99 protein-coding genes, 5 pseudogenes and 1 riboswitch (2 of these 105 cut by a window edge) are annotated in these 115,343 nt (G+C 69.1%); of the genes and pseudogenes, 54 read left to right on the forward strand and 50 right to left on the reverse strand.

The window, feature by feature from the left end:
• Positions 1-134: the final stretch of a CobW family GTP-binding protein gene (locus IE278_RS21265; protein WP_189774608.1), read on the forward strand. The gene continues 988 nt to the left of window position 1, outside the view; the window shows 134 of its 1,122 coding nt (coding positions 989-1,122); its start codon lies beyond the left edge, outside the window; the stop codon is at positions 132-134.
• Here the strand turns inward: IE278_RS21265 and IE278_RS21270 are convergent.
• Positions 131-2,581, reverse strand: coding sequence for a DNA gyrase/topoisomerase IV subunit A (locus tag IE278_RS21270; protein ID WP_189774609.1), 2,451 nt, complete (start codon positions 2,579-2,581; stop codon positions 131-133). The two genes, IE278_RS21265 and IE278_RS21270, sit on opposite strands and share 4 nt — an antisense overlap.
• A gap of 472 nt (positions 2,582-3,053) precedes the next feature.
• Between IE278_RS21270 and IE278_RS21275 the strand changes: the two genes are divergently transcribed.
• The 4 genes from IE278_RS21275 to IE278_RS21290 all read left to right on the forward strand — a co-directional run bounded on the left by IE278_RS21275 (position 3,054) and on the right by IE278_RS21290 (position 7,926).
• A complete protein-coding gene (locus IE278_RS21275; RefSeq protein WP_189774610.1) occupies positions 3,054-4,418 on the forward strand; it encodes a M16 family metallopeptidase in 1,365 nt (454 codons plus the stop codon).
• Positions 4,415-5,803: a M16 family metallopeptidase gene (locus IE278_RS21280; protein ID WP_189774611.1), complete on the forward strand. Its 1,389-nt coding sequence runs from the start codon at positions 4,415-4,417 to the stop codon at positions 5,801-5,803. Before IE278_RS21275 ends, IE278_RS21280 begins: the two co-directional genes overlap by 4 nt.
• 230 nt (positions 5,804-6,033) lie before the next feature.
• A riboswitch (cyclic di-AMP (ydaO/yuaA leader) is annotated at positions 6,034-6,187 on the forward strand.
• 13 nt (positions 6,188-6,200) lie between these two features.
• Positions 6,201-6,974, forward strand: coding sequence for a M23 family metallopeptidase (locus IE278_RS21285; protein WP_189774612.1), 774 nt, complete (start codon positions 6,201-6,203; stop codon positions 6,972-6,974).
• A 259-nt stretch (positions 6,975-7,233) separates the two neighbouring features.
• Entirely contained in the window at positions 7,234-7,926 is a 693-nt protein-coding gene (locus IE278_RS21290) for a GntR family transcriptional regulator (RefSeq protein ID WP_189774613.1), read from the forward strand.
• Positions 7,927-8,215: 289 nt separating this feature from the next.
• Here the strand turns inward: IE278_RS21290 and IE278_RS21295 are convergent, their stop codons facing one another.
• Positions 8,216-8,497 (reverse strand): HPr family phosphocarrier protein, encoded by a 282-nt coding sequence (locus IE278_RS21295; protein WP_107021509.1) that lies wholly within the window; start codon positions 8,495-8,497, stop codon positions 8,216-8,218.
• A 204-nt stretch (positions 8,498-8,701) separates the two neighbouring features.
• Here IE278_RS21295 and IE278_RS21300 point away from each other — a divergent pair, with 204 nt between their 5' ends.
• From IE278_RS21300 to IE278_RS21315, 4 genes are all read left to right on the forward strand, one after another.
• Positions 8,702-11,641, forward strand: a complete 2,940-nt coding sequence (locus IE278_RS21300; protein WP_189774615.1) for a bifunctional acetate--CoA ligase family protein/GNAT family N-acetyltransferase — start codon at positions 8,702-8,704, stop codon at positions 11,639-11,641.
• 41 nt (positions 11,642-11,682) lie between these two features.
• Positions 11,683-12,270, forward strand: a complete 588-nt coding sequence (locus IE278_RS21305; RefSeq protein ID WP_107021511.1) for a DUF5998 family protein — start codon at positions 11,683-11,685, stop codon at positions 12,268-12,270.
• The gene (locus tag IE278_RS21310; RefSeq protein WP_189774617.1) at positions 12,270-13,457 is read left to right on the forward strand and encodes an alkaline phosphatase family protein; all 1,188 of its coding nucleotides are present in this window, start codon (positions 12,270-12,272) and stop codon (positions 13,455-13,457) included. The genes IE278_RS21305 and IE278_RS21310 overlap by 1 nt, the downstream gene beginning before the upstream one ends.
• A gap of 81 nt (positions 13,458-13,538) precedes the next feature.
• Complete coding sequence (locus tag IE278_RS21315; protein WP_189774618.1) at positions 13,539-14,195, forward strand: thymidine kinase; 657 nt, start codon at positions 13,539-13,541, stop codon at positions 14,193-14,195.
• Positions 14,196-14,211: 16 nt separating this feature from the next.
• Here the strand turns inward: IE278_RS21315 and IE278_RS21320 are convergent, their stop codons facing one another.
• On the reverse strand, positions 14,212-15,003 hold the full coding sequence (locus IE278_RS21320) for a VOC family protein (RefSeq protein ID WP_189774620.1): 792 nt from the start codon (positions 15,001-15,003) through the stop codon (positions 14,212-14,214).
• A 313-nt stretch (positions 15,004-15,316) separates the two neighbouring features.
• Here IE278_RS21320 and IE278_RS21325 point away from each other — a divergent pair, with 313 nt between their 5' ends.
• Complete coding sequence (locus tag IE278_RS21325; RefSeq protein ID WP_189774622.1) at positions 15,317-16,144, forward strand: sulfurtransferase; 828 nt, start codon at positions 15,317-15,319, stop codon at positions 16,142-16,144.
• 201 nt (positions 16,145-16,345) lie between these two features.
• Here the strand turns inward: IE278_RS21325 and sepH are convergent, their stop codons facing one another.
• The 3 genes from sepH to IE278_RS21340 form a co-directional block, all read right to left on the reverse strand.
• The gene (sepH, locus tag IE278_RS21330) at positions 16,346-17,440 is read right to left on the reverse strand and encodes a septation protein SepH (RefSeq protein ID WP_189774624.1); all 1,095 of its coding nucleotides are present in this window, start codon (positions 17,438-17,440) and stop codon (positions 16,346-16,348) included.
• A gap of 471 nt (positions 17,441-17,911) precedes the next feature.
• The gene (locus IE278_RS21335; RefSeq protein WP_189774626.1) at positions 17,912-19,231 is read right to left on the reverse strand and encodes a D-arabinono-1,4-lactone oxidase; all 1,320 of its coding nucleotides are present in this window, start codon (positions 19,229-19,231) and stop codon (positions 17,912-17,914) included.
• Positions 19,191-20,429: an MFS transporter gene (locus tag IE278_RS21340; protein ID WP_189774628.1), complete on the reverse strand. Its 1,239-nt coding sequence runs from the start codon at positions 20,427-20,429 to the stop codon at positions 19,191-19,193. Before IE278_RS21340 ends, IE278_RS21335 begins: the two co-directional genes overlap by 41 nt.
• Positions 20,430-20,592: 163 nt before the next feature.
• Here IE278_RS21340 and IE278_RS21345 point away from each other — a divergent pair, with 163 nt between their 5' ends.
• Positions 20,593-21,720 (forward strand): ferrochelatase, encoded by a 1,128-nt coding sequence (locus IE278_RS21345; protein WP_189774630.1) that lies wholly within the window; start codon positions 20,593-20,595, stop codon positions 21,718-21,720.
• Positions 21,717-22,541 (forward strand): inositol monophosphatase family protein, encoded by an 825-nt coding sequence (locus IE278_RS21350; RefSeq protein ID WP_189774632.1) that lies wholly within the window; start codon positions 21,717-21,719, stop codon positions 22,539-22,541. Before IE278_RS21345 ends, IE278_RS21350 begins: the two co-directional genes overlap by 4 nt.
• Positions 22,542-22,613: 72 nt before the next feature.
• On the opposite strand, the gene IE278_RS21355 is transcribed toward IE278_RS21350, so the two are convergent.
• Positions 22,614-22,787 carry a hypothetical protein gene (locus IE278_RS21355; protein WP_189774634.1) on the reverse strand — a complete coding sequence of 58 codons (174 nt, stop codon included), beginning with the start codon at positions 22,785-22,787 and terminating at the stop codon, positions 22,614-22,616.
• Between the two features lie 427 nt (positions 22,788-23,214).
• Between IE278_RS21355 and IE278_RS21360 the strand changes: the two genes are divergently transcribed.
• From IE278_RS21360 to IE278_RS21375, 4 genes are all read left to right on the forward strand, one after another.
• Complete coding sequence (locus tag IE278_RS21360) at positions 23,215-23,868, forward strand: response regulator transcription factor (protein ID WP_006380516.1); 654 nt, start codon at positions 23,215-23,217, stop codon at positions 23,866-23,868.
• A 6-nt stretch (positions 23,869-23,874) separates the two neighbouring features.
• Positions 23,875-25,116 (forward strand): sensor histidine kinase, encoded by a 1,242-nt coding sequence (locus tag IE278_RS21365; RefSeq protein ID WP_189774636.1) that lies wholly within the window; start codon positions 23,875-23,877, stop codon positions 25,114-25,116.
• 391 nt (positions 25,117-25,507) lie between these two features.
• The gene (locus tag IE278_RS21370; RefSeq protein WP_005481602.1) at positions 25,508-25,804 is read left to right on the forward strand and encodes a DUF4193 domain-containing protein; all 297 of its coding nucleotides are present in this window, start codon (positions 25,508-25,510) and stop codon (positions 25,802-25,804) included.
• Between the two features lie 13 nt (positions 25,805-25,817).
• Positions 25,818-26,714: a hypothetical protein gene (locus IE278_RS21375; protein WP_189774638.1), complete on the forward strand. Its 897-nt coding sequence runs from the start codon at positions 25,818-25,820 to the stop codon at positions 26,712-26,714.
• Positions 26,715-26,925: 211 nt separating this feature from the next.
• Here the strand turns inward: IE278_RS21375 and IE278_RS21380 are convergent, their stop codons facing one another.
• Positions 26,926-27,387, reverse strand: a complete 462-nt coding sequence (locus IE278_RS21380) for a DUF3093 domain-containing protein (RefSeq protein WP_189774641.1) — start codon at positions 27,385-27,387, stop codon at positions 26,926-26,928.
• A gap of 58 nt (positions 27,388-27,445) precedes the next feature.
• On the opposite strand from IE278_RS21380, the gene IE278_RS21385 reads away from it, so the two are divergent.
• The 10 genes from IE278_RS21385 to IE278_RS21430 all read left to right on the forward strand — a co-directional run bounded on the left by IE278_RS21385 (position 27,446) and on the right by IE278_RS21430 (position 37,716).
• The gene (locus IE278_RS21385) at positions 27,446-28,030 is read left to right on the forward strand and encodes a PaaI family thioesterase (RefSeq protein WP_189774642.1); all 585 of its coding nucleotides are present in this window, start codon (positions 27,446-27,448) and stop codon (positions 28,028-28,030) included.
• Between the two features lie 23 nt (positions 28,031-28,053).
• The gene (dut, locus tag IE278_RS21390) at positions 28,054-28,548 is read left to right on the forward strand and encodes a dUTP diphosphatase (protein ID WP_373312051.1); all 495 of its coding nucleotides are present in this window, start codon (positions 28,054-28,056) and stop codon (positions 28,546-28,548) included.
• 1 nt (position 28,549) lies between these two features.
• Positions 28,550-29,311, forward strand: coding sequence for a DUF3710 domain-containing protein (locus IE278_RS21395; protein ID WP_149515224.1), 762 nt, complete (start codon positions 28,550-28,552; stop codon positions 29,309-29,311).
• Positions 29,312-29,787: 476 nt separating this feature from the next.
• Entirely contained in the window at positions 29,788-30,678 is an 891-nt protein-coding gene (locus tag IE278_RS21400; protein ID WP_189774646.1) for a peptidoglycan-binding domain-containing protein, read from the forward strand.
• A gap of 276 nt (positions 30,679-30,954) precedes the next feature.
• A complete protein-coding gene (locus IE278_RS21405) occupies positions 30,955-32,190 on the forward strand; it encodes an alginate lyase family protein (protein WP_189774648.1) in 1,236 nt (411 codons plus the stop codon).
• 59 nt (positions 32,191-32,249) lie between these two features.
• Positions 32,250-32,960, forward strand: coding sequence for an ABC transporter ATP-binding protein (locus IE278_RS21410; RefSeq protein ID WP_189774650.1), 711 nt, complete (start codon positions 32,250-32,252; stop codon positions 32,958-32,960).
• A gap of 241 nt (positions 32,961-33,201) precedes the next feature.
• A complete protein-coding gene (locus tag IE278_RS21415) occupies positions 33,202-35,850 on the forward strand; it encodes a DUF4118 domain-containing protein (protein WP_189774653.1) in 2,649 nt (882 codons plus the stop codon).
• Positions 35,847-36,530, forward strand: a complete 684-nt coding sequence (locus tag IE278_RS21420) for a response regulator (RefSeq protein ID WP_189774655.1) — start codon at positions 35,847-35,849, stop codon at positions 36,528-36,530. Before IE278_RS21415 ends, IE278_RS21420 begins: the two co-directional genes overlap by 4 nt.
• 46 nt (positions 36,531-36,576) lie before the next feature.
• A complete protein-coding gene (locus tag IE278_RS21425; protein WP_189774656.1) occupies positions 36,577-36,975 on the forward strand; it encodes an OB-fold nucleic acid binding domain-containing protein in 399 nt (132 codons plus the stop codon).
• 3 nt (positions 36,976-36,978) lie between these two features.
• Positions 36,979-37,716 carry a DUF3159 domain-containing protein gene (locus tag IE278_RS21430; protein ID WP_189774657.1) on the forward strand — a complete coding sequence of 246 codons (738 nt, stop codon included), beginning with the start codon at positions 36,979-36,981 and terminating at the stop codon, positions 37,714-37,716.
• A 183-nt stretch (positions 37,717-37,899) separates the two neighbouring features.
• On the opposite strand, the gene IE278_RS21435 is transcribed toward IE278_RS21430, so the two are convergent.
• Both IE278_RS21435 and IE278_RS21440 read right to left on the reverse strand, forming a co-directional pair.
• Complete coding sequence (locus IE278_RS21435; protein WP_189774658.1) at positions 37,900-38,577, reverse strand: potassium channel family protein; 678 nt, start codon at positions 38,575-38,577, stop codon at positions 37,900-37,902.
• Complete coding sequence (locus IE278_RS21440) at positions 38,577-39,248, reverse strand: potassium channel family protein (RefSeq protein ID WP_189774659.1); 672 nt, start codon at positions 39,246-39,248, stop codon at positions 38,577-38,579. The genes IE278_RS21435 and IE278_RS21440 overlap by 1 nt, the downstream gene beginning before the upstream one ends.
• Before the next feature lie 488 nt (positions 39,249-39,736).
• On the opposite strand from IE278_RS21440, the gene IE278_RS21445 reads away from it, so the two are divergent.
• The 5 genes and pseudogenes from IE278_RS21445 to IE278_RS21465 all read left to right on the forward strand — a co-directional run bounded on the left by IE278_RS21445 (position 39,737) and on the right by IE278_RS21465 (position 49,376).
• Complete coding sequence (locus IE278_RS21445; protein WP_189774660.1) at positions 39,737-41,788, forward strand: APC family permease; 2,052 nt, start codon at positions 39,737-39,739, stop codon at positions 41,786-41,788.
• Between the two features lie 111 nt (positions 41,789-41,899).
• Positions 41,900-43,240: a class I SAM-dependent RNA methyltransferase gene (locus IE278_RS21450; RefSeq protein ID WP_189774661.1), complete on the forward strand. Its 1,341-nt coding sequence runs from the start codon at positions 41,900-41,902 to the stop codon at positions 43,238-43,240.
• A gap of 390 nt (positions 43,241-43,630) precedes the next feature.
• Positions 43,631-43,942, forward strand: a pseudogene (locus IE278_RS21455) (helix-turn-helix domain-containing protein); the annotation flags it as partial.
• A gap of 129 nt (positions 43,943-44,071) precedes the next feature.
• Positions 44,072-44,416, forward strand: a complete 345-nt coding sequence (locus tag IE278_RS21460; RefSeq protein WP_189774663.1) for a trypco2 family protein — start codon at positions 44,072-44,074, stop codon at positions 44,414-44,416.
• A gap of 43 nt (positions 44,417-44,459) precedes the next feature.
• Positions 44,460-49,376 (forward strand): S1 family peptidase, encoded by a 4,917-nt coding sequence (locus IE278_RS21465; protein WP_189774664.1) that lies wholly within the window; start codon positions 44,460-44,462, stop codon positions 49,374-49,376.
• Between the two features lie 252 nt (positions 49,377-49,628).
• On the opposite strand, the gene IE278_RS21470 is transcribed toward IE278_RS21465, so the two are convergent.
• Positions 49,629-50,639: a DUF4238 domain-containing protein gene (locus tag IE278_RS21470; protein ID WP_189774665.1), complete on the reverse strand. Its 1,011-nt coding sequence runs from the start codon at positions 50,637-50,639 to the stop codon at positions 49,629-49,631.
• A gap of 300 nt (positions 50,640-50,939) precedes the next feature.
• Here IE278_RS21470 and IE278_RS42325 point away from each other — a divergent pair.
• Positions 50,940-51,212: pseudogene (locus tag IE278_RS42325) on the forward strand (hypothetical protein).
• A 45-nt stretch (positions 51,213-51,257) separates the two neighbouring features.
• Here the strand turns inward: IE278_RS42325 and IE278_RS41965 are convergent.
• From IE278_RS41965 to IE278_RS21560, 17 genes are all read right to left on the reverse strand, one after another.
• Positions 51,258-52,529 (reverse strand): M15 family metallopeptidase, encoded by a 1,272-nt coding sequence (locus tag IE278_RS41965; RefSeq protein WP_246570464.1) that lies wholly within the window; start codon positions 52,527-52,529, stop codon positions 51,258-51,260.
• Positions 52,526-54,001: an NUDIX hydrolase gene (locus IE278_RS21480; protein WP_189774666.1), complete on the reverse strand. Its 1,476-nt coding sequence runs from the start codon at positions 53,999-54,001 to the stop codon at positions 52,526-52,528. The genes IE278_RS41965 and IE278_RS21480 overlap by 4 nt, the downstream gene beginning before the upstream one ends.
• A gap of 375 nt (positions 54,002-54,376) precedes the next feature.
• A complete protein-coding gene (locus IE278_RS21485) occupies positions 54,377-56,317 on the reverse strand; it encodes an ATP-binding cassette domain-containing protein (protein WP_189774667.1) in 1,941 nt (646 codons plus the stop codon).
• 233 nt (positions 56,318-56,550) lie between these two features.
• Positions 56,551-57,663, reverse strand: a complete 1,113-nt coding sequence (locus tag IE278_RS21490; protein ID WP_189774668.1) for a hypothetical protein — start codon at positions 57,661-57,663, stop codon at positions 56,551-56,553.
• A 4-nt stretch (positions 57,664-57,667) separates the two neighbouring features.
• On the reverse strand, positions 57,668-59,710 hold the full coding sequence (gene fxlM / locus IE278_RS21495) for a methyltransferase, FxLD system (RefSeq protein ID WP_189774669.1): 2,043 nt from the start codon (positions 59,708-59,710) through the stop codon (positions 57,668-57,670).
• 36 nt (positions 59,711-59,746) lie between these two features.
• The gene (locus tag IE278_RS21500; RefSeq protein ID WP_189774670.1) at positions 59,747-60,811 is read right to left on the reverse strand and encodes a lanthionine synthetase C family protein; all 1,065 of its coding nucleotides are present in this window, start codon (positions 60,809-60,811) and stop codon (positions 59,747-59,749) included.
• A complete protein-coding gene (locus IE278_RS21505; RefSeq protein ID WP_246570466.1) occupies positions 60,808-62,847 on the reverse strand; it encodes a lantibiotic dehydratase family protein in 2,040 nt (679 codons plus the stop codon). Before IE278_RS21505 ends, IE278_RS21500 begins: the two co-directional genes overlap by 4 nt.
• Before the next feature lie 80 nt (positions 62,848-62,927).
• The gene (locus tag IE278_RS41820; RefSeq protein WP_213089735.1) at positions 62,928-63,452 is read right to left on the reverse strand and encodes an FxLD family lanthipeptide; all 525 of its coding nucleotides are present in this window, start codon (positions 63,450-63,452) and stop codon (positions 62,928-62,930) included.
• Positions 63,453-63,499: 47 nt separating this feature from the next.
• Positions 63,500-63,988, reverse strand: coding sequence for a helix-turn-helix transcriptional regulator (locus IE278_RS21520; protein ID WP_189774672.1), 489 nt, complete (start codon positions 63,986-63,988; stop codon positions 63,500-63,502).
• A 338-nt stretch (positions 63,989-64,326) separates the two neighbouring features.
• A complete protein-coding gene (locus tag IE278_RS21525; RefSeq protein ID WP_189774674.1) occupies positions 64,327-64,647 on the reverse strand; it encodes a hypothetical protein in 321 nt (106 codons plus the stop codon).
• A gap of 257 nt (positions 64,648-64,904) precedes the next feature.
• Positions 64,905-65,441 carry a GntR family transcriptional regulator gene (locus IE278_RS42330; protein WP_189774676.1) on the reverse strand — a complete coding sequence of 179 codons (537 nt, stop codon included), beginning with the start codon at positions 65,439-65,441 and terminating at the stop codon, positions 64,905-64,907.
• A gap of 35 nt (positions 65,442-65,476) precedes the next feature.
• On the reverse strand, positions 65,477-66,385 hold the full coding sequence (locus IE278_RS21535) for an endonuclease/exonuclease/phosphatase family protein (protein ID WP_189774678.1): 909 nt from the start codon (positions 66,383-66,385) through the stop codon (positions 65,477-65,479).
• A complete protein-coding gene (locus tag IE278_RS21540) occupies positions 66,378-67,781 on the reverse strand; it encodes a glutamine synthetase family protein (protein ID WP_189774680.1) in 1,404 nt (467 codons plus the stop codon). Before IE278_RS21540 ends, IE278_RS21535 begins: the two co-directional genes overlap by 8 nt.
• The gene (locus IE278_RS21545; protein WP_189774682.1) at positions 67,781-69,295 is read right to left on the reverse strand and encodes an amino acid permease; all 1,515 of its coding nucleotides are present in this window, start codon (positions 69,293-69,295) and stop codon (positions 67,781-67,783) included. Before IE278_RS21545 ends, IE278_RS21540 begins: the two co-directional genes overlap by 1 nt.
• Before the next feature lie 138 nt (positions 69,296-69,433).
• A complete protein-coding gene (locus tag IE278_RS21550) occupies positions 69,434-70,414 on the reverse strand; it encodes a hypothetical protein (RefSeq protein WP_189774684.1) in 981 nt (326 codons plus the stop codon).
• Positions 70,415-70,611: 197 nt separating this feature from the next.
• Entirely contained in the window at positions 70,612-71,160 is a 549-nt protein-coding gene (locus tag IE278_RS21555) for a DUF6624 domain-containing protein (protein ID WP_189774686.1), read from the reverse strand.
• Positions 71,161-71,265: 105 nt separating this feature from the next.
• The gene (locus IE278_RS21560; protein WP_189774688.1) at positions 71,266-71,736 is read right to left on the reverse strand and encodes an ATP-binding protein; all 471 of its coding nucleotides are present in this window, start codon (positions 71,734-71,736) and stop codon (positions 71,266-71,268) included.
• 381 nt (positions 71,737-72,117) lie between these two features.
• Here IE278_RS21560 and IE278_RS21565 point away from each other — a divergent pair, with 381 nt between their 5' ends.
• The 4 genes from IE278_RS21565 to IE278_RS21580 are packed head-to-tail and all read left to right on the forward strand — an operon-like array spanning position 72,118 to position 74,098.
• Entirely contained in the window at positions 72,118-72,537 is a 420-nt protein-coding gene (locus IE278_RS21565) for a hypothetical protein (protein WP_189774690.1), read from the forward strand.
• Positions 72,497-73,021, forward strand: coding sequence for a DUF6879 family protein (locus IE278_RS21570; protein WP_189774692.1), 525 nt, complete (start codon positions 72,497-72,499; stop codon positions 73,019-73,021). Before IE278_RS21565 ends, IE278_RS21570 begins: the two co-directional genes overlap by 41 nt.
• A gap of 7 nt (positions 73,022-73,028) precedes the next feature.
• The gene (locus IE278_RS21575; RefSeq protein ID WP_189774694.1) at positions 73,029-73,883 is read left to right on the forward strand and encodes a helix-turn-helix domain-containing protein; all 855 of its coding nucleotides are present in this window, start codon (positions 73,029-73,031) and stop codon (positions 73,881-73,883) included.
• A 20-nt stretch (positions 73,884-73,903) separates the two neighbouring features.
• Positions 73,904-74,098, forward strand: coding sequence for a DUF397 domain-containing protein (locus IE278_RS21580; protein WP_246570500.1), 195 nt, complete (start codon positions 73,904-73,906; stop codon positions 74,096-74,098).
• 42 nt (positions 74,099-74,140) lie between these two features.
• On the opposite strand, the gene IE278_RS21585 is transcribed toward IE278_RS21580, so the two are convergent.
• The 5 genes from IE278_RS21585 to IE278_RS21605 form a co-directional block, all read right to left on the reverse strand.
• Positions 74,141-74,674, reverse strand: a complete 534-nt coding sequence (locus IE278_RS21585; RefSeq protein WP_189774698.1) for an NUDIX hydrolase — start codon at positions 74,672-74,674, stop codon at positions 74,141-74,143.
• Between the two features lie 62 nt (positions 74,675-74,736).
• Positions 74,737-76,476, reverse strand: a complete 1,740-nt coding sequence (locus tag IE278_RS21590) for a relaxase/mobilization nuclease domain-containing protein (protein ID WP_189774700.1) — start codon at positions 76,474-76,476, stop codon at positions 74,737-74,739.
• A complete protein-coding gene (gene mobC / locus IE278_RS21595) occupies positions 76,473-76,817 on the reverse strand; it encodes a plasmid mobilization relaxosome protein MobC (protein ID WP_308434928.1) in 345 nt (114 codons plus the stop codon). The genes IE278_RS21590 and mobC overlap by 4 nt, the downstream gene beginning before the upstream one ends.
• An 886-nt stretch (positions 76,818-77,703) precedes the next feature.
• A complete protein-coding gene (locus tag IE278_RS21600) occupies positions 77,704-78,363 on the reverse strand; it encodes an ATP-binding protein (RefSeq protein ID WP_246570470.1) in 660 nt (219 codons plus the stop codon).
• A gap of 47 nt (positions 78,364-78,410) precedes the next feature.
• The gene (locus IE278_RS21605) at positions 78,411-79,310 is read right to left on the reverse strand and encodes a hypothetical protein (RefSeq protein ID WP_189774786.1); all 900 of its coding nucleotides are present in this window, start codon (positions 79,308-79,310) and stop codon (positions 78,411-78,413) included.
• Between the two features lie 259 nt (positions 79,311-79,569).
• Here IE278_RS21605 and IE278_RS21610 point away from each other — a divergent pair, with 259 nt between their 5' ends.
• From IE278_RS21610 to IE278_RS21620, 3 genes are all read left to right on the forward strand, one after another.
• Positions 79,570-79,851: a helix-turn-helix domain-containing protein gene (locus tag IE278_RS21610; RefSeq protein ID WP_189774703.1), complete on the forward strand. Its 282-nt coding sequence runs from the start codon at positions 79,570-79,572 to the stop codon at positions 79,849-79,851.
• Between the two features lie 471 nt (positions 79,852-80,322).
• Positions 80,323-80,529: a helix-turn-helix domain-containing protein gene (locus tag IE278_RS21615; RefSeq protein WP_189774705.1), complete on the forward strand. Its 207-nt coding sequence runs from the start codon at positions 80,323-80,325 to the stop codon at positions 80,527-80,529.
• A gap of 66 nt (positions 80,530-80,595) precedes the next feature.
• On the forward strand, positions 80,596-81,684 hold the full coding sequence (locus IE278_RS21620) for a tyrosine-type recombinase/integrase (protein ID WP_189774707.1): 1,089 nt from the start codon (positions 80,596-80,598) through the stop codon (positions 81,682-81,684).
• An 89-nt stretch (positions 81,685-81,773) separates the two neighbouring features.
• Here the strand turns inward: IE278_RS21620 and IE278_RS21625 are convergent, their stop codons facing one another.
• The 13 genes and pseudogenes from IE278_RS21625 to IE278_RS21680 all read right to left on the reverse strand — a co-directional run bounded on the left by IE278_RS21625 (position 81,774) and on the right by IE278_RS21680 (position 95,066).
• Positions 81,774-82,436 (reverse strand): sugar nucleotide-binding protein, encoded by a 663-nt coding sequence (locus IE278_RS21625; RefSeq protein ID WP_373312046.1) that lies wholly within the window; start codon positions 82,434-82,436, stop codon positions 81,774-81,776.
• A gap of 29 nt (positions 82,437-82,465) precedes the next feature.
• Positions 82,466-82,762 (reverse strand): annotated as a pseudogene (locus tag IE278_RS43210) (N-6 DNA methylase); the annotation flags it as partial.
• A 692-nt stretch (positions 82,763-83,454) separates the two neighbouring features.
• The gene (locus tag IE278_RS21630; protein WP_189774709.1) at positions 83,455-84,987 is read right to left on the reverse strand and encodes a hypothetical protein; all 1,533 of its coding nucleotides are present in this window, start codon (positions 84,985-84,987) and stop codon (positions 83,455-83,457) included.
• Positions 84,984-86,168 carry a caspase family protein gene (locus tag IE278_RS21635; protein ID WP_189774711.1) on the reverse strand — a complete coding sequence of 395 codons (1,185 nt, stop codon included), beginning with the start codon at positions 86,166-86,168 and terminating at the stop codon, positions 84,984-84,986. The genes IE278_RS21630 and IE278_RS21635 overlap by 4 nt, the downstream gene beginning before the upstream one ends.
• Positions 86,165-87,409 carry a lipase family protein gene (locus IE278_RS21640; RefSeq protein ID WP_189774714.1) on the reverse strand — a complete coding sequence of 415 codons (1,245 nt, stop codon included), beginning with the start codon at positions 87,407-87,409 and terminating at the stop codon, positions 86,165-86,167. Before IE278_RS21640 ends, IE278_RS21635 begins: the two co-directional genes overlap by 4 nt.
• 387 nt (positions 87,410-87,796) lie before the next feature.
• A pseudogene (locus tag IE278_RS21645) lies at positions 87,797-88,997 on the reverse strand (IS110 family RNA-guided transposase).
• A 276-nt stretch (positions 88,998-89,273) separates the two neighbouring features.
• The gene (locus IE278_RS42335) at positions 89,274-89,426 is read right to left on the reverse strand and encodes a hypothetical protein (RefSeq protein WP_246570478.1); all 153 of its coding nucleotides are present in this window, start codon (positions 89,424-89,426) and stop codon (positions 89,274-89,276) included.
• A 506-nt stretch (positions 89,427-89,932) separates the two neighbouring features.
• Complete coding sequence (locus IE278_RS21655; protein ID WP_189774716.1) at positions 89,933-90,859, reverse strand: hypothetical protein; 927 nt, start codon at positions 90,857-90,859, stop codon at positions 89,933-89,935.
• Between the two features lie 114 nt (positions 90,860-90,973).
• The gene (locus tag IE278_RS21660; protein WP_189774718.1) at positions 90,974-91,345 is read right to left on the reverse strand and encodes a hypothetical protein; all 372 of its coding nucleotides are present in this window, start codon (positions 91,343-91,345) and stop codon (positions 90,974-90,976) included.
• A gap of 420 nt (positions 91,346-91,765) precedes the next feature.
• Entirely contained in the window at positions 91,766-92,329 is a 564-nt protein-coding gene (locus IE278_RS21665) for a recombinase family protein (protein ID WP_246570480.1), read from the reverse strand.
• Between the two features lie 38 nt (positions 92,330-92,367).
• Entirely contained in the window at positions 92,368-93,027 is a 660-nt protein-coding gene (locus IE278_RS21670) for a nucleoside/nucleotide kinase family protein (RefSeq protein WP_189774720.1), read from the reverse strand.
• Positions 93,002-93,643: a histidine phosphatase family protein gene (locus IE278_RS21675; RefSeq protein ID WP_189774722.1), complete on the reverse strand. Its 642-nt coding sequence runs from the start codon at positions 93,641-93,643 to the stop codon at positions 93,002-93,004. The genes IE278_RS21670 and IE278_RS21675 overlap by 26 nt, the downstream gene beginning before the upstream one ends.
• 61 nt (positions 93,644-93,704) lie before the next feature.
• Entirely contained in the window at positions 93,705-95,066 is a 1,362-nt protein-coding gene (locus IE278_RS21680; RefSeq protein WP_189774724.1) for a hypothetical protein, read from the reverse strand.
• 400 nt (positions 95,067-95,466) lie between these two features.
• On the opposite strand from IE278_RS21680, the gene IE278_RS21685 reads away from it, so the two are divergent.
• The gene (locus IE278_RS21685) at positions 95,467-95,886 is read left to right on the forward strand and encodes a hypothetical protein (protein ID WP_246570481.1); all 420 of its coding nucleotides are present in this window, start codon (positions 95,467-95,469) and stop codon (positions 95,884-95,886) included.
• A 42-nt stretch (positions 95,887-95,928) separates the two neighbouring features.
• Positions 95,929-96,155: pseudogene (locus IE278_RS21690) on the forward strand (helix-turn-helix domain-containing protein); the annotation flags it as partial.
• Between the two features lie 58 nt (positions 96,156-96,213).
• Here the strand turns inward: IE278_RS21690 and IE278_RS21695 are convergent.
• The 3 genes from IE278_RS21695 to IE278_RS21710 form a co-directional block, all read right to left on the reverse strand.
• Entirely contained in the window at positions 96,214-96,948 is a 735-nt protein-coding gene (locus IE278_RS21695; protein ID WP_308434929.1) for a helix-turn-helix domain-containing protein, read from the reverse strand.
• Between the two features lie 529 nt (positions 96,949-97,477).
• Positions 97,478-97,690, reverse strand: coding sequence for a hypothetical protein (locus IE278_RS21705; protein WP_189774725.1), 213 nt, complete (start codon positions 97,688-97,690; stop codon positions 97,478-97,480).
• 152 nt (positions 97,691-97,842) lie between these two features.
• On the reverse strand, positions 97,843-99,027 hold the full coding sequence (locus IE278_RS21710; RefSeq protein WP_189774727.1) for a helix-turn-helix domain-containing protein: 1,185 nt from the start codon (positions 99,025-99,027) through the stop codon (positions 97,843-97,845).
• A gap of 167 nt (positions 99,028-99,194) precedes the next feature.
• Between IE278_RS21710 and IE278_RS21715 the strand changes: the two genes are divergently transcribed.
• The 3 genes from IE278_RS21715 (at position 99,195) to IE278_RS21720 (ending at position 101,600) form a co-directional block, all read left to right on the forward strand.
• Positions 99,195-99,800: a hypothetical protein gene (locus tag IE278_RS21715; protein ID WP_189774729.1), complete on the forward strand. Its 606-nt coding sequence runs from the start codon at positions 99,195-99,197 to the stop codon at positions 99,798-99,800.
• An 863-nt stretch (positions 99,801-100,663) separates the two neighbouring features.
• On the forward strand, positions 100,664-100,912 hold the full coding sequence (locus IE278_RS42960) for a hypothetical protein (RefSeq protein WP_281403185.1): 249 nt from the start codon (positions 100,664-100,666) through the stop codon (positions 100,910-100,912).
• A 10-nt stretch (positions 100,913-100,922) separates the two neighbouring features.
• Positions 100,923-101,600: an acetate kinase gene (locus IE278_RS21720; RefSeq protein WP_281403186.1), complete on the forward strand. Its 678-nt coding sequence runs from the start codon at positions 100,923-100,925 to the stop codon at positions 101,598-101,600.
• Between the two features lie 64 nt (positions 101,601-101,664).
• Here IE278_RS21720 and IE278_RS21725 read toward each other — a convergent pair whose 3' ends face one another.
• A complete protein-coding gene (locus tag IE278_RS21725) occupies positions 101,665-103,446 on the reverse strand; it encodes a PucR family transcriptional regulator (RefSeq protein WP_189774731.1) in 1,782 nt (593 codons plus the stop codon).
• 284 nt (positions 103,447-103,730) lie between these two features.
• Between IE278_RS21725 and dnaK the strand changes: the two genes are divergently transcribed.
• The 10 genes from dnaK to IE278_RS21775 form a co-directional block, all read left to right on the forward strand.
• Positions 103,731-105,623, forward strand: a complete 1,893-nt coding sequence (dnaK, locus tag IE278_RS21730) for a molecular chaperone DnaK (protein ID WP_189774733.1) — start codon at positions 103,731-103,733, stop codon at positions 105,621-105,623.
• 9 nt (positions 105,624-105,632) lie between these two features.
• Positions 105,633-106,253 carry a nucleotide exchange factor GrpE gene (locus IE278_RS21735; protein WP_189774734.1) on the forward strand — a complete coding sequence of 207 codons (621 nt, stop codon included), beginning with the start codon at positions 105,633-105,635 and terminating at the stop codon, positions 106,251-106,253.
• 6 nt (positions 106,254-106,259) lie between these two features.
• The gene (locus tag IE278_RS21740; RefSeq protein WP_189774736.1) at positions 106,260-107,213 is read left to right on the forward strand and encodes a DnaJ C-terminal domain-containing protein; all 954 of its coding nucleotides are present in this window, start codon (positions 106,260-106,262) and stop codon (positions 107,211-107,213) included.
• On the forward strand, positions 107,210-107,617 hold the full coding sequence (locus IE278_RS21745) for a chaperone modulator CbpM (RefSeq protein ID WP_189774738.1): 408 nt from the start codon (positions 107,210-107,212) through the stop codon (positions 107,615-107,617). The genes IE278_RS21740 and IE278_RS21745 overlap by 4 nt, the downstream gene beginning before the upstream one ends.
• Entirely contained in the window at positions 107,608-110,247 is a 2,640-nt protein-coding gene (gene clpB, locus IE278_RS21750) for an ATP-dependent chaperone ClpB (protein ID WP_189774740.1), read from the forward strand. Before IE278_RS21745 ends, clpB begins: the two co-directional genes overlap by 10 nt.
• Entirely contained in the window at positions 110,244-110,702 is a 459-nt protein-coding gene (trxA, locus tag IE278_RS21755; protein ID WP_189774743.1) for a thioredoxin, read from the forward strand. Before clpB ends, trxA begins: the two co-directional genes overlap by 4 nt.
• Positions 110,703-110,790: 88 nt before the next feature.
• On the forward strand, positions 110,791-111,054 hold the full coding sequence (locus IE278_RS21760) for a UBP-type zinc finger domain-containing protein (RefSeq protein ID WP_189774745.1): 264 nt from the start codon (positions 110,791-110,793) through the stop codon (positions 111,052-111,054).
• Positions 111,054-112,817, forward strand: a complete 1,764-nt coding sequence (locus IE278_RS21765; protein ID WP_189774747.1) for an FAD-dependent oxidoreductase — start codon at positions 111,054-111,056, stop codon at positions 112,815-112,817. Before IE278_RS21760 ends, IE278_RS21765 begins: the two co-directional genes overlap by 1 nt.
• Positions 112,818-113,001: 184 nt before the next feature.
• Entirely contained in the window at positions 113,002-114,120 is a 1,119-nt protein-coding gene (locus tag IE278_RS21770; protein ID WP_246570483.1) for a hypothetical protein, read from the forward strand.
• Positions 114,121-114,227: 107 nt separating this feature from the next.
• On the forward strand, positions 114,228-115,343 hold the 5' portion of the coding sequence (locus tag IE278_RS21775; RefSeq protein WP_189774751.1) for an FUSC family protein. Its footprint extends 1,062 nt past the window's final position; only the first 1,116 of its 2,178 coding nucleotides appear in the window; its start codon is at positions 114,228-114,230; the stop codon falls past the right edge of the window.

The following is a 115,343-nucleotide window of genomic DNA, read 5'->3' on the forward strand; positions in this document are numbered from 1 at the left end:
AGGACGACGCCCCACACGCCGACGAGAGCAGCATGTGGGGCGTCCTGCGGTACGTACAGGAGCAGGAAGTGGGGGTAGAGGTGGAGGGGGCAGGTCGGGGTGGTGAGGGCGACCTGCCGGACGGCGGGGCCTAGACCGGGCCCGCCACCACCGACACCGTCTTCGCCAGGGAGACACCCGAGCCGTCGCGGCGCGGGTCCATCTCCGGGAGCTCCGCGGGCGTCCCGTCCTTCTGTGCGGCCCGTGCGGGAGCGGGGCCCGCCCAGGCCAGGCTCAGGCAGTCCTCACCCTTCAGGAACCGCTGGCAGCGCACGCCACCGGTGGCGCGGCCCTTGCGCGGGTACTGGTCGAAGGGCGTCAGCTTGGCCGTCGTCTGCACCGAGTCGTCCAGGGTGCCGCGCGAACCCGCCACGGTGAAGACCACCGCGTCCACGGCCGGATCGACCGCCGTGAACGAGATCACCTTGGCCCCGTCCGTGAGCTTCACCCCCGTCATACCGCCCGCCGGCCGGCCCTGCGGGCGGACCTGGGACGCCTGATAGCGCAGCAGCTGCGCGTCGTCGGTGATGAAGATGAGGTCCTCCTCGCCGGTGCGCAGCTCGGCCGCGCCGACGATCCGGTCACCGTCCTTGAGGGTGATGACCTCCAGCTCTCCCTTGTTGGACGGATAGTCCGGGACCACACGCTTGACCACACCCTGCTGGGTGCCGAGCGCCAGGCCGGGCGACGACTCGTCGAGCGTCATCAGGCAGACCACCTGCTCGTCGCCCTCCAGCGTCAGGAACTCCGAGATCGGCGCGCCCCCGGAGAGGTTGGGCGCCGAGGCGGTCTCCGGCAGCTGCGGGAGGTCGATGACGTTGAGCCGCAGGAGCCGGCCGCTGGACGTGACCGCGCCGATCTCGCCCTGGGCCGTCGCAGGGACGGCGGAGACGATCAGGTCGTGCTTGACGCGCCTGCCCTCGTTCTCCCCGAAGGGGTCACCGTTGGCCGTACGCGCGAGCAGTGCCGTGGACGACAGGAGCACCCGGCACGGGTCGTCCGCCACCTGCAGCGGGACGGCCGTGGCGGCGGAACCCGCGGACTCCAGCAGCACCGTACGCCGGTCGGTGCCGAACTTCTTGGCCACCGCGGCCAGTTCGGCCGACACCAGCTTGCGCAGCTCGGCGTCCGAGTCCAGGATGCCGGTCAGCTCGTCGATCTCGCCGTTGAGCCGGTCGCGCTCGGTCTCCAGCTCGATGCGGTCGAACTTGGTCAGGCGGCGCAGCGGCGTGTCCAGGATGTACTGCGTCTGGATCTCGCTCAGGGAGAAGTGCTCGATCAGGCGCTGCTTGGCCTGGGCGGAGTTCTCACTGGAGCGGATGAGGCGGATGACCTCGTCGATGTCCAGGAGCGCGACGAGCAGGCCCTCGACCAGGTGCAGCCGGTCGCGCTTCTTGGTGCGGCGGAACTCGCTGCGGCGGCGCACGACCTCGAAACGGTGGTCGAGGTACACCTCCAGCAGTTCCTTGAGGCCCAGCGTGAGCGGCTGGCCGTCCACCAGCGCCACGTTGTTGATGCCGAAGGACTCCTCCATCGGCGTCAGTTTGTAGAGCTGCTCCAGGACCGCTTCCGGCACGAAGCCGTTCTTGACCTCGATGACCAGGCGCAGGCCGTGCGAGCGGTCGGTGAGGTCCTTGACGTCGGCGATGCCCTGCAGCTTCTTCGAGCCGACCAGGTCCTTGATCTTCGCGATCACCTTCTCCGGGCCGACGGTGAAGGGCAGTTCGGTGACGACGAGGCCCTTGCGGCGAGCCGTCACGTTCTCCACCGACACCGTCGCGCGGATCTTGAAGGTGCCGCGGCCCGATTCGTACGCGTCCCTGATCCCGGTCAGGCCGACGATCCGGCCGCCGGTGGGCAGGTCGGGGCCCGGGACGTACTTCATGAGCGTTTCGAGATCGGCCCCGGGGTGGCGGATCAGATGGCGGGCGGCGGCGATGACCTCACCGAGGTTGTGCGGCGCCATGTTCGTCGCCATGCCGACCGCGATGCCCGACGCGCCGTTGACCAGGAGGTTCGGATACGCGGCCGGGAGGACCGACGGCTCCTGCTCCTGGCCGTCGTAGTTCGGGGCGAAGTCGACGGTGTTCTCTTCGATCGACTCCGTCATGAGGGAGGTGGCGTCGGCCATCCTCGCCTCTGTGTACCGCATGGCGGCCGGCGGGTCGTCGTTGCCCAGCGAACCGAAGTTGCCGTGGCCGTCGACCAGGGGCAGCCGCATGGAAAAGGGCTGGGCCAGGCGGACCAGGGCGTCGTAGATCGACGCGTCGCCGTGGGGGTGGAGCTTACCCATGACCTCGCCGACGACGCGGGCGCACTTCACATAGCCGCGGTCGGGGCGGAGCCCCATCTCGTTCATCTGGTAGACGATGCGGCGGTGCACGGGCTTGAGGCCGTCGCGGGCGTCCGGCAGGGCTCGGGAGTAGATGACCGAGTACGCGTACTCGAGGAAGGAGCCCTGCATCTCGTCGACGACGTCGATGTCGAGGATGCGCTCCTCGAAGTCGTCGGAAGGCGGGGTCTTCGTGCTGCGGCGGGCCATCGCTGCTGCGACTCCTTCACAGTCTCTGCCGGGGCATGAACGGGTTCTGACGCGGTCCATTGTGGACCGCAGTACTGACAACGCGGACCACGACCCGTCCGTACGGGCTTCACGGACCGGGTGCGCGACCGCCCCAACAGGCCCGGTGGGCCGCGGTCGAGGCGGCCCCGGAGGGCTTCACGAGCGTGGCCCCGGCTGCCCGCGGAGGTCTGAGGACGCTACCGCGTTCCGTTCCCGCGGGGGTGGCGGAGGGGGCTTGTCAGGTGCGGGCCGCGGGCGGATGCCGGAGTGTGCGTGATCGTACGGCCGTGCGAGATCCGGTGTGTCGGTCGCCCGGGGCCCGAGGACACGCGCGTGCTCGCTCTCGGCGTACCCGATGCGGGAACTTCGCCAGCTGTCCGCGCGCTTGCATACAGTGGCACGACTAGCAGGAATTCAGCAGTTTTCCGCGATCGAAGGGACGTACATGCCCATGGGTCACACGGCCACAGCCGAGGCCGGTTCCGGCGGCCTGACAGCGACCGAGCACCGCCTGGCCAACGGCCTGCGTGTGGTGCTCTCCGAGGACCACCTGACCCCGGTCGCGGCGGTGTGCCTCTGGTACGACGTCGGCTCGCGTCACGAGGTCGAGGGCCGCACCGGGCTCGCCCACCTCTTCGAGCACCTGATGTTCCAGGGTTCCGGCCAGGTGAAGGGCAACGGCCACTTCGAACTGGTCCAGGGAGCGGGCGGTTCGCTCAACGGCACGACGAGTTTCGAGCGCACCAACTATTTCGAGACCATGCCGACGCACCAGCTGGAGCTCGCTCTCTGGCTGGAGGCCGACCGCATGGGCTCGCTGCTCGCCGCGCTCGACGACGAGTCGATGGAGAACCAGCGGGACGTCGTCAAGAACGAGCGCAGGCAGCGCTACGACAACGTCCCCTACGGCACCGCCTTCGAGAAGCTGACCGCCCTCGCGTACCCGGAGGGCCATCCCTACCACCACACCCCGATCGGGTCGATGGCCGACCTGGACGCGGCCACCCTCGAGGACGCGCGCGCGTTCTTCCGCACCTACTACGCGCCCAACAACGCCGTGCTGTCGATCGTCGGGGACATCGACCCGGAGCAGACGCTCGCCTGGGTCGAGAAGTACTTCGGTTCCATCGCGGGACACGACGGCAAGCCCGCCCCGCGCGACGGCTCGCTCCCGGAGACCATGGGCGGGCAGTTGCGCGAGGTCGTCGAGGAGGAGGTCCCGGCCCGCGCGCTGATGGCCGCCTACCGGCTGCCGGAGGACGGCACGCGCGCGTCGGACGCAGCCGACCTCGCCCTGACCGTGCTCGGCGGCGGCGAGTCGTCCCGGCTCTACAACCGGCTCGTACGCCGTGACCGCACCGCCGTCGCGGCCGGGTTCGGCCTGCTGCGCCTCGCCGGAGCACCCTCCCTGGGGTGGCTCGACGTGAAGACGTCCGGCGACGTCGAGGTCCCGGTCATCGAGGCCGCCGTCGACGAGGAGCTCGCCCGGTTCGCCGCGGAGGGCCCCACGGCCGAGGAGATGGAGCGGGCCCAGGCCCAGTTGGAGCGCGAGTGGCTGGACCGGCTCGGCACGGTCGCGGGCCGCGCCGACGAACTGTGCCGGTACGCGGTCCTGTTCGGCGACCCCCAGCTCGCCCTGACCGCCGTGCAGCGCGTCCTCGACATCACCGCGGAGGAGGTCCAGGAGGTCGCCAAGGCCCGTCTGCGCCCCGACAACCGCGCGGTGCTGGTCTACGAGCCGATCGCCCCGGACGAGACCGACGCGCCCGAAGAGACCGGCGCCGCTGACAACACCGACGAGGAGGCGGCCAAGTGACCGAGCTCGCCACGATGGAGTTCCACCCGCAGCCCCAGGCCGGCGAGGCCAGGCCCTGGGCCTTCCCGGCGCCCGAGCGCGGCACCCTCGGCAACGGCCTGACGCTGCTGCGCTGCCACCGCCCCGGCCAGCAGGTCGTCGCCGTGGAGATCCTTCTGGACGCCCCGCTGGAGGCCGAGCCCAAGGGCCTCGACGGCATCGCCACGATCATGGCCCGGGCCTTCTCGGAGGGCACCGACAAGCACTCCGCCGAGGAGTTCGCCGCCGAGCTGGAGCGCTGCGGCGCCACGCTCGACGCCCACGCGGACCACCCCGGCGTACGGCTCAGCCTCGAAGTCCCCGTCTCCCGCCTGCCCAAGGCGCTCGGCCTGCTCGCCGACGCCCTGCGGGCACCCGCGTTCGAGGACGGCGAGATCGAGCGGCTGGTGCGCAACCGGCTCGACGAGATCCCGCACGAGACCGCCAACCCGGCCCGGCGGGCCGCCAAGGAGCTGTCCCGGCAGCTCTTCCCGGCGGACTCCCGCATGTCGCGTCCGCGCCAGGGCACCGAGGAGACGGTCACCGCGATCGACTCGGCGGCCGTGCGCAGCTTCTACGAGAAGCACGTACGTCCCGCCACGGCCACCGCGGTCGTCGTCGGGGACCTCACGGACGTCGACCTCGACGCGCTGCTCGGGGACACGCTCGGCACCTGGACCGGATCGCAGGCCCAGGCACGTCCCGTGCCCTCGGTGACCGCCGACGACACCGGCCGCGTGATCATCGTCGACCGGCCCGGAGCCGTCCAGACGCAGCTGCTCATCGGCCGCGTCGGCGCGGACCGGCACGACCGCGTGTGGCCGGCCCAGGTGCTCGGCACGTACTGCCTCGGTGGCACCCTCACCTCCCGCCTGGACCGCGTCCTGCGCGAGGAGAAGGGATACACCTACGGTGTGCGGGCGTTCGGCCAGGTGCTGCGCTCCGCCCCGGACGGGACGGGCATCTCGATGCTCGCCATCAGCGGCTCCGTGGACACCCCGAACACCGGCCCGGCGCTCGACGACCTGTGGAAGGTGCTGCGCACCCTGGCCGCCGAGGGCCTGACGGACGCCGAGCGCGACGTCGCCGTGCAGAACCTGGTGGGGGTGGCGCCCCTGAAGTACGAGACCGCGGGCGCCGTCGCGGGCACGCTCGCCGACCAGGTCGAGCAGCACCTGCCGGACGACTTCCAGGCGACGCTGTACAAGCAGCTCGCCGCGACCGGCACCGTGGAGGCCACCGCGGCCGCCGTGAACGCGTTCCCGGTGGACCGTCTGGTGACCGTCCTCGTCGGTGACGCCGCGCAGATCGAAGAGCCCGTCAGGGCCCTCGGTGTCGGCGAAGTCAGCGTCGTGACAGCCGAGTAGGGACCTGTGACCGCGCAGGGGCCCGCAACGGCCGGGGCCCGGGTGACCGTACGAGTCACCCGGGCCCTTTCCTGTCCGTCTTCGCCCATGGTTTGTCCGTATTGCAGGGAAGTTGCCTGTCTGCCCTGTGGCATGCGCTACAAAAATGGTGATCCGTTTGTCGAATGAAAGAGGCGCCGCTTAGCGTCGGTCCGGCTGTTCGTCAGGCACTGCGCCGCGTCCGCGGCACCGGACAGTCATCGCCGAGTCCCCGCATGGCGCGAGCCAGGGGAGCCGGGGACCCACGTCCCTGGGGTGAATCGGACGCCCTTCCCGGAGGGGTCCGTAGGAGACCTTCCTGCTCCGAACCCGTCAGCTAACCCGGTAGGCGAGAAGGAAGGAAAGGACCAGCCACTTCATGGCGTTCACCCGCGCCACGGGGAAGCACCGTCTTCCCAGCCGCATGACGCGCACGACCCGCAGGACCGTCGGCGTCGCCGCCCTGGCCACCACCGGTGTCGTGGGCACGCTGGCCGCCCCGGCGTTCGCCGCCGAGAGCGAGATCGAGCAGACCGGCCCCCTCAAGGCCGTCACCATGGGTGACACGGTCGCCCAGGAGATCGACGCCCAGGCCGTCGCCCAGCGCCAGGCCGCCGAACAGGCCGCCGCCCGCGAGAAGGCCGAGGCCGCCGCGAAGAAGCGCGCGGAGGAAGCCAGGGCGAAGGCCGAGAAGGAGCGCGAGGCGAAGGCCCGCGCCGCCCGCGAGGCCGAGCGCAAGCGCCTCAACGCCTACACCGCGCCGATCGCCGGCTCGTACGTCTCCACCTCGTACCAGGCCGGTGGCGGCGTCTGGTCCTCCGGCAGCCACACCGGCATCGACTTCCACGCCGCCAGCGGCACCGCCGTGCACGCGGTGGGCTCCGGCACCGTCGTGGAGGCCGGCTGGGGCGGCTCCTACGGCAACCAGATCGTCATCAAGATGGTTGACGGCACGTACACCCAGTACGGGCACCTGTCGTCCATCGGTGTCTCCGTCGGCCAGACGGTCACTCCGGGGCAGCAGATAGCCCTCTCCGGGGCGACCGGCAACGTCACGGGGGCGCACCTGCACTTCGAGGCGCGTACGACCGCGGAGTACGGATCCGACATGGACCCCGTCGCGTACCTCCGCGGGCACGGCGTGAACGTCTGACCGCACGGCACCCGCACAGCGCTTCCGCACGACACCGCACCTCCGTCGAAGGCCCCGGCTCATCGAGCCGGGGCCTTCGCGCGTTCGGACGGCTTCGGGTCACTTTCGTACCGGACTACTGCCTGTTCAGAAGCGCGGTGTGTCCAAAAAATATCCATGGATTCCCGGCTGCCTTCGGAATTTCCCGTTCTCTGCAATAGAGTCACCGAACAAGCGTCAATCGACCGCGTTTCGCGGGGATTAAGGCGGAGGTCCGGTCATGCGTATTCCCGCGCGCTCGGTATGCACGGCGATCCGGGACGACATCGTCGCGGGTGTCTACGAGCGCGGCAGCCGGCTCACCGAAGAACTGCTCGCGCGCCGCTACGGTGTCTCGCGGGTCCCTGTGCGCGAGGCGCTGCGCACCCTGGAGGCGGAGGGCTTCGTGGTCACCCGCCGGCACGCGGGCGCGTGCGTCGCGGAACCCACGGAGCAGGAGGCCGCCGACCTCCTGGAGATGCGCGTGCTGCTGGAGCCGCTGGGCGCCGCCCGTGCCGCCCAGCGCCGCACCGAGGCCCATCTCAAGGTGCTGCGCGGCCTGGTCAGGCTTGGCCAGGAGCGGGCCAGGCGGGGCAACAGCGAGGATCTGCGCTCGCTCGGCGGCTGGTTCCACGAGACGCTCGTACAGGCCTCGGGCAGCCCGGCGCTGACCTCGACGCTCGGCCAGCTGCGGCACAAGATCGCCTGGATGTACTCGGTCGAGGCGCCCGCGCACCCCGCCGAGTCCTGGACCGAGCACGGGGCCATCGTGGACGCCGTGGCCCGCGGTGACAGCGACCGCGCCAGGGCGATCACGGCCCTGCACACCGAGCGGGCGATGTCCGCGCACCGGCTGCGCTTTCCGGGCGGGGAGCGCGTCGAGCGTGTGAGGACTTCGCAACATCCCGTAAACACAGCGGGCCTGCGGCATTAACAGAAGCACCGTATACAAAGAGGGATATTCGGCGGGGCCCTATTTCTGGTGCCCTTTTCTTCTGCGTGCCCCGAATTGCGGAGCACGTCATTTCCGTGCGCGCGGCGGGCGGAAATCGATACGCCACACACGGGAAAAGAACGGCCCCGGTACCGGGTACGCGAACGGCGGAGCCGCGTCGCCCGGGGTGTGGGTGACGCGGCTCCGCCGTACGGGATCCGCCGGGACCGACGGGATCCGGGATCCGCCGGAATCCCGGAGACCCTAGGAGGCCGAGGGGACCTGAGGGTCAGACCGTCTCGGGAAGCTCGTCGAGACCTTCGGCGACCAGCTTGGCCAGACGGTCGAGCGCGGCGTCCGCGCCCTCGGCGTCGGAGGCCAGGACGATCTCCTCGCCGCCCTGGGCGCCGAGGCCGAGGACCGCGAGCATGGACGCGGCGTTGACGGGGTTGCCGTCGGCCTTGGCGATCGTCACGGGGACGCCGGTGGCCGTGGCCGCCCGGACGAAGATGGAGGCGGGACGGGCGTGCAGGCCCTCGGCCCAGCCGACGTTGACGCGGCGCTCAGCCATGTGATGCTGCCCTTCAGGTGTCAAGGTTGTCTAGACCAGTGTTCCATACGGTGAACGGTGAAGCGTGCCTTGTGCGGGTACGGGTGCGAGTGCGCGTGCCGGTGCGGGTTAGGGCACGGACCGAGCCGGGGCCCCCAAGACTGCCCCGGGTCCCCGCCGGACGCGAACCCGCCGTTGTCGGACCCGAGTCGTACTCTGGGCCCCATGCAGACTCCGCCGGACCGGCACGAGTACCCCGCTCACTGGGAGGCCGACGTCGTCCTGCGCGACGGCGGCACCGCGCGCATCCGGCCCATCGCGGCCGACGACGCCGACCGCCTCGTCAGCTTCTACGAGCAGGTCTCCGCCGAGTCGAAGTACTACCGCTTCTTCGCGCCGTACCCGCGGCTGTCCGCCAAGGACGTCCACCGCTTCACCCACCACGACTTCGTGGACCGGGTCGGACTCGCGGCGACCGTCGGCGGCGAATTCATCGCCACCGTACGGTACGACCGCATCGCCGCGGACGGCCGCCCCGCGTCCGCCCCCGCGGACGAGGCGGAGGTCGCCTTCCTCGTCCAGGACGCCCATCAGGGCCGTGGCGTGGCCTCCGCCCTGCTCGAACACATCGCGGCCGTCGCCCGTGAGCGCGGCATCCGACGGTTCGCCGCCGAGGTGCTGCCCGCCAACAGCAAGATGATCAAGGTGTTCACGGACGCCGGGTACCAGCAGAAGCGCAGCTTCGAGGACGGCGTCGTACGCCTGGAGTTCGACCTGGAGCCCACCGACCGTTCGCTCGCCGTGCAGCGCGCGCGGGAGCAGCGTGCGGAGGCGCGTTCCGTGGCCCGCCTCCTGGCACCTGGTTCGGTCGCGGTCGTCGGAGCGGGCCGCACACCGGGGGGAGTGGGCCGCAGCATCCTGGACAACCTCCGCGACGCGGGCTTCACCGGCCGCCTGTACGCGGTGAACGGAGCACTTCAGGAGAAGGAGCTCGCCGGAGTCCCGGCCCACCGCTCCGTGCGGGACATCGGGGAGCCCGTCGACCTCGCGGTGATCGCCGTCCCGGCCGAACGGGTCCCGGAAGCGGTCGCCGAGTGCGGCGAGCACGGAGTGCAGGGGCTCGTCGTGGTCTCCGCGGGATACGCCGAGAGCGGCCCCGAGGGCAGGCAGCGCCAGCGCGAACTCGTACGCCAGGCGCGTACGTACGGGATGCGCATCATCGGGCCGAACGCCTTCGGGGTCATCAACACCTCCCCGGGGACGCGGCTCAACGCCTCGCTCGCGCCGGAGATGCCGCGCACCGGACGCATCGGGCTGTTCGCCCAGTCCGGGGCCATCGGGATCGCGCTGCTGTCCCGGCTGCACCGGCGCGGCGGCGGGGTCACCGGGGTGACGGGCGTGTCGACCTTCGTGTCCTCCGGCAACCGCGCGGACGTGTCCGGCAACGACGTCCTTCAGTACTGGTACGACGACCCGGACACCGATGTCGCGCTCATGTACCTCGAATCGATCGGCAACCCGCGGAAGTTCACCCGTCTCGCGCGGCGCACGGCGGCGGCCAAGCCGCTGGTCGTCGTCCAGGGCGCGCGGCACGGCGGAGCCGCGCCCCAGGGGCACGCGGTACGGGCCACCCGGCTGCCCCACGCCACGGTGTCCGCCCTGCTGCGGCAGGCCGGGGTCATCAGGGTGGACACGATCACGGAGCTGGTCGACGCGGGGCTGCTGCTGGCCCGCCAGCCCCTGCCGGCGGGCCCGAGGGTGGCGATCCTCGGCAACTCCGAGTCGCTCGGGCTGCTGACGTACGACGCGTGTCTCGCCCAGGAGCTGCGGCCGCTGCCGCCCCGCGACCTGACGACGGGTGCCTCGGCCGAGGACTTCCGCGCGGCGCTGGCGCACGCCCTGGCCGACGACGCCTGCGACGCCGTCGTGGTCACGGCGATCCCGGCGGTGGGGGACATGTCCGCGGCGGACGCGGCCCTCGCCGAGGCCCTCCGTTCGGCCTCGGCGGCGGCCCCCGGCAAGCCGGTCCTCGTGGTGCACGTGGAACTGGGCGGCCTCGCGGAGGCCCTGTCCGCGGCGGCGAGCACCGCCCCGACCGGCCCCGCACCGCAGGTCGCTCCCGCGCCCGCCGAGGTGGAGAACGAGGTGGAGAGCCAGGTGGAAAACGAGGTGGAGAGCGCCGAGGTGGACTCCCGGCTGATCCCCGCCTACCCCGCCGCCGAGCGGGCCGTGCGCGCGCTCGCGGAAGCCGTGCGGTACGGCCAGTGGCGGCGCGAGTCCGCCGACCCGGGGCGGGTGCCCGAGTACGAGGACATCGACGAGAAGGGCGCGGCCGAGCAGATCGACCAGCTCCTGGCCGCAGCCTCCGAGCAACCGCAACCGCAACCGCAACCGCAACCGCGACCTGAGGCGGAAGCGCAGTCGGAAGTACAGCCGGAAGCTCAGACGGAAGCGCCGCCCGGGGGACCCGATGAGGACGCGCTCACCCTCGCCCCCGACGACACCTGCGCCCTCCTCGCCCGGTACGGCATCGACGTCCGTCGCGCCCTGCCCGCGCACACCCCCGGGGAGGCCGTCGCGGCGGCGGAGCGCCTCGGCTACCCCGTGGCCCTGAAGACCACCGCCCCGCACCTGCGGCACCGCGCCGACCTGGGCGGCGTCCGCCTCGACCTGGCGGACGAGGAGCAACTGCGGCGCGCGTACGCCGAGTTGACCAGCCTCTTCGGGGAGCCCGAGGAACTGCGCCCGGTGGTACAGGGCATGGCACCGCGCGGCGTCGACACGGTCGTACGGGCGGTCATCGACCCGGCCGCCGGAGCGGTGCTCTCCTTCGGGCTCGCGGGAGCGGCGTCGGAACTGCTCGGGGACACCGCACACCGACTGATTCCGGTCACCGACCGCGACGCCGCCTCACTGGTCCGGTCCATCCGGACCGCGCCCCTCCTCTTCGGCTGGCGCGGCTCGGCCCCGGCGGACGTCGCGGCACTGGAGGAACTGCTGCTGCGCCTGTCACGGCTCGTCGACGACCATCCCGAGGTCGTCTCCGTGTCCCTGGAACCGGTCGTCGTGGCCCCGCGCGGGCTGAGCGTCCTCGGCGCTTCCGTACGGCTCGCGCCGCCGCCAGCCCGCGACGACCTCGGCCCCCGCACGCTTCCTGTGTACTGAGCGGTGCCTCGCAGTCAGTACGCCCCCGTAGAATGGACGTCATGGCCAAGACCAGTACGACGACCCAGGGGCTGCGAGCGGCGATCGAGCGCAGCGGCTACTACCCGGCCCTTGTGGCCGAGGCGGTGGAGGCCGCTGTAGGGGGCGAGCCCATCCGGTCGTATCTGGTCCACCAGGAGACGACGTTCGACGCGAACGAGGTGCGCCGGCATGTCACGGTGCTCGTTCTCACGGGTAACCGTTTCATCGTGAGCCACACCGACGAGCAGGCGGCGGACAGCACGTCCCCCACGCCGTACGCGACCACGTCCACCGAGTCCGTGAAGCTTGGCCGGATCTCGTCCGTCGTGCTCAGCCGGGTCGTGGCGAACCCGGAGAAGTACGTGGTGGGGACCCTGCCGCGCGAGGTCGTCCTCACGATCGGCTGGGGCGCGGTCGCCCGTATCGACCTGGAGCCCGCGGCCTGCGGCGACTCCAACTGCGAGGCGGACCACGGCTACACCGGCAGCTCGACGGCGGACGACCTGAGCCTGCGTGTCAGCGAGGCCGGTGACGGGCCGGACGCCGTGCGCCAGACGCTCGCCTTCGCGCAGTCGCTCTCCGAGGCGACCGCGGACGTCACCCGCTGATGTCCCAGCACGTCTGGGACGACCCGGAGCCGCTCACCGTCGAGTCCGCGCCCGTGCCCGAGTACGGCAGCGGTTCGCTCGCCGACCTCCTGCCCACGCTGGCCGTGGGCATGGACGTCCCCGACATGACCGCCTCGCTCGGCGAACTGAGCCCGGCCGACCGGAACTGCGTCTTCCTGATCGACGGCCTCGGCTGGGAGCAGCTGAAGGCGCACCCGGACGAGGCCCCGTTCATGACCTCCCTGTTGGGCAGTTCGCGCGGCGGCACCGGCCGGCCGATCACGGCGGGCTATCCCGCGACCACCGCCACCTCGCTGGCCTCGGTCGGCACCGGACTGCCCCCGGGCGCCCACGGCCTGCCCGGTTACACCGTGCGCAACCCGGAGACCGGCGAGCTGATGAACCAGCTCCGCTGGATCCCCTGGACCAAGCCGGGCACGTGGCAGCCGTACCCCACGGTGTTCCAGCTGGCCGACGCGGCGGGCGTGCACACGGCCCAGGTGTCGGCCCCGCACTTCCAGAACACGCCCCTGACCAAGATCGCGCTCAGCGGCGGTACGTTTCACGGACGGCTGACCGGCGAGGACCGCATGGACATGGCGGCCGAGCAACTGGCCGCCGGGGACCGCTCGCTGGTCTACACGTACTACGCCGAGGTCGACGGCAAGGGGCACCGCTTCGGCGTCGACTCCGACCCCTGGCGCGGCCAGCTCATGTACGTGGACCGGCTGGTCCAGCGCCTGGCCGAGCAACTGCCGCCGCGCGCGGCCCTCTACGTCACCGCCGACCACGGCATGATCGACGTCCCCTTCGACGAGCAGCACCGGATCGACTTCGACGAGGACTGGGAGCTGCGCGCGGGCGTCGCCCTCCTCGGCGGCGAGGGCCGCGCCCGGCATGTGTACGCGGTCCCGGGCGCCGAGTCGGACGTCCTGACCTGCTGGCGCGAGGTCCTCGGCGAGCAGTTCTGGGTGGCCTCGCGCGACGAGGCGATCGCGGCGGGCTGGTTCGGCCCGCACATCGACGAGCGGGTGTACGCGCGTATCGGCGACGTGGTCGCGGCCGCCCGGGACGACGTGCTGATCACCGCGTCCGAGCGGGAGCCGAAGGAGTCCTTGATGGTCGGCAACCATGGCTCGATGACCTCGGCGGAACAGCACATTCCGCTGCTGGAAGTGCGTTCCTGACCCTCCGCCCGCCGCGCGTCACCCCCGCTCCACCGCTGCCTCACCCCCGCCCCGTCCCTGCTGAAAGGTGCTCGACTCCCCATGCCCGAGCTGGTGTTCTTCTCCGGAACCATGGACTGCGGGAAGTCGACGCTGGCTCTGCAGATCGAGCACAACCGCTCGGCCCGCGGCCTGCAGGGCATGATCTTCACCCGGGACGACCGCGCGGGTGAGGGCAAGCTGTCCTCACGGCTCGGCCTGGTCACGGACGCGGTGGAGGTCGAGGACGACCAGGACGTGTACGCGTACCTCGTCGAGCATCTCTCGCGGGGCGGCAGGGCGGACTACGTCATCGCCGACGAGGCGCAGTTCCTCGCGCCGGAGCAGATCGACCAACTCGCGCGCGTGGTCGACGACCTGGACATCGACGTCTTCGCCTTCGGCATCACCACCGACTTCCGCTCCAAGCTCTTTCCGGGCTCCCAGCGGCTCGTCGAACTGGCCGACCGCGTCGAGGTCCTCCAGGTCGAGGCCCTGTGCTGGTGCGGCGCCCGCGCCACCCACAACGCCCGCACGATAGGCGGCCGGATGGTCGTGGAGGGTGCTCAGGTCGTCGTCGGCGACGTCGACCAGTCGGAGGACATCGGTTACGAGGTGCTGTGCCGCCGCCACCACAGCCGGCGGATGACCGCGGCCACCGCGCGGGCGGGCGCCCTGTCCCCGGACGTGCTCCCGGTGGACACCGTGGCCGGGCGCTGACGCGTCCCCGCCGGGCTCAGCGGGTCCGTACCAGCGAGAACGCCGCTCCCTCCAGGTCGGCCACCATGGCGACACGGCCGTACGGGCTGTCCTGGGCCGGCTTGAGCACGTGGCCGCCGAGTTCGACGACCAGGGCCACGGACGCGTCCACGTCGACGACCTCGAAGTACGTCAGCCAGTGCGCGCCACGGTCGCGGGGCAGGGCGTTGCCGACGCCATGGATCCCGGCCACCGGGCGGCCCTTGATGTGCAGGGTGACGTAGTCGGAGTCGGCGGAGACGACGGGCTCCTCCTCGTAGCCGAAGACCGTCTCGTAGAACTTGGCGACACCCGCGGACTCACGGGTGACGAGCTCGTTCCACGTGGGGGTCCCGGGAACCCCGGCGATGCCCGCACCGAGGTGGGCCGCGGCCTGCCAGATGCCGAACACGGCGCCCGAGGGGTCCGAGGCGATCGCCAGGCGCCCGGCGGCGTCGGCGACCAGGGGACCGACGCCGACCGTGCCACCGCAGTGCCGGACCGTCTCCGCCGTCAGGTCCACGTCGTCCGAGGCGAGGTAGGGCGTCCACGCGACGGGCAGATGACGGTCCGGCGGAAGCTGGCCGATGCCCGCCACCTCGTGCCCGTCCAACTGCGCCCGTACATACGCACCCAGCTGCTGCGGACCGGGCTGGAACTCCCAGCCGAACAGTTCCCCGTAGAACTCCTGGGTCGCGGCCATCCCGTGCACCATCAGACTCACCCAGCAGGGTGTGCCGGGCGTGTACGCAGAGCCGTTCAGGCCGGCCGACTCCCGTGCCTCGGTCATCGTCACCCTCTCCTCGGCGCCTCGCGGGGCCGCTTCACTTCCGCTGTCGAACCGGGCGTACCGCCGTCGTGGACCACGGCGCCCGATGCCGATGGTCGCACCACCGGCGTTCGGCCGCGCCACGGCCGAACGGCCCACGGCGGGAGGATGCCCGCATTCCTGTTGCCCATCCGTTTCCCCGCGATTGCCTGCGCATGTCCATCGGCCGTACAGCGTGTGCCCGTTCCTGCACGCCGTGTGGTCGGTTCGGCCCGGCGGAGCACAGTAGCCGGACCTGGACGATGTAGCCACCCCGTGCGCGAGGATGGTGGCCATGAACGCCATCATCTCCGCATCCCGACTCGCGAGCGACCTGACGGGGCCGAACCCGCCGGTCGTGCTGGACATCCGCTGGCAGCTGGGCGGCCCGAACCTGCGCGACTCCTACGAGGAAGCGCACATTCCGGGGGCCGTCTACGTGGACCTGGACACCGAACTCGCCGGCCCCGCCGGCGCGGCGGGACGCCACCCGCTGCCGGACCTGGAGGTCTTCGGCGCGGCCATGCGAGCGGCCGGGGTCTCCGAGGACCGTGACGTCGTCGTGTACGACGGAGGGCTCGGCTGGGCCGCCGCGCGGGCCTGGTGGCTGTTGCGCTGGACGGGTCATCCGTCGGTGCGTGTGCTTGACGGCGGCTTCGCGGAGTGGAGCGGTCCGGTCGAGAGCGGCCGGGCGGCTCCGGCCGCCGGGACCTTCGTACCGGCTCCGGGGAAGGTCTCCCTGCTCGATGCCGACGGCGCCGCGGCGCTGGCCCGCACCGGTCTGCTGCTCGACGCCCGGGCCGCCGAGCGCTATCGCGGCGACGTCGAGCCGATCGACCGGGTCGGCGGCCACATCCCGGGCGCGGTCTCGGCGCCGACGACCGGCAATGTGGCCGAATCCGGTCGCTTCCTGCCAGCCGGTGAACTCGCGGACCGCTTCGCGTCCCTGGGCGTCGACGGCTCCTCGGAGGTCGGCGTGTACTGCGGGTCGGGTGTCTCCGGCGCGCACGAGGTCCTCGCGCTGGCGGTCGCGGGCATCCCGGCCGCGTTGTACGTGGGGTCCTGGTCGGAGTGGTCGCAGGACGACGGGCGGCCGGTCGCGACGGGCCCCGACCCGCAGTAGCACCCGCGCCGCACCGACCGGACGGAACGTACGGACCGTACGGACCGCCAAGAAGGCGCGAACCGGACGGGAAGTGTGTACCGGACAGGAAGCGCGGCCCGGTAAGGAACCGCGGCCCGGTAAGGAACCGCGGCCCGGTAACGAAGGGCGGACGGGAGAGCGGAGGGCTCGCACCGAGACGGTGCGAGCCCTCGCCACTTCCTAGTCCTGCTTCTTGCGTCGTGTCCCGAAGACGATCTCGTCCCAGCTCGGCACGGCCGCTCTGCGTCCCGGACGGACACCGTCCGCCTCGGCCTGGCGGTCGGTGGCGCCGACGAGCCGGTCACGGTGGCTGGCCACCGAGCGCGGCATGAGCACGTCCGCGTAGGCGGAACCGGCCGAGGCCGCGGGAGCCGGCGGCTCCTCCACCTCTTCCTCCGGAACGGGCGGTTCCTCCGTGGCGGGGCGCTCCGTGGTCGAGGTCGTGGAGGCCGTCGAGGCGGCGGGTCCCGCCGACGGCCTCTCCGGTACGACCATGTCGCCGCGGAAGCTGGGCACCGCCTCCAGGAGGCTGGTCAGCGAGTCGCGCTCACGCTCGCTGACGCCCTCCTCGATGTCCTGCTCCGACGACGGCGGCAGGCTCGGCCGCTCGATCTGCCGGTCCAGGGCCCGGTCCAGCGGACGGTCGCGGGGCAGCCGCGCGATGCGCGGTACGAACGGGAAGCTGGGCTCGGCGGCGCCGAGGTCGTCGGACTCGCCGATCAGCGAGCGCGCCTCGTCGTCGACGGCCTGGACGAGCCGCCGGGGCGGGTCGTACGTCCAGCTCGCGGAGTGCGGTTCGCTCGCGACCCGGTAGACGAGCAGCACCTCCCAGGTGCCGTCGTCGCGGCGCCAGGAGTCCCACTGGACGGTCTCCTTGTCGGCGCCGCGGTGCAGCAGGCGCTCCTGCACGGCCTCGCCGAGCTGGGGACCGGTCGTCTCGCCGGGGCGGCGGACGGGCGTCTTGCGGGCGCGCTCGGCCATGAAGGCGCGCTCGGCGAGCACGGGTCCTTCGAAGCGGCGCACGCGGTCGACGGGGATACCGGCGAGCGAGGCGACCTCTTCGGCGGATGCTCCCGCGCGTATCCGTGCCTGGATGTCTCGGGGGCGGAGATGGCTCTCCACCTCGATCTCGATCTGGCCGAGGCGGGGACGGTCGCCGCGTACGGCGGCGCGTAGACGCTCGTCAATCGGAAGCGTGTACTCCGTGCTGTCCGCAGCCTTCAGCACCAGCCGTGTGCCGTCGTTGGAGACGGCCACGACACGCAGTTCGGGCATGGGGACCTCCCGGGTGGTGCCTGCCGACGTCACGTGCGTCGCTGCTTCCGCTAGTCGAGTGTGGCCTGCCCGGGTGCAGCCTGCCACAACCTTGCCGAGTTGCCCGGCGTGTCGGACGGTGGCCCGAACTCGCCGTTATGGCACGGTTACCTATTCGCAACGCTAAGTGACGACCCTCATCACCCTGTGCAACGGGCCCCCTCTCGGCGGTCCTGTACGGCTCCGGACACCCTGGCGTGCGTCCGGTCCCAGGGCTCGCAACAGTACTCCATTCGGGCCACTTGCGTGGATCGGCACGCCACCGAACTTCTGTCCGGAGGCGGGAGTTGGCCGCCCGGGGTGACATTCTCGTGATCATGGTGAGACCGGTTCTTCACATGATCGCCAGAAGTGGAGGGAGTCGCTTCGACCGTACGTCCTGTGCTCGGGCAATCGGTCGACGCGACGGCCGCGCGTGGTCCGTCCGAGTTGCTAGTCGCCCAGGATCCGCCGCAAGTAGTCGTTGCCGAAGCGCCGTTCCGGGTCGAGGCGGTCCCGCAGCGCGGTGAACTCGCCGAAGCGCGGATAGACGCCGGCGAAGTACTCCGCGTCACGGGTGTGCACCTTGCCCCAGTGGGGCCGGCCTCCGTGCGCGGTGAAGATCCGCTCGGCGGCGGTGAAGTACGCCTGGTACGGCGTCCCCCTGAACATGTGGACCGCGATGTACGCGCTGTCCCGGCCGGACGCGGTGGACAGGGTGATGTCGTCCGCGGGGGCCGTGCGCACCTCCACCGGGAAACTGATACGCAGAGGCGAACGGTCGACCATGGCCTTGAGTTCGCGCAGTGTCTCGACCAGGGCGGCTCGCGGAACCGCGTATTCCATCTCCGTGAACCGCACCCGGCGAGGAGAAGTGAAGACCTTGTAGGGAATGTCGGTGTAGGTGCGCGCGGACAGCGCGCGGCTGGAGATCCGGGCGATCGAGGGGATCGTGGCGGGGACGGCCCGGCCCACGTAGTTGGCCGCCTGGAAGACGCCGTTGGAGAGGAACTCGTCCTCGTACAGACCGCGGACGGTGCCGACCGGCTTCTCCGGTCCCACACTGCGGTTGTTGCGCTTGGTGTTGCAGTTGCCGGTGTGGGGGAACCAGTAGAACTCGAAGTGCTCGTTCTCCGTGAACAGTTCGTCGAAGGAGCCCGTCACCTCGTCGAAGCTCATCGGCTCCTCGCGGGCCGAGAGGAGGAAAAGGGGCTCCACGGAGAAGGTGATGGCGGTGATGATCCCGAGGGCGCCTATCCCGATCCGGGCCGCCGCGAAGACGTCGGGGTTCTCCTTCTCGGAGCAGGCGAGGACCGAGCCGTCGGCGGTCACCAGTTCAAGTCCCGTGATCTGGGCGGCGATCGAGGCGGAGTCGCGGCCGGTGCCGTGCGTGCCGGTACTGGTCGCGCCCGACACCGTCTGCTCCATGATGTCGCCCATGTTCGTGAGCGACAGACCCTCCCGGGCCAGGGCGAGATTGAGGCGCCTGAGCGGGGTGCCGGCCTCCACCGTGACGGTGCCGTTGTCACGGTCGATCCTGCGGATACCGGTCAACAGTTGAGGGCGGATCAATACGCCGTCGGTCGCCGCCGCCGCGGTGAAGGAGTGTCCCGTCCCGACGGCCTTGACCCTGAGTCCGTCCTCGGCGGCGCGGCGCACGGCGGCGGAGAGTTCGTCGACGGAGGCGGGAGTGACCTCCCGGGCCGGCCGGGCGGTGACGTTCCCGGCCCAGTTACGCCAGGTGCCGCTCTTGCCGCTCACTGTGCTCTTCATGGGTTCCTCCCCGCTGCGGAACCGGCTTGCTGAGCCGGCGATACCCGAGGAAACCCACCGCGACCGCGACAGCCCCGGCCGCGACCGGAACCCCGTACCCGGCCCGCGCCCCGGCTGCGTCGATCACCCAGCCGGACAGGGAGGAACCGAGCGCGACCCCGACCGCGAGCCCCGTGCTCACCCACGTCATGCCCTCGGTCAGTTTCGCGCGTGGTACGTGCAGTTCGACGAGGGCCATCGTCGTGATCATCGTCGGTGCGATGGACAGGCCCGCAACGAACAGCGCCACAGCCAGGAACGGCAAGTTTCCGACCAGTAGCAGAGGGATCATACTCACGGCCATGGCGCAGATGCCCAGTACCCACCTGCGGGCGGGCGCCCCGGCGAAGCGCAGCAGCCCGAAGACGGCCCCGGCCACGCAGGAGCCCGCCGCGTAGACGGCCAGCACGATGCTCGCGGCACCCTTGTGGCCCTCCTCGTCGGCGAAGGCCACGGTGACCACGTCGACCGCGCCGAAGATCGCGCCGGTCGCCACGAAGGTGGCCACCAGGACCTGCAGTCCGGCCGAGCGCAGCGCCGAGCCTCCCGTGTGGTGCCCACCGGGATGGGGCGGGGGCTCGGTGGCGCGCTGGGACGTCAGCCAGAAGACACCGGCCGCCAGGAAGCAGGCCGCGAGCAGCGGCCCTGCCTCAGGGAACCACACGGTGGACAGGCCGATGGAGATGATCGGTCCGAAGATGAAGCAGATCTCGTCGATGACGGACTCGAAGGCGTACGCGGTGTGGAGCTCGGGCCTGCCCCGGTAGATGAGCGCCCAGCGCGCCCTGGTCATCGCGCCGACGCTCGGTACGCAGCCGATGCCGGCCGAACAGAGGAACAGCACCCAGTCAGGCCCGTCGAAGTGCGTGGTCAGCAGGAGCCCGGCCGCCGCGGCGAGCGCGGACAGCGTGGCGGGCCGCAGCACCCGCCGCTGGCCGTACCGGTCCACCAGGCGGGAAATCTGGGGCCCGAGCACCGCCGCGGACAGCGCGATCGTCGCCGACAGGGCGCCCGCGAGCCCGTACCGCCCGGTGACCTGGGAGATCATCGTCACCACGCCGATGCCCATCATCGACAGGGGCATCCGGCCGAGGAGGCCCGCGCCGGTGAAACTCCTGGAGCCGGGCGCGGCGAACAGGGCGCGGTAGGGGCTGAGCACGGGAGGTCTCCGGTGTGGGTCCGGTAAGGCGTGAATCTGACCGATACAGCTTACGAGTCAGGTGACCCTAACCCATCTGCGGATTTCCCCGGTCACTCCGTCCACCTGCCGTTCGGCCCCCCGCCTATGCCCGGTTGTCAGAGGTGGGTGGCAGGATCGAGGCATGCGAGACGCGCTCGATGCCACTCCCTACGACGCCCTGCTCCTGCTCTCCTTCGGCGGCCCCGAGGGCCCCGACGAAGTGGTCCCGTTCCTGGAGAACGTGACCAGGGGCAGAGGCATCCCCAAGGAACGCCTCAAAGAAGTGGGGCAGCACTACTTCCTGTTCGGCGGGGTCAGCCCGATCAACGACCAGAACCGCGCCCTGCTGGACGCCCTCCGCAAGGACTTCGCGGAGCACGGCCTGGACCTGCCCGTGTACTGGGGCAACCGGAACTGGGGCCCGTACCTGACCGACACCCTGCGCGAGATGGTCGCCGACGGCCGCCGCCGCGTCCTGGTGCTGGCCACGAGCGCGTACGCCTCGTACTCGGGCTGCCGGCAGTACCGCGAGGACCTGGCCGGGGCCCTGGCGACCCTGGAGGGCGAGGGTCTTGAGCCGCCGCGGATCGACAAGCTCCGGCACTACTTCAACCACCCGGGCTTCGTCGAGCCGATGACCGAGGGTGTCCTGCGCTCCCTCGCCGAGCTTCCCGAGGACGTCCGCGCGAGCGCGCACATCGCCTTCACGACGCACTCGATCCCGACGTCCGCCGCGGACACCTCAGGACCGGTGGAGGGCCACGGCGACGGCGGGGCGTACGTGCGCCAGCACCTGGACGTCGCCCGGCTCATCGTCGACGCGGTGCGCGAGCGGACCGGGACCGAGCACCCCTGGCAGCTCGTCTACCAGTCGCGCTCGGGAGCCCCGCACATCCCGTGGCTGGAGCCGGACATCTGCGACCACCTGGAGGAGCTGCACGGAGCCGGCGTCCCCGCGGTCGTCATGGCGCCCATCGGGTTCGTCTCGGACCACATGGAGGTCCTGTACGACCTCGACACGGAGGCCACGGCGAAGGCCGCGGAGCTGGGGCTGCCGGTGCGCCGCTCGGCCACCGTGGGCGCCGACCCGAGGTTCGCCGCCGCGATCCGGGACCTCGTCGTGGAGCGGGCGGCCACCGAGAACGGCAGGGACGTTTCGCCCTGCGCCCTCGGCGCACTCGGCCCCAGTCACGATCTCTGCCCCGCGGGCTGCTGCCCGGCCCGCGCCCCCAAGCCCGCCGCTGCGGGCGCCGACAGCCCGTACGTATGAGGAGCCCCGTGACCGCCACAGCGAACGACGAGCTGAAGGCCGAACTGCTGGAGATCGCGCTCGACGCGGCCCACCGCGCGGGCGCCTTCCTGCGCGACGGCCGCCCCGACGACCTGGGCGTGGCGGCGACCAAGTCCAGCGCCGTCGACGTCGTCACCGAGATGGACATCGCCTCCGAGAAGCTGATCACCGGCCTGCTGGCCGACGCCAGGCCGGACGACGGCGTACTGGGGGAGGAGGGCGCCGACATCAAGGGCAGCAGCGGCGTCCAGTGGGTGATCGACCCGATCGACGGCACGGTCAACTATCTGTACAGCCTGCCCAGTTGGGCCGTGTCCATCGCGGCCCGCAAGGACGGCGAGACGCTCGTCGGTGTCGTGCACGCCCCGATGCGGGCGGAGACCTACCGGGCCGTCCTGGGCGGCGGCGCCTACGTCGACGACCGCCCCGCGCGCGTGCGGCCCGCTCCCGACCTCGGGCTGGCCCTCGTCGGCACCGGCTTCGGCTATCTCGCCGACCGCAGGACCCGGCAGGCCGAGGTGGTCGGGCAACTGATCGCCCAGGTCCGCGACATCCGCCGCGGCGGCTCGGCGGCGATCGACCTGTGCGACGTGGCGACGGGCCGACTGGACGCGTACTACGAGAGGGGACTCAACCCCTGGGACTACGCGGCCGGCGATCTGATCGCCCGGGAGGCGGGCGCGCTGACCGGCGGACGCCCCGGAGAGCCCCTGTCGACCGACCTGACCGTCGCGGCCCCGCCCGGTCTCTTCGAAGCCCTCCAGTCCCGCCTCGACGAACTCGGCGCCTGGCACGACTGACACCGCGCGACAGACGACCGAGCGGGGCCCCGGGCTGGATCTGCCGGGGCCCCGCTCTCGTCACAAGGCTGATCAGACGTGTGAGACGCCGATCTGCACACCGTGCTCGGCGGCAAGGCGGTGCAGGTCGTCGAGTTCGGCCTGCTCGACCTCCGCGAGGAAGTCGTCGCCGGTCTCGCGAGCCATCGTCAGGTCGGACTCGGTCGCCCTTATGCGCTGCAGAAGTCCTGCGGTGAATGCGTCCATGCTGCGCCCCCTCGTCCTGGGTCGTGGGTCGGTGGTGGCACGGGGGTGTGCCGTTCGGAAGGGGCGATCACGTCTCCAGGGATGCCCGGCGCTGCCCAGCCGGGCGGCGTCAGTGCCGGACACCCACGCCCGCCCTGCGGAAGCGGACCATGACGTACCGCCGGGTGGTGCGGCACAAGCAGAGCGTGATCGCGGGGTGTAAAGCCGTCCTCCCCTCGCTCTCTTCGACGGAAACCTCAACCTCCCGAGAAAATCTGGCATTCCCCACCCTCCGAACCCGCCTTACAGCCGACTTATGGCCGAAAAGGGCAGGATGGAGTCCCACCTTCCCTGCTCGCGGCTGCGTTCGAGCGGGAGTACCCCATCGGAACCCGCCCGTGTGCGCCGAGAAGTCGCCGCGCGGGCGGACACAGGAAGGACAAGCGACGTGCGCGTACTCGTCGTCGAGGACGAGCAGCTGCTCGCCGATGCGGTGGCCACCGGACTGCGCCGGGAGGCCATGGCCGTCGACGTCGTGTACGACGGCGCGGCCGCTCTGGAGCGCATCGGCGTCAACGACTACGACGTGGTCGTCCTCGACCGCGACCTCCCGCTGGTGCACGGCGACGACGTCTGCCGGAAGATCGTGGAGCTGGGCATGCCCACGCGCGTGCTGATGCTCACCGCCTCCGGGGACGTCAGCGACCGGGTCGAGGGCCTGGAGATCGGCGCCGACGACTATCTCCCCAAGCCCTTCGCGTTCAGTGAGCTGACGGCACGCGTGCGTGCCCTCGGCCGGCGTACGAGCCTGCCGCTGCCGCCCGTCCTGGAGCGTGCCGGGATTAAGCTCGACCCCAACCGCCGCGAGGTCTTCCGCGACGGCAAGGAGGTCCAGCTCGCGCCCAAGGAGTTCGCCGTGCTGGAGGTCCTGCTGCGCAGCGAGGGCGCGGTCGTCTCCGCCGAGCAGCTTTTGGAGAAGGCCTGGGACGAGAACACCGACCCGTTCACCAACGTCGTGCGGGTCACGGTGATGACCCTGCGCCGCAAGCTCGGCGAGCCGCCGGTCATCGTCACCGTGCCCGGCTCCGGATACCGGATCTGACCCCCGATGACCACCACCCCCGCGCCTCCCAAGGCGCCCCCGAAGCCCACCTGGGACCCGAGGAAACCGGAACCTCCCTTCCCCTGGCTGCGCCCGACCATCCGGATACGGCTGACGCTGCTGTACGGCGGGATGTTCCTGATCGCCGGGATCCTGCTGCTGTCGATCATCTACCTGCTCGCGGCCCAGGCCCTGCACGAGGGCAGCGGCGTCGACTTCCGGGTGACCGGCAGCAACCTCGAACTCACCAGCAACACCTGTCCGCAGCTGAGCGGCGCCGGCAACAACGACGAGCTGAACGCGATGCTCAAGGAGTGCACCGCCGTCCAGCGGCAGCACGCCCTGGACGGACTGCTCAGCCGCTCCCTGATGGCCCTCCTGGGTCTCGCCGTGATCGCCTTCGCCTTCGGTTACGCGATGGCCGGACGGGTGCTGTCACCGCTGGGCCGCATCACCCGCACCGCGCGCGCGGTGGCGGGCTCGGACCTGTCCCGGCGGATCGAGCTGGACGGCCCGGACGACGAGCTCAAGGAGCTGGCGGACACCTTCGACGACATGCTGGAGCGGCTGCAGCGGGCCTTCACGGCCCAGCAGCGGTTCGTCGGGAACGCCTCGCACGAGCTGCGGACGCCCCTGGCGATCAACCGCACGCTCCTGGAGGTGCACCTGTCCGATCCGGGCGCCCCCATGGAGCTGCAGCAGCTGGGCAAGACCCTGCTCGCCACCAACGAGCGCAGTGAGCAGCTCGTCGAGGGCCTGCTGCTGCTCGCCCGCAGCGACAACCAGATCGTCGAGCGCAAGCCGGTCGACCTCGCCGAGGTCGCCTCGCAGGCCATAGACCAGGTGCGCGGCGAGGCGGACGTGAAGGGCGTGGAGGTCCGCGGGGAGCGGGCCGCCGCGGTCGTCCAGGGCAACGGCGTCCTCCTGGAGCGGATCGCCCTGAACCTCGTCCAGAACGCCGTGCGCTACAACGTGGCCCAGGACGGCTGGGTCGAGGTCGTGACGCACGTACAGCACGGCCAGGCGGTCCTCACGGTGTCGAACACCGGGCCCGTGGTCCCCGCGTACGAGATCGACAATCTTTTCGAGCCGTTCCGGCGGCTGCGCACCGAGCGGACGGGAAGTGACAAGGGTGTGGGTCTGGGACTGTCGATCGCCAGGTCGGTGGCCCGCGCCCACGGCGGCCACATCGTCGCGGAACCGCGCGAGGGAGGTGGCCTGGTGATGCGAGTCGCCCTACCTATCTGAGACCATGTCGCCGACACGCGAGGATGTTCGCTTTGCGCGGAATTTCCCGGGCAGACGAAAGGCACACTCGTGTGTGATCGATCACAGGGCTGCTTTCCGGTCATCTACCCTCCGTGATCAACGAGACTGCCGGAAAGCCGGGAAAATCCGGGTTTTCGGGGGTCGAGATCACGGGAAGTACACGGTGAGACGCCTTTGAAGTGCGGCATTCGGACCGTGTACGGTCCGCTTCGCCATCCAAGCCGATCACTCCTGAGGAGTCCGGTTGGGTGTCGATTGAGTAACAGACCTTGATGTGAGGCAAAATCTCCGCCTCAGGTCGGGCACAAGTCCGGCCTCTCACGCGTTACCTGCGCTGAGACACCGCAGACACCCAGAGGGGGAGAGCGACATGGCAACGGATTACGACACCCCACGCAAGACCGACGACGACGTCGACTCGGACAGCCTTGAAGAACTGAAGGCTCGCCGGAACGACAAGTCGACTTCAGCGGTCGACGTGGACGAGTTCGAGGCAGCCGAAGGCCTGGAACTGCCCGGAGCGGACCTTTCGAACGAGGAACTGGCCGTCCGGGTCCTGCCGAAGCAGCAGGACGAGTTCACCTGCATGAGCTGCTTCCTGGTCCACCACCGCAGTCAGCTGGCCCGCGAGAAGAACGGTCAGCCGATCTGCCGCGACTGCGACTGAGGCAGGGTCGGCCGTGACAGGCTCGACCCCGCCCTGGAAGCGCCGCTTTCGTGACCGGGGAGCGGCCGGTCCGTCTCAGGACGGCTTGCACGACGACGAGCGGGGCCACCCGGCCTCGCTCGAAGCAGCGGACGCGACAGGCGCCTCCGGCGCCCTGGAGGTGCCGGTGACCAAGGCGCCTGTCGCCAGACGCCGGGCGGCCGCCGTCGGCCACGGGGTCGCGGAAGGCGTCCGTAAGGGCGGCAGCCGGGCCAGGGCCGCCCTGGCGTACGTCACCGACCGCATCATCGAGATCGCCCCGCGGATCCCCGTACGCGACCTCGCCGCACTCCGGAAGCAGTTCCCGGGCCTGGGCCCCGAACAGCTCGCGGACAAGCTCGTCGCGGGCGCGTGCAACGCGACGTCCACTGTGGGCGCGGGCGTCGGCGCCGCCGCGATGATGCCCGTACCGCCGGCCATGCCCACGGAGCTGGCCGCCGAGGTCACCGGCGTCGCCGCCATCGAACTGAAACTGATCGCCGAGCTGTACGAGGTCTACGGACTGCGACCGCCCGGCACCCTCAAAGAGCGCTCCACCACGTATCTGAACTCGTGGTCGGAGGAGCGCGGCATCGACGTGACCAAACCGTCGACGCTCAACGCGGCCCTCGGGGGCCAGATGAAGCGCGAGCTGCGCCAGCAGATCATGAAGCGCACGGTCCGCAACCTGCCGAACCTGATGCCGTTCATGGTGGGCGCGGCCGTCGGGGCGGTCATGAACCGCCGTGACACGAGAAAGCTCGCCGACCGGGTCCGCAAGGACCTCCGCAGGATGCAGGTCCCCTGGGACGCCCTCCCGGCGCTGCCGCCACTGGACGCGCCCGCCGACCCGCTGAGCATGGGCGACATCCGCGGAGAGCTGGAGCGCTGACCCGATAGGCGCCGCCGGTGGCCGGCCTCGCGTGGCGGGCAAAGTTCTGACCGCGCGAAGGAAAAGTTTCCGTACGGGTACGCGTACGAAAACTTGTTCGGGTTCGGGCTCGGACACAGATCCGGGTCGGACCCCGCACCGGACGTCGTGGCGGACCGCCGGCCGGGTACCGGGACGGACCCGGTGCGGTCCGGCCGCGGTCGCCGTCCGTCTACGCGGCCGTGCGCGCGGCCTCCAGGGCCGCCGCCAGACGCTCCGGGTCACGGGTCGACAGATAGACGTACGGAGTCGGGTCGGCCGGGTCGGTGATGTCCACGCGCAGAGCCGTCGGGACGTAGGCCCGCAACAGCATGTGGGCGCGCGCGTCGGCCTTGAACGACCGCCAGGCGCGGGCCTCTTCGGGGTCGAGGACGTGTGCCTCGCCCAGGGCGGAGACCGGGATCCTGGCGTCCCCCGCGATCAGCGCGCCGCCCACCACACGGATCCGCGCGGAGCCGTACGAACTGGCCACCACCGCCGACACCGCCGTGCCGCCGACCAGGCCGCCCAGCAGGGGCAGCGTGCCGAAGGGGAGCAGGATCAGGGCCATCGAGACGCCCACCAGCAGGCAGACGAACCACCAGGATCGGGGCGCGGTCAGACGTTCTTCGTACGGCGAGGCGGAGGGCTGCATACCGCCAAGCCTGCCACGGTGCGTACGGGCCGCTGACGCGGAGGTAAGGTCTGCGCCTGTGAGTGGTACATCTTCGGCCCTGCGGCCCCCGGCCGACGCCGTGGCGCCGGTGCGCCATCCCGACGCGCCCGCCCCGGGCGAACTCCTCGGCGCGCACTACGACCGGTGTTTCGGCTGCGGCGGCGGACAGCCGCACGGACTGCACCTGGAGGCCCGCGCGGGCGACGGCGTGCGGATCACCGCCGAGTTCACCGTGCAGAGCGCGCACCAGGGCGCTCCCGGACTCGCGCACGGCGGGGTCCTCGCGAGTGCCCTCGACGAGACCCTGGGCTCCCTGAACTGGCTGCTGCGCACCATTGCCGTGACCGGCCGCCTGGAGACCGACTTCGTACGGCCCGTGCCCGTGGGCACCGTGCTGTACCTGGAGGCCGAGGTCACGGCGGTGGCCGGCCGCAAGATCTACTCGTCCGCCACGGGACGGATCGGCGGCCCCGAGGGGCCCGTCGCCGTCCGCGCGGACGCTCTCTTCATCGAGGTGAAGGTCGACCACTTCGTCGACAACGGCCGACCGGAGGAGATCCGGGCGGCCATGGACGACCCCGACCAGGTCCGTCGTGCCCGTGCTTTCGAGGTGAACCCGTGACCCCCGCCCAGGCCCCGGTGGACGTGCTGATCAAGCGCGTCGACCCGGACGTACCGCTCCCGCACTACGCGCATCCCGGCGACGCCGGCGCGGATCTGCGGACCACGCGGAGTCACGTGCTGGAGCCAGGCGAACGCGCCGTGCTCCCCACCGGAGTGTGCATCGCGCTCCCCGAGGGGTACGCGGCCTTCGTGCACCCGCGTTCGGGGCTGGCCGCCCGCTGCGGTGTCGCTCTCGTGAATGCCCCGGGGACGGTTGATGCCGGGTACCGTGGGGAGATCAAGGTGATCGTGGTGAATCTCGACCCGCGCGAGTCCGTGCGGTTCGAGCGCTTCGACCGGATTGCCCAACTGGTCGTCCAGCAGGTCGAGAAGGTGAGCTTCCAGGAAGTCGCGGAGCTTCCCGACTCGGCGCGGGCCGCAGGGGGCTTCGGGTCCACCGGCGGGCATTCCGCGGTGGGCGGCACAACGGGTGGGAATCGATACGCTTCGGTCGTATCCGACCGGGAAGGACAGTGACGTGTTCGGACGTCGCAAGAAGGGCAGTGCCGCCGAGGACGCGGCGGGCGAGGCCGAGCAGGTCGTCGACGGCGTCGACACTGAGGCGGACGGGGCGGAGCGCGAGCGCGTGAGGCTCGAACCGGAGCCGCGCCCCGACGGTCCCTGGGACAGCACCGAGGTGCGCGACCCGGCCGACGGCCGGGTCGACCTGGGCGGACTTTTCGTGCCCGGGGTCGACGGCATGGAGCTCCGGGTGGAGGTCGCGGGCGACGCGATCGTCGCGGCCACCGTGGTGCTCAAGGACAGCGCCGTCCAGCTGCAGGCCTTCGCCGCTCCCAAGCGCGAGGGCATCTGGGGCGAGGTGCGCGAGGAGATCGCCACCGGCATCACCCAGCAGGGCGGTGTCATCGACGAGGTCGAGGGGCCGCTGGGCTGGGAGCTGCGCGCCCAGGTACCGGTGCAGCTGCCGGACGGCACGGGCGGCTTCCAGGTCGTCCGGTTCATCGGTGTGGACGGTCCCCGCTGGTTCCTGCGCGGAGTGATCTCCGGGCAGGGCGCGGTGCAGCCGCAGGCCGCCGGTCTGCTGGAGCAGATCTTCCGGGACACCGTGGTGGTCCGTGGTGAGGGCCCGATGGCCCCGCGCGACCCGATCGTGCTGAAGCTGCCGGACGACGCGCAGATGGTCGCTGAGGGTGTGCAGCAGGAGGAGCAGGCCGGGTCCCGCTTCTCCGGCGGCATGGGGCAGTTGCAGCGCGGACCGGAGATCACCGAGGTTCGCTAGGCGTCTCGACGGCCGCGTACTCGTACGTGTGCGACGGGCCGCATTCCCTTCGGGGGGTGCGGCCCGTCGTCGTGTGCGGCCGGTGCGGCGGGTGCGGCCACCGCGCGATTCGGAGGGTGTCCTCGGGGCCGTGAAAGCGCAGGTCATGGCAGGTGTGCGGGGTGGTGGGCGGGTCATCGAGTGTCGGCGGGCGTAGCCGGTGGGAGCGAGGGGCGTGGTCGCGACGGGGTGGTGGTCGCGGCTGCTCCTCCTCCCTGGGGCCGCCTCGCTCCTCCCTCATTCCTCCCTCGCTCATGTCTGGACATTCATTTCTTTCGAGGGCCCGCGTGTGAGCCGAATGAGTGAAGAAAGCCCCGAGTCGCTCCTCGGATGTGGCTACGCTGCGTCACCCTGGGCATGACGAAGGAGGGTGGGGCTCTCAAGTCCCTTGACCCGCACCCGACTTGCCGATCATGCGAATCCATGGGGGATGCGAAGTGGGTACCAACTGGATCGAGAACGCGGAGCGCCTGGGCGACGGGAGCATCGGAGGGGCGATGGATCTTCCATCGGTTCCGGGCCGTGTCGTCTGGCACACCACGGAGAGCGGCGCGGGCGACGACGCCTTCGAGGCCGTCACGGCGCTTCTGATCCGTAAGAACGCCGAGCCGCACCTGCTCTACGACCCGACGACCGACCGTCTCGGCCAGTTCGGCCCGCTGAACCACAGCGCCCGCGCCCTGCTCAACGACGGATCGACGAGGACCAACCGCGTCGGCAAGGTCTGCATCCAGATCGAGGTGCTGGGACGAGCCGGCAAGCCGTTCACCAAGACCTGGGAGCCGGGCCCGAACTACAAGGCCATGATGGCCGCGATCCGTTCCTGGAAGATCCCGGACACCTTCCCGGCCGGGCGCCTCGCGACCTCGGCAGCCGACGCCACCAACCGCCCCCGCTCGGTCTGGATGAGCAAGGGCGGCCACTACGGCCATGCGAACATCCCGGGCAACGACCACTGGGACCCGGGCGACATCGACAGGTCCGCCCTCTTCGAAGCGGCCCCGGCCGAGAAGCCGGGGAACGGCAGCGCGCCCGACAAGCCGGTCGTCGACCTCAGCAAGCTGATCGCCGCCGCGCGCCGTGACCCGGGGCTGCCGCAGGGCGGCAAGACGCACCGGCCGGACGTCCTGGTCGTCGAGAAGGCCCTGGTGGCCGAGGGCTTGCTGCCCGCTCAGTGGGCCGACGGATCGTTCGGCAGCAGGACCGTCGAGGCGTACGCCGCCCTGCAGCGCCGCTACGGCTTCAGCGGCGCGGCGGCGAACGGCATCCCGGGGCAGACCACGCTCAAGAAGCTCGGCCGGCAGCACGGGTTCACGGTCAAGAGCTGAGGGGTTCGCGGGCCGCGGGCGGCTCAGGCCAGCGAGCGGCGAGCGGTGGGCGGCGGGTGGCGGGTGGCGGTCCGCGCTACGCGGTCAGCGGCCCGCGGCTTCCGGTCGGCTTTCGGCCGGCCCGCAGGTCGTGTCCGGCTGGGTGCCGGACGTTCCTCGTCACCCTTCTCGTGACTGGTCTCTTGACGCGGACATGGTCTGTACCTATGGTCACCGGCCAAACGCCTGTGTTCATAAAGGCATTCCGTGTTCACATACGAGAACGGATGGCCCCCCATGAAGCCGACCGCTCCGGTCCCCCCACGTCCCTCACGCCCCGCACGCCGCCGCGGGGCCTCCCGCTTCGCGCTGCTCGCCACCGTCACCGCCCTGCTGGCCGGCGCCCTCGCCTGGCCCGCCGCCGAGCGCGCCGAGGCGGCCCCCGCGACCTTCGCGCACCCCGGAGTCACCGTCTCCCGCGGCCAGTTGGACTTCGCCCGACAGCAGGTCAACGCGGGTGCGCAGCCCTGGAAGGGCGCGTACGACCAGATGATGTCGAGCAAGTACGGCTCGCTCACGCGGGTCGCCAAGCCTCGCGCCGTCGTGGAGTGCGGCTCGTACTCGAACCCCAACTACGGCTGCACCGACGAGCGCGAGGACGCGATTGCCGCATACACCCAGGCGCTGGCCTGGTACATCACGCGCGACGCCCGGTACGCGAAGAAGGCGATCGAGCTGATGGACGCCTGGTCCGCGACCATCAGGGACCACACCAACAGCAACGCACCGCTGCAGACCGGCTGGGCGGGCTCGTCCTGGCCGAAGGCCGCCGAGATCATCAAGTACACGTACGACGGCGGCTGGGCGAACTCCGGGCGCTTCTCGACGATGCTGCGTGACGTGTATCTGCCCAAGGTCATCAACGGCTCGAACTCCAACGGCAACTGGGAGCTGTCGATGATGGAGGCCGCCGTCGGCATCTCCGTCTTCCTGGAGGACAAGGCCTCGTACGACAAGGCCATGGCCAAGTTCCGCACCCGTACGGCCGCCTATGTCTACATAGCCTCCGACGGCGCCCTGCCGAAGACCGTGCCGAGCCAGAACCTCGACACCACCCAGAAGATCGTCAACTACTGGCAGGGCCAGTCCACCTTCGTCAACGGGGTCACCCAGGAGACCTGCCGCGACTTCACCCACACCGGATACGGCATCTCCGCGATCGCGCACATCGCCGAGACCAGCCGCATCCAGGGCCAGGACCTTTACGGCACCGATGTCGGCGAGCGGCTGCGGCACGCGCTCGGCTTCCAGGCCAAGTACGAACTGGGCGAGGCGGCCCCGAGCTGGCTGTGCGGCGGATCGCTGCACCTCGGACTCGGACCGGTCACCGAGGTCGGCTACAACGCCCTGCACAACCGCCTCGGCATCGCCATGACCAACACCGAGCGGCTGACGGCGCAGAACCGTCCGGCGGGCAGCAACAACCTGTTCGTCGCCTGGGAAACGCTCACACACGGCGACAACCGGAGCTGAACCGTTGCAGGTCCGGGCGCCGGACGGTGATACTGGCGCCCGGTCCACGGGGGAGAGGCATGAGCACTGAGGTCGTCACGGACACGGTCGCCACGGACACGATGGTCCGGGTGGAGAACGTCCACCGCTCGTACGGCAGCGGAACCACCGCCGTGCACGCCCTGCGCGGGGTGTCGTTCGACATACCGCGCGGTGAACTCGTCGCCCTCAAGGGGCGTTCGGGGTCGGGCAAGACGACCCTGCTGAACCTCGTCGGCGGGCTCGACGAGCCGGACGGGGGGCGGATCACCGTCGACGGGCTCGACCTCTCCGGGCTCGGCGAGAACGGGCTGCTCGAGCTGCGCCGGGACCGTATCGGCTTCGTCTTCCAGTCCTTCGGGCTCATCCCGATCCTGACGGCCGCGGAGAACGTGGGCGTGCCCATGCGGCTGCGCCGGGCCGACCCGCGTGAGCGTGAGGAACGCGTCGAGCTGCTGCTGTCGCTGGTCGGGCTCGCCGACCACGCGGCGCAGCGGCCCGGTGAGCTGTCCGGCGGGCAGCAGCAGCGGGTTGCCATCGCTCGCGCCCTCGCGAACAATCCGGCGCTTCTCATTGCCGACGAGCCCACCGGGCAGCTTGATGCCGAGACCGGTATCGGGGTGATGGAGTTGCTGCGGGCGGTTGTCCGTAGTGAGCGGGTTACCGCGCTCGTGGCCACGCATGATGCCGCGCTCTTGGATCTGGCCGACCGGGTTCTTGAGCTGAGTGACGGCGAGATTCTGGAGGGGTGACGTGGGGGCCGTGCCGGGGGCTGGTTGCGCCGTTCCCCGCGCCCCTAGAGACCAAAAGACTGCGCCGTTCCCCGCGCCCCTGAAAGACAGACGACTGCGGCGTTCCCCGCGCCCCTCGCTGACTGGGGGCGTCAGGGTTGTGTCAAAGACGGGGGTTGCCGGGGCTCGTGTCCTGTTCGGGGGGATCGGCGGTCGTATGGTCTAACCAGCTACGCAGTGCGTTTGGGAAGACAATGAGGCCATGGGACGCGGGAAGCTTCGGATCTACCTCGGTGCGGCACCCGGCGTCGGCAAGACGTACGCGATGCTGTCCGAGGCGCACCGCCGGGTCGAGCGGGGCGCGGACTGCGTGGTGGCCTTCGTGGAGCACCACGACCGGCCGCGCACTGAGGTGATGCTGCACGGACTGGAGCAGATCCCCCGCAGGGAGCTCGCCCACCGCGACGCCGCCTTCACCGAGATGGACGTCGACGCGGTCCTGGAGCGCGCCCCCGCCGTCGCCCTGGTGGACGAACTGGCGCACACCAATGTGCCCGGCTCCCGCAATGCCAAGCGCTGGCAGGACGTCGAGGAACTGCTCGCCGCCGGCATTGACGTCGTCTCGACGGTCAACATCCAGCATCTTGAGTCGCTCGGTGACGTCGTGGAGTCCATAACGGGGGTGCGTCAGCGCGAGACCCTGCCGGACGAGGTGGTGCGGCGGGCCGACCAGATCGAGCTGGTCGACATGTCGCCCCAGGCGCTCCGCCGCCGGATGGCGCACGGCAACATCTACAAGCCCGACAAGGTCGACGCGGCCCTGTCCAACTACTTCCGCCCCGGCAACCTCACCGCGCTGCGCGAGCTGGCCCTCCTCTGGGTCGCCGACCGCGTCGACGAGTACCTCCAGCAGTACCGGGGCGAGCACGGCATCCGCTCCACCTGGCAGGCCCGCGAACGCATCGTCGTCGGCCTCACCGGCGGCCCCGAGGGCCGTACGCTGATCCGCCGGGCAGCCAGGCTGGCCGAGAAGGGCGCCGGCGGCGAGGTGCTGGCCGTCTACATCGCCCGCAGTGACGGCCTCACCTCCGCCTCGCCCAAGGAACTGGCCGTCCAGCGGACCCTCGCCGAGGACCTCGGCGGCACCTTCCACCACGTCGTGGGCGACGACATCCCGTCCGCGCTGCTGGAGTTCGCCCGCGGCGTCAACGCCAGCCAGATCGTGCTGGGCTCGTCACGGCGCAAGGCCTGGCAGTACGTGTTCGGGCCCGGCGTCGGCGCCACGGTCGCCCGCGAGTCGGGGCCCGACCTGGACGTGCACATCGTCACGCACGACGAGGCGGGCAAGGGGCGCGGTCTGCCGGTCGCCCGGGGCGCACGCCTGGGCCGGTCCCGGATCATCACGGGCTGGCTGACCGGGATCGCCGGCCCGGCCCTCCTCGCGCTGCTGTTGATCAACGCGGACGCGGACCTCGGGCTCGCCAACGACATGCTGCTGTTCCTGACGCTGACCGTGGCGGCCGCCCTGCTCGGCGGACTGCTCCCGGCGCTCGCCTCGGCGGCCTTCGGCTCCTTCCTGCTGAACTACTTCTTCACCCCGCCGCTGCACCGGCTGACCGTCTCGGACCCCAAGAACATCGTCGCCATCGTCATCTTCGTGGGGGTGGCGATCTCGGTGGCGTCGGTGGTGGACCTGGCGGCCCGCCGCACCCACCAGGCGGCCCGGCTGCGCGCCGAGTCCGAGATCCTCTCCTTCCTCGCGGGCAGTGTCCTGCGCGGTGAGACCAGCCTCGACGCCCTGCTGGAACGGGTCCGCGAGACCTTCGGCATGGAGTCGGTCGCCCTCCTTGAGCGCACGAGCGACGTCGAGCCGTGGACCTGCGCGGGCAGCGTGGGCCCGCGCCCGCCGACGCTCCCCGAGGCCGCCGACGTCGACATGCCGGTGGGTGACCACACCGCGCTCGCCCTCTCCGGCCGGGTGCTCCCCGCCGAGGACCGCCGGGTCCTCGCCGCCTTCGCCGCCCAGGCCGTGGTCGTCCTCGACCGCAAGCGCCTCCAGCAGGAGGCCGAGCAGGCCCGTACGCTCGCCGAGGGCAACCGCATCCGCACGGCGCTGCTGGCCGCCGTCAGCCACGACCTGCGGACGCCGCTGGCCGCGATCAAGGCCGCCGTGTCGTCCCTCAGGTCGGACGACGTGGCCTGGTCCGAGGAGGACGAGGCGGAACTCCTGGAGGGGATCGAGGCGGGCGCCGACCGGCTCGACCACCTGGTGGGCAACCTGCTCGACATGTCCCGCCTGCAGACCGGCACCGTCACTCCGCTGATCCGCGAGATCGACCTCGACGAGGTCGTCCCCATGGCGCTGGGCGGCGTACCGGAACACAGCGTCGAGCTGGAGATCCCCGAGACGCTGCCCATGGTCGCCGTCGACCCCGGCCTGCTGGAGCGCTCGGTCGCCAACCTTGTCGAGAACGCCGTCAAGTACAGCCCCGAGGACGAGCGCGTCCTCGTCGCCGCCAGTACGCTCGGCGACCGGGTGGAGGTGCGGGTCGTGGACCGGGGCCGGGGCGTCCCGGACGAGGCGAAGGACCGTATATTCGCTCCCTTCCAGCGGTACGGCGACGCGCCGCGCGGCGCCGGGGTCGGCCTCGGCCTCGCGGTCGCCCGCGGTTTCGCCGAGGCCATGGGCGGCACGCTCAACGCCGAGGACACCCCTGGCGGGGGCCTCACCATGGTGCTCACGCTCAGGGTGGGCTCCTCCCGCCCGCAAGGACCCGCGGAACACGTACAAGAACACGTACAAGAACACGTACAAGAAGAGGTCATGCGGTCAGGACGCGTACAAGAAGAGGCCGTGCCGGCAGAACGTGTACAAGAAGAACCCGTACAACCGGAAAGGCAGGCTTCATGACCCGGGTCCTCGTGGTCGACGACGAGCCGCAGATCACCCGAGCCCTCGTGATCAACCTCAAGGCACGCAAGTACGAGGTCGACGCCGCCCCCGACGGCGCCACCGCCCTCCAGCTCGCCGCCGCCCGCCATCCCGACGTCGTCGTGCTCGACCTGGGTCTGCCGGACATGGACGGCGTCGAGGTGATCAGGGGACTGCGTGGCTGGACCCGCGTACCGATCCTCGTGCTGTCCGCGCGGCACTCCTCCGACGAGAAGGTCGAGGCACTGGACGCGGGCGCCGACGACTACGTGACCAAGCCCTTCGGCATGGACGAACTGCTCGCGCGGCTGCGGGCGGCCGTCCGCCGCGCCGAACCCACCGGTGGCGGCGAGGACGACGTGATCGTCACGACGGACGACTTCACCGTCGACCTGGCCGCGAAGAAGGTCCACCGCGACGGCCGCGACGTACGCCTCACCCCGACCGAGTGGCACCTCCTGGAGGTGCTGGTGCGCAACACGGGCCGCCTGGTCAGCCAGAAACAGCTGCTCCAGGAGGTCTGGGGCCCCTCCTACGGCACCGAGACGAACTACCTGCGGGTCTATATGGCGCAGCTCCGCCGCAAACTGGAGGTGGACCCCTCGCATCCCCGGCACTTCGTCACCGAGCCGGGGATGGGCTACCGGTTCGAGCGTTAGTGCTACGGGTACGTAGCTGTCAGCGCCCCCCGGTACGCTTTGAGGTATGAGTGCTGTCCCTCGATCCGAAAAGCCGGCGGGCCGGTTCCGGCGCATGATCGACCGGCTCTCCTCGTCCCAGGAGGACCTGGAGTCGGAGGAGCTGCGCGAGGACTCCGAGACCGCCGGCTGCACCCGTATCGGTGACTGCCGCGACCGACAGGTGGTCACGGTTACTGGTACCTTGCGCACGGTCACTCTGCGCCCGAGGGCCGGTGTACCGGCCCTGGAGGCCGAGCTGTTCGACGGTTCGGCCGCGCTGGACGTGGTGTGGCTCGGCAGACGCTCCATCGTGGGGATAGAGCCGGGGCGCAAGCTGATGGCGTCGGGCCGTATCTCGATGAGCCGGGGCCGGCGCGTGCTGTTCAATCCGAAGTACGAACTCAGACCCCTCGGACGGGAGTAGCCGGTGACGTCGCTCGACAAGCCGACCGAAGACCCCCAGCGGGACGCGCGGGATGCGCACGACTCACGGGCGGTGACCGAAGCCGCCCTCTTCGAGGCGTTCGGCGGTCTGCGGGGCATGATCGAGACGGTCCTGCCGGGCCTGCTCTTCGTCACGATCTTCACGATCAACAAGGACCTGCACTCGGCGGCCATCGCGGCCCTCGGTGTCTCGATCCTGCTCGTCGTGGTCCGCCTGGTCATGAAGGACACCGTCAAGCACGCGTTCAGCGGGGTCTTCGGGGTCGCCTTCGGTGTCGTCTTCGCGATGATGACGGGCAACGCGAAGGACTTCTACCTGCCGGGCATGCTGTACACGCTCGGTCTCGCCCTCGCCTACATCATCACGACGCTCGCCGGAGTGCCGCTGATCGGCCTGATCCTCGGGCCGGTCTTCAAGGAGAACCTCTCCTGGCGTACGCGCAATCCGGGGCGCAAGAAGGCGTACGCGAAGGCCAGTTATGCGTGGGGCCTGATCCTGCTCGCCAAGTGCGCGATCCTCTTCCCGCTCTACTGGTGGGCCGACACCACCCAGTTCGGCTGGGTTCTGATCGCGCTGAAGATTCCGCCCTTCCTGCTCGCGGTGTGGCTGACGTGGGTGTTCCTCGCGAAGGCTCCGCCGCCGATTGACGTCTTCGCGGAGATGGAGGCGGAGGAGAAGGCGGAGAAGGAGCGGCAGGCCGCGGCTCGGTCCGCCGACTAGGCCCGGCTCAGGACCCGTGCTGGTGTGGGCCACGGGGGGCTGCCGCCCCCGGACCCCCGCTTCGGCCTGAAAGGCCTCGTCCTCTAACGCCGGACGGGCTGGTGGGTGCCGGACCGGCTGATCAGACGGAAGTGGGGGCACCCGGAGAAATCCGGGTGCCCCCACTTCGTGATCTCTGTCGCGTCAGCCCGCCGTGCCCTCCCTGCGTACCGACAGCAGGTCCTCCAGTTGTTCCTCGCGGGCCTGGGCTGCCACGAACAGGAGTTCGTCGCCGGCCTCCAGGGAGTCCTCGCGGGTCGGGGTGAGGACCCGGGTGCCGCGGATGATGGTGACCAGCGAGGTGTCCTCGGGCCAGGCCACGTCGCCGACCTGGGTACCGGCGAGCGCGGACTCCGGGGGAAGGGTCAGTTCGACGAGGTTGGCGTCGCCGTGGCTGAAGCGCAGCAGCCGGACCAGGTCGCCGACGCTCACCGCCTCCTCGACCAGGGCGGACATCAGGCGGGGGGTCGAGACGGCGACGTCCACGCCCCACGACTCGTTGAACAGCCACTCGTTCTTGGGGTTGTTGACGCGGGCGACGACCCGCGGGACCCCGTACTCGGTCTTCGCGAGCAGGGAGACGACGAGGTTGACCTTGTCGTCACCCGTGGCCGCGATCACCACGTTGCAGCGCTGGAGCGCCGCCTCGTCCAGGGACGTGATCTCACAGGCGTCGGCGAGCAGCCACTCCGCCATCGGGACGCGCTCGACCGAGATGGCGGTCGGCGCCTTGTCGATCAGCAGGATCTCGTGCCCGTTCTCCAGGAGCTCGCCCGCGATCGAGCGGCCCACGGCGCCGGCACCGGCAATGGCGACCCTCATCAGTGACCGCTCTCCTCTTCGGGGCCCTCGGCGAACGACGCCTCGACCTTCTCGATGTCGTCCGTGCGCATCATCACGTGCACCAGGTCGCCCTCCTGGAGAACCGTCTGCGAGGAGGGCAGCACCGCCTCACCCAGACGGGTGAGGAAGGCCACGCGTACCCCGGTGTCCTCCTGGAGGCGGCTGATCCGCTGGCCCACCCACGCCGTCGACGCGTGCACCTCGGCGAGCTGCACCCCGCCGGTGGGGTCGCGCCACAGCGGCTCGGCGCCCGACGGCAGCAGCCGGCGCAGCATCTGGTCGGCCGTCCAGCGGACGGTGGCGACGGTGGGGATGCCCAGGCGCTGGTACACCTCGGCGCGCCGCGGGTCGTAGATGCGCGCCGCCACGTTCTCGATGCCGAACATCTCGCGGGCCACCCGGGCGGCGATGATGTTCGAATTGTCGCCGCTGGAGACGGCGGCGAAGGCGCCCGCCTCCTCGATGCCCGCCTCGCGCAGGGTGTCCTGGTCGAAACCGACGCCGGTCACACGACGGCCGCCGAAACCGGAGCCCAGTCGTCGGAAGGCGGTGGGGTCCTGGTCGATCACGGCGACCGTGTGCCCCTGTTGCTCCAGGGTCTGGGCGAGAGCGGAACCCACTCTGCCGCAGCCCATGATGACGATGTGCACGACCGTCCTTCCGGTGTGAAAAGTTACTGCTCAGGCTGAAACAGGGTCTCAGACCGACGCCCAAGCTACACACGCGCGGTCCGTCGGCGGCACCCCCGTGCAGATTGGCCCCGCACCGTGACGACGATCGGCTCGTCGGCGATCGGACGACCGGTCCACCGGTGATCAGCGGCGGCTGATGCTGCGCACACTGACGAGTGCCAGGATGCCCAGGCCGACAAGTCCGGCCGCGGCGCCGATGAGTTCGGCGGTGGCGCCGGCGAGTTCCGCGGTGGCGAGCATGGAACCTCCATGAATTGGCAAAGGGAAGCAAAGATTTGGCTTTTTTCATATAGGCACGGAGATTCGCCTGGCCAGCGATTACATAAGCGAGCGCACACCGGATTTCACTCGTAGAGCAGATCCCGGTCACCGATCCCGCCGATCAGGCGTCCCGGCGGGCGGGGGAGGGTGGGCGAGGCCGTGTTCGAGCGCTTACGATCCTCACCGTGTCCAAACTGACCGACGTGCCCAAACGGATCCTGATCGGGCGCGCACTGCGCAGTGACCGGCTCGGAGAAACTCTCCTGCCGAAGCGCATCGCACTCCCCGTTTTCGCTTCCGACCCGCTCTCCTCCGTGGCGTACGCGCCGGGAGAAGTGCTGCTCGTCCTGTCCATCGCGGGCGTGTCGGCCTATCACTTCAGCCCCTGGATCGCCGTCGCGGTCGTCGTGCTGATGTTCACCGTCGTGGCCTCCTACCGGCAGAACGTGCACGCCTACCCCAGCGGTGGCGGCGACTACGAGGTGGCCAACACCAACCTCGGCCCCAAGGCCGGTCTCACCGTCGCCAGCGCGCTGCTCGTCGACTACGTCCTCACCGTCGCCGTGTCGATCGCGTCCGGCATCGAGAACCTCGGCTCGGCCATCCCCTTCGTCGTCGAACACAAGGTCTTCTGCGCGATCGCCGTGATCGTGCTGCTCACCCTGATGAACCTGCGCGGGGTCAAGGAGTCGGGGAAGCTCTTCGCGATCCCGACGTACGTGTTCGTGACCGGTGTCTTCCTGATGATCGCGTGGGGGGCGTTCCGCGGGATCGTCCTCGGCGACACCATGAAGGCGCCGACCGCCGACTTCACGATCAAGGCCGAGCACCAGGGCCTCGCGGGCTTCGCCCTCGTCTTCCTGTTGCTGCGCGCCTTCTCCTCCGGCTGTGCGGCGCTCACCGGCGTCGAGGCGATCAGCAACGGCGTGCCGGCCTTCCGCAAGCCCAAGTCCAAGAACGCGGCGACCACGCTCGCTGCGATGGGCCTGCTGGCCGTCACCATGTTCTGCGGCATCATCGCCCTCGCCATGGCGACGAACGTGCGCATGGCCGAGTACCCGGCGCACGACCTGCTGGAGAACGGCGTCGCGGTCGGCTCCGACTACGTCCAGAACCCGGTGATCTCCCAGGTCGCCGAGGCCGTGTTCGGCGACGGCAGCTTCCTGTTCATCGTGCTCGCCGCGGCCACCGCGCTCGTGCTCTTCCTGGCCGCGAACACCGCGTACAACGGCTTCCCGCTGCTCGGCTCGATCCTCGCCCAGGACCGGTACCTGCCGCGCCAGCTGCACACCCGCGGCGACCGGCTCGCCTTCTCGAACGGCATCGTGCTGCTGGCCGGCGCGGCCATCCTGCTGATCTGGATCTACGGCGCCGACTCCACCCGCCTCATCCAGCTCTACATCGTCGGCGTGTTCGTGTCCTTCACGCTGAGCCAGACCGGCATGGTCCGGCACTGGAACCGCCACCTGGCCACCGAGAAGGACCCGGTCAAGCGCCGCCACATGGTCCGCTCCCGGGCGATCAACGCGTTCGGCGCCTTCTTCACCGGCCTGGTCCTGGTCGTCGTCCTCGGTACCAAGTTCACGCACGGCGCCTGGGTCGCCCTGCTCGGCATGGTGATCTTCTACGCGACGATGTCCGCGATCCGGAAGCACTACGACCGCGTGGCCGAGGAGATCGCCGCGCCCGAGGGCCCCTCCGACGACAGCCTGCGCCCCTCCCGCGTCCACTCCGTGGTTCTGATCTCCAAGATCCACCGGCCGGCGCTGCGTGCCCTCGGCTATGCCAAGCTGATGCGCTCCGACACCCTGGAAGCGCTCAGCGTCAACGTCGACCCGGCCGAGACGAAGGTCCTGCGCGACGAGTGGGAGCGGCGCGGCTTCACCGTGCCGCTGAAGATCCTCGACTCGCCGTACCGCGAGATCACCCGGCCGGTCATCGAGTACGTGAAGGGACTGCGCCGAGAGTCCCCGCGCGACGTGGTGTCGGTGATCATCCCCGAGTACGTGGTCGGCCACTGGTACGAGCACCTGCTGCACAACCAGAGCGCGCTGCGGCTCAAGGGCCGGCTGCTGTTCACGCCGGGCGTGATGGTGACGTCCGTGCCCTATCAGCTGGAGTCCTCCGAGGTGGCCAAGAAGCGGGCCCGCAGGCGCTCGGAGTGGAACGCGCCGGGCTCGGTGCGGCGCGGTCCGGCGGAGCACCGCCCGAAGGAGCCGTCGGGGCCCAAGCGCTGAGGGCGGGACGAGTGTGGTGAGCGGTCGGGCGGCGTCCACGTAGACTGGTGGGCTGTGGTCCGGCCGCTCTGGCCGTTCGTTCCCCCCTTTCGCATCTGGAGTCACCCCGCCATGCAGGCAGAACCGAAGAAAACGCAGGCGGGGTCGCTCGTGGGGCAGGAGTACGAGGTCGAGGTCGGCCCCGTCGCGCACGGCGGGCACTGCGTCGCCCGCAACGACGCCGGCCAGGTCCTCTTCGTACGGCATGCGCTGCCCGGCGAGCGGGTCCTCGCGCGGGTGACGGACGGCGAGGAGGACTCGCGGTTCCTGCGCGCCGACGCGGTCGAGATCCGGGAAGCCTCCAAGGACCGGGTGGACGCCCCGTGCCCCTACGCCGGCCCCGGGCGCTGCGGCGGCTGCGACTGGCAGCACGCCAAGCCGGGTGCGCAGCGGCGGCTGAAGGGCGAGGTCATCGCCGAGCAGCTCCAGCGGCTCGCGGGCCTCACCCCGGAGGAGGCAGGCTGGGACGGCACGGTGATGCCGGCCGAGGGCGACAAACTGCCCCCCGGCGAGGTACCCGCCTGGCGTACGCGCGTGCAGTACGCGGTCGACGAGGACGGCAACGCCGGTCTGCGCCGCCACCGTTCGCACGAGGTCGAGCCCATCGAACACTGCATGATCGCCGCTCCCGGAGTCTCCGAGCTGGGCATCGAGAAGCACGACTGGTCCGGCATGGAGTCCGTCGAGGCGATCGCCGCGACCGGTTCGCAGGACCGCATGGTCATCCTCGAACCGAAGCCGGGCGCCCGGCTGCCCCTCGTCGAACTCGACAAGCCCGCCTCCGTCATGCGCGTCGAGGAGCACGACGGGGGGATCCACCGGGTCCACGGCCGCGCCTTCGTCCGCGAGCGGGCCGACGGCCGTACGCACCGGGTCGGCAGCGGCGGCTTCTGGCAGGTCCACCCGCAGGCGGCCGACACCCTGGTCAAGGCCGTCATGCAGGGCCTGCTGCCGCGCAAGGGCGACATGGCGCTCGACCTGTACTGCGGAGTCGGCCTCTTCGCCGGCGCCCTCGCCGACCGCATCGGCGACAAGGGCGCGGTCCTCGGCATCGAGTCCGGCAAGCGCGCGGTGGAGGACGCCCGGCACAACCTCGCCGCGTTCGACCGCGTCCGCATCGAGCAGGGCAAGGTCGAGGCGATCCTGCCGCGCACGGGGATCACCGAGGTCAACCTCGTCGTCCTGGACCCGCCGCGCGCCGGCGCCGGCAAGAAGACGGTCCAGCACCTGACGTCACTGGGCGCCCGCAAGATCGCGTACGTGGCCTGCGACCCGGCGGCGCTGGCGCGCGACCTGGCGTACTTCAAGGAGGGCGGGTACCGGGTGCGGACGCTGCGAGCGTTCGACCTGTTCCCGATGACGCACCATGTGGAGTGCGTGGCGATCCTCGAACCGGTGGCGAAGGGCGCCTGACCTGCGGTTTTGCGCGTGCGCGTTATGTGCGGTGTGGGCGTTACGGGCGATATCTTGACGCTGAAATGACGCTCGTGACGCTCATTTGACGCTCGTTCTGATGGGGTGTCAGGCGCATATTGGGCAGGTCAGGCGGCGTCAAGGCTGCGAGTGACGATGCAACGCCGAGGCTGGTGACGCTCAAAGCGGAGTCGCCAGGCCCTGCAGATCAGATGTTGCGGAAGAGACCAGCCACTCCGCTGACCTGCGGCAACGATCGACTACCTGCCTCTGACCTGGGGAAATGGCCTTTCGTTTGTGGTGTTCTCTACGTACCACGCGTCGTCCGAGGAGCCTCGCTTGATCCCGTATCACGCCACGGTTCATGTCCCACATGAGCTGGTTGAGCATATGTCCTGGCTCATCTACGCACGAAGGCGTGAACGCCGTTCGCGGTGGCGGAAGCTGGACTGTTTCCAGCAGGCCCTGCTCGCGCTGGTGCACCTGCGTAAGAACGAGACGCTGCCCGCCCTGACAGCCGGATTCGGCGTCTCGACCGCCACCGCTTGGCGGTACGTCGGCGAGACCCTGGACGTCCTCGCGGCGTGGGCGCCGGGCCTGCACGAGGCTCTGACCGGCCTGGGCGAGGGTGATCATGTGATCGTCGACGGCACTCTGACCCCTACCGACCGCATCGCCGCCGACGAGCCGTACCATGGCGAAGCGATCTCGGTGGTGTGGTCTGGGATTTCGCGTTCCCTCTGCGCAGGCGAGGTGTTGTCAGGGTAGCTGCGCTTCAGGCCGATCGAGCACACCGTCCGCAGGGGCGTTAGAGGGGGAATCGTGGCAAAGGTGACGCTGTCCGAGGCGCTGGCAGAACTCCGCGAAGAGCTGTACAAAGCCGCTGATACCGGTGGCAACGAGCAGTTCAGGTTCGAGGTCGAGCAGGCCGAGCTCTGTCTTGAGGTCGAGTTCCGCAAGGACGGCAACGGCAAGGTCAACGTCGAAGTCGGCGCCTTCGGCACCAAGGGTGCAGCGGAGGCCGGAGGTGGGGGTGGGAGCACGCAGAGGCAGACGCTGACGTTGACGCTGAACGTCCGCGACGAGGCCCTGGGCGGACAGCCCGCCCGCATCCGCCGGCACGAGACGCCTGGCGGGGAGCCGAGGGCTGATGTCCCGCCTGGCGGCGACGCCTGAGTAGTCACAAACGTGGAGGCGCGGGCGTAGCGGGAGAACGACAGTGGACGCGCAGAGAACGGCGTACATCAAGCCTGACCAGCCGGTGGGCGGGTCGGGTTCGGGGTATCTCATCGGGCCCCGGCTGGTGCTGACCGCGCTCCACGTCGTCCACGACGACGGTGTCCGCGCGTCCGGTGCGACCGTCTGGGTCGGGCATCCTCGCGCGGACTCCGGGCTTCGCAAATGCACCGCGACGGTCATCTGGCCAGCCCCGGACCTCGGCCCGGATGGCGCCGGGGTGCCGGACGTCGCGCTGCTGCTTCTGGACCAGGACGCCGACGAAGGCCACACGACGGCCGTGCCCTGGGGCCGGCCCCAGGGCGATGCTCCGCTGGCCTATGCCGGGATCGGGGTTCCGGCGTTTTCCACCCTCTCAGGCGGCGGCGTCCAGTACGAGAGCCTCCGCGGCGAACTCGCCCCCCTGACCACCGCCGGCAGACGCTGGGTCCTCGACTGTCGCGTCTGGCCCGCCGCCACACAGCAGAAGGAACGTCCTTGGGCCGGCGCCTCCGGCACCGCCATCTTCACCAACGGACACCTCGTCGGCGTCGCCGTCGAATACGGCACCGGCATGGGCGAACGACGCCTCACCGCCGAACCCGTCCACCTGCTCCTCACCGACCCAGGATTCACCACCCTGCTGACCGAGCACGGCTTCCCCAGCACCCGGAACACAGCCGACGACGTCACCGCCGACGAGGCGACCGCGACACGAAGCCGACACGCGTGGTCGGTGCTCGCTGAACAACGCAAGCTCGCTACGGCCGGCGTTCGGACCACTATCGGTGATGAGTCATCCGGCGGTCCGGTCGTGATCTCATTCGCCGATCGCCGCGAGCAACTCGCTGAGGCCCTGCGCGAGGCCGGTACTCGTGCTTCGGCTCTGTTGGTATCCGGCGAGTCGGGCATCGGAAAGAGTGCGCTGACGCTGTTGGCCGTCGCCGAGCTGGAAGCCGTAGACCCTGCCGGGTTCCAAGGGGTGGTGGTGAACTTCCGGAGTTTGCCGCAGTCCAGCTTGGAGCTCCGAGCCGCCCTTGGGATGTCGCTGGAGGACGTGCTCGCAGAGATGTCGGCACCGTCTCGGGTCTTGGTCATCGACGCGGCTGATGCTGCTCTGGAGCGGTCCGCTGGCCTCTTGAGCGATCTGGTGCTGGCAGCGGCTGCGGCCGGTGTTGGGCTCGTCGCGGTCACATCTGACGTGGCACTGGGTTACGTGCGGGAGCAGGTCGAGCTGGGGTTCGCGAAGTCCGTTTCGTCTTTCGAGATGTCGCCGCTCGGAGATGCGGATATCGCGGTCGTTTCGGGACATTTTCAGCTTCTGCGTGCAGTCCTGCGAGACCTGCCTGCGAACTCGCTGCTGCGCAGACCTGTCGTGCTGGACCTTCTGGCTCGGACCGGGACGGAGCCGGGCAGCGCGCTGGGTGAGTGGGAATGCCTTGATCTCGTGTGGAGCAGGGTTGTTCGCGGCGACGGACGGCCCGGTGTCGGATCGGCGGAGGCACGCGAACAGACACTGCTTGCGGTAGCCGCAGCGACCATGAAGCTGCCCGAGGGGCATCGGCCCTTCGCAGGCGTCGATGCCGCAGCAGTCGACGCGCTGCGCCGTGATCATCTGCTCGCGCCGGCGAGCCGGTACCGGAACCAGCCGGACTTCGCGCACGACGAAGTCCGGCGGTACGCGACCGCCATCCTTCTCGTCCGTAGTCAGAGCCCGACCGAGTTGCTGCAGGCAGCGGGGGCGCCCCGGTGGGCACTGTCGGCCGCCACACTTGCCTGCAAGGGGCTACTGAAAGCACCAGACACTCGACCCGTTCGGATGTTCATCGAACTGCGCTCACGCTTGCAGGTATTCGCGGCAGCGCACGGACCCCGGTGGTCTGACGTTCCGGTAGAGGCGGTTTTGGAGACGCCATTCGCGTACGAATGCCTAAAGTCCGCGTGCGAGGATAAGTCGGTCGACCTGGTGCTCGGCGACGTGGTTCGAGTTGTTCAGCAGAGGCATAAGGTCAACGGGCTGATCGACCATCTCATCACTAACCCTGTTGTCCAGATTCTTCTCGATGAAAAAAAGCCCTGGGATGTGTCGGAAGATTCGTTCGAACTGCTCGCGGACTGGCTGCAAGCTCTTTCCCTGGCAAACATTCCGGCCGGCGACGAGCTGCGAATCCGGCTTCGAGGCCGCCTCCTTGCCTACTGGAACTCGTTTCCTCTACGCAAAACCGGAGCGAACGTACCGTCCGGGCGAATCTTGCAACGCCGTCGACGCCGACGTGAGCTGGACTACCATCTGACGAGGGAGAATTTCGTCGAAACGTTGGCCCTGCTCGGTCCGGACATTGACGATGCCATCGAAGCGTGCCTTCGGGCCATCGCGGACGATGCACCAGCGTTCCTGGCTCCGGCCGCGGACGCGCCATTGAGTGCCCGAGCCTTGGCGCAGAAGGACCCGGAGCTATTGGCGGCGTTGATGATGGCCTACTACATCGACGACGAAACAAGCTGGCACCGAGATGAGGGTGTCCGAGGGCATCAGGGGCGCTGGAGAGGTTTCGGAGTACCTTTCTTCCAGTACTACTTCGGTGGGTTCTGGCAGCTATTCCAGGCAGCATCAGTGCCGACCTCGGTGCGGGTGTTGAATGGCATCCTTAATAGCGGTGCGCGGGCGCGCGTAGCAATGTTGTCGCGGCCTAGCCCGCCCTACGCATTTACTGATCCTTTTGATGGTGGCGGCGAGGGTGCCGATGGTGAGGCGGAGAATGGAGAGGGAGAAGACCGCGGTGCAATTCTGAATATTTATGGCACTTCCCGCTTGTATGTCGGCGACAGTCATGTTTGGAGCTGGTACCGGGGTACGTCGGTCGGCCCATATTCGGCGATGAGCGCGCTCCAGGCGATGGAGCGCCTTGCCGATATGTGGTTGAGTCAGGGCGTGTCACCAAAAAGGGTCGTTGAGGTACTCCTGTATGGCTGCGAGAACCTCGCGGTTCCGGGGATGCTATTTGGTCTGCTCGTGCGCCACATCGAGAAAGTCGGCGCCGAACTCGACCTGTTCCTCGCCGAACCGGTTGTGTGGGACTTGGAGTTCGGTCGCACGACGAGTGAGTATTCAGGGCTGCGTGCAATAACCGAAGGGCTCGCGAACCTCGAACGTCGCCGTTGGACACCGCGCGAGGTAGCCATGTGGCTTATAGTGCATGGTGGGCAGGTGCGTGTCCAGGATTTGAAGAAAATCGCCAAAAAGCTTGTCGAGAATGGCGACCGTCTTGGATTTAGCCAAGAGCTTACGAAGAACTGGGCTGCCAGTCTGGATTCGGATCGATACCGGGTTAAACAGCACGGCGATGCAGTCCACATCGAGCTCGAGCCGCCGCCTGAGCTGCGAGCCGCACAAGAAGCGCACACGGCTTACCAGGAAGCCCTGCAGGTCAGCACGCGGCTGAAGAACCGGTATTGGGGATCGGTCAAGCACGACACCGAGTACGTGCCGCCTCCATCGGCAGAGATCGCTGCGGATCTGGCGGCAGGCCGTGCCCTGCTGGGGTCCGACGGAGATCAAATGCCTCCCCGGGATTTGGACGCCGTTGCGCACGTCACTCGAGTAGCGATCGAACGAGCCGCTGCTGGTGATATGGAGGCGCTTGGCGACGAAGCGCAATTCGCAACCGAGCTTGTCATCGGCATCGCACTGTCGTTCCAGGAGACCGAGGGCCAACATCACGAGGGCCAGTTCTTCGATCTTGGCGCCGACCGAGCGGTGGCTCAAGCCGTGCCGGCGTTCCTCACACCCGCCCTGGCTGCACCGCTGGAAGCGGCTGGTGGCTCGATCGAAGATGTTGCCGAAGCCGGCCTTGCGATGGCAGGCAAGGCGCCTACGGAGACCCGGCTGTACCTGGCACGTGGATGCGATGTCGTCTGGAGGGGCCCATGCCACTTCAACCCTTGCATCCACCCGACCGCATTGAACTGGTTGCTTGAGACCGCCCGTGGCGCAGAAATCGGTCCGTGGGACCAAAGCGACCAAAGGCGGCCGAATGTCCAGATTGCTGGCGACGTGGCCGAACGCCTCCAGGAACTACCGGGTGACTCTGTCAGGATCGCGGTTCTCGATGCAGCCATTCGCGGCCTCGGCGCAGCCGCGTCGACAGACCACTGTTGCACTGACGAGGCAGCCGCGCTCCTCGCCGTGCTCCTCGACGTCGAGCGACGAGCCATGGTCGTGCAAGAGAGCGAGGGCTGGTCCGCGGACGACCGCGGGACGCACACCCTTGTCGCCGCACGGGCCCTGCTCGAAGGGTTCGCGAAGAACGGCGACATCAGACCGTTGCTCGAGCACCTCGATGTTCTTCGCGCAGGTGCACAGTTGATGTCGAATTTCCTCCACGGTCTTGCCGCGGCAGGTGCAGAGAACGACCGCTTGGCCGAGGCTGCCCGAGGTGTCTGGCCATCGTTGCTGCGCCATGCCATTGGCTATCTGAGTGATGACCCGAGCCCCTATCGCGACCACCACTGGGGGGACTGGGTCGCCGGTGCCCTACTGCCGGATCCTCTTCCTTGGGCGCAGGGGCTGTACAACGAGGTCGTCGGTGAACCCATTGACTGGGTCCGCGCTGACGACCTTGTTGAGGTGATTGACGATTGGCTGCCTGCCGCTCGAGGTGAGGTCAAGTCCGTCGACGCGCTTATCAGAATCCTGCGAAAGCTCCCGGAGGAAGTGCAAGTCACCCGCGGTGTGCCCTGGGTCTCTGACCTGTGCATTCAAGATGGGTGTGTCACGGTCAAGCAGTCGTGGTTTTCGGATAGCTGGCTCAAGGAAATTCGCACAACGGCCGAGGAGCTCGGTAAGTTGGATGAATGGCAGATGCTCGTCGACTCCTTGGTCGTCGCCGGCAACGAGGGACTGGCGCCGTACAGCAGGTGATGCCTCAGATTCCCTGCCCGTCCTCTCTTGAGTCTTCCGGATCTACAGCGAGTACCGACGGTGGATCTTAGTCAATGAACCTCTTTCATCCTGAATAGTTGCAGTTCAGCAGTGTGTGGACGGCAGCGGAGGTCCTTCCAGCCGGTGGGAGATGGTCGAAGTCGCCGCAGCCGTCGCCTGCGGCCACGGGTGAGCACGGACGCGACCCCAGAGGCACGCTGTGAGCGCGCGTTGCCGGGCGCGTGGTGTCCTTCACGGGGTGACGTGGCGAGATGTTGAGGTGCGGACGCCACCCGACGGCTGGTCTACGATATCCGGCGCCTGCGCCGACGCGCTGTACGGGCTCACCCCGTCCGCTCGCCGCCGCCTCGCGGTCTCTTTCGCGAACGTCTCCAGCCTCGTGCTTCGAGGGTGCATGTACACATAGCGGTCGGCGGCGAGTATCTGCACCGTGTTGATCTGGTCGACCACGGGCCGAGGGATGGTGCCGACGATGTTTTCCCTTCCCAGGGCCAGCAGATGGCGGGGAGTTATGGGCAGGACGATGGAGTGCGCGTCACCGAAAGCCATGTTGTATGACCAGGGTGTGCTGTCCGTACGAACGGACACTGCAGGGTTGTCGCCGACGAGGAACTGTCCCCGTTCGGGCGTCAAGACCTCCACGTGCCAGTTCGAGGCCATGGCGCGCACCTTGTTGAACATGCTCTCGATGCTGCTACGAAAGAGGACACCTGCCTCGTGCTCCTGGGTGACCTCGGACTGGGCCACGAGACGCTCGGCGAAAGCGTCCAGGCCGCCGACGCCGACCAGATGCAGCCCTGTGCGCTGCAACGCCAAACGGCGCAGAGGCTGTTGGCGCTGCTCGATGAGATTCTCGCGGACCCGCACGCGCATAGTCTCAAACGCGTTGGTGTATACGTCGCGATAGCGGTACGACCGCACGTAGTGCAGAACAATCAGGTCCCGCAGAGCGTCTTCGTGCAGGGGGTCAGCGAACAGCGTGCCAGCCTGCAGGGCCTCGAAGGCGGCCGGAGCACGGCGTTCCACGGAGTTCCACAAATCCTCGGCGGACTGAGAGTCGTAGGAGATGAAGAAGTCGGCCCAACCGCACGCCCGAGTGCTTTTCAGCTTGTTCGAGCGTTCCGGGTAGCGCACATCGACAGGACGTACCAGAGGGCCCCGACGATCCGGCGCTGTCGTGGTGAACTGCTTGAGTAGGACTTGAGAGACGAGGTGCTGCCGGGTTACTTGAGCTGCCTTCACTCGCTGGATTCTGCCAAGACCTCGGCGCACGGTGCCGAGAATTCTCAGCGCGGGCCGGCGAGTTGGGCGGTCAGGGCAATCGCTCGGAGACGTGGTGCAGTCGAACGCTTGCCGCCTTGAGGCCCACCACGAGGCAGCTGTTCTCGAGGCTGGTGTCGGAGCAGACGGGGCGGCGGCCCTTGACGAGTGCCGCGAGCACGTTGCCTGTGTGAGGCGTCAGAGTAGAGCACGGCCGACTGGCTCGCTCCCTCAACTGGGTCGAGCACTCTGTCAGTAGCGGCTGGCTGCCACGCTGAACGCATGGAGCGTGATGACGAGCGGTTGCTACGCCGCCGGGTCTACGGTGCCGACCATGAGCACCCTGGCACGTGACCCGATCGGCGCTATGCCGAACTTGTCGGGGGTCCGTTGGATGGTCTGCTGCTCGACATCACCGGCTGGACGCCGGAGAAAAGCGACCACAGCGTCGCTCTCGCTACCGAACTGGGGCATTTCGGTTCCGGCGGCCGCTTCCTGTACCGTCCGCGCCCCGGCGACCCAGGCCACTGGGACTGGACCGGTGACGCTCCCTGACTGATCGGAGTGGGTGGCGAGGAAGCGGACGAGTCTGCCGACGCGCTACGGCAGTTCGATCGGTCCGTAGCGCGCGTGCGGCTCCTGCCGCATCAGCGCGTCGTACCTGTCCGCCACCGAGAAGTGCCAGAACTCGGTTCCGTAGTTCGTGAAACCTGCGCCCTCCATTGCCTTGAGCAGCAGCGTGCGACGGTGGCGTGCCTGGTCGCTGAGGTTCGGGGCGTGCGTGAAGCACGCCCCGTCGCTCTCCTCTGGGGAGGCGTTGACGCGGGTTCCGAGGTCGAGTTCGTGGCCGTCCTGGTCGACGAGGGTCACGTCCACGGCCGCGCCCGCGGAGTGAGGCGCGATCTCCGGCGGCGACACGTACCGGCTGGCGGCCTGGTGCAGCTGCTCAGGCGTCCAGTCGGGGTGGACGGCGGCCAGCTCGTCGCGGTAGTCGGTGAAGTAGCACTGTTGGAGGGCCAGTGGCCGGTAGCCCTCGATGAACAGCAGGTCGGTTCCGGCGGGCAGGAGCGAGCGAGCGTGCTTCAGCCGGGCGAGGACGCCTTCACGTACGTGGGCGAACGCGCCCAGCGGGTCTCGCTTTCGGGTGTCGACGCGGAAGTCGTGGTCACGCACGTCGACGAGCGGCTCTCCGCACTCGCGCACCGGGATCGCAGCGACTCGCGGGTCGGACATCAACACCAGGTTCATCGGGTCTCCCTGTGACGGCGTGCACTGCGGTGGCGGGGCGGAGGCGGAAGCGGCGGCGGTCAGATCTGATTCGCACACGATCCGGGCGACGGTCTCCTGCAGCGTGCTGTCAGCCGGGACCACGGTCTCCAAACCGCCGGGGAGCAGATCCAGCTCGCGGTACCAGGAGGTGAGGTGGTTGTCGGTGACTTGCTCCAGGTACGAGGCGTCCGCTTTCGACGCGTGCCGGGCCAGAGTCTCTTCCAGAGGTACGTCGAGGTAGTAGCAGGCTGAGATGCCGCGGTGGTCCCTGACCAACGATGTGATCATGTGGCTGTAGCGGTCGGCGTAGAGGATTCCTTCGAGTACGACGTGAAAGCCGGCGTCCAGGGCGTGACGGGCGATCCTGCCCAGCAGGGCGATGTTGGCGCCGCCCGTGGTGTTGTGCTCGCGCAGCACATTTCGCCGGATCACGTCCTGGCCCACGATCGCGACACCCCGGCCGTAGTGGTCTCGCAGGCCCTGGGCCACGCTCGACTTGCCCGACGCCGAGTTTCCGCGGATCACTACGAGGCGGGTGTCGGGACGTCCGGCCGCTGTCGCAGCGGGCACGTGGCGGGGCGCGCTGGTCGGTGTGTCGGTCATGCGGGCCAGCCCGTCTCGCTGTACAGCTCGCCGTTCTGGATCTTCGCGATAGCCAGTCGGGTGTAGGGGACGAGATCGTCGGGAAGGGCGGTGGGGTCCCAGAATTTCCACTGGGTGCACTTGTCCGGCTCGCGCAGTTCCGGTTCGCCGCTCCAGGCGCGGGCGCGGAAGAACAGGCCCATGCGGGGCGGGTTCCTGGGCTTGCCGATGTGGTGGACGACGTGGACGAGTTCGACGTCCTTGCGCTCGATGTGCAGGCCGGCTTCCTCGCGTGCCTCCCTGATCAGGCAGGCGATGGCGTTCTCCTGTTCGCAGTGGCCGGCCAGGACGTGCCAGGTGGACGGCGCGAACGGGGAGTTGGGGTGGCGCAGCCCGAGCAGCACCGTCCCGTCGGGCCGCTCCAGATAGAGGTGGACGCCGATGATGTTGGGGACCGTGCCGTGCGGTGATGCCGGACTTTCCTCCTCGGGTTCGGGCCCGCTCTGCGTCGCCGGAAGGCTGATGGCGTGGTGCCGTACGAGGTCGCTAGTGGTGTCCGCGATGCGGAGGCGGTGAAGATCCGAGGGAGCGAACCAGGCGAGCATCACCCCTTCGGTCAAATGGAGTTCGTGCGGATCACCGTTCCAGCGGCCTGCGTAGATGGCGATGGGCACGGTCGCGCCGACGTCGTCGGTGGCGTGCTCGGTGCCGAACGGGGTGAGGTCGGCGAGGTCGAGGCCGGCTTCCTCGGCCAGTTCACGCCGGACGGTGTGTTCCAGGGTGGCGTCCTGAGGCTCGCGGCCGCCGCCCAGCAGGGACCACATGCCCGGCTCCCAGATCTGGCCGGGGAAGTAATCGCGAAGGTGGAGCAGGTACTCGCCGCGGTCGTTGTAGATCAGGGCCGAGGCGTTGGCCGTCTCCGGTTCGGCCCGGAGCGGGAGCTTGAGCAGCTTCTCGCGCAGGGCTGGAGAGGTCACCCGGTCCACGGGATGCCACTCGATGCCGCCGATCTCTTCCTCCTGCAGCACGACCGGCACTTCGGTGGCGGTGTGCAGACGGAAGAGGAACCGGAAGTCGAAGTGCTGGTGCTCGGGTTCGCCCTTACCCGGGTGGGCCTCGATGTTATGGATGTCGATGTCCAGCGGCGCAGTCTCGTAGCCGGGCCACGGCGTGACGGCCCGGGAAGGGATGCCGGTCTCCTCGGCCAGCTCCCGCAGCGCCGCCGCTGCCAAGGAGTCGTCGGTGGGTTCGGTGTGGCCGCCGGGGGCGAGTTCCTTCCCGCTGGCCAGGTGCAGCACGTGCAGGACGCGGCCGAGCTGATCGACGACGATCGCACTGCAGGTGACGTGACCGGTGAAGGTCGAGCGGCTGGCGATGTCCTCGCCGGTGCGGTCGAGGGCGTCCAGGAGGACGCCGAGCTGTTCGCGCTCGTGAGGGTGGCGAGCGAGGTAGGCATCGACGGTGGCGTGGATGTGGTGGTGCGACAACGACATGGGGACTACCTCAGAGGGGCGTGTAGCGGGAGGAGGCGAGACGGGGGTGGGTTCAGGTCAGCTCAGTCGCATCCCCTCCGCAGGGATCTCCTCGATAGCGGCGAGGGTTGCGGGTAGGTCCCACCGCTCTCGTGCCGTGTGCACGGCGAGTCGGGCTTGCCGGGCTCCGGGCGGGCCCCAGCCCAGCAGGGCGGCTGCCTGGGCGGGGGCGGGGACGGGGGAGCAGGCGGGCGAAGGGGTGTCCGATGGCCGATGAGGTCGTCACGGCATTCCTTCCGGTGTCCGTCGGACAGTTGAAGCATGGGGAGCAGGGAGGATCTGCAGCGGGCCGGTCCACTTGCCTGGCATAGCGGTGGCCTGACGCGGGCGAGGCGGTCAAGGGGTGTCGCCACTCATCCGACGCTGTAGTTTCCACAGAGTTCGGAACAGCCCCGGCTGCTGGGTGAGCTGGGCGTAGGTGCCCTCCTGGACGATTCGTCCCTCGTCCAGCACCACGATCCGGTCGGCGACGGCCACATTGGTGAGCCGGTGCGTGATCAGCAGAATGGATCGGTCCTTGGCCAGTTCGCGCAGGCCGGAGAAGATCCGGTGTTCCGCACGGGCGTCGAGGGCGGCCGTGGGTTCATCCATCACCAGCAGTGCTGCCTGCCTGTGGAAGGCGCGAGTGAGAACGAGGCGCTGCCACTGCCCGCCGGAGAGCTGCTGCCCGCCGAACCATTCGCTGGTCAGGAGAGTGTTCAGGCCGGAGCGGAGGCCCGGCAGTATCTCCGCGGCGCCGGATGCCTCGCACGCGGCGAGCAGCGCTGCATCGCTGGTGTCGCCCTGCCCGAACGTGATGTTGTCGCGCATCGTCAGCGGCAGGTACGTGAACTTCTGCGGCACCAGCGCGACATGCTCCCACGACCTCCATGGATCGAGGTCCGCCGTGGAGACGTGGTCCCAGGCCACGTCACCCTCGGTGGGCAGCAACAGACCGCATAGCAGGCGGGAGAGGGTGGACTTGCCGGAGCCGTTCTCCCCGACCAGCGCCACGATCTCGCCGCGCTTCACGTGAAGGGAGACCTCGCTCAAGCTGTCCTTGGGGGCGCCGTCGTAGCGGTAGGTGACGTTGCGGACCTCGAAGCGCTGCGGGGCGGCAGCCACCGTCTCGGTGCCACGGGAGTCGGCCATGGCCTGCCCGTGGGCGTTGTCGAGAAAGCCTTGCCAGTCCTGCACGTACCATCCGGTGCGCACCAGGCGGGCCCCGCCGTTGATGATGCCTCGCACCGAGCCGGTGGCGGTCTGGAGGGCGAAGACGGCGCCACCGCCCGCCGCCAGGCCCATCCGTCCCGACGCCAGGAGCCACAGGAGCGCCGCCCACACCGCAAGCGAGGCAACCCCGCCGGCCACGGCTCCGGCCAGACCCATCCAGGCCCCAGTGTTCGCGGCCTGGCGTTCGGCCGCGTTGATGGAGGCGGCCAGCTTTCGGTACCGGCCGATAAGGAAGGGACCGGCCAAACAGGCCCGCATCTCCTCGCTGGACTCCATGTAGGCCATGTGCCAGCGCAGCTTGCCCAGCATCCGGCGCCGCCCGGAGGTTTCCAGGCCGGCGAGGTAGATCACGCGGGCGGAGCGGACGTAGGCGGCGGCCTGCGGCAGGCACGCGAGGAAGAGAAGGGGAAGGAGCAGCGGATGCAGGACGGTCAGCACGGTGGCGCCGGCCGCGAGTGTCGCGGTGGCTGCGAGGACGTCCTGCGCTTCCTCGACCAGGTCCGGGGTGACCTGGGCGCCGCGGTCGGCGATGTCGTAGGCGTCGTTGTAGCCGGGCTTGTTGTTGGCGGCCAGCTCCGCGCCGAGCGCGGCCTCGACCATCGTCACTTCCGCGGCCCGACCGAGCACGGGGCGCAGTCGGCCGGTGAGCCAGACGACCGCGATCCCCAGCATCGCGCGCAGACCGGTGGCAGTGGCGATCACGGCCAGCTGCGGGGCGGCATCCCACAGCCTCTTGGTGATGTCGCCCGCGGAGATCAGCGCGGTGATCGTGCCCGTGACCGCCAGGAGGCCAAGAGCTGCGAGGACGCCTGTCCCGACCTGACACACCAGCAGCCCGATGGTCGCGCCGCGGTCCACATGCCAGGCCATCTGTACCGAGCGCCGCACGAGCGAGGGCAGGCGGCGCGCCATGGTGCGGGAGGTCAGCTGGGAGCCGGCCTGGAGGCGTGACTCGTCGCGGTAGAGGTATTCCTCCTCTCGAACAGTGGCCTCCTGCGGTTCGTCGTCCGGCGTGGTCCCTTTCGGTGGTCGCGGCGGCTGGTCTTGTGTAACGGCCGAGGTCATCGTTCCCCCTGGGACGGTCACTGTGGCAGAGTCGTGAGGTCTAACGACACGGCTGCGATATCGAACACACGTCATTCGGTCGTGCTGGAAAGCCCGCTATTGCCTGCGTCAGGGAACCCTGCAGGCGCGGGATCCCTGACGGGACTTGGAGCAGCTCCGGGCGGGAAATGGCCGAAACGCCGACACCGCCGCGCGGCGTGGACAATCCGGCAGCTTCTCCCGGTCGTCCGCTCCTAACGGGGTTCCGGTTCGGTCTTCAGCAGTCTTTCCAGCTCTGCGGAGGCGTGGATGACCGCGCCCTTCAGCGCCTGGTGGTGGTGGGCGGGCAGGACGCCGGATTCCAGTCCGGCTGCGGCGATCACCGCGTGGAGCGCGTGGGCCGAACCGGTGTCCAGGGTGGACGCGGCGATGGGATGGTGCAGTACGTCGCGGGCGGCGTAGGCGTCGAGCCGGGCCACCTCGGTGATGGTTTTAGGCAGCGTGTCCGCGCACTGCCCGTCGGGGTCCAGTTCGAGGGTGGCCAGGCCCGCCCGGGTCTGGAACACGGCGGTCGACGGATCGGGAGGGGCGCAGAGCAGTGCGGCTTTGTTCAGGGTGTGTTTGAGGTCGGCCCGCGCAACCGGTACGCCGACGGGACGGCAGTGGGCGCGCAGGAGCAGGCCGATGGCGGTCTCCCAGGGTTCCGTGGGCTGGGTGGTGTCGATCAGGTCGAGGGCCTGCTGGCTTCGTCCTTGTTCCATCAGGGCCATGATTTTGATTTGCCGGCCGTCGAGGAGCCGGTTGCCGATGCCGCGGTGCTGGGCCATGGCTTCGGCAGCTTCGGTCCACCGGCCGATGCGTGCGAGGGCGCGGGCACCGTCGACGAGCAGGGTGACCCACAGCTCCTGGCACACCTGCCGGTGATCGGCCTCGGTGCTGGTCAGCGAGGACAGGTCGACGGTGCGACCGTCGATCTCGGTCTTTCCTCGTTGACGGGCGGCGTGGTTGAGGCGGTTGAGGAGGTCATAGGCGGCCTCGCCTTGGCCGTCGCGTGTCAGTAGCCGGGAGAGGTTGACCAGTGGCATCAGCGACATGACGCCGATAGGTCCGCTCATGCGTCCGGCGTCGGCGAAGACCTGGTGCTGGCGCCAGCACAGGTCGGTGGCCAGGTCGGGCAGGCCGACGTCGGAGGCGATGAGTGCGGCGTAGTTGAGGATGCTGCAGGTGCGGGCCACCAGGTCATGGTGGCCCGCACCTGCGGGTGCGACGGTCAGCCCGGTGAGGTGGTTGATGCGCTCTTCCAAGGGGAGCGCGGGCGCCTTGGTGCGGCGGACCAGGGGGATGCGGCTGGCTATCGCGGGGATCATCGGCTCAGCCCTTGCGCGCCCAGTCGACGGCGAGTCGGCTGTAGGGCTTGTCGACGACGAAGCGCGCCTCGTCGACCGGCAGCCGGTCACGGGAGTCGGCGACGGCCATCCGGAAGCCCGGCTCGGGAGCGTCGTTGCCGCCGCTGGCGTCCCAGGCGCGGATCTCGGTCACGACGCGCTCGGCGAGGTCGCCGCCGCCCTTGCCGTGGCCGATCACTCCGACCTCCCAATACCGGCCCTTCTCGTCCTCGCCCTCGCGGATGGTCAGGTAGGCCAGCGACCCGCCGTCGAGGGCGGCCATGGAGCCCCATCCGAAGTGCGGGGCGAAACCGGGGCGTTGGCCCGGCAGCCGGGACAGACCGTTGGGCAGTGCGCAGGCCAGATACAAGTAAAGCCACTCCCACGCCGAGCCCTGCCGGAACTTCACCCCGGTGTAGAGCTTGGTGTGCTCCTCGTTGAGAACCGTGCGCAGCGCTTCGCGGTCGACGTTCTGCTCGCTGAACGTCTCCAGGCGGACGTTGCCCTCGCCTGCCATGGGGATGAGGGTGTACACGTCGTCGCAGACGCCCTTGCGGAGCGGGACGAAGGTGGCCATCTCGCAGGAGACGGTCTTCCACGTGTCCCCGTCGCGTTCGAAGGCGAAGGAGCGGGAGATGCTGCCGCGGATGCGCATCGGCAGGACCAGGCGCCCGCCGGGGGCGAGCTGGTCGAGGACCTTGACCGGGACGTCTCCCGCGCCGACCGTGAACTGGATGCGGTCGTAGGGGGCGTGCTCGGGCAGCCCGGCCGCCCCGTCGGCCATCACCGCGGTGGCGTTCTGCACGCCGGCTTCGGCAAGGTTCTTGTTCGCGCGGGCGATGAGGTCCTCGTCGACGTCGAGGGTCCACACCTGCCCGCCGGGCGAGACGATCTGGCCGAGGAGGGCGGCGTTGTATCCGGTGGCGGCTCCGGCTTCCAGGACCTTGTGACCGGGCTGGGCGCCGATCTGTTCGAGTTGGGTGGCGACGACGGACGGCGCGGAGATGCAGGAGATCATCTCCCCGTGCTCGTCGTGCTTGATCGGGACCGCGTCCTCCTTGTACGCGCTCTCCAGGTCGACGCCGGGCAGGAAGGCGTGCCGGTCGGTGGTGTGGAACGCGTCGATGGTCGCCTGGCTGCGCAGGTGGCCGCTGTCGACGAGGCGCTGGGCGAGGGCTGCGCGCAGTTGGTCGGGGTCGTTCACGGGTGTCACGGTGGTCTCCAGCCGAGGGAAGTTAGGGTCCGCCGGGGCGGACTTGCGGGTAGCCACGTCGCCTTCTTCGGTGGAGAAGGAGACGTGACGGCCGAGCCACGCGGTGGCGGCCTGCGCGTCAACGGGTACGCCCGCGCGGTTGAACGCGAAGATGGCGTGATGGGCGAGGACGCCCCGGATTCCGCGTGTCAGTCGGCCGTCGGCGGCGAGCCGACGCAGGCGGCGGCCAGCGTCCTCGAACGCGGCGACGCGCTCGCCCCAGCCCACTTCCGGCTGCGGGCGCAGGGCGGCGTCCGCGTTCATCAGCCGCCGCATCGCGGAGACGGCCTTCTCCCGCGCGGCCCCCTGGGGCGGGTTGACGGGGGGCCGCGAAGAGGCCCACCGGGCGTACACGTCTCCGGCTTCGAACGGGTCCAGCCCGGCCTCGCGGATCATGGCGGACAGCAGCATCACGCTGCGCTCGCGGGCGCCGGGGGTACCGGTCTCGGCGAGCGCGGCCGGGCTGTCGGCGCAGAACACGTCGTGCGCGACCTCCATGCCTTCGGGGCCGCCGAAAGCATGGGTCTCCGGCTCGTAGATTCCGCCTGTCCAGCCGGTGATCACACGGTCGGCGAGGAGCTGGTCCAGCAGAGTGGTAGCGGGCTGTTCGGTGCGCAGGCGCACGCCGGCGTCCTTGCGTAGGAAGTGAAAACGGCGTCCGGAGAGCGCGGTGGCCAGGGCCCGTGTGGCCGTGTGGTGCGGGTCGGGGAAGGCCACGGAGGCGTGCCACCAGGAGGTGTCCGGTGGGATGCGCAGGTTCTCGTCGTCGAAGGTCATGGGCAGCGAACTCCTTGCGGGGCGGCAGGGTGGGGGTCAGGTGAGCAGGAGGGCACGGGTCCAGCCGGCGTTGCCGGTGTCGTGCAAGGCGAGTTGGGCTCCGGCGCGGCCTTCCAGGAAGCCAGGTTTGGGCAGGTGCTCCCAGTCAGCGGCCAGCCGGCGGTGCAGGTCTTGGACGATCGGCGTGAAGCGGGCGGGCGCGGGGCTGTCGGCGGCGACCGCGCGGGTGAGGGTCAGCAGCCCGGCCCAGCCGTGGCAGAGGGTCGAGTCGGTGATGCGGACGAGCTGCTGTGGGTCGGTCAGAATGGTCTCGACGGTGTCCTCGGCCGCTTGACGCCGGGTGGGATCGCCGAGGGCGAGCGCGGCGAGCTGTTGCGCCCGGGCGATGCCGGGCTGGCCGTAGCACCAGGACTGGCGGGCCGGTTGAGCCTCGGGTGGCTGGTCGATGCCCAGGTGGGCTGCGGTGAACCAGTAGTGGGTGCCGTGCCGGTCGAGCCAGATCGCGAACGTGCCGATGGCCTCCTCCTGGCCGGGGACGCTAACTCCGTCGCGCAGGGCGAGAGAGAGCACGGCCAGGGGCCCCGCGATCCCGTGGGCCATGCCGTTGTTGCCGTGCCCACCGGTCATCTCCGTCCCATCGGGGCCGGCCGCCGACCACCACCCCGGCAGCATTCGGCCGTCACCGCGGACGGGGCGGGCGAGTGCGACGAGGCAGGAGAGCACGTCGGGCAGCCGGGGCGCGATGGGGCGGGACAGCAGCAGCGCGGCGAGCCCGGTCAGACCGCGGATGAGGTCCCATTCGGCGAGATGGGGCAGCGCGCCGGCGGCCTGACGGCGGTGGACGTCAGCGAGCCGGGCGTCCACGACGCGGTCGACCGCCGCGCGGATGTCGTCACCGGCCCCGTGCGCGCGGGCCAGGACGAACTCCAGGGCGGGTGCGCCGTGGAAGAAGCTGGCGTTGCTGCCGGTGCTCACGCCCCGGGCGGTGGCCTGGGCGAGGTGTCGGCGGGCCGAGGCCAGGTCCCGGCGCTCGATGTCGAGTAAGGCCATCCCCAGGGCACCCTCGGACAGGTCCTGCGTACGGGGCACGGTCGTCGTCATGAGCGCCTGGCCAGAGGAACGACGATGCTGTGGGCCCGGCCGCCGATCCACCCGTCGGCGTCCGGCGGGGGCGCCTCGTGCAGGGTGGCGACACCGACAGGGCTGGCATCCAGGTGCGCGCGCAGCAGGTCCAGGTCGACGTCGCGGGTGAGGTCAAGAGCGAGGTGCTGGTCGTCCTCCGCCAGGAGCACCTGCTCCGGCACCCGGAACCGGGCCCGCCAGGCGTGGAGTTGGTCCGCCCACTCCTGCAGCGGCGCGGTGCGGACAGGCAGTATGCGACTGCGGATCTTCCACCGGGCGGTGGCGAGGATGCTGCGCCGGTAGGTGAGGGCCGGGGTGAAGGGCAGGGCCCAGGCCGCACCCCAGTCGAACCAGGTCACCTGCGGGGACACGGCCCGGCTGATCTCGCCGAGGAAACGGGCCATCGGCGGGGTGTAGTTGTTCCACAGGAAGTTGATCGCGGTGGGTGCCAGCAGCTCCAGCGACTTGCCCGTCGCGGTCTCCACCAGCTGGGGACGGCCGTCGGCGACGGTGACCGACAGGTCGGCGGGGAAGAGAACGTTCGGGTCGGGGCGCCGGAATTCGCCGACGCTGACAACACGGGGCAGGGCCTGCGGCGCGCGGGTGAGCAGGTCGGCCGGTACCCGACCGGCGTGGAAGGAGAGCTGCGCGAGTTCCGCATTCGGATCGACGGTGGGCAGGCTTGCGTACGCCGCCTCCGTGCCCGGCATCAGATGCCAGAACCGGCCGGTCATCGATCCTGCCGAGCGGGAGACAGTCAGCACGCGCAGCCGAAAGTCCCCACGGTTCAGAGCCGGGATGGAGAAGGCGTGGACCTGTGCAGCAAGTTCGAAGTGGGGTGCCAGATCGTGTGGTTTGTCGCCGGCCGCGGCTTCCAGTTCCTCGATCACCGCCCCGCTCAGCGCGACAGTGCGGCTGCCTTCGGCGGCAGCGGTGCCAGCCAGCTCCAGCAGCAGCCGATCGCGCCGGGACATCGGCCGGGGCGGTTCGCTCGCCATGAGGAAGCCGGTCGGGAAGCCCACGCCCAGGTCAGGATCCGTGGCCACGTCCACCGGCACCATGGAGTTCTCGCCGTAGAACTCGGTGAATCGCTCGATCCATCGCTGCCATGTCGGTGTTCCGGCCGGGTGGGTGACCAGGCGGGCCAGGACGGTCGCCGCGGTTTCTACTTCAGTCAGCACCTGCTCGGGCAGCCGCACATCGGCGTCCAGCCGAAGGTCGCACGCTGTCCGCAGGCCAGCTGCCTGAACGCACGCCGCGGGCGGCAAGACGTCCCTGGGGTCGGCGACGGTGGCGGGCGCACGCAGCGACGAGCGCAGCAACCGCACCCGCAGCAGTTCACCGAGTAACTGGCCGCGCGCGGTGTCACTCACGGAGGGGAACTCCGTGGCCAGCTTGTCGGACAACTGGCCGTACCCGATCGGCGATCGGGCCAGATCGAGGACGAGACGCAGCGCGGGGCTCAGAGCGAGGCGGAACTCGGCATCGCCCTCGGAGGGCACGTGGATGTGCTGGTCGCGCTGCTGGATCAGGGTGTTGACGCAGACCTCCGCGTTGGTCATGCGCGCAGCGTCGCTCTCCCAGTCGCTGAGCATCTCCTCGTGTCCGGCTGGCTCTGGGCGGGCCACGGCCTGGTGCTCGTCGCCGATGCGAACGGACGTGGTCTGGGCGAAGCCGAGCGGGGCAACACCGGCGAACAGACCGTAGGGGGTGGAGCGACGTGCGTAGCGGATCGCATAACGGGCGGTGGACAGCGCCGCCCGGCGCATCCGGCGCACCTTCGGCGTGCGGCCATCGGTGATGGCCTGTACCTGGTCCGCCAGATGGGGGCTCGCTTGCGACACGGTGTGGCAGAAATCGGTGTCGGACCACACCCTGCTCAGCCACGCGCGCCACTCCTCCACGGATGCCGTGCGCATCGGCCAAGGCGGCATGGCAGGTTCGGCTGTGTGGACCGCAGCGCGCAGCATGGCCTGCCCCGCCGCCTCGTACAGGCTGAGCCGTTGACGTGTCATCAGCATTTTCCTCATCTGCTGGGCGGGACGGGCCGGACGGGGAGAGCCCCGTCCGGCCCGCGCAGCCGGGATGAACCGGCTTACGAGGTGGTGCAGGCACTGGGGCAGGAGCTGCCGCAGTTGTCGCCGGTGCCGCACATCAGGACCGTCTCGTTCGCCGGCGTTCCCTCGATGAAGGTGATGTCGAGCCCGAACGGGTCTTCGTCGGCTTTCACGAGGTCGGCCTGCGCGGGAGCGGTCGGCTTTTCGGTCTGGGTGGCGGTCATGCATGCCTCCTGTAAGGGGCGGATGGTGCGGGGTACCGAGACCCGGTCGGGCCCCGGGGTCTGATGCCAGACGAGCAGGCCGGCGAAGTCGCCTGGCCTATGGCGTCCGGGGTCGGGGTGCGGTGCTGTCAGGCTGCTGCGGGCTGCGCCAGCGGGGGTGTTCTCGGCGGCGTGGTCCAGTACCTGGGTGAAGTGCTCGGCCCGTTCGTCGCCCTCGGCCTCTTGGGCTCGGGTGAGTACCGACAGGCCGCGCATGGTGAGCCAGCGCTGACGGTCCTGGACGAGCGCGGCGGCCTCATCTCGCTCGGCGTCCGTACGTAGAGTCCGCATCTCGTACACGGCTGTTAACTTTGGTGTGCGCTGGTGCGGCGGTGCGGAAGACGCGTTCACTGGTTCGCTCCGCTCTCCACCGTGCCGGTCCTGGCACCCAGTAGGCGCCAGGCTTGGGCGAGGACGACGAGTTGGGTGACGTCGGCGGCGCCCGTCTCATCGAGCAGTTCGTCGAGTGCGGACCGGAGATCGGCGGGGGCGATTTTGGCGGCGAGGGCGATGCCGTGGGGAGTGCTGTACTCAGCAACTGCCTTCAGCAGCTGCAACTGCTTCGAGTTGAGCTCAGGCGCTGGCCGCTCCAGGGTGGGCGGAACGACCTGCTCGGCGGCCAATAGGAGATGCACGAGTACCTGCGGCTTGCAGCGAGGCGGGCAATGGACGCTCACCCGGATGTCGCGGACATACTGACGGACCGTGTGGGGCGACAGTCCGGTCCTCGTGGCGATGTCCTGGGCAGTGCGACCGTCCACAAGGTGCTGGGCGACGCGCCGGTGGGTCGGCTTCAACGGTGTGATCGGCGCGCTGGTCGTCGTGGACGGAGTCACGGGTGTCTCTTTCTCGGCTGGGCGGACGGTTTCCGGAAGGGGTGCCGCCGCTCCCCGCGGGGGTCGGCGGCACGGGCCCGTGCGCGGCGGTCAGAACGCCACGGCGGAGACTTCAGGCACGGTCGAATCCCCGCAGCAACTCGACGTCGGTGACCTGGCCGGCGAGTGCGCTGACCTCGAGCTCACCAGCGTGGACGTAGTGGTCCATTACGAAGTGCCGCGCACCCTGGACGAAGCGCTCACCGACTTCGCAGCCACCTCCATCCCGTCGACGGCATTCGGCCCCACGTGCACGGCGTGGGCCAGATCGCGGGCGGCGTCGCCGAGTTGGCCCGACATCATCCCGGCGGCTTCGTCGAGGACGCCCGGGTTGTTGAGGGTGTCGGCGCGCTTTCGATCGCAAGGTGGCGGAAGAGGACAACGAGGTAGCTGAAGCTGAACCCGGTCAGCGCGCAGAAGACGACTGTCAGCAGAGCGGTGCGCCAGGAGCGCAGCCGTTGCTTTGCGGTGGCGGGAAATCCGTTGTCCAGTACGACACCGTGGGCGCGGCAGACTTCCAGGGCCAGCCAGGCGACCGTGCATCCGAACAGGGGGTGCCCCAGGTCCGGCCGGGGGAAGCCAGGAACAGCCGCATACACGGTAGAGGCACCCAGGATCACCGCCGCAGTTCCTGCACGGACTGACGACCGCCCCTACCAGCCATATGAGCCAGGCCGCCGCGATGACGGAGGTGATGAACGCGGTGCCGTTGATCCATTCAAGGTCGCGTGGTCCCCATCGGATGCCGTACATGCGCGACACGTGCACCGCGCCCACGGCCAGCGTGCACAGGCACGCGAGGGTCAGTACCGCGGCCAGGTGCCCGAGCAGACGGCGCGACCGCGTATCGGCCGCCGGGAGCGTCACGGTGGAGACGTCAGGCACAGTCGAGCTCCCGTTCCGCCTCCGGATTGGTGCCGTGGGGTCCTGCCATGGCCTGGTCGCTCTCGCCGGCCTCGGAGGGGAGACCCTTCACGACCAGGGTGCGGCCGCCGGAAGTCGAGAGGATGCCCTCGTCTCGGAGAGCGTGCAGGCTCATATGGATGGTGGCTCTCGATACGCCGAACTCTGTGCCCAGGCTGGTCAGGGTCGGCATGAATACTCCGACCGGGTAGGTGCCGTCACCGATGCGCCTGCGGACGGTTGTCTGGATGTCGGTCCTGCCGGGGCCGTTCCACTGTGGCGGCATGGTGCCGTGTGGTGCGATCCCGCCTCGGCCACCGTTGCAGGTGTCGACGATGCCGCTGTCGCGGAGCAGCCTGACGGCCATGTTGGCGTAGTACCGCGTGGTGGCGAAGTGCTCGGCGATCGTGCTGAGGCTGCGGACGGTTCCCGCTTCCCAGGTGCCGTCGGTGATTTCCTTGCGCAGGAGGTCGGCGATGGCCCGGGGGTCGGAGGCGATGTCGTCAGGCATGGTTATCCCGCTCGTGATCGGAGGGCCTGAGGAGTTCACGGCCCCTCCAGGAGTGATGGTGCGTCGGCCGGGCGGGGCTCTGTGTACAGGTCGGCCACGACGGGGAGATGGTCCGATGCCCTCCGCGCGCGGGGCGTGTCGAGCACGGTGTAGGACCCCATGTGCCAGGAGAGATTCCGCGAGGGCAGGATGTAGTCGGACCGGTGATCACGGCCGTCCTTGCCCCAGTGACCGGCGGTTCTGGCGAACTCCAGCTCCAGTTCGGCGGCGGGGTCCACGTAGCCGGCGGCCAGGAGTGCACTCATCGCGCGCTTGTCGAGGCTTCCGTAGCTGCCGTCCGGATGCTGGATCCGGTTGCCCGAATACTGCGTCGGCGGAAGCCAGTCCCAGGTGTCGGGCTCGGGATCGCCGGGAGCCTCGGAGTTGAGATCGCCGACGAGGAGGGTGTCATCCCGGTCGCCGTACTGCGTGAGCCATCTGGCCTCGGCCAGCCGGTCGGCCGGGTCGAAGGGGTCGAGATGGGTGTGCAGGACGCGCAGCGGCGCGTCCACCCCGTCCACCTGGAGGTCGGCGCGCGAGACCGTGTGGTGGAAGTTCCCCTCGGCGACGTCCGGGTAGAAGCGCAGAAAGCGGATTCCCGGCGGTCGGACCAGCGTGACCAGGTGGCATCCATGGCTGGCTGACAGAGCGAGGCGGGCCTCCATCTTCAGCGCCGCAGCGATCATGTTGATCCATTGGCCGCCGTTCCTCTCCCACCGTTTAGCCTCTTGCAGACACACCACGTGTGGGTCGAGTTCTTCGAGCAGTTCGATCTGGTCGGCCAGGCGCTGATATGAGCCGTCACTGTTACGGCCGCCGTTGAGCGTGTTGTAGCTGACGAGCCGGAGATGCGAGTGCGCCGCACCAGCGAGCGCGCGAGGGCCGGAGGGGATGCTGTCAGGCACGGTCGAACCCCCTCTTCAGCTCCACGTCCGTGACCTGGTCTTTGACCGCCGCGAGTTCGATCTCGCCGGCCCGGGTGTAGTGCTCCACCACCCGAGAGCCGAAAGCCTCCTGCGCGAGCTGGCTGTTCGCGAAGTCAGTGAGCGCTTCGTCCAGGGTCTGCGGTACGGGGAGCGGTTCGGTGGCGTGGTAGGCGTCGCCCGTGCAGGGTTCGGGGAGTTTCGGCTCGGTGCGGATACCGTGGGCGATCGAGGCGAGCGTCGCCGCAAGGGCGAGGTAGGGGTTGGCGTCGGCGCCCGGTACGCGGTTTTCCAGGTGCGGGTGTGTCCTGTGGCCGGTCACGCGCACGGTACAGGTGCGGTTGTCGTGCCCCCAGGAGAAGTTCGTGGGGGCGAATGAGTGCGGCCTGAAACGCCGGTAGGAGTTGAGGGTGGGCGCGTACAGCGGCCCCATGTAGGGCAGGTTTTCGATCAGTCCGGCGATGGAGTGTTGCAGGCGTGCGGGCAGTTCGCTCGGCCGCAGGGTGTGGAACACCGGCTCGTCGCCGTGCCACAGGGACACGTGCAGGTGCATGCCGCTGCCCACGCCGGTCTGCGGGGCGGCCATGAACGTCGCAACCATGCCGTGCCGCTCCGCGATCTGGCGTACGGCATGCTGGTGGACGGTGTAGGCGTCGCAGGCCCGCATGGGGTCCCCGTACGGATCCTCGTACGGCCACGTCACCTCGATCTGTCCGGCCGCCCCTTCCGTCTTGATCGCCTCGACCGGGGTCCCTGCCGCGCGGAGGGCATCGTGAAGGTGGTCGAAGAAGCCACTCAGCGCCACCGGGTGGTCGAGCGCATAGTCGAGGTTGTGCGGACAGACGGGCGTCAGGCCCTGGTATCCGCGACGCCGTGCCTGCGCCGTGGTGTGCCGGTAAAGCATGAACTCGCTCTCGATGCCCACCTTCGCTTTCAGCCCGAGCGCTGCGAGCCTTTCGATCTGCCTTCTGAGGATCTGCCGGGGAGCGACCTCGACCGGGCTGCCGTCACGGTGGACGGCGTCACCGTGCACAAGGACAGTGCGTGACAGGTAGTTCAGGCGGCGGATGGTGCCCCGGTCGGGGACGACGCGCAGGTCACCGAACCCGTCGTGCCAGCCCGTGAGGTCGTAGCCAGGCTGCGGGTTCATGTCCAGGTCCGTGGCGAGCACGTACCGGCACATCTCCGGCCCGTCCGGGAGCCGGTCCAGGAACGTCTGGGCGTCGAGGCGTTTGCCCTTGAGGCGGCCCTGCATGTCGGGGACGGCGACCATCACCGTGGTGATCTGACGGTCCCGCACCAGGCGGTCGAGTTCCTCCGGCGCCAGGAAAGGGGGCGGTACGACGTAGAGGGGTTCGCGGCTGGTCTGGTCGGTCATCACACCACGTCCTCGGACAGTGCCATGGTCTCGGCGTCGCTGCCGAGCGGCGGGATCTTGTATGAGCGTCGGCCCTTGGTGATCCACGTGATCCATGCGATGAACAGGACTACGGCGAGGGCGACCCCCGCGTAGTTGAACGACTGTGCGGTGATCGGTGAGGTCTGGGGCAGGCAGAAGACGACGGTCAGCACGCTCACGTATCCGACCGAGATCCAGCCGAGAGGCTTGCTCCAGGCGCCGAGGTGCCAGGGGCCTGGTTCGAAGCGGTCACCGGCGCGCCGCCGCAGGTAGACCGGGATCACGTAGGCGGGTGTGATGCCGATGACGTTGATCGCGGTGACGGCGGCGTAGGCGGTCGGCGAGTACAGGCTGGGCAGCGCCAGGAGCAGCGCGATCCCCACCGACAGCCACACCGCGGGGACGGGGGTCTTGGTGCGGCTGCTGACGCGCCGCCAGGTCGCGGAACCGTAGAGGGCCCCGTCCCGCGAGAACGCGTACACCATGCGGGAGGCGGCGGCCGTCTCCGCGTTCCCGCAGAACAACTGGGCGACGATGACGACGAGGAGCAGGCCCTTGGCCACGCCGGTGCCCAGGACGTCGATGAAGATCTGCGCGGGCGGCACGCCCGTGCTGGTGCCCAGGGTGCCCGCGTAGTCCTCGATCGCGAACAGCAGGCCGGCCAGCAGCACGAACCCGGCCGCCCAGGACCAGGCGATGGCGCGGACGATGCCCTTGGGCGCTGCGATCTGTGCGCCCTTGGTCTCCTCCGACAGGTGGGAGGAGGCGTCGTAGCCGCAGAACGTGTACGCGGCCAGCAGGCAGCCGAGCGCGGCCACATAGACGGGGTTGTCGAAGCCGGTGCCGTTGTTGACGTGCGTGAACACGAAGTCCGCGCTCTGCCGCTCGCCCGGCGCGAAGGTGAGCATCCCGACGATCAGCGCGACACCGAAGAGCTGCCACCACACCGAGATCGAGTTGAGGACGGTGACCAGGCGCACCCCGAGCGTGTTGAGGGTGCCGTGCAGCAGCAGGATGCCGGCGAATATCAGCATCGTCGTCTCAGGCGTGGGCACCAGACCCCACTGCAAGTTCGCGAACGCCCCGACGAACAGTGCACACCCGTAGTCGATCCCGGCTATCGCGCCGAGCAGCCCCAGCAGGTTGAGCCAGCCCGTCACCCAGGCCCAGCGGGGCCCGCCGAGGCGGTGGGCCATGTAGTACAGGCCGCCCGAGGTGGGATAGGCGGAGGTGACTTCAGCCAGGCACGCGCCGAGGATGAGGGTCATGGCGCCGATGCCGATCCAGCCCCACAGCATGACGGCGGGGCCGCCGGTGTTGAGGCCGTAGCCGAACAGGGTCATGCCGCCGGCCAGGATGCAGATCACCGAGAAGCTGATCGCGAAGTTCCCGAAGCCGCCCATGCCGCGCTTGAGCTCGGGCGTGTAGCCGTGCCCGCGCAGCGCCGCGTCGTCGTCCAGCGGACGGCGGCTAGTTGATCGTCTGTGCGGCATCGGGCACCTCGGGGGAGAAGGGAGGAGGGGAGAGACGGCGTAATGCGGGTGGTAAGTGCAACGGAAAGGTCCTTTGGACGACTTGGAGGAGGGACGAGCACAAGGGGGCCGTGGTCGCGGAGGGTGGGCCTCGGATGGTCATCGGTGGCCCCTGGATTTCAGGGCGGGGCGGCGGGCCTTGAGGAATTCCTCCCGCCACTCCTGCGGCTCGTGGGCGACCTGGGCCCACGGCGCGGTGGTCACGTGCGGGCCGATCGCCTCGAACACCGGGCCGGCATGGCCTACGCCGGTGGCCGTCAGGGCGTGCACCAGGTGGTTGAGATCCAGCAGGGAACGGGTGTCGGGCTGCCCTGGCGCGGGCTGCGTCGGCTCGAACCACTCATGCAGCGCCTGGCGGGCGTAGTGCGCTTTGTCCTCGGTGACCCAGTACGCCAGCACACTGGCGGTCTGCCGTGTCGCCCACTGCTTGCGGTACTGATCGACGAACGCGTACAGCGGCAGAACCTTTAGCGGCGACCCGATGGGGGCTTTGGATGCCACCCACTGTGCGAAGGTGATCAGCTCGTCGCCGCGGGCGCGAAAGACGGCGAGCATCCGGTGGAAGGCTTCACGGTTGTGCGCATCCCGTTGGTGCACCGCGTCCAGCAGCCGCCAAGGGCCTGGTGGCAGCAGGTCCTCACGCGTGATCCAGTTGAGCGCGCTGTGCGGCCGCCTGGGGTCGTCGTCGACCTGCGCGAGCGTCATGAAGCACAGCGGCGGCACCGGATCGGCCGTCCACTCCGCGGCCGCACTGCACGCGTAACGGGCCTTGAGAATGGCCTGCATCAGCTGTGGCCGGGAGGCGCCGTTGCGATGGGCGAGGACCACGCGTTCGCTCAGCACGCGGGCCCGCATCATCCAGGCGTTCCAGTCCTCAGGCTCCTCCGCGGCCCACATCTCGATCGCCTCGGTGTCCACCGCCGCGCGGCCCAGGACCTGACTTCGGCTGCACCGCAGTGCCCAGGAATCCGTCCTGGCGAGCAACTCCTTCGTGGACAACCACCGATTCAGACGCAGATCCTCCAGGGCGACGCGCAGATCGGCGTCCCGACCTGCGGGATGCGGGAGTGTCAGGCTCATGTCAGCAAAGGGCATCAGTGGGCCCCCAGTGTGAGAAGGCTGGGAGGGTGACGGCGGCGCACTGGCCTGGCGCGAGTAAGGAAGGCATGGGGTGAGTCCTCAGAGAAGGGGGTGGGGCGTCGGGCCGCAGCCCACGTGATCCGCTGGCCATAGGGGGAGCCGGGACTGCTGACTGCGGCCCGAAGGGGCTTGTTGGGTCAGCCGGAGGCGCCGGCTGCAAGCTCGGTCGGCAGGGACTGCGCCTGGAGCCGGTTCGCCCACTCGGCGTGCGGTTCGAGACCCAGGGCGTAGCGCCGGTCATCGAGCCGTTCCGGCTCTACGACACGGTAGAGCCGGAGGAAGCCGACGTGCGTTGGGACGTAGAGCGTTCCGAAGCGCTGCGGCTGTCCGAGGTTGAAACAGATCCGATCGGCCAGTAGTGCGTAGTGCAATGGGTTGGCGTCGCCTTGGTGCACGGCCTTACCCAGCAGCTCCAGCGCACGGGCCTGCAGTGCACCGTCGGTGCAGTACGTTGCGATCCGCCAGGCGCATAGCGAGGCATGCTGGCCGACGAGCTGGTAGCCAGGCCAGCCGTGCTCGCCCAGGATGCGTCGTAGGAGGTCTGTCTCCGCGGCGAACAGGTCAACAAGGGCTTTGGCCGCCGCTGCGTCCGCTCCGGGCATGCTTGCTTCGAGCCCTTCCGCGCGCCACAGGCAACGCAGGAGGTCGATGCCGAAGTCGGGCGGGGCCGGTTTCGTCGTGGTCATGGGGGCATCAACTCGGAAGGTCAGTCGTCGGCGGACATCGGGAATTCCCTCGATGCGGTTCAGGCGCAGATGGCTATCGGGTAGGGCCTGGAGTGGTTTGTGCAATCAGGGGGCGTCGTGCAGGTAGAGGGCGCACCAGGTGATGAAGCCGTCGTCGCTGATGCCCCAGTCGTCGGCGATGGCCTCGACTAGGAAGAGTCCACGGCCGCCCTCGTCCAAGGAACTCGCTGCCTGTGGTTCGGGAACCTCGGGCGAGCCGTCGCGGACCTCAATCCGCAGGTGACCGGTGGCAAAGGACAAACGAACTCCGACATCACCGCGGCCGTGTCTGAGCGCGTTGGTGACCAGCTCGGTGACGAGTAACTCGGCGTCCGCGATGAGCGCCGGTCGTTCCCAGCAGCTCAGGCCAGCCCGTACGACACTGCGTATCCGCTGTGGCCAGAGCAGGTCCACAAGAGCTACAGCCCCATTTCCAGACCCATGGCCGCGAGCGAAGACCACCTCAAGGCCGGTACGCGGGAGGAAAAGGAAACTGGCGTCGGGAGCATTATCAGTGATGATTGCAGTCGATGTCATGCCGCCTTCTTCACGGATTCTCACTTTACGATCAGCGATCAATAGCCAGGAATGGTTCGGCAGGCGATCCTTGGTGGTGAATTGAGGGGTAGAAATGCTTCATGTGCGGCTATTGAGTTGTCGGGCACGGGCCTACTTGCGTGCGGCCATCGCGATCTCTCGGGCAGTCGTAGAGCCGCCAGACAACCCAGAGACACTTGCCTCCCGCGTCTGAGGGCTTGCCTTGGATGGTGGGGTTCGCAGATGAAGCTAGAGCGGTTGTGGGCCAGGATCCAAGTAGATTGCGCGAGTTTGCAGCAAGCTCATTGACCGGTCACAACGCATCGCAGACCATCGCTGAGTCGAACAAACCTGAGCAAGGCAGCAGACAGGAGAACAACCATGAAGCTACGGTTCCTTGGTAAGAACTCCACGGTCGGTGACTGCCCGACCCTCTACGCCACGGACCGGGACACCTACCTCGTCCAGGGTTGGAAGATCTTCGCGAACGACCTGTTGATGCAGCTTGAGATCCCGGAGGGGGAGACGGCGGTTGAGGTGCCCACAGAGCTGTTCGAGCACCTCACCGAGGACGACCTGGCGGTCGGGGAGATCAGGCGCGTCGAGGATCCGATCATGATCCTCACGCCGAACGGTACGTTCGTGGTCCAGGGCCGCGAGGTGACCGACCCCGAGACCCTGGCTCAGATGGAGATTCCGGACTACGAGACCGTGGTCGAGGTCCCCAAGGCCGCGATCACCGCCCTACTGGAGGAACCGCGTGGAGCTGATCTCCAGCGCCGAGCGCAACCAGCTCTTTGAAAGCTTCGCGCACGACGCATTCCATCTGGAGCTGAGAGACGACTACTCCGTTCCCGACGAGGACAGTCCGTTCGCGAACTGGCTCCGCGGCGAGACCGTCGACTACTCCTACATGGAACCCTGGACACAGCTCATCCGGCGCGTCACCAGGCAAGGGAAAGCCGTCCGACGCGTCCGGGTCGTGACCGAGCCGCACACTTCCTACATCCAGTGGGAGCACGCCACCACCACCCTGAACGAGGAGGCTGGCGAAGAGATCCGCTGGCTGCCCCGGCACTGCCTGCCAGAGGGCATTACCTTCCCCGTGGAAGGTAGCGACTGGTGGCTGTACGACGACCGCCTGCTCGCCGTGGGCCACTTCGCTTCGGATGGCAGGGTGCTCGGGTCAGAACTGATCGAGGCCCCGGACACCGTGGCCGAGTGCGTGCGCCTACGGGACCTGCTGTGGTCGGCAGCCATCCCGCATTCTGAGTACAAGCCCTGACCGACCCGTGAGCACCCAAGTACAAGAAGCACTGCAAGCGCTTGGTGCCCGGCTGCGCGGCTTCCGCAAGGACGCCGGATTTGCCAGCGGCCGGGCCTTCGCGCGTGCCACCTTGTGGCAGGAGTCGAAGGTCTCTCGCATTGAGAATGGCAAGCAGCGCCCCAGCGAGGCCGACATCCGAGTCTGGTGTGAGACCACCGGCCAGGGGGATCAACTCGGCGACCTGGTCGCGATCGTCCGTCATGTCGATGAGCTATGGCTCGAATGGCGTCGGCAACTCCAGACGGGCGTCGAAAAGCGACAGCGCCAAGCTATTCCGGTGTACGCCAAGACCAAGGTCTTCCGCATCTGGCACCCCACGCTCATCTGGGGAACCCTCCAGACCGCGGACTACGCTGCCGAGGTCTTCCAACAGGGCGTCAGCTACTACGAGATTCCCAACGACACCGAAGCGGCCGTGGCGAAGCGGCTCGAACGCCAGCAGTACCTGTACCAGGGCGAACGCATCTTCAACGTCCTCCTCGGCGAACAGGCCCTCTACACCAACTTCGGCGGCCCAGAAGTGATGAGGGGACAGCTCGACCGCCTCCTGGCGGTGATGCGTCTTCCCCGCCTCAGCCTGGGCATCGTCCCTAAATCCGCTCCGACCCTCATTTGGCCAGGCAACGCGTTCTCGATGTTTGACAGCCGACTTGTCCTCGTCGAAACCTACTCGGCGGAGCTCTCCGTCTCTCAGCCCCGAGAAATCGAGCTGTACACCAAGGCGTTCGCCCTCCTGAAGCAGTCAGCGGTCTACGGCACCGCCGTCCGAGATCTCATCTCCACGGCGATCCAGCACTACGACCAGATCCCGAACGACTAGGAGAGTGCACCATGCAGCCGATGGACCTGAACTGGCGAACCAGCTCCTACACAGAAACGCAGAACTGCGTTGAAGTAGCAGACAACGACCTGACTATGGTGATGGTCCGAGATACCAAGGCGCGCGGCCGGGGAATGATCGAAGTCCACCGAGCTACCTGGGTGGCTTTCGTGGAGCACGTCAGGCGGAGAAAACACACAGGCGAGAACCCGTAGCCCTGGCCTTTGAGGCCCGGCTACGGGAAGTCCTCCCACCGGTCAGCGGATCGTTTCATCCATGAGCAGGTACAGCAGACCGACCAGAGACCCGCTGCTCACAACCTCACGACGGTCGATCATCCCCCGCACCTCGCTGAGGGGGACCCACTCGATGCGGTCGGACTCGTTCTTCTCCGTGGGCGGTCCGGAGTAGGTCGCACCGTCGACGCGGAAGACGTGATGCTGCGAGTCGGTGATCCCGTTGGCTGGCTCGGCATAGATCAGAGGCTTGATCGGGCCAGGGCGCCAGCCGGTCTCCTCCAGTACTTCGCGAGCCGCTGCTTCCTCCGGAGTCTCGCCCTCCTCCACCAAGCCCATGGGGAGCTCCCAGGCCCACGAGTTGGTGATGAAGCGGTGCCGCCACATCATCAACACCTCTTGGCGGTCGTTGATCACGGCGGCCACGGCCAGATGCCGCAGACGAACGACGTGGTACTCCCAGCGACGCCCGTCCGGCTGCTGGACATCCACCAACCACAGGTTCACCCAGGGGTTGTTGTAGATCTGGCGCTCACCGTAGGTCTTCCACTCCATGCCCGCGGCCCCTCTCGATCGGACTCCAGGGTCTCAGGCCGGCTGAGATGAAAGGCTGCCAGTCAGCGCTGACGGCTGGAGTCCTTCACTGCGCTGTTCGCTGCTGGCGCGGTCGACGTCAGGGCCGGAGTGCGTCGGTTGTCTCGCATGGACGCGGCGTAGGGACTTTCTGCTAGGGCGGGTAAGCGGGCGCTGCGACGTAGGCGCCATATGAGGACGTCGCTGATGGAGTCGGCGGTGTTGAGTTCGCGTCGTCGGGCGGCGTCGGCGAGCAGGGTGGCCGGGTCGTGGCCGGCTTTGCGGGTGTCGTCGAGGGTGGCGGCCAGGGCGGGCCAGCTTCCTTCGGTCTGGATGCGCTCGGCCAGGTCCGGCAGCACCTGATGCAGCAGGTCGGCTTGCCGCTGTCGGGTAAGCGGGGGCAGGCGTCGGCCTCGTCGGCCAAGGACGGCCATGGGCTCGGCCGCGGCCACCTGGTAGGCGGCGCGGAGGTGTTCGGCGGCTTGGTGGGCTGCGGCGGCCTGCTGGCTGTGGTGCTTTTTGGCGTGCCAGTTCGCTGCGGTGATGGCGAGGAAGAAGGCCATGTCGATGAGCATGGCGGTGGTGGCGCCGTCTTCGCCGCGGCCGGAAGCGGGTCCGCTGTGGAGGAGGTCGCGAGCGGCGTGGCGCAGAGCGCGGTCGTGTCCGCGTACTGCTCTCACGTGGGAGCGGCCGGCTCGTTCGAATGTGAGGGCCGCTTCACGGAGGGAGGCGCGGGTGTGGGCGGCGGAGGTCGTGGCGAGCGCGTCCAGGATTTCTCCGCCCGCTGCGATCTGGGCTGCCGCGGTGCCGTCGTCGCCGTGGTCGATGATCAGCAGGGCTTGCCATGCGGCGGTGGTGGCCCGGCGCTGTGCGAATGCGGGACCTGTCACCGGCGGCAGGGAGGGCTGGTGCGGGCCGGAGCTGTCTGCCGAGGCGGTGGCAGTTTCTTCGGGGAGGGTCCAGCGGTCGCGGATGCGGGGCAGGGACAGGTCGGGTGCGAGGGTGGAACCGGCGTAGAAGACCGGCTCGTCGTCCTTGTTGCGGTCCTGGGGGAGGGCGACCTTGTAGCCGAGCAGGTCACCGGAGGGCGCCAGGCGCTTGCGGATCAGGACACCCGTGGCGGCCAGCCGGTCGAAGAACTCCTCCTCGCCCATCGCGCCGGCCACCGCGCGACGCACCAACTCTCGCAGTTGATCGCGAGCGGTGCGCTCGCGGCCTTGGCGCTTGGCTTTGTGGCGTTCGGCGCTGGTGGCCCGCTTGGCGGCGGTGCCGTCTCCGGACGCGACCTGGTGCAGGCCGAGTTCCTTTTCGATCAGACGGCATTCGGTCTGGGCGCGTTGGCCGGAGCGGTGGTGGTCGGGGCGGCGGCCGTCTTCGCGGATGAGGGTGGCGATGATGTGGATGTGGTCGTCGGCGTGCCGGACGGCGGCCCAGCGGCAGCCGGCGCCGTCACCGGGGTCGATGCCGGTGGCGGCCACCGTACGGCGGGCGATGCCGGCCCACTGTTCGTCGGACAGGATCGGGTCGTCGGGGGCAGCGCGCACCGAGCAGTGCCAGACGTGCTTCTCGGGACGCTGGTCGGTGGCGAGCAGGGACAGGGGCTGGTCGAGGAGGTGCTGGAGGTCCTTCTTCGTCACCGAAGGGTCGCGACCGGGGTCGGGGGCCATGCCGTCGAAGGACGCGACCAGATGTGGGTCGACGTGCTCCTCGTGGGTGCCCTTGCCGTACAGGTAGTGCAGGAGCCCGAGGGTGTTGCTGCCCTGCTGGTGGATCCGGGGGATCAAGCTGCTCGGTCCTCCTGCCGGTTTTCGACCCGGTCTGCCGCTCGCTGGACGGCTTGTGCGGCACGTTGCAGGTCGGCGAGGACGGCGTCCACATGCGGTGCGTCACCACCGGAGTTGAGGGCCTTGGCGACCTGGTTGACGTTGCTGCCGGCCCAGCCGAACTGACGGCGCACCCCGAACAAGGCCATCAGGATGTCGCGGTCAGTGGCGATCGCTGCCGCGGTGCGCGACTGGTCGCGGGCGGCGGCCAGGGCGCAATGGGCCATAAACCCGGCCACGCTCATGCCGACGTGGTCGGCGCCGGACTGGATGATGGCGAGTTCTTGTGGGTTCAGGCGCACGCTGTGAGCGGGGCGCTGCTTCTTGTCACGCGGACGCGACCTCCCCTTCCTGGCCCTGCGCTTGCGGCTGGCCTTGTCTGGCTGCGGTCCGCCCTCGGCCGCAGCCTTCCCGTCCGGCGCCCCCTGGCGCCGGACGGGCACCGCCACCCCCGGGGCGGGGTCGGGTTCGGACGCACCCCCTGAGGGGGAGTGTCCGAACCTCCAACTTGCTGTGCCGTTTGGGGCTGGGGAGGTCGCGTTCTGGTGCGCCTCGGTGGACGTCTGAGGGTGACGCTGTTGCATGGAAGTCCCTTGACGAAGTATTTGAGGCGGGGCGGTCCGTGGTGGTCGGGGCGTGAGAGAGGCCAGTCAAGACCGGGACGGTCCTGCGGGGATGTACCGGATCGGGGACCGTGGAGACCGGCCTTCTTCATCCGGTCCCGGGGGCCGGTCCCCGGGGTTGGTCCCCGTTTGAGGGGACCGTGGTGCCAGTTGGTCGCCGTGTCTATCGGTCCCGGCAGGCGACGAAGGCGTCGGTCCCCGGCCACCCCGCATGGGCGGTCCCCGAGTGTGCTGCGGGGACCGAGGCTGCTCTTGTAAGGCGTTGATCTGTTTGTTGTCCCCGGTCCCCGGTCCCCGGTCCCCGGTCCCCGGGGCCGATTGGTCCGTTGGGGACCGGTCCCCGTGCGGTGCCGTGTTCGGCTCGGGGACCGGTCCCCGAAGTAGTGCCGTCGGGGACCGGTCCCCAAGAGGTGGCGTCGGTCCCCGCTGTTGGAGGCAGTCGGTCCCCGGGACGGTCCCCGCTCTGCTGGGGACCGGTCCCCATGTATGGCGACGGTCCCCGAACCGGACGGTCTGTGCGCAGACGCCGACCGGCCGGCTGTAGGGGCGGCGTGCCTTGGTGGGTCTAGGTGGGGTCCTCGCGTCGGCGGTCGGGGCCGGTGAGGATGACGCGTTCGGTCATCTCTGCGAGGCGGGAGGCGACGCGGTCGCCGAGGGTGGTGCGGAGTTCGGCGGTGGGGAGGTTGGTGGTGATGAGGGTGGGGAGCAGGTGCTCGTAGCGGTGGTTGATGAGCCGGTAGGTCAGCTCCTCGGTCCACTCGCTGGTCTTGGCCGCGCCGAGGTCGTCCAGGAGCAGCAGCGGGCAGCGGGCCAGGGTCTGCAGCTCGCGTTCGCTGTCATGGCCGGTGCGGGAGCTGGGGCGCAGGCGGGCGTGGAGGTCGGCGCTGGTGGTGGCTTCCCAGCGCAGGCGGACGCCTCGGTGCAGGAGGGTGCGGATGGCGCCGTATGCCTGGTGGGTCTTGCCTGTGCCGGTGGGGCCGACGATCAGCAATGAGCCGCCCTCGGATATACCGGGTGCACCGGCCGGGCCTGGGCGTCCTGCTTCGGCGATCTGGGTGGCCCAGGCGGTGATCTGGGGGTGGTCGGCGAGGGCGCCGCGGTAGCGGGCGGGGATGCGTCTGTCGGCCAGCTCCAGGGCGCTGACCGGTTCCTCCGGTGGCGGTGCTGCCGTGGCTGTGGGGTCGAGGCCGCGGGCGGTGAGGATGTCTTCGAGGCGGGCCGTCACGGTGCCGACGGACTGCGGCGGGCGCCCGCGGGTGCCGGTGGTGGTGTTCAGAGCTGGCCTCCGTAAGCCGCTGCGGTATCGGCCGGGTTGGTCCAGGCCCGGCTCGAGGCGGTGCTGCGCGTGGGGGTGTTCATCACGTCGTTGACGAGGCTGGGCAGCACGCTGGGGTGCACTCCCTTGGCCCGTTGCTGGATGAGCGCGGCGCGGATGTGGTCGGCCTTGATGCCCTCGGCCAGCAGGTTGCGCACTTCGCGTCCCAGGTGTCCCAGGAAGCTGCCAGGCGGGCGTTCGGCACATCCGGCGACGTACTCGCCGATCAGGTCCTTCGCCGAGACGCTCGCAGGCGCGGGGGCGCTCGCGCCCCCCGAAGGGGAAGATCCTAGATCCACGTTCCTAGGTCCTAGATCCGGACCGTGAGGGCTCACGGAGCGCTGCGTGAGCGGTTCGTGAGCTGGCGATGAGGGCTCACTGAGTACCCGCTGACCAGCACCTTCTTCGACAGGCGGGATCACCGCCCCGGCACCGTGAGGGGTCACGGAGTGCTCCGTGAGGTCTTTGTGAGTACTCGGTGCCGGCTCGCGGGCAGGGCCGAGGTGTCCGTGGTCGTGGTGTGGGCAGTCGGGGTGGCGCACGCCGCTGGGCCGGTTGATCTTCTGGTGGCGGGCGAAGGTGACGAGGTGCAGGTACCGTTTGCCGTCGCCGCCCTCGTAGCGGCAGATCAGCCCGGCTTCCTGGAGCTGGCTGAGGTCGTCATCGACGTCCATGGGGCCGTGGTCCGGGCGCAGCGACCACAGCAGGCCGGCGATGACCGCGGCCTGGTCGCGGAACCGGCCGCGGTCATCGGCCTGCGTGAGCAGCCCGAAGAACGTCCGCTCCGCGGACAGGGACACCATCGCCAACGACTCGGAGGCGAACGCTTCGGGCTTGATGGTGCGGATACGGGCGATGTCGATCGACCACCTTCGTCGCGATTCGGGGCGTTGTCCGGCGAAACGCCGGGGCGCGTGGACAACACAGCCACACCCGCCGCGCACAAGTCCAGAGTTGACTTACAAACTCTGTAGTAATCGTGCGGGGCTGGAAAACCATAAACCCGAAACGCCGGTCAAGGAAAAGGGGTGCCGGAAACCGGCACCTCGCGTGCATCGCTCACGGCAGACACCACACCGCTTCCCCTGGCTCGGGAAAGCAAGCTACAACACACCCATGCCGCCACGCCCCCTCGGAATCGGTCCCGCCGGACAAGCCGCCGCACACGCCATAGAGCGCCTGCGCACCACGCGCGGCTACTCGCAGCGCCGACTCGCCGACCGCGTCACCGCCCTCGGCCGGCCCTTGACCTTCACCCAACTCTCCCGCATCGAAAGACGAGTTCGCCGTTGCGACGTCGACGACCTCGTAGTCATCGCCGCCGCTCTCGGCGTGGCTCCCCAGACGCTCCTCCACGATGCCGGTGCGCGTCCCCGACCGGACGGCGGGGCAATGTAACCGACGATCGCCGGTTGGCCAAACCGGCGATTCTCCAGACCATTGAACGACCCGGGGCGCCGACGTGTCCCAATGCTGTGTGTGAGGAGCCGAGCAGTTTGCCGCAGCCCGCAATAGGCGAGTTTTTGTTGCTCTTCGAGGGGCGCATTCGTGTCCTTCTGGAATGGATTGAAGAGGAATCCTCGGGATCGGTGTTTCCCTTCTTCGCCTTCATGGCGGGCACAGTGCACCCGCCTGAGCAGTAATAACCGTTCCGCGCTCTGGCCCAAGATCTGTGCGCGGGCCCACCGCCGTACACATTCGGACCTTCTGCGGTCCGTACCTCGCTGCGGCCATCACGTGACACATCTCCTGGGCGATGTGGTCCCACTGCCCTGACCGGGCCGGTTGACCTTCGTCCTACATCGCCCGGCAGCCCGGCGAAATCGAATCGCCGGTTCTTTCCTCCCCCTTGTCTCCAAGGAGTCGCCCATGCCTGCCCGTTTGCTGTCCATCCCTGCCGTGGCCGCCGCCCTGGACGTCGACCGCCGCACCGTCTACCGCTTCATCGCCGCCGGAGACCTTCCCGTCGTCGATCTGCGTACCGGGACACAACGCTCCCGCGTCCGTGTCCCTGCTGCAGGGCTGGAGGAGTTCATCGCCAGCAGGCTGGTCGTCTCCCCGCGCGCCCGCCGGTGATCTCTCACCGGCACTTTGGCCCTCACCGTTCCTGCGTGAAGGAGCAGTACCACGTACCTGCGTAGATTGAAGTCCGGTAGGTGGCAGGCGACCGTACGCAACCGGACCGGCGACCGGTTCAGCGAATCCTTCCCCCTCAAGGCCCAGGCGCGGGCCTGGGGCATTGAGTTGGAGACCCAGTTCGCTCGCGGAGCGGTACGCGACCCGCGGGCCGGCGAAATCGCGTTCCGGGAGTGGCACGACCGATGGTGGAACGCCCGCATCGTCGAACCCCACACCCTGCGCGGCGACGCGTCCAGCATCAAGAACCACGTCATGCCCCACTGGGCGGACTGGGAGATGCGGGCCATCACCCGCATGGACGTCCAGAGCTGGATCCGCTCCCTGGTCGACAAGGGCACGGGCCCTGCTGCGATCAAGCGGGCCTACAACCTGACGTCGTCGATCATGCGCGCGGCGGTCGACGACGATGTGATCGCGGTCAGCCCGTGCCGCAGCATCGATCTGCCGCCTATCGCCGTCAAACCGCCGCAGTGGTTCACGCCCGACCAGGCGCAGAGCATCCTCGACCAACTGGCCCCCGCCTGGCGCACGATGTGCCTGCTCGGCTTCTACACCGGACTGCGCTGGGGAGAACTCTCCGGCCTGCACCGCCACCGCATCGACGTGCGCCGCTCGCGCCTGTTCGTGGTGGAGGTCAACACCAAGAGCGGCATCAAGGAATACCCCAAGAGCTCCAAGAGCCGCCGGGAGGTACCGCTCCCGCCCCACGTCCTGGAAGCGTTCGAACGCCACATCCACCGGCTCGACCGCGACGCGGTGGTGTTCACCACCATCACCAAGGGCCGCTCCGGGCGCCTACTCGCCGACAGCAACTGGCGCCGGCAGACCTGGTGGCCCGCCGTCGAGGCCGCGTTCCACTTCGGCGACGACGGCGAGCTGCAGCTCGTCCCGCACTACCCGCCGCACTCCATGCGCCACACCTGCGCCTCATGGCTCGTCCAGAAGGGAGTCTCGCTCTACGAGGTTCAACACCTCCTCGGCCACGAGAGCTTCCAGACCACCCAGCGCTACGCCCACCTGCAGCCGGACGCCCACAAGGCCGTCCTCGGAGCCTGGAAAAGCATGGAAAACCCGCTCACCATCACTACATGAACCTTGCCTCCCCCCCGTCCGCACCGGACAGGAGTGGAGGCGTCTTACGGCAGGTGACGCCCGAACGGACTGGGGTCGGCCAACGGGTGTCACCTCATGTCGAGGAACTCTCTGGCACCGCGGAGCCTGATGCCCAGCCGGTGTTGTGTGGCGTGGCTGCCGAGGCGTACGTCCAGTGCCCCCAGCAGCCGGGTATCCGCCCGACGGCCGACGGGTAGCAAGGAGGGTGCGATGCCGTCGCGGCGGGCGCTGAGCACGCTCAGAGAGTAGCGGCTGAGGGCGTCGGTGCCGGCGAGGTGGAAGACGCCTGTTTCGGTCGAGGCCGCGAGCTTCCACAGACCGGCCGCGAGATCGGCGGCGTGGACAGGGCAGCGGATGCCGTCCGTGAACAGAACTCCCTCCCGCTCGTTGGCAGCCAGTTCGTGCACCACCCGTTCGCGGTGGTATCCTCCGTCGCCGATGATCAGGGAGGTGTGGTCGGCAACGCCGTCCGGGCACAGCAGTAGCACAGAGGTCTCATCGGCGGCTTTCGCGGCTCCGTACGGGGTGATCGGGACTGGGGCACAGGTCTCGTCGTAACGGGTCTTGCCGATGCCGGAGAACACGGCATCGGAGGAGACGTGCACCAGGCGGATTCCAAGCTTCGCGGTGGCCATGCGGATGGAGCCGTCCGCAGTAATCGCCCAGTCCACACCGTCGCTTGTCACGTTGACCACCACGCGAGGTGCCACCGTAGCCAGGAGCGCTTCCACCTGTGCGGGATCACGACGTCGAGCTGATGTCAGGCGCCGACCTGCGCAGCACTGGAGCGGGAGCGGAACGTAGCATCTGCGTCCCAGAGTTCCTGGCCGACAGCGACGAGTTCGGCAGCGCTAGCCACATCGCGCAGGAACTCCTCGACCGCCGAGAACAGACCCTCGGCACCGCAGCACGGGTCGTGTACCGGAAGCGACCCGCACGTGACCGCTAGAGCCATGCTGTCGGGGCCGAGTAGCAACCTCACGGTTGCAGCGGACACTCTCTTGGGTGTTGTGAACTCACAGAAGAGCTCCGGTGACGCCGCGGTAAAGCGACGTAGCCGCTCGTCGTACTCCCTGTCCCATCCGCCGGTGCGGAACCGCGCTCCTCACCAAGGTCGAGGGTGGTGAACCGGGACAGGACGGGCTACAGCAGCCGAGCTCCGGCCAGTTGGCGCACGGTCACCGCGAAGTCGAAGGCGTCCAATGCTTCGACGACAGCGGTGGGGAAATTCCGTGTGAAGAAGTGTAGTTGCTCTGTCAGCTCCCGCTCAGACTCGGTGTCCGCGTCCGACCGAAGACCTTCCAGTCCTCACGCGGCTGCGGCCCCGGTAGATCACCCCTCTTCCGCCTGCTGGAGCAGGCAGTCCATCCGGCGCAGCAAGTGAAGGGCAGAACCACCTTGCCGTATTCGCTTGCCTTGAAGTCCCCCCCCGCAGCAGATCTGACATGGACCAGATATGGTCCGCCAGCGCGCGGTTCCCGTCCCTGGACACTCACCCTCCCCCGCACCGCCCATACACGGTTCTCGTCCGGCGCTGTGCTGATCAGCATGGTAGCCACAGCTTCGTCTCACTACCCCGCCGTGATCCGCCTGTTGTGGCATTTGGTCTATGCCGGCCCTGCCAGGCGAGGTTGGTGGGCCCGCCCAGCGAGTCGCGGACACCGACCTTGCCGATGGCGTGCTGCTGATCATGCTGATCATGCTGGGCGGGTGGTCGAGCGTGTGCGGGGGCGGACGCGGGCCGGGCCCCTACGGCGACGATTGGTGGCCCTCTCGCAGTAGCACGGCTAGAATTTGTTCGGCCTCGGCAGCGTTCGCCATGTGCAGCTCCCGGCGCGCGCCGCCCAGACTGAGTTCGAGGCGCTGCACCAAACCCTGTCTCTGGAGACTGGACAGAACGGCCGCCACTCGACCCGCTCGCAGCCCCGGCAGCGCCACCGCGACTGCATCGCGGCCAGGCACGAAGGACACTCCGTCCGTTGCCCCCTCGTCGAGGAGCCTGCGGGCCAGCCGCCAGAGCACCATCGGGTCCTCGTCCTCGATGATGAGCCACTCGTGGAGCCCCTCTGGCGCACTGATCATCAGGCCGGGCTCGCGGGGCAGCGCCCTCTGGGCGGCGAGTCCGTAATCCCTGCCCTGCGACGGCGCGCCGCTCAGCACACGCCACTCGATCCGCAAGGCGCTCGCGTCCGCTTCCACGTGGAAGGGCAGCGAGTTGCCGGGCCGCGCCCCTTTCGGTGCCCGGGGTTCCGGCCTTTCCGGATGAGCGGCGGTGAATGAGGAGAGTGACGACGGCAGCGATGCGCGCAGGTAGGGGGCCAGGAGGCGGCGCAGCGCCTCACCTGACTCCGGTGCCTGCGATTCCAGCAACGGGCGGGCCAGCTCCGCGGCGAGTAGGTCCAAGCCCTCGGACAGAAGTGGAGCTCCTCGTGCATCGGCGAGTTGGGCCAGGGCCCAGGCGAGGTGCCGTGAGTCACTGCGGCGCCGAGCAAGCCACGCGTCCACGGCCAAGACGTCGATCCGAGCGGGGCCGGTCTCATAGCGGTCCCAGTTCATCTCCTTCCACTGGTCGACACGGTCCAAGTCGCCGCGTCTGCATGCCAGATAAGCGACCGCCAGATCGAAGAGTGGAGTGCCTCGTACGCCAGGATCGTCCCACCAAACCCGCTCCACGATGGCGGCCCAGCCCCATTCCCCGAGCCGTAGCGCCTCCAGCAGGGTGAAACCTGAGTCCGCGACGGGGCGGACCTCCACCGGACCCTGCGGCCGATGCTCGGTCGGCCGCAGGGTGAAAAGGGATGCTTCCGGCACCAGTGTGCATACCGGACGCCTTCGGCCGCCACCGATCTGTAGGATGCTGGGGCCACCTTGCGGGGTGGCCACCGTCGCGGCCTGCCTCGTGGCCATGTCCGACGGGTCCCGTACGGTCCAGTGGCTGTCTGGCGCCCAACCCCATAGTCGGACCCAGCCACTTGCGGCCCGACCAGACTTCTTGGCACTCGGGTTCTCCTCGTTCGCGCGCCGCGCGGAAAGCACGGCGCGCCGGGTGTGGCCACCGGTCACCGCGATGGACTGAACCGAAAGATAGGGGGACCAGCCGTGGACCAGGCACCGTTCCTCGTACGGGATCTCCACTGGGGTCGACATTCCAGCGCGCAGCGGGACCCGCGCCAGCCGGCGGTTGCCACGATCAAGGACCTCGGCCGCGCCGACGACCGCGCCCGGAGTGGCACTAGGCACCGGGGGAGCCACGATGTCGACGTGTGCCGTAGTGACGCTCACAACTCCTGCACCTCCACCGTCCGCGCACGGCAGGGCGCCTGCATCCAGACTTCGTCGCTGCGGCCCCGGAAGCGACCGTCGGCGAACGACACCTCGACCCACACCGGGCCGACGGGTCCGTGCCCGATCCAGGGTTCAGGCATCGGCGGGCGGGACGCGTACAGCTTTTGGTGTTCCTGATCCATGAGCGCCCACTCGGCGTCAGACAAGGACTCCCCGGGCGATGTGTCGAAGTGAAAGGGGACCGCAGGAGCCTCGTCGAACGAGAAGAGAACGCCGCCCGTGCTCGTGCTTAGCGAGGAGAAGTCACAGTGCTGCTGCGGCATGATGATGCCGTCCTGCCGCAGCCCCGGCCAGGCCATGAGCTCACGCACGAATTTCCCGACGGTCTCCGTGGTCACTGCCCAGGCTTCGCCCGCGGAGTCTGAGTCGGGTGTCCTTAGGGCACGCAGGACCGCCTCGGTGAAGCGGGTGACTCCTCCCAGCGGGCCGTGTGCCTTGGTGCCCGGGAGAGTGGAGTGGACGACGACTCTGTCGCGGGTGCGCGGTCGGCGCGGCGGTGTCAACAGATGCGTGGCGCGGACGTCCCCCTCCTCGTACAGCTGTTCCGGAGCGAAGCGGCAGGCATCGACGAAGAAACACTGGACCCGGGCGCTGTTCTTCTCCATCCCCTCCACCAGAACGCGGAGGTCCACTGCGGTGCGGAAGTAGTCCCGCACGTTCTCACCAGTGTCCTGAAGCAGGAGGATCTGAGAGCTTCTTCCGACCTGGACCCCGTGGCCGCAGAAGAAGAACAGCGCCACGTTGTCGGGGTGGCTGTTGCACCTCTCGTACCAGGCATTGAATGCCTCTTCCACCCCCGCGAGGGTGGCCGGTCCGAGCGGCACCTCGGCGCCGTCATCACCCTTGAGGACCATCTCTTCGCGGGCTGAGACGACTGCTTCAAGGCTGCCGAGCGACATTCCATCCGGCAGGTCTCGAAAACCTTCCAGCAACCCCTCGCACAGCGCACGTGCGGACGCCGGGGGAGAGGCCAGCTGAGTGAACTCCTTGGACAGCCGGTCGCCCTTGCGGCCCTTCACGTACCGTGTTCCGCCCGGGAACCAGTCATAGGCGCCGACGCCGACTACCAGCGCGTGAGCGGCAGGCCCCTCGACGCCGCTCTCCCAGACCGTGGTCATGTCGGCTGCCCCACCCTGCGCGCCAGTCGCGCGTGGAAGTCGCAGGACGTGAGATAGGCCCCGTGCGCCCACCAGGCGCCGGTACGGAAGACCAGGTCCTCCGCGCCGGCAAAGACCGGAGCGGCCGCGAAGGCCAGCGGGTCGGACCGGTCCAGGACGTTGATCCAGCGGTTCACGTTCGGCAGCGCGGTGACCTTGGGGCAGCGTGGGTTCGGCACCTTGTCGTCACTTGACGCGAAGAGCTTGAGCTCCTCGAAAAGGCCGATCTGAGTGCCTACAGTCACCAGCAGATCCACCCGCACATCGGGCCGGAAGTGGGACAGCACGTCATGGACGATGTTCCCGCCCATGCTGTGAGCGAGCACCACCAACGGCTCACCGCGCAGCGTGGCGTCCCGCGCTGCCTCGTCAAGGGAGTCAGCGATCCGCTTCACGATCTGGCCGGGCATCTCCAGGGTGCCGCGCTCGGCGAAATAGCCCATGACGTCACCCATCAGCAAGGCCATCGGACGGGCGGCCCAGCGGCGGACACCAGCGACCAAGGGCCGTGTGCGGACGGAGACTTCGAAGGCGCGCAGCTGGTGCACCGCGCGGACGGCGCGGGTGGGCAGACCCCTCTCGACTCCGAAGCTCTCCCAGGACTGAGGGCCCGCCTCGGCCGGGCCGCGGCCCGTGCGTCGCTCCCAGTCGGCGACCTCGTCGTGGAGGCGGTGGAGGAAGTCGTCGTCTTCCTCGAGCTCCTCGAGCCAGACGAAGAACTCCGCGCCGTCACCCCGGGTGCCCTCGTCAGTCTTCTCGGCCCAGTACGCGGTAGCTCGCGAGCAGAAGGCCACCAGCTCCGCAAGGGCGCCCGGCTCGGACTCCTCGGCGTCGTTGCCGGCCAGTGCAAGCAGATCGATCGCCCGCTGCAACGAGATGCGGGCGGTCGCCGTCAGGACCTGCTCGGTGTCCCGCTGTGCCGTTCCGGCGACGGCGTCTGCCAGAGCTTCAGCGACGACCTCCTCCAGCGGATCCTCGCCTTCGCCACCCAACGACTCCACCTCGGCTGGGGCCAGCGAGGCCCACCCCCAAGCCGGTTCCGCGACAAGCTCGCCCCACCACGGGTTGGACAGTAGAGCGCCGGGGGAGTGGCCGGTCGCGGGCAGGAGGTATTGGCGCAACAGCTCGTCGCGCAGTGCGGCGGAGCGCACCACGGCGTCGGCCTTCCGGTTCCCGATACCGTGAACATGTACCAATGCCACTGCGCCTCCTGACTTGCACTCACCGATAGTTCATTGTGCGACACCGGGGGGTTCCAGAGTGAGTTGTCCAGAAAACGGTCGACCACCCTGGCGCTAGGGAAGGTCGTTGCGCATCGAACCAGGAGGGGAGTTATGGCGAGCGAAATCGTGGTGGCGCAGCCGACTATCGATTACGAGGACAGGCGCAGCGTTCTCGGTGGCGACGTCGAGGTCCTGGCTGGGGCGGTTCACGAGGTGGTGGGTCCGCATGGCCTACCCGACGGTTAGAACCAGGGCGGAGCCGAGGGTGATCACGTACGCCAGAAGCCGCTTGTGCAGTTCTGGCATGTCCGTCGTGCGGCTGCCTGTGTGCGAAAGGCGAGCTGGGGGGTGCCTCTATGTCTTGTGTCAAGCGAGGCGTGGGGTTCGGGGTTCGTAGAAGGTGCCGTCGCGGAGCATCGCGAACAGCACGTTGATCCGTTGCCGGGCCAGGCGGAGAAGCGCCTGTGTGTGGGTCTTTCCCCGGGCCCGGCACTTGTCGTAGTAGGTGCGGGAGGCGGGGTCGTGCAGGGAGGCGAACGCGGAGAGGAACATCGCGCGTTTGAGCTGCCGGTTGCCGCCTCTGGGCGCGTGTTCGCCGTGGATCGAGGTCCCGGAGGACTTCGTGGTCGGGGCGAGACCGGCGTAGGAGGCGAGGTGGGCGGCGGTGGGGAAGCTGGTGCCGTCGCCGACGGTGACCAGCAAGGTGGCGGCGGTCCTGACCGCGACTCCCGGAATCGAGGTCAGGACCGGGGAAAGAGGGTGAGCCTCCAGCAACTGCCCGATCTGCGCTTCCAGAGCTCGCCGTTGCTCGTGGACAGCGCCGAGAGCGGGCCAGGGACGGGATCACGACGTCGAGGGTGCCGGTGCCCGGAACGCTGACGGTCTGCTTGTCGAGCGCGTCGAAGACCTCGTCGATCAGCCGGGTGGCCATGTGCGGGGCCTTGGGACGGGTCACCTCGATGAGCCGGCGGCGGCCGGCTTTGCGCAGTGCGGCCGGGGATCCGTAGCGTTCCAGCAGCCAGGTCACGGCGGGGTGGTCCAGTCGGGGGCCAAGGACGCGTTCGAGGCTGGGGTGGAACTGGGTGAGGAGGCCGCGTATCCGGTTGGAGGTGCGGGTGGCCTCGGCCGCGAGGTCCTGGTCGAATCCGACCAGCACGGTCAGTTCGGCGGTGATCTCGTCGGTCAGCTGAAGCGAGCGCAGCGTGTGGGGCATCGTGCGGGCGGCGTCGGCGATCACCGCGGCGTCCCTGGCGTCGGTCTTCGCCTCACCCGGGTAGAGATCGGCGATCCGCCGCATCGAAAGTCCGGGCAGGTAGGCGATCTTGCAGCCGGCGTCCCGGGCGACCGTCAGGGGCAGGGCTCCGATCGAGGCGGGCTGGTCCACGATCACCAGGACGGTGCCGAACTTCGCGGCCAGCTTGTCCAGGACGGCCCGCAGCTTCGGCTCGCTGTTGGGCAGCTGCCTGTCGAAGACCTTCTTCCCGGCCGGGGTGAGTCCGTGGCCGTGGTGAGCGGTCTTGCCGACGTCCAGGCCCAGGAACACGCCCACGTCTTCGGTGTCGAACATCGCGCCCTTTCGGGAGAGTGGTACGTGCTGGCCTTGGCAGTGGTGTCGTACTCGCGCATCCACGTTATGCAGACCTGCCGCCCGCGAGCTGTCCGGCATTGCGCCGGACCGGGCGGTGGCCGGGCCTCTCATCAGCGTCTCGGACGGCACCTCCCCGGCCCGGTGACACCACCCCCCAGGTCATCCCTTCGACAGGGGGGAACAGTCATGCCGGGCCCGGAGGCCAGCGGCCCTCTTGCAGGACCGCGAAGAAGATAACGGGGGGAAGGCGTCTTCTCAGACGCTGCGCACAGTGCGACCGACGAGGGTGTGCAGTACCGGCCACATATGGAAGAGCAGGTCCCGGTTGAGATACCGGGGCAGGTCATCACGCAGGCCCTCGTGCAGGACGGTGCGGTACAGACTCACGCGCTGGCGAGGCTCGCTCATGTCATACGAGGTCATCCCCGACCAGGCCATGTGCAGAGGCGGCTCTATGACCCCTTGTATCGGGCCGTGCAACTTCTCCAGCGCCTCCGGCGGACGCCGCCGAACCTTCTCCTGGTACAAGCGCGAGGTCCTCGGTCTCCGCCCCTGAGAGGTCCTTCGGTGCGCTGGGGGAAAGTTGTGAGCTGGAGGGCGAACCTTCATTCTGGTGCCGGAGTAGTGGCGCGGGTTTCCTCATCGCCAACCTGGAATCAGCGCCGAAGCCTCTTCTTCTCAGACTGTTCCAGGTAACGAAACTAGCGATCTGCCTGCCAACCTTGGGCTGGAATGATCTTGAAGACGTGAGGACCCGGGATCACGGCTACGCTGAGTCGCGCCGAGGCACGACCGGTCGCGCAGTGCCCTCGGACTGGTTGGAGGACTCTGGTCTGGTGCAGGAGCGGGACGATCCGCCGGAGGTTGACGAGGCGGAGCCTTCGTCGACCTTGCGGGCCGTCCCGGATGACGCCTCAGCCGTGCATTGGGTTGCCCTGCCTTGTGGCCTGCTGGCCGAGGGGCGTGATGGCGGGCTGTGTTGACGGTGCCAGGCTGGGGAGGTCGGAGAGCACCACCCGGTTCGGCCCGTAGTAGCTTTTCAACGTTTCGGGTCGCGCCATGCGCAGCCACAGCGGGGCGCCAATGAGGATGCGGCTGACCCCGTCGATCTCTGGCTCGGTTCGCAGGTCCCATCGTCCCGGTGTGAGTGTTACGTCCTTGTAGATCGTGGCGACGAAATCGGACGCCTCGAAGCCGATCACTGTAAACGCGCGGGTCTCGGGCCGTCCTCTATGGTCGGCGGGGTCCGCGTAGATGCCTTGTGTCGTCGCGACCTTGAGGGTGTCCACTGCGAGCGCCTCAATGTCGTCAGGGAACCGGCTCCTCGTGCGTGCGCTGAGGGGCGCACCACGTAGAGCGATGAGTTCTTCGATCGCTGGTGCCGCTGACGAGGCCCAGCCGCCGACGGGGTCGTCTTCCGGGACGGTGAATCCACGCAGGTTCTTCAGGCCGCCGAACAGGCAGAGGTCGACCCGGCGGCCCGCGCGGGTGGTCGTCTGCGCGTGGATCATGGCGGTTCGCTGGCCGAAGGTGTGTTCGGGGTCGGCACCCCAGCGCTGGAACTCCGATACCACCACCCGGCTCTTCCCCTGTACCAGCTGCAGGGGGCCAGGGGCGTCGAAGTCGGTGGCAATGTGGGCACGGAGCCTTTTCTTGATCGTCTCAGCGACTTCGAAGGGGGTCTGCTCCCGATCCCGGCCTGCGACATCGACGCCGCTGCCGCCCAGGCCGAGCTTCACCGCGGTCTTGATGCCTGGGGTCAGCCGGACCCCGTTGTCTTCTACGACCTCACGGACCAGCCGGTCGGACCAGTAGATGTACCTGCCTACGGGCTTGGGCAACGCTGACCTCCGCAGAACTCGGGCCCGGCTACCGAAGGGGGGCCACCACTATGGGAAGACGATCAGGTGCGGTGCGGGGGTTCCCGCAGAGCGGAGGCTGCCGCGCGGCCCGGGTCAGTAGTCCTCATCCGGAGCGTCGGCGAAGATCGGGTAAAGCTGCACCCCTAGCGCTATGCGCGCCTGCCTGAAGTCCTCGTCTGCGGGGCCCTTCAGCAGGTATCTGTTGCGGAGCAACGGCACGGGCCAGCCGGCCGCGCGCATCTCCTCGTATTCGAGTACACCGGCCGTGGCCGCCCATGTCCTCAGACCATACAGCGCGGTGTCCGACTCGGCGGCGGTCACGTTCGCTGCGTACACCAGCCATCCGTCAGCGGCGTTCTCCTCCCCGATGGCACACTCTGGGCTCCCCTTGGACGGTCCGAGCGGCTCGTCCGTCCCGACGACCAGGATGCGGGTGCGGTCCAAGCGGGCGAGGAACAGCACCACGCGGGACAAGTCCACTTGAGCTTGCACTTCGTCGGCCGCTGCAACCTCCTGGTCTCACTGGTCCGCCATCGATACCTCGTCGAGGTTCACGGTTTCACTCTGGCCGCCTTGCGGCATGCGGTCCGCTGGCATGTGTGCACTCACCCCGTCGGCTTTGAGCTGCCGAAAGACGGACCGTTCGACCTGTCGCGCGGCCTCGCGGGAGGGGAGCAGCACCGCGCGGTGCAGGTGCCAGCCCTGGCCCGGTGCTAAGCGATCCGCGCGGAGTTCAGACCGGCGATCCCGACCTTCCCAATCTGGGTGGCGCTGTGCGTCACCACGTAGACATGGGTGGGCGTCGCGATCATGCGTTGATCTCCGTCCGTGCCGACGCGCGAAGTTCGGCGAGGTCGGCAATGTGGTTGTAGAGCGTGCCGGAGCTCACGCAGAGGAGCTTGGCGATCGAGGTGATGGAGCGTTGGGCACGAGGTCGCGGGCGGCGCGGATGATTTCCTCGGTGGCGACGGTGGGACGCCCGCCGACCCGGCCGCGGGCGGAGGCCAGGCCCTCGTGGGAGCCTTGGACGATGAGCTCGCGGATGAACTCGGCGAGGCCGGCAAAGACGTGGAAGACGAGTCGGCCGCCGGGGGTGGTGGTGTCGAGGTTCTCGTGGAGAGAAGCGAAGCCAATGCCGCTGTCGCGGAGTTCGGCAACCATGTTGATGAGATCCTGCAGGCTGCGGCCGTATCGGTTGAGCGAGGGGACGGCAAGTGTGTCGCTGGCTTCGAGTAAGGCGTGACATGCCTTGAACTCCGGGCGAAGGGCGTTCTTGCCGGACTTTTTGTCCGCGAAGATCTTCCGGCATCCGGCGCAGAGCCCCGGCGTTCTCGCGATTTGTCTGGTTTGAGACTTCTGCCCATTTCGGTGCAGCCCATGTTCGCGCGTGTCGCACCGACGACTGCGCCGGACGGCCGGGGTGATGAATCGGGCAATTCTCGGGAACAACGGTCCCCTGGCAATGGGCCCTTATCGATCTCGCCATGTCAAGAGAGGCCCAGACCATGACTTTGAAGTGCCTGCACGACATGTGACGTTGATTCGGCGAGGTTCAAATCAACGGTATCGACGAACACGACGTTGGCCGCCGTCTCGGCATAGCGCAGGATATTCGCCTCGTACATGGTGAAATACTTACTATTCACATCCTTCCCGAGCTTTTCCTTCCGTGACTGCTCACCCCTGCTCGAGATGCGTTTCCAGCATGTGTCGAAGTCGGCGGCGCAGACGACCGTGAGCGCACTGCTGTGATAGTCCATGAGACCTTGCAGCAGCCTTTCGCATGGATCTCTCGGCACTCCGAGGTAGTCGAACCATGAGATCAGGCTTGCCACACCACGATCGCAAATTGTAATGTCGTTATTGAGGCGCGATCGGCTGATGATGCTCTCTCTTTCGATTTCCAGCGCAATCCTTAACAACACCTCCACGTTCCCGTGGTGCCGAAGATCTTCACGCTCCAGCACTCTGGAGATGTCGACCAGTTCGGGTTCATTCTTGCGGCCAACGACACGAACACTCTTATCGGTCAGCATTTCGCGTACACCGTTGATCAAGGAAGACTTCCCGGCGCCATCGTAGCCTTCGAAGGTGACAAAACCTCCGAGTGAACGCTCTCCCTCAGGCATTTCCACCTGTTCCTTCACGGGCCGGAGGATCCGGCTTCTTTCGACCGATTCGATCCCTGATACCCGCCAGGACAGTCACAGGATCCACCGTCTTTCGGATAAACGCACCTTCCGCAACGTCGTAGACGCCATCCGCATACGTGTCGGTTTCCCAATTTAGTGAACTGATGTGGGCGATTATGTTGATCGTGCTGTAATGCCCTACTATCGCCAAAATCGGGTCACCATCACCAAACACCCGAAGGATTCCCCTTTTGACTCGCGATGTCTGCGCCTCCATGCTCTCCTCGTCAAAATTTGGCCGCAGGAATCGGTCTCGGTAGGAAAGGCTTACGTACTCTGGGTTATGCTCACGAATGAAGTCCTCAGTCTTTTCCTCGAAGAGGCCCGAATGGTACGCGCGAAACTCCTCAATGATGCGAACAGCCTTCTGGGGAAATATGAAGGACGCGGTCTCCAGGCACCTCAGGAGTGGCGAAGAGCAAACTTTCGGTTGCTCAAGGGATTCCAAAGCAGCCCGTGTTTCCGCGAGTTGCTCTTCGAAACCCTCGGCCAGGGGAGCATCGTATAGCCTGCCCCAAATGCCAACTCTCGAACGAGTGCTGGTTCCGTGCCGTATAAGGACTAGCTCCATAGACACCTAGGTTTCTTTGCTCGCAGCCGCACTTCCGCGTGCGGAGGGAATGAGGGGCTTGCTATCGGTGGCTGATGGTGATGTCGGCACGCATTCGTGCACCCAGACGAGGAGAGATCAGAACTTTTGCCGATTCCGAGGGTGACACGTATTTTGCGGCTACCTGGAGACAGAACAGCGAAAACAACCCGGCCGGAATGAGGGGCGACGAAGTGCCGGCCGCTGCCGCTCCTGCTGCGCCCACAGCGAGAAACCCCTGTACGACACCCGGGACTTTCTCCACTATGCCGCTGACGTCCGAGACCTTCGAAATGAAATGCGGGCGAAAACCCAGCATTCCGACCTCCTTGCCGACATGCTTCATGATCTCATCAGAATACCTGCGGAGAGAATTGACGAGTTCATCGCGCAGTATTTCGTCGGTGGGTGCCCTCCTCCAGTGAGAGAGGGCTTCGAAGTATCGCTCACAGGCAGGCGATCGTCGAATAGTGAGCAAAATATCGCCGCTCACCAGCCGTAGATGAGCAGGTCTAGGAAGACGAATGGACACATCGATCAGTTCGTCCAGGTGGCCGACGCTCCCGTCCACATCCCCCTCTCCTGACAACAGGTTGTTTCGCCACAAATCCATGGCGGCGACGAACGGCTCCCATCGTGGGCTGTTGCCAGCTGTGAGAATAATGTTCGCCAGACTTCGATTGTAGAGTTCGCACGCGCAGGTGTAATAGAGCCGCAAGTCGCGTTCGGCGGTCGCGCCAACCTGGGACTTCACTCGGGTCAGGAGTTCACTGATGTTTTCGATCCGACCTGAGCCACTGCCCAGAAGCCGCTCACCGGAGACCTGGATCAGCTGACTGAGGAGAATTCCCTCCGAGCCGAGCAGGGTACTCGACCGCTCCAACGCAATCGCGAGTTCTTGGCCTATCCACTCGCGACTGCGGTTCCAGAAACTGAGGAAGTCGTCCGGATCCAGTCCCGTCCCCAGAATGGGTGCCTGTTCTGCGCCAAGATAGTTCCTCAACGCAGCACCGAACAACGCCGAGTTGTCCACCGAGGACCAATGACTCGCCGTGAAGGGTGTCCTGTCAACTCTTTCCGCGATGCGTTGCGCCTCGGCACTGAAGCCGCGGCGATCGGAGCCTTCCATAAAAGCGAGCAGCTCGGACAGACTGCTTCGTTCCCGGCGGAAATATGGCGTGACGAATCCGTTCCGAAGGCCGATTTCTATCCACGAGTCCCGAGAAGAGTACTCGGCAAGGTGATCACCAAGCCAGTGGCCCTGCAAAAAATAGTGGTCCGGGATCGCGAGCTCCGGCTGCAGCAACAGATTGTAGTAAAGACTCCTATCGAAGGAGCTACGCGATATCGCAAATTGATAGAACCCGTGGCCGGCAGCGAATAACGCCGCGTCAGGACGAGACATGACCGGCAGTCTAGCCCAGCACGTCAGTGACTGGGGGATGGTCGTCCCCGATTCTTCAACGATCTTGATTGCCCGAGCGCCGGTCACCCGCAGGCCCGACCTCAGTCATCGGAGTCGGCGTATGCCAGTTGAATTTTCCCGAGGAAGAAATACCTTCGGATAGCTGCCGTCGCGTGACACCCGTGACTACAGGGGACGATGGGGTCAGGGAGTTTGCAATGTCGCAGGTTGGTGGAGATCGGGGCTTCGGCGTAGTCACATGACGTCCGATTCATGATCACCGTGGCTCCCTTTAAGGGCTGTTCCGTAAGTGATCTTCGAGCCGGTTGGGATCAGAGCCCCGCACACGGGTGACCGAGTCCTGATGGCAGGATGATCGGCCCGACGATCCTGAGGGGCCATGTCCGTGCGCACCCCCGCCGACTACCTCGAACTGGCGCATGCCGAGAGCGACAGCGTCGTTCTGCATCGACTCGCGCGGTGTCCGTACCCCTTCGTCTGGCAGGCGCTGGCCGCCAATCCCTCCACGGCGCCTGGCACTCTGCTGGAACTGAGCACGGCCCGAGACAGCGCCTGGAACGACAACAGGCTCCTTCGCCTGCTGGCGGAACATCCGAGCGCGGACCACACGGTGCTGCGAGCCGTCCGTGACGCCGTGGCGGCGAAGCTCGCCGAAGGCGAACGGCCCTATGCCGCTGTGCTTGCGCTGGCGGGACGGACGGAAGTGGCGGCGGTAGAAGTGCGACAACTCGGGACTCTGCGTGGGGCTTCTGCGCGTCTGCGCAGTCAGCTGGACCGGCACTTGGGGCTCCGTACTTGACCCGTGCCCATCCCGGTCGGCTCCAGGTGGAACGATCCTGATGTGACCGCAGTGATCACGGCGTCGGGGTCGTCCTGGATAGGCCCTTCACCGGGCTGAGCCCGCGCTGTTTCGGGAAGCTGGTGACCGCCGTGCTGCGTGAAACCGCTACCGAGCTCCAGCGTGGGCGGCCCTGGGAGCTCCCGCTCGAGGATCGCATCCTGCTTGTCACGGCCTACTGGCGAACGAACTTGACGATGCGTCAGATTGCTCCATTGTTCGGCATTTCGAACCCGGTGCAGCGTGACCAACGCCCTGCGGACCAGCGCGTAATCGGCCAGTGCCTGATCACCGCTGGCGGCGGCCAGGTCGACCGCGCGCTGTGTCCACCACAGCGCCGCACGCTCGTCCCCGGTCTCCTGCACCAGCCAGCCCACGTACTCTGCGTACCGGGAACCGAGCGCCAGCAGGCGACGCCTGGTGGCACTGTCGCTCTGTGACGACAGCTCCCGCAGCGTGTGTCTGCGCGATCAGCACGGGCAGAAGCAGGCCGGGTTCCACGGTTTGACCGAGTCTGCGGTAGTGCGTGAACAGGGAGTGTGAGGCTTCCAGCATGCCGGCGCCGGCGGTTGGGGAAGCCGGACCTGATCCGTCCGACCTCCAGGTCATCAGCGAGGCGACGCCGGCATTCATCACCTCGCGCCGGCCCACGGGCCCGAACGAATTCGGGCCGTCCGGTGGCAACTGCATCATCCAGTTCTCCTCCTCGACCCGGCCTGGCGCCGACACGGCAGGTGAGTCGACAGCGGTAGGGGTGCTCAGGGCGATCAGTGCCCCGTCGGTACCGAATGCGGCGTCGCACAGCCGCGCGAGATCACGGCTGGGCGCCTTGATGCCCCGCTCGACCTTGCTGAGCTGCGCTTTGCTGTAGTGCACGAGACCGGACAGGTCTGTAAGGCTCAGTCCGGCTTCCAGACGCCGCTTTCTCAGTTCCTCGCCGAACGGGGTGGACGGATGTGGCACGGGAACCTCCCGAACCCGGTCATCCGGGTCGAGGCGGTGCTGCACGAAAGAGTGCGGCACCAACTCCCGGACGGATAAGGCGATCGAAGCTGTTTCCCGTTTCCTTCTCCGACGCCGGGGTGCGGCAAGCTCATGCGGGGCAGTTGAGTTCCCCAAGGGCCGGTGCTCGTGTTTCCGGCGGACGGCTGGGGCGCCTTCGTTTCAATGAGTGCGAGTGGGCGCTCGGGTGCCTGAGCCGAGATGTGGCCCGTCCGACACCACGGATCCGCACGATGACCCGAAGGAAAGCACAAGGAGGTCTTCGGCGCGCGCCCGCCCACGCGGCCGGGCCAGCGGCACAGCCGACGAGCCGCTTTATGAGCATCGGTGCCCGGGGGGCCGCCAGCGGCGGTGGTGTCCGAGGCGCACACCGTCACCGAAAGCAGCGAGCTCCGGCAGCCGGGGCTGGTGCCGAGTGCGGTGGCCGTGGTCCGCGTACGCGAGCCCCGGCGCCAGGACGCCCGTCAGGAGCACCGCGGCGGCGCCGCCGCGCGCCTCAGCACGTGCGTGCCCCGTCCGGTACGTAGTCGGTCACCATCCAGCCGTTCCCCTACTTCTCCGTCGTCGCCGTCACGACGTAGCGGCGCGGCTGGTTCGTCGGGAGGGGAAGGGCCTTGTCAGTGCGGGTGTCGGTGGTCTGCCACGTCGACAGGTCGGCGCAGTCCTCGATCGTCGCGGTCGGCAGCTTCGCGAGTGCGACGAGCGGGGTCACCTTCGCGTCGTGTCCGAGCTGGCCCCGGATCACGGTGCGCTGTTCCTTCATGTGGGCCAGATCCGAACGAAACTTCGACAGCGCGTCGGTGCTTGCGTAGTTCTCCAGGTCGGTGCCCTTGGCAGCGGTCTTCCCGTTCGAAGTTACTCACACGGTCACCCAGTCACCCAGTCACCCGGTCACCCGGTCACCCGGTCACCCGGTCACCCGGTCCGTCCAGAGTCCGAGTCTGTGATCCAGCGCCCTTCGGCGGAGTCGTACACGTACGTCGGCCTCCCCCTGGTCCCGCTCGTGCGGAACGGCTTCCCGCCGTCCGTGATCCGCACCGTCCCCGTACGGCCCCCGGCGCTCCACTCCAGCTCCAGGTACCAGCGGCAGTCGCAGCCCGCCGTCCGCGCGGAGACCAGCAACTCCTCGGGGTCGGAGGAGGTGACCTTGTACGGGAAGGAGACGGCCGGGATCTTCCGGACCTTTGCACCGGAGGCGTCAAGGCCGTCGACGGGCCTCGCGAGCGGGCGCGGCCGGTCGAGGTCCACGGCGAAGTAGCGCGGGGTGACGGCGCCGCCACAGCCGTTGTCCATCCGGTACGCGTTCCACGGCAGCGGCGCGGCGCGGTCGACCACGCGCACGTGCAGGGCATGGAGGACGACGGCGTCGGACGGCGACCGGCCCTGGATCGTGATCCGCACCAGCGCCTCCCCGCCGTGCACGGTACCGTGCGTCCCGGCCCACGCCCCGGAGTCGGCCGCGACCGGCGGCGGGGCGACCGCGCGGGGGGCCCGGTCCACGAGGTAGGTGTGCCCGCAGCCGCCCTCCCAGAGCTGGGAACCGATGCTCCAGGTGAAGGGGAGGGGGGCTGCGGTCCGCCCCGGAGCGGTGGAAGCGGGAGCGGGGGCGGAAGCCGTACGGGTGGGGTGGCCGAGCAGGGCGGCGGCGAGGGTGAGCACGACGAGGCCGACGGCGGCGGCGACGAGGAGGGGAGCGGGGGCGCCACGACGGGGGCGGGCGCGGTCCGCCTCCGGCGCGGTCGGGTCCGGGGCGGGGCCGGGGCCCGGTTCCGGCGCGGACGGTTCCGGGTTCGATTCCGGCGCGGCCGACACGGCCGGCACAGGCGCGGGCGCGGGCGAGGCCGCTCGGCGGCGGGCGCGGTCCGCCTCCGTCCAGGCCGCCTCCAGGGCCCGCCGTTCCTCCTCGTCCGCCCCGCACAGCAGGGCGAGGCGGCCAACCACGGCGAACTCCTGTGGGACGGTCGCGCCCGAGCAGTAGCGGTGGAGGGTGGACGCGCTGACGCTCAGCCGCCGGCCCAGCGCCTCGTAACTCCTCCCGTCCCGCGCCTTCAGCGCGCGCACGAGCCCCGCGAACTCCTCGACGGCGGCGTCCTTCGGCATTCCATCCCCCTCGCCCCTGCGTCCCATCCTTCACGTCCTTGCACGTCAGCGGGGGTGGAATGGTTCCGGGACGGCTGGTGGGCGCGTGATCGTTGCAGCCGGCGGGCGCCGGCCCCACGCTGGTTGAGCACTGACCGAACGAACGACCCAACGGGGGATCCACCACCATGAACAAGCTCCGCACCGCACTCGCCACCGCAGCCGCTGCCGCACTGGGCCTCGCGGCCCTCGCCACCGCCCCGGCGCAGGCCGCTGCCCAGCCCGCCTTCCTCGCCGCCTCCCAGATGCCGCCGTCGTCGACGCCGTGGACCGCCACCCAGGTCTTCACCGGCGTCCCGGAGAACGGCGGCGTCCTCTGCGCCCCGTACAAGATCCCGGCGCAGAACACCCGCTACCGCGAGTTCAGCACCGACCTCGACACCAACGGCGTCCAGGTCACCACCGTCGCCCGTACCGAGGCCGACGCCGTGAAGCTGGTCGACACCCTCCGCGGGGCCCTCGCCGGCTGCGGCCCCCTGCTGGAGCAGCAGAACCCGGGCCTGCAGGCCGTCAGCGCCTCCCACGGCAAGCTCGCCGTCGAGGAGGGCGCCTGGGTCTACAGCCTGGACACCGCCGACCCGCAGATCGGCATCTCCGACATCCACCTGTTCTCCGTCGGCCGCGACGGCCGCACCGTCACCCTCGTCCGCTGGGGCCAGATGGGCGACCTCGAGGACGCCCCGCTGACCGCCTTCCGCACCACGACGAAGACCGCCGTCAACAAGCTCCACTGAGCCGGGGGCTCCCCCGAGGGCTGACCACAGCTCGACAGCGGCGCGGCCGGAACCCGGGCGCGCCGCTGTCGAGCCCACCTGCTCCGCCGGCGGCGACCACTTCCTGGCCTTCACCAGCATCGCCTGTCCCCTCTTCTGCTACTGCAGACTCGCCAAGTGAGATGGTCTCTCAGCGTCAGGAACGTAGCCGCGCTTCCTGGAGCCGCTATGCCGAACAGCCGACACCGAAGAAGGCGACGATGTCGTTGCGATGTGTGGGCTGCTGAAGACGATCACCATCCGCATGCCACACACTCGCCGATGGCCGCGTCGGCGAACGCACCGACTCCGACCAGCCTGCGAACAAGGCAGAACGGCGGCGAGCACGGCACTGCACAGATCCATCGCCGCCCCCACCCGTACCTGCCCGGCCAGCAGGAGAGGACCATCGCTACTTGTCGACCGTGACGCCCGTTTGACGCTCCAGGCACTCACACGGAGGACGGCGAGCTCAGAAACTAGCTCTGACCTGGACTTCTCCGTGATCCGCTCAAGCTGACATCTTTCCGATGACGCACCATGTGGAGTGCGTCGCGATCCTGGAGCCTGTCGCAAAGGGTGTCTGACCTGCCGTTTCTCCCAGCGTGTCAGGGGCGGCGCGCGCGTCGGGCGCGCCGCCCCTGACACGCTGGGGGGGAGGATCGGTGTGTGCGCACTCGAATCAGCCCGGTACTGGTGACCGACGCGGGGTCATCGAGTTTGCGTCTGACGGTCTTCGGGGACGGCGGTGAGGTCCTCGACGAACATCACAGCGAATCTCCTCCTGGCGAGGGGCCCTCGGTCCGCTGCGGCAATTGCTCGGGGAAGGGCTGGCTCCCACGGCCGTGGGTCACCGCATCGTCCACGGCGGCGCGGAGATGCGCGACCACACCCTGCTCGATGACGATGTGCGTGTCCGCCTGGATCGAGTGGCGGACCTCGCACCCCTGCACGTTCCGCAGGCATTGACCGTTCTGGACGCGGCTCGGAAGCTGCTGCCCGACGTTCCGCACGTGGTCTGCTTCGACACCGTCTTCCACGCCCGGCCTGGCAGCTGCCGCACGGGAGTACGCCGTACCTGCCGGCTGGCGTGAGGAGTACGGACTGCGCCGCTACGGCTTCCACGGCCTGTCCTACACCTGGGCGCTGGCCCGGACCGCCGTACTCCTCGGCCGCCGCCCGGAGCAGCTGCAGCTGGTGATGGTGCACCTCGGCGGCGGCTGCCCCGCCTGCGCCGTGCGCGAGGGGCGCAGTGTCGACACGACGATGGGCTTCACGCCGTCGGAGGGTCTGGTGATGAGCCGTCGCAGCGGCAGCGTCGACCCCGGCGCCCTGACCTGGTTGCTGAGACACAGGAACGTGTCCGCGGACGAGATCGAGGACGCGCTGAACCACAGGTCCGGTCTGCTCGCCCTGTCCGGCACCTCCGCCGACACACGTGACCTGGTCCGCAGCCGGGCGGCGGGCGGCGGGCGTGCCGCATTCGCCCTTGACGTCTTCACCCACCGTTGCCGTCGCGGCATCGCCGGGATGGCCGCGTCCTTGAGCCGTCTGGACGCGCTCGTCCTCACCGGTGAGATCGGTGAGGATCAGCCCGAGGTACGTGAAGAGGTGTGCGCCCGGCTGTCTCTGCTCGGCCTCACGGGCGGTCTGCGACCGCTGGTGGCCGAACGGCCCGAGATCGTCAGCGCGCCCGGCGCGCGCGTGCCCGTCGTCGTCGTTCCCACCGGAGAGGCCCAGCAGATCGACCTGGAGACCCGGGCTCTCCTGGCTCACGGCTGAGCGGGGCCGGCACCACGGAGCCGTGCTCGCCGGTACGCCACCCGCACCGTTGTTGTCAGGGGCGTCAGCCGGATCTCCCCAGCATGATCTTCCATACTCGCGTCGCGACCTGGAGGTTGAGCCGGTCCTCGACGTTCGCGAGGTCGTTGTCGCTGATCTCCCGGATGCGCTGCAGCCGGTAGCGCAGCGTGCTGCGGTGGATCGCGAGGGATGCGGCGGCCTCGTCGTAGTTGCCGCCGCAGTCGAAGTACCGGGAGAGGGTCTCCACCATGGCCGCGTGATGGCGGGAGTCGTAGTCGATGAGCTGCCCGAGCCAGTCGTGGACGAACGTCTCCAGTTCCTGGTGATCGGCGCCGGGTCCCAGGATGCGGTACAGGCCGAGCTCGTCGAAGAAGCTCGTGCCGTACCGCTCGCGGGAATTGAGGCGCACTTCGAGGGCGCGCCGCGCCTCCTGGTAGCGGTGGGGGATGTCGGGCACGGAGTCGGAGGGGGCGCTCACCCCGATCGTCCCGGACGGTGAACCGGTCTCCCGGGCGAGCGCCTCGTGCAGCGCGCGGGCGTGCGGCCTGCCGTCGGCGACCAGGACCACGTGGTCGGAGCGCCGGGTCAGCAGTGAGTGCATGCCGACGGCAGAGGCCGCCCGGCCCACGGTCCGGGCGAACGAGTCGTCCGAGGTCCGGTTCGACCACTCCACGACGACGACGTAGTGGCTGCGGTGCAGGTCGTGTCCGACCGCCTCGGACCGGGCGTAGGCGCTCACGGCGTCCGTCCCCGCCAGGAGGTCGTCGACCAGCTCGCGGTGCAGCCTCAGCTCGACCTCGGCCAGATTGCGCAGGTGCGCCAGCTCCAGGGCGAGCGACGCGGCGGCGTGTTCCAGCGCGAACACGGTGTGTTCGTCGGCCTCACCCAAGGTGTCGACCAGTGCCAGCACGCCCAGGATCTCGCCATGAGGGCGGACCAGAGTGGTCAGCCGGTCCTTCATCCGCACCGGCCCGACCTCCAGGGCGACGGCGCGCAGCATGTCGTTCCGGCGCACGGGGTCCGGTTCCGGGTAGGGGTCGGGCCGGCCGGGACCCGACCACGCCTTCAGCCGGCCGAAGCGGTCCTCGACCAGCGCCGGAAGTCCGGTGAGCTCATGCAGCGCGCGGGTGACGGCCTCCTCACCACCGCCCGAGGCGGCGATGTCGGCCATGAGGGTGTGAACGGCCCGCTGGCTCCCCAGCTCAGCCACCACGGAGATCAACTGCCGTCGCAGAGTGGCGCGTTCCTCCCTGACCTGACGAAGCTCCAGCGCGTCCTCGTGCCGGCGGCGCTGCGCGAAGGCGACCGACAGAGCGGCGGCGGTGAGCCGGACGAGCGTGGCGAGCAGGGACAGCTGGGCCCCCGTGGGCCGGCTTCGGGAGGTCACCACGAGGTAGCCGTGCAGTCTTCCCGTCCCGCGCAGCCCCAGAGCCCAGCCCCAGGGGGCGTCGGGGACGGTCACCGGGCCGTCCTGCCCCCGCAGTTCCCGAACCCGCCGGTCCACGGACGCGGCATGGGTGTGACCGTTCCGCGGACTGGGGACCAGATCGCCGTCGGACGCGAGGTATCCGGCTTCGGCGCTGTACGGCCCGGCGGCCGCGATGTGGTGCATGGCCAGGCCCAGGATCTCGCCTTCACCCGGGGCGTCGAACAGGGCGCGGGAGAGCTCCGTCATGCCGTGGAGCGCGCGGGCGGCCGGGCTCGTGGCGGATGGGCGCGGCTCTCCGCGCGCAGCCGTGGGGCGCCGCCCGGCACTGCCCTGCGGAAGGCCGCCCTCCCGGCCGGAGCGGCGGCCGCGCACGTGGTACGCCCGGCTGCCGGCCATGGGATCACTCCGTTCTCCCCCGGAGCTGCGGGAAGACGATCGTCATCACGGTCACCCGCTCAAGGGTGATTCGTACGAGATGTTCAGAGTATTGCCTCTTGTGCTCGCGGGGCTACCGGACCCGTGCACTTCTGACTTGTCAGGAGCAGGCGCGAAGTGACCCGGCTCGTGACCCTGGGAAGGGCCTGGAAGCTTCGACAGGCGCCGCCAGGAAGGTGGGGGCGACGACTGGGCAACCCCGCAAGCCGGTTGCGCAGGACCGCCGCACCGGAAGGAGATCTCTCATGGCCAAGGCAGTGGGTATCGACCTGGGCACCACGAACTCGGTGATCGCCGTGTGGGAAGGGGGCGAGCCGTCCGTGGTGCCCAACAGCGAGGGCAACCGCACGACACCGTCCGTAGTGGCCTTCACCGACACCGGCGAGCGTCTGGTGGGCCAGATGGCCAGGCGCCAGGCGATCCTCAACCCCAAGGGGACCATCTACTCGGCCAAGCGGTTCATCGGCCGGCACTTCGACGAGATCGCCGACGAGACCAGGGCGGTCGCGTACGACGTCGTCGAGGGCGACGGCGGGGCGGCCCGCTTCAAGGTGCGCGACAAGCTGTACGCGCCCGAGGAGATCAGCGCCCAGGTGCTGCGCAAACTCACCGAGGACGCCTCCAAGCAGCTCGGGGAGCGGGTCACGGAAGCGGTCATCACGGTGCCCGCCTACTTCAACGACGCCCAGCGCACCGCCACCAAGGACGCCGGCCGGATCGCCGGGCTGGAGGTGCTGCGGATCATCAACGAGCCGACAGCCGCAGCCCTCGCGTACGGCATGGACAAGCAGCAGCACGAGACCGTACTCGTCTTCGACCTGGGCGGCGGGACCTTCGACGTGAGCATCCTCGACGTCGGCGACGGCGTGGTGGAAGTGCGCTCCACCGCCGGTGACAGCCACCTGGGCGGCGACGACTTCGACCGGCGCCTGGTGGATCACCTCGCGGACGACTTCCAGAAGGAGAACGGCATCGACCTGCGCAAGGACCCGCAGGCGCTGCAACGCTTGTTCGAGGCGGCGGAGAAGGCCAAGACGGAGCTGAGCTCGGTGACACAGACGCAGGTCAGCCTGCCGTTCATCACCGCCGACGCCGAGGGCCCCAAGCACCTCACCGACTCGATCATGCGGTCCACCTTCGAACAGATCACCGGCGACCTGGTGGAGCGGTGCCTCGGACCGGTCCAGCAGGCCATGACCGATGCCAAGGTCGGCGAGAGCGACATCGACGAGGTCATCCTCGTCGGCGGCTCCACCCGCATCCCCGCCGTCCAGGCCCTCGTGCGCCGGCTGACGGGCGGCAAGGAACCCAACATGAGCGTCAACCCCGACGAGGTCGTGGCCCTGGGCGCCGCGATCCAGGCCGGGGTGCTCAAGGGCGAGGTCAAGGACGTCCTGCTGCTCGACGTCACCCCCCTGTCGCTGGGTGTCGAGACCCGCGGCGGCGTGATGACGAAGATCATCGAGCGGAACACGACCATCCCGGTGCGCCGCTCCGAGACCTTCTCCACCGCCGAGGACAACCAGCCCGCCGTCGACATCGTCGTCCTCCAGGGCGAGCGCGAACTGGCCGCCGACAACCGGGTGCTGGGGCGGTTCCAGCTCACCGACATCCGGCCGGCGCCGCGGGGCGAACCACAGGTCGAGGTCACCTTCGACATCGACGCCAACGGCATCCTCAACGTCACGGCCCGCGACCGGGACACCGGAAAGGAACAGGGCATCACGATCAGTGAGAGCTCCAACCTGGACCGCGGTGAGGTCGAACGCATGGTCCAGGAGGCCGAGCGGAACCAGGGCCAGGACCAGGCGCTGCGCGAAGCCGTCGACGCCCGCAACGAACTCGACGCCGTCGCCTACCAGGTCGAGAAGCGCCTCGCGGAACTGGGCGACACGGCCCCCGCGCACGAGAAGGCACGCGCCGAGATGCTCGTGTCCGATGCCCGGGCCGCGGTCCAGGAAGAGGCGGGCGTCGAGCGCGTACGGCCCCTGACCTCCGAACTCCAGCAGTTGCTCGCCGCCCTGGCGGCCCACCAGGGCGCCGCCGACCCGGGCGGCCCCGGGCAGGACCCCACCACCGGCGGTCCCGCGAGTGACGGTGACGACGACGTCATCGACGCCGAGTTCGACAAGGACTGAGGAACCGCCATGTCGATCCACCCGGAGGAACCCGACCCGGCAGGGCCCGACCGCACCGATCCGGCCCAGCAGGGCGCCGTAGGCCCCTCCCCCCGGGACCTGCCGCGCTCGGGCCCGCCGACGGGGCGCGAGCCCGCCGCGGACGAGCCACCCGGCCCCGGCACGGCCGGCGGCGGCCCCGCACCGTCCCGGAACGAGTACACGGCCGAGCTCGAGGAACTGGAGGACCGCTGGCGGCGCGCGCTCGCCGACCTCGACAACCTCCGCAAGCGCCACGCCAGGGAACTGGAGCGGGAGAGGACGGTCGAGCGGTCCCGGACGGCCGCCGCCTTCCTGCCCGTCCTGGACAACCTCGAACTCGCCCTGACCCATGCCGGCGCCGATCCCGGTGCCATCGTGGCGGGCGTCCAGGCGGTCCGCGACCAGGCGGTGAACGTCCTCGAACTGCTCGGCTACCCGCGGCACGCGGAGACCGGCGTCGTGTTCGACCCGGCCCGGCACGAGGTGATCGGCGTCGTCCAGGACCCCGACGCCACGCCGGGCACGGTCGTCGACGTGCTGCGCCCGGGCTACGGGGACGGCGAACGGCAGCTCAGGCCCGCCGCCGTGACCGTCGCGAAGCGGGAGTGAACGGCGATGGCACAGGACTTCTACGAGGTGCTGGGCGTGTCGAGAACCGCGAGCCAGGACGAGATCCAGCAGGCATACCGCAAGCTCGCCCGCAAACACCACCCCGACGTCAACAAGGCCCCGGAGGCGGAGGAACGCTTCAAGGACCTCAACGAGGCGTACAGCGTCCTGTCGGACCCGAAGACCCGGGCCCGTTACGACCGCTTCGGCGAGGACTTCCGCAAGATCCCCGAGGACTTCGACGAACGGGCCGCGGCCGGCGCGGGCGGCGGCTTCCGCGCCCGCGGGAGCGCGGGCGCGGGAGGCCCCCGCGTCCGGTACTCCACCGGCTTCGGCGACGACTTCACCGCGGACGGTGTCGACATCGACGACCTGTTCGGCTCGTTCTTCGGAGCGGGCGGCGCCCGCGGCGGCGTACCGGGAGCCGACCAGGAGGCCGAGCTGCCGCTCACCGTGGAGGAGGCGTTCAAGGGCGGCCGCCGTACGGTCACGCTCGCCGGTCCCGCCGGCCGGCCGCGGCGGTACGAGGTCGACGTGCCGCCGGGCGTCACCGACGGGCAGCGCATCCGGCTGGCGGGGGAGGGCGGCCAGGGAAGCGGTGACGCCCCCGGAGGCCACCTGTACCTGCGGGTACGTATCCGGCCCCACCCGCAGTTCCGGCTGGACGGCCGCGACGTCCACGTCCAGGTACCGGTCACTCCCTGGGAGGCGGCCCTGGGCGCGACCGTGCCGGTGCCCACCCCCGGCGGTGGCACGGCCAAGGTCACCGTGCCGGCGGGCTCGTCCAGCGGCCGGCGACTGCGGCTGCGCGGCGAGGGCATGCCCAACCCGCGCGGTGCAGACGGCGACCTGTACGCCGAACTCCGCGTCATGGTCCCTCCCACGCTGGGCGACCGGGAGCGCGAACTGTTCGAGGAGCTCGCCGCCACTTCCTCGTTCGACCCCAGGAGGACGCGATGAACGACCGACCCTCGGGAGCGGCAGGCACCAGTCGGGCCGGCAGGGGCGACCGTCCGGTACGAACGGGCGCCGACCTCACCGCCGCGATGTCCGTCCGGTACGCGCTCGTGCCCGCCCCCAGGCTCTCCCTGCACACGGTGGCCCGTCGCTCGGGCCTCCACCCCGATCTGGTCCGCCGGTTCGTCGCCCTCGGCCTGGTCGACGCCGAACGCGACGCCGCCGGGCAGCTGGTGTTCGACCCCACGGCCCCGGCGGTCCTCGCCCGCATCCAGCGGCTGCGCTCCGGACTCTGCCTCAACTACGCATCCATCGGCCTGGTGCTCGACCTGCTCGACCGCATCAGCCTGCTCGAAGCCGCCCTGCGCGGCCGCGGCACGAGGAGTGAAACACCCCCATGGACATGAACCGCCTCACCCAGAAGTCCCAGGAAGCCCTCCAGGAGGCGCAGAGCGCGGCCGTCGGCATGGGACACACCGAGGTCGACGGGGAACACCTCCTGCTCGCCTTCCTCGACCAGGAGGACGGTCTGATCCCACGGCTGCTGCAGCAGGCCGGCACCGAGCCGAAGAACCTGCGCGCGGCCCTGCGCGAGGAACTCTCCCGCCGTCCCAAGGTCACCGGCCCCGGCGCGGCACCGGGCCAGGTCTTCGTCACCCAGCGCCTGACCCGCCTGCTCGACGCCGCCGAACGGGAGGCCAAACGCCTCAAGGACGAGTACGTGTCCGTGGAGCACCTCCTGCTCGCACTGGCCGAGGAGGGCTCGTCCACCACGGCCGGGCGTCTGCTCAAGGAGGCCGGCATCACCAGGGACTCGTTCCTGGGCGCCCTCACCCAGGTCCGCGGTAACCAGCGCGTCACCTCCGCCAACCCCGAAGTCGCCTACGAGGCGCTGGAGAAGTACGGCCGCGACCTGGTCGTGGAGGCCAGGGCCGGCAGGCTCGACCCGGTCATCGGGCGGGACGCCGAGATCCGCCGTGTCACCCAGATCCTCAGCCGCAAGTCCAAGAACAACCCCGTCCTCATCGGCGACCCGGGCGTGGGCAAGACCGCCATCGTCGAGGGTCTCGCCCAGCGCATCGTCCGCGGCGACGTCCCCGAAGGACTCCGCGACAAGATCGTGTTCGCTCTCGACATGGGCTCACTGGTCGCCGGGGCCAAGTACCGCGGTGAGTTCGAGGAACGCCTCAAGGCCGTACTCAGCGAGGTCAAGGCGGCCGAGGGGGGCATCCTGCTCTTCGTCGACGAACTGCACACCGTCGTGGGCGCGGGTGCCGCCGAAGGAGCCATGGACGCGGGCAACATGCTCAAGCCCATGCTCGCGCGCGGAGAACTGCACATGATCGGCGCGACCACCCTCGACGAGTACCGCAAGCACATCGAGAAGGACGCCGCCCTCGAACGTCGCTTCCAGCAGGTGCTGGTCGACGAGCCGACCGTGGAGGACACCATCTCCATCCTGCGAGGACTGCGCGAACGTCTGGAGGTCTTCCACGGTGTGAAGATCCAGGACACCGCGCTCGTCTCCGCGGCCACCCTCAGCCACCGCTACATCACCGACCGGTTCCTGCCGGACAAGGCCATCGACCTCGTGGACGAGGCGTGCGCCCGGCTGCGCACCGAGATCGACTCCATGCCCGCCGAACTCGACGAGATCACCCGCCGCGTCACCCGCCTGGAGATAGAGGACGCCGCCCTCTCCAAGGAGACCGATGCCGCCAGCCGGGCCCGTCTGGAAGAACTCCGCAAGGAACTGGCCGACCTGCGCGCCGAGGCCGACTCCAAACACGCCCAGTGGGAGGCCGAGAGGCAGGCGATCCGCCGCGTGCAGGAACTGCGCCAGGAACTGGAACAGGTCCGCCACGACGCGGAGGAGGCCGAACGCGCCTACGACCTCAACCGCGCCGCCGAACTCCGCTACGGCCGCCTCCAGGACCTGGAGCGCCGACTCGCCGCGGAGGAGGAGCAACTGGCCGCGAGGCAAGGTCAGAAGCGGCTGCTGCGCGAGGTCGTCACCGAGGAGGAGATCGCCGAGATCGTCGCCGCCTGGACCGGCGTCCCCGTCGCCCGCCTCCAGGAGGGCGAACGCGAGAAGCTGCTGCGCCTCGACGAGATCCTGCGCGAGCGCGTCATCGGCCAGGACGAGGCCGTCCAGCTCGTCACCGACGCCATCATCCGCGCCCGCTCCGGCATCCGCGACCCTCGCCGCCCCATCGGATCGTTCATCTTCCTCGGCCCCACCGGCGTCGGGAAGACCGAGCTGGCCAAGACCCTCGCCCGGGCCCTGTTCGACTCCGAGGACAACATGGTCCGCCTCGACATGAGCGAGTACCAGGAGCGGCACACCGTCAGCCGGCTGATGGGCGCACCGCCCGGATACGTCGGCTACGAGGAAGGCGGCCAGCTCACCGAGGCCGTCCGCCGCAAGCCCTACTCGGTCGTGCTGTTCGACGAGGTCGAGAAGGCACACACCGATGTCTTCAACACCCTGCTGCAGGTCCTCGACGACGGCCGCATCACCGATGCCCAGGGCCGCACCGTCGACTTCCGCAACACCGTGATCATCATGACGTCCAACATCGGCTCCGAACACCTCCTCGACGGCGCCACCGCCGAGGGTGAGATCAAGTCCGAGGCCCGCGCCCTGGTGATGGGCGAGCTGCGCGGGCACTTCCGCCCCGAGTTCCTCAACCGCGTCGACGACATCGTGCTGTTCAAGCCGCTCGGTGAGCGGCAGATCGAGCGGATCGTGGAGCTGCAGTTCGACGAGCTGCGGCGCCGGCTCGCCGAGCGCCGTATCACCGTCGAACTCACCGACGTCGCGCGGGAGCTGATCGCGCACCAGGGCTACGACCCGGTGTACGGGGCGCGGCCGCTGCGGCGGTACATCTCCCACGAGGTCGAGACGCTGGTCGGGCGGGCCCTTCTGCGCGGCGACGTCCAGGACGGTGCGACGGTGCGCGTCGACGCCGAGCACGGAGAGCTGGTGGTCACCTACGACCAGCAGCACGGAGACCGGGAGGCGAGGGCGGCGTGAACACCACCCGGACGACGACGGTGACCTGCCCCGACTGCGGGCGCGTCAACCGGATCCCCGTGGCCGCCGAGGGACGCCCCAGGTGCGGCCGCTGCAAGCACGCCCTGCCCTGGCTCGTCGACGCGGGCGACGACGACTTCGCCGAGGTCGTCGAGCGGGCCACCGTGCCCGTCGTCGTCGACCTCTGGGCGACCTGGTGCGGTCCGTGCCGCATGGTCAGCCCCGCCCTCGAACAGGTCGCCCGCGACCTCGCCGGACGCATCAAGCTCGCCAAGGTCGACGTCGACAAGAACCCGCGGCTCAGCGGGCGCTTCGAAGTGCAGGCCGTGCCGACCCTCCTCGTCCTGGACAAGGGCGCGACGATCGCCCGGCAGGCCGGCGCCGCACCCGCGCACGTTCTGCGCGCGTGGGTCGAACAGGCGCTGGAAGGCCGGCAGACCACCGAGGGAGGGTGAACAGCAGGGTGAACACGACGGCGCCGTGACCTGAGGGGGACCACCCCGGGCCACGGCCGATCAGGCCCTTTAACGAAGGAGGACCCTCATGGCCACGATTCCCGACCCCCACCTGGCGATGGTGCGCCCGGTGAGCCCGCGTACCCCCGAAGGCTGCGAGGAGTGCCTCAAGGAGCATTCCCCGTGGGTGCACCTGCGCCTCTGTCTCACCTGCGGGCACGTCGGCTGCTGCGACTCCTCTCCCCTCAAGCACGCCAGACGGCACGCGGGGAGTGCGGGTCACCCCGTCGTACGGTCCTTCGAGCCCGGGGAGGACTGGCGCTGGTGCTTCGTTCACGAGGCTCTGGTCTGATGAGCACGGCCGAGCACGAGCAGGGTGCGGTCCGCGAGACACCCGACCGCTACGGGGCGTTCCCGCGCCTCACGCCGGAGCAGCTCGAGACCCTGGGCGCGCACGGCGAACGCCGCAGGACCGCCGAGGGCGAGGTGCTGTACCGCGAGGGCCGGCCGATGCGCGAGTTCCTCGCGATCCTCAGCGGGACCGTCGAGATCATCCACGACCAGGGCGGGCCCGACGAGCGGACGGTGGCCGTACACGGACCCGGCAGGTTCCTCGGTGAACTCGGCCTGCTGGAAGGCCAGGCGGCGTTCGACACCGCCGTGATGCGTCAGGCGGGTGAGATCCTGGCCGTACCGGTGGAGTGGCAACGCACCCTGGTCGGCCGCGACCCCGTCCTCGGCGACCTGATCCTCCGTGCCTACCTGGGCCGCAGATACCTGCTCATCGGCCTCGGCGCCGGTTTCCGGATCCTGGGATCGTGCTACTCACCGGACACACTGCGGCTGCGGGAGTTCGCCGCACGCAACCGGCTGCCCCACCGCTGGGTGGACCTGGAGAAGGACAAGGAGGCCGAGGCACTTCTGCGCCGGTTCGCCATCCGCCCCGAGGAGACACCCGTGGTCCTCTGGAAGGGCGACCGGGTGCTGCGCAATCCGAGCAACGCCGAACTCGCCCGGCTCATCGGGCTGCCCGCCCCCGCCCCCGCCCTCTCGTCGGATTCCGGACGGTGCGACGTGCTGGTCGTCGGTGCGGGTCCCGCGGGACTCGCCGCCTCCGTGTACGGCGCCTCCGACGGCCTCACCACGGTCACCGTCGACGCGGTCGCCACCGGAGGCCAGGCCGCCACCTCGTCACGCATCGAGAACTACCTCGGCTTCCCGTCGGGCATCTCCGGGGGCGAGCTCGTCGAACGGGCGGTGCTCCAGGCCCATAAGTTCGGTGCCCGCCTCATGGTCCCGGCGCAGGTCAGCGGGCTCACCCCGCAGGACGACGAGTACGCCGTCACCTTCACGGACGGGTCCCGGGCCCGCGCGGGCGCCGTGGTGCTCGCCTCGGGTGTGCGGTACCGGAGGCTCGAAGTGCCCGGCATCGACCGCCTGGAAGGCGTCAGCGTCTACTACGCGGCGACGGTCCACGAGGCCGGCCTCTGCCGGGCGGACCCGGTCGCCGTGGTCGGCGGCGGGAACTCCGCCGGGCAGGCGGCGCTGTTCCTCGCCCACCACGCGTCCCAGGTCCACCTCCTGGTCCGGGGCGGTGACCTCAACGCGGACATGTCGCGCTACCTGGTGGACCAGGTGGAGCAGCACCCCAGGATCGAGGTGCTGCTCCACACCGAAGTACGGGAGGTCGGCGGGCAGGAGAAGCTGGAGTCCCTGACGGTGCAGGACAACGCGAGCGGTGAGCGCCGCGAGCTGCGGGCCACGGCGCTGTTCGTCTTCATCGGGGCCCGGCCGCACACGGAATGGCTCAGCGGCGTGCTGGCCCTGGACGAGAAAGGCTTCGTCCTCACCGGCGCCGACGCCCGGGCGGTGGCCGACGCGCACCGCTGGGCTTCGCCGGGCCGCGATCCGCTGCTGCTGGAGACCACCCTTCCCGGAGTCTTCGCCGCGGGCGACGTCCGAAGCGGCTCGGTCAAACGAGTGGCCTCGGCGACCGGTGAGGGTGCCATGGCGATCCGCCTCGTGCACGAGCACCGGGAAAGGAGGGGCCACCAGGTCGCCACCGGCTCCGAGGGACATCAGCCGGTCGCGGGTGGCTCCGTGTCCTCGCGCTGACCCGGCCCCCTTCATGCCTGACGTACGGCCCAGGAAGGTGACCCACCGGAACAGCGTGTCACCGCGGCGCCGACTCCACTCCGGGGCATCCTGTGAACCCTCGCGATCGCACCCTTGCCATCGCGGAGGAGCAGCCGAGGAGGATGGTCCGTTCGTGCGGGTGTCGTCGCAGGGCGTTACGGTCGTGGCTCTCCTGGCGGATCCGGACTCGCCCACGGACATCGCGCGGCACATGGCCCGGATGCTTCCCGACCGGCTCGCCGAAAAGGCGGGCGAGGGCAGGCAGTTCGACGTCAAGGTCGTCAGTGAGCCGTTCACCTCGGGGACCGAGGACCCGCCCACCCTGATGCGCCGGATCATGGACCGCGGAAGCAGGGAGGACTGGGACATCGTCGTGGCCCTCACCGACCTTCCGCTGCACTCGCACGGGCGCAAGATCGTGGTGGATCTGAGTCACGAACACGGCCTGGCGCTGCTGTCTCTTCCTTCCCTGGGGGGCTTGCGGCTGCAGACGAGGGCCCGACAGGCCGTGGAAGAAGCCGTGCTCGGACTGGCGGGCCCGCGGACCACCGGCACCGAGGGGACCGGCACCGAAGGGCTTCCGCGGAGTCAGCCGCTCCTGGGGCCCTTCGCCGCCCGTCTCACGCCGGTCCGTCCGGGCCCGGTCGGTCAGGAGGAGACAGCCGATCTTCGTTACGTCGTCGGCGGGCCGCGCGGCTACCTGCGGGTGCTCGTCGGTATGGTCCGCGCCAACCGGCCCTGGCGACTGGTACCGGGCCTGTCGAAAGCCCTGGCGGCCGCACTCGCCACGGGGGCCGTCGCCACCCTGGACTCCACCACCTGGAGCCTCGCCGGAGCCCTGAGCGCGCCACGCCTCGTGATCGCCATGGTCGGGTCCGTCGGACTCATGATCGGCTGGCTGATCGTGGACGGGGAACTATGGCATCGAGCAACAGAGGCCTCGCCGGAGGCGGGACAGCGGGCCCGGCTCTACAACACCTCGACGGTCCTGACCGTGGGCATCGGGGTACTCGCCTGCTACGCGGGTCTGATGGTCATCAACTTGGTGTGGGCGCTGTTCATCCTCAACGACCGGGTCTTCGCCTCCATGACGCAGACCCCGCTGCACGCCACGGAGTACCTGACGTTGTCCTGGTTCGTCGCGTCGGTCGCCACGGTGGGCGGCGCGCTGGGCTCAGGCCTGGAGAGCGACGAGGCGATCCGCGCGGCCACCTACTCCGAGCGCGAGAAGGAACGTCGCCACATGCTCCAGGACGACCCCGGCGACCAGCCGGTGACCTGAGCCGGACAGGCGTCGGCTGCCGGGTACACGAGCCGGGGGATCCGCGGACAGGAGGCGGCGGCGCGGCCGGCGCGACCCGGTAGGAGGGTCCGGCTAGGCTCGTATCCGTGACGTGGCTGCGGGCCCTCATGGAAGTCGTACGATCCGGTCTCACCGTCGAGGAGACGCGACTGGAGCCCCTGCTCGCCCTGCGCACGGCCGTCGGGGTGGCGGTCATCGTCGGGCCGGCGCTGTGGCTGGCCTCCCCGGCCTACGCCGCGTCCGCCGCCCTCGGTGCCTACTCCGCGGGCGCGGCCACTTTCCAGCGCACCTGGCGTCCACGCAAGGTGATCGCGCTCGGCGCGGGCGCCGGTCTGGCGCTCAGCACCTTCGTGGGCTATCTGGCGGCGGGGCGCCTCGTGACGTTCCTCCCGCTGCTGGCCGTATGGGCCTTCGCCGCGGGGATGGCGTGGGCCGCCGGATCGACCGCCGGGATCGTCGCGGCGACGACGGTCGGCAGCATGCTGGTGACCATCACCCTGCCCACGAGCACCGGGCGAGCTCTCGAGCACGCCGGGGTCATCGCGCTCGGGGGCGTGGCACAGGCCATGCTGATCCTGTTGTTCCCGATCCGCCGATGGGGGGCGCACCGTGACGCGCTCGCCGATGCCCTGGCCGCCGTGGCGGACCACGCCCGTCGGTTGCGTCACGACCCGACCGCCGCGTTCGACCCGGAGCCGTTGATGACGGCCAGGGACGCGGCTGCCGTGACGCCTTCACAGGCGCGGACCCGGCCCACCGTCCTCCATGGCCCCCGGGGACTTGCCGAGCGCATCCTGCCGGTCGTCGCCGCGCTCGCCGACCCGGATGTCGGCGCCCCGGCGGAGGGAGCCGGGCGGGACCGAGCACGGGAGTTGCTCGGCGCGGCCGCCGACGTGCTGGACGCGGCCGCCCGTTCGATCCGCCGTGGCACTCCGGCGGAGGTGCCGCCCGCGAGCGCGGACGTCCTGCGCTTCGACGAGGAGCACGAGGTGCTGGAGGGTCCCGCGCGGCAGGCCGCCGAGCGGCTCGTGGCACTGCTCGGCGAGGCGCTCGAGATCGCTGGGAGCGGCAGCACGCGGGGGAGTACGCCCGCCCCGCACGGCCCCGCGGGCGCCCGGTTCCTGGTGCGCCCGACGATGTTCCGGCTGGTCCCGGTCGTCGTGCGGTCGGTCCGCCGGGAGATCCGTCGGGAGTCGCCCGTG

Source organism: Streptomyces tauricus, from assembly GCF_014650955.1.
Classification (GTDB): domain Bacteria; phylum Actinomycetota; class Actinomycetes; order Streptomycetales; family Streptomycetaceae; genus Streptomyces; species Streptomyces tauricus.

Excerpts from the sequence above, each read along its gene's own strand:
- IE278_RS21355 (WP_189774634.1), bottom strand. The coding sequence starts at position 22,787 with ATGGACGCATTCACCGCAGGACTTCTGCAGCGCATAAGGGCGACCGAG.
- sepH (WP_189774624.1), bottom strand. The coding sequence starts at position 17,440 with ATGCCCGAACTGCGTGTCGTGGCCGTCTCCAACGACGGCACACGGCTG.
- IE278_RS21310 (WP_189774617.1), top strand. The coding sequence starts at position 12,270 with ATGTCCCAGCACGTCTGGGACGACCCGGAGCCGCTCACCGTCGAGTCC.
- IE278_RS21580 (WP_246570500.1), top strand. The coding sequence starts at position 73,904 with ATGGACCTGAACTGGCGAACCAGCTCCTACACAGAAACGCAGAACTGC.
- dnaK (WP_189774733.1), top strand. The coding sequence starts at position 103,731 with ATGGCCAAGGCAGTGGGTATCGACCTGGGCACCACGAACTCGGTGATC.
- IE278_RS21760 (WP_189774745.1), top strand. The coding sequence starts at position 110,791 with ATGGCCACGATTCCCGACCCCCACCTGGCGATGGTGCGCCCGGTGAGC.
- IE278_RS21615 (WP_189774705.1), top strand. The coding sequence starts at position 80,323 with ATGCCTGCCCGTTTGCTGTCCATCCCTGCCGTGGCCGCCGCCCTGGAC.
- IE278_RS21715 (WP_189774729.1), top strand. The coding sequence starts at position 99,195 with ATGAACAAGCTCCGCACCGCACTCGCCACCGCAGCCGCTGCCGCACTG.
- IE278_RS21560 (WP_189774688.1), bottom strand. The coding sequence starts at position 71,736 with ATGACATCGACTGCAATCATCACTGATAATGCTCCCGACGCCAGTTTC.
- IE278_RS21370 (WP_005481602.1), top strand. The coding sequence starts at position 25,508 with ATGGCAACGGATTACGACACCCCACGCAAGACCGACGACGACGTCGAC.
- IE278_RS21635 (WP_189774711.1), bottom strand. The coding sequence starts at position 86,168 with ATGACCACGGTCTGGGAGAGCGGCGTCGAGGGGCCTGCCGCTCACGCG.
- IE278_RS21540 (WP_189774680.1), bottom strand. The coding sequence starts at position 67,781 with ATGACCGACCAGACCAGCCGCGAACCCCTCTACGTCGTACCGCCCCCT.
- IE278_RS21545 (WP_189774682.1), bottom strand. The coding sequence starts at position 69,295 with ATGCCGCACAGACGATCAACTAGCCGCCGTCCGCTGGACGACGACGCG.
- IE278_RS21300 (WP_189774615.1), top strand. The coding sequence starts at position 8,702 with ATGCAGACTCCGCCGGACCGGCACGAGTACCCCGCTCACTGGGAGGCC.
- IE278_RS21610 (WP_189774703.1), top strand. The coding sequence starts at position 79,570 with ATGCCGCCACGCCCCCTCGGAATCGGTCCCGCCGGACAAGCCGCCGCA.
- IE278_RS21415 (WP_189774653.1), top strand. The coding sequence starts at position 33,202 with ATGGGACGCGGGAAGCTTCGGATCTACCTCGGTGCGGCACCCGGCGTC.
- IE278_RS21490 (WP_189774668.1), bottom strand. The coding sequence starts at position 57,663 with ATGATCCCCGCGATAGCCAGCCGCATCCCCCTGGTCCGCCGCACCAAG.
- IE278_RS21290 (WP_189774613.1), top strand. The coding sequence starts at position 7,234 with ATGCGTATTCCCGCGCGCTCGGTATGCACGGCGATCCGGGACGACATC.
- IE278_RS21505 (WP_246570466.1), bottom strand. The coding sequence starts at position 62,847 with ATGACACGTCAACGGCTCAGCCTGTACGAGGCGGCGGGGCAGGCCATG.
- IE278_RS21365 (WP_189774636.1), top strand. The coding sequence starts at position 23,875 with ATGACCACCACCCCCGCGCCTCCCAAGGCGCCCCCGAAGCCCACCTGG.
- IE278_RS21480 (WP_189774666.1), bottom strand. The coding sequence starts at position 54,001 with ATGTCGTTGTCGCACCACCACATCCACGCCACCGTCGATGCCTACCTC.
- IE278_RS21740 (WP_189774736.1), top strand. The coding sequence starts at position 106,260 with ATGGCACAGGACTTCTACGAGGTGCTGGGCGTGTCGAGAACCGCGAGC.
- IE278_RS21420 (WP_189774655.1), top strand. The coding sequence starts at position 35,847 with ATGACCCGGGTCCTCGTGGTCGACGACGAGCCGCAGATCACCCGAGCC.
- IE278_RS21305 (WP_107021511.1), top strand. The coding sequence starts at position 11,683 with ATGGCCAAGACCAGTACGACGACCCAGGGGCTGCGAGCGGCGATCGAG.
- IE278_RS21485 (WP_189774667.1), bottom strand. The coding sequence starts at position 56,317 with ATGACCTCGGCCGTTACACAAGACCAGCCGCCGCGACCACCGAAAGGG.
- IE278_RS21555 (WP_189774686.1), bottom strand. The coding sequence starts at position 71,160 with ATGACCACGACGAAACCGGCCCCGCCCGACTTCGGCATCGACCTCCTG.
- IE278_RS21320 (WP_189774620.1), bottom strand. The coding sequence starts at position 15,003 with ATGACCGAGGCACGGGAGTCGGCCGGCCTGAACGGCTCTGCGTACACG.
- IE278_RS21500 (WP_189774670.1), bottom strand. The coding sequence starts at position 60,811 with ATGACGACGACCGTGCCCCGTACGCAGGACCTGTCCGAGGGTGCCCTG.
- IE278_RS21410 (WP_189774650.1), top strand. The coding sequence starts at position 32,250 with ATGAGCACTGAGGTCGTCACGGACACGGTCGCCACGGACACGATGGTC.
- IE278_RS21765 (WP_189774747.1), top strand. The coding sequence starts at position 111,054 with ATGAGCACGGCCGAGCACGAGCAGGGTGCGGTCCGCGAGACACCCGAC.
- IE278_RS21675 (WP_189774722.1), bottom strand. The coding sequence starts at position 93,643 with ATGGAGCTAGTCCTTATACGGCACGGAACCAGCACTCGTTCGAGAGTT.
- IE278_RS21380 (WP_189774641.1), bottom strand. The coding sequence starts at position 27,387 with ATGCAGCCCTCCGCCTCGCCGTACGAAGAACGTCTGACCGCGCCCCGA.
- IE278_RS21270 (WP_189774609.1), bottom strand. The coding sequence starts at position 2,581 with ATGGCCCGCCGCAGCACGAAGACCCCGCCTTCCGACGACTTCGAGGAG.
- IE278_RS21335 (WP_189774626.1), bottom strand. The coding sequence starts at position 19,231 with ATGAAGAGCACAGTGAGCGGCAAGAGCGGCACCTGGCGTAACTGGGCC.
- IE278_RS21680 (WP_189774724.1), bottom strand. The coding sequence starts at position 95,066 with ATGTCTCGTCCTGACGCGGCGTTATTCGCTGCCGGCCACGGGTTCTAT.
- IE278_RS21425 (WP_189774656.1), top strand. The coding sequence starts at position 36,577 with ATGAGTGCTGTCCCTCGATCCGAAAAGCCGGCGGGCCGGTTCCGGCGC.
- IE278_RS21725 (WP_189774731.1), bottom strand. The coding sequence starts at position 103,446 with ATGGCCGGCAGCCGGGCGTACCACGTGCGCGGCCGCCGCTCCGGCCGG.
- IE278_RS42335 (WP_246570478.1), bottom strand. The coding sequence starts at position 89,426 with ATGAGCGAGCCTCGCCAGCGCGTGAGTCTGTACCGCACCGTCCTGCAC.
- IE278_RS42330 (WP_189774676.1), bottom strand. The coding sequence starts at position 65,441 with ATGCCTGACGACATCGCCTCCGACCCCCGGGCCATCGCCGACCTCCTG.
- IE278_RS21295 (WP_107021509.1), bottom strand. The coding sequence starts at position 8,497 with ATGGCTGAGCGCCGCGTCAACGTCGGCTGGGCCGAGGGCCTGCACGCC.
- IE278_RS21685 (WP_246570481.1), top strand. The coding sequence starts at position 95,467 with ATGTCCGTGCGCACCCCCGCCGACTACCTCGAACTGGCGCATGCCGAG.
- IE278_RS21405 (WP_189774648.1), top strand. The coding sequence starts at position 30,955 with ATGAAGCCGACCGCTCCGGTCCCCCCACGTCCCTCACGCCCCGCACGC.
- IE278_RS21735 (WP_189774734.1), top strand. The coding sequence starts at position 105,633 with ATGTCGATCCACCCGGAGGAACCCGACCCGGCAGGGCCCGACCGCACC.
- IE278_RS21350 (WP_189774632.1), top strand. The coding sequence starts at position 21,717 with ATGAGGAGCCCCGTGACCGCCACAGCGAACGACGAGCTGAAGGCCGAA.
- IE278_RS21275 (WP_189774610.1), top strand. The coding sequence starts at position 3,054 with ATGGGTCACACGGCCACAGCCGAGGCCGGTTCCGGCGGCCTGACAGCG.
- IE278_RS21315 (WP_189774618.1), top strand. The coding sequence starts at position 13,539 with ATGCCCGAGCTGGTGTTCTTCTCCGGAACCATGGACTGCGGGAAGTCG.
- IE278_RS21435 (WP_189774658.1), bottom strand. The coding sequence starts at position 38,577 with ATGAGGGTCGCCATTGCCGGTGCCGGCGCCGTGGGCCGCTCGATCGCG.
- IE278_RS21585 (WP_189774698.1), bottom strand. The coding sequence starts at position 74,674 with ATGGAGTGGAAGACCTACGGTGAGCGCCAGATCTACAACAACCCCTGG.
- fxlM (WP_189774669.1), bottom strand. The coding sequence starts at position 59,710 with ATGACCTTCGACGACGAGAACCTGCGCATCCCACCGGACACCTCCTGG.
- IE278_RS21550 (WP_189774684.1), bottom strand. The coding sequence starts at position 70,414 with ATGAGCCTGACACTCCCGCATCCCGCAGGTCGGGACGCCGATCTGCGC.
- IE278_RS21565 (WP_189774690.1), top strand. The coding sequence starts at position 72,118 with ATGAAGCTACGGTTCCTTGGTAAGAACTCCACGGTCGGTGACTGCCCG.
- IE278_RS21285 (WP_189774612.1), top strand. The coding sequence starts at position 6,201 with ATGGCGTTCACCCGCGCCACGGGGAAGCACCGTCTTCCCAGCCGCATG.
- IE278_RS21450 (WP_189774661.1), top strand. The coding sequence starts at position 41,900 with ATGCAGGCAGAACCGAAGAAAACGCAGGCGGGGTCGCTCGTGGGGCAG.
- IE278_RS21710 (WP_189774727.1), bottom strand. The coding sequence starts at position 99,027 with ATGCCGAAGGACGCCGCCGTCGAGGAGTTCGCGGGGCTCGTGCGCGCG.
- IE278_RS21705 (WP_189774725.1), bottom strand. The coding sequence starts at position 97,690 with ATGAAGGAACAGCGCACCGTGATCCGGGGCCAGCTCGGACACGACGCG.
- IE278_RS21345 (WP_189774630.1), top strand. The coding sequence starts at position 20,593 with ATGCGAGACGCGCTCGATGCCACTCCCTACGACGCCCTGCTCCTGCTC.
- clpB (WP_189774740.1), top strand. The coding sequence starts at position 107,608 with ATGGACATGAACCGCCTCACCCAGAAGTCCCAGGAAGCCCTCCAGGAG.
- IE278_RS21745 (WP_189774738.1), top strand. The coding sequence starts at position 107,210 with ATGAACGACCGACCCTCGGGAGCGGCAGGCACCAGTCGGGCCGGCAGG.
- IE278_RS41965 (WP_246570464.1), bottom strand. The coding sequence starts at position 52,529 with ATGACCGACACACCGACCAGCGCGCCCCGCCACGTGCCCGCTGCGACA.
- IE278_RS21325 (WP_189774622.1), top strand. The coding sequence starts at position 15,317 with ATGAACGCCATCATCTCCGCATCCCGACTCGCGAGCGACCTGACGGGG.